Origin of the sequence: Vibrio sp. Sgm 5, assembly GCF_026241575.1 — a bacterium.
GTDB lineage: Bacteria > Pseudomonadota > Gammaproteobacteria > Enterobacterales > Vibrionaceae > Vibrio > Vibrio jasicida.
In genome coordinates this window covers 1-113,768 of the sequence record NZ_JAPHPY010000003.1, presented here as the reverse complement: position 1 = coordinate 113,768, position 113,768 = coordinate 1, and the positions used below count along the sequence as shown (strand labels likewise).

Genomic DNA, 113,768 nt, shown 5'->3' with positions numbered 1-113,768 from the left:
AGGTCACGCAATTCGTTAACGCGCTTTGCGCGTTCTTCCTTTTGGAAAGGAAGATCAAGCACAACGAACTCATCAAGAGCGTCGATCATTTTCAATGTAAGAGGCACAACCTCAGTCGCGGTTTGATCGATTTGAGCAATCTGGCTGTTTAATGAATCCAATTCGCCTTGCTGCGATTGAACCATACGATTGATTTGCTCGTTGTAGATTTTCATGCTGTCGATCTGACGCAGAAGGCCTTTGTATTCAGCCAACATGCCTTCAGTGCTTTCAGCATAGGTGTCGATTTTTTGTTGTGAAGCCTGAGAAGACTTCGTCGTTTTTGCTTGGCTAGCGACGACGGTACCAGAGTCTGCAGCGACGGCTGCTCCGCTTACCGATAAAATCGCGGCAGTAACTGCACTTACGCCAAATTCCTTTAACGTCATAGTTGCATCCTTGTCAGTGTATAAAAGTCAGTCGAGTGGGGCGCAGGAAAAGCTCCTGCGCCAAAGGTTTTAATTAAAAGTTTTGAGAGTATTTCACGAAGTAAACGCGGCCTTGAATGCTGTATAGGTCAGCATCGTAAGTCACACCATCAGACTCAAATGCTGGGTCTTCATCGGTAAGGTTACGTACACCTGCAGTGAACTTCGCATCCCATGGAGCTAGGTAGTTGTATGCTACGTTCCAGATGGTTTGTGATGGGATGTTGCCTGTCTTGTTGTAGTTCTCATCAACGTCTTGTGCTTGTGACGCGATGTAGTCTGCTGATAGGTAAACATCGTGCTCTTCTAGGAAGTTAAGGCCAACACCTGTGTTGAAACGGTACTCAGGTAGACCATTACGGCCAACTTGGTTGTTCACTGGACCATTCACGTATTCAGGTGCGCTGTAGTCAAGAACATAGCTACCCATGAAGTCGTAACGTAGAACAGCTGAGTCGAAGTCGTAACGGTAGCCAACTTTCAGGTCAAGACCAGAAGTATCTAGAGTACCTAAGTTTTCTAGGCCTGCTGTTGCGTGCGTAATACGGCCTGTTGCATCACGGTCGATGTTCGGGTTAGCAACACCACTGCTACGCTCTTGGTCGATCATGCTTTGTAGAGAGTTAAGCGTGATTACGTCATCGATACTGATGTTGTAGTAATCAAGTGTCAGGTCTAGATCTTCGATTGGTGAGTAGCTTACACCGAAGTTAAATGACACAGATGTTTCAGCATCTAGATCTTCGTTTGATGTACGAGTTACGTCGTACTGAGTTTCTGGACAGTCTGCGTCAGAGATGCCGTTTGCTTGACAGTAAACGTAATCTTTTGCGCTATCTGCAGAGAAGCTATCCGCACCGTAAAGGTTTGCTAATGTTGGCGCACGGAAGCCCATGCCCGCACCTGTACGGAACATTAGGTTATCAAGAGGTTGGTAACGGAATGATGCTTTTGGTGAAATCTCACTACCGAAGTCACTGTAGTGGTCGTAACGTGCCGCAATATTCATCTCTAGCTCATCGGTAAACGCGATCAGAGACTCTGCGTAAAGCGCGTAAGTTTCACGGTCACCACCTGCTGAGTTACCAGAACTACCGATGATGTTACCTGCTTCACTTTGTGGATCGTATTTGTCAAAGTAATCGTAAGTTGTGAACTCTGCACCAACATACACAGGAATGGTAACGTCACCGATTTCTGCTAGGTCAAACTGAAGACCACCGTAGAAGTTGTGCATTTCCATTTGCGTTTCGCGGCTTGTTCCGGCTGCTAGGTCACTCGTTGCATCAGCACTGAACTCGCCATCAACAAACTCGCCAGAGTTCGCTAGCTGTTCAGCCGGTGAGCGGAACACGTAACCTGTACCAATTTCGTTACTGTTCGAGAAGTTAAGCTGGTAACCCGTTTCCCAAACCACATCACCGAAGCTATCTGTGTAAAGTGTGCCGTCTAGGCCTGCTTTCAAATCAGCTTGGAAGTCAGTTACGTTATTGTCACGTGTACCTACGTTGTTGAAACGGTAGTAAACACGAGCAGGGCCCGCAGCTGGATCGAGACCATTCTCTGTGAAGAAGTCAGAACCACCAGATGTTGTTGGGTCAACTTCAAACCAACCTGCTGCAGGAGCATAACGACCGAAGCTTTCGTTGCGGTTCAAAAGCACTTGTGCATTGAACGTTGTGTCGTCATTCAGGAAAATATTACCGTTAACAAAAACAGTATTACGCTCTAGAGAAGCAGTTTGCGCAGCATCAGCTGTGTAGTCGTAACCACAGATATCACCCAGACCAGGGTAGTTGGTTAGACCAACAAAGCCTTTTGATGAATCACAAGTTGCGTCTGTGTCGTAACCTTTCAGCGCTTTAAGCTCACCATTATGGTAAACGTTTCGGCCGTAGATACTCACACCAGACATATCAAAGTAGTTGTCCGCACCAGTATTGGTTGAGCTTAGGTAGTCACGATCGCGTTGGTAGATTTCGTCTTTACTATCATGCTCAAACGAGAACATGATGTTGCCTTTCTCACCACTTGTACCCATCACGAAAGCAACATTCTGTTCATCGCCGCCTTCTTGACTAGGGATACCTGAACCAACTGTGACGTTGATGCCGTCGAACTCATCTTTCAAGATGATGTTCACTACACCCGCAACAGCATCTGAACCGTATACAGCGGAACCACCGTCGGCCATTACTTCAACACGTTCTACGATTGCAGAAGGGATTACGTTGATGTTGGCAGCACCGCCACCCATAGCTGCTGAGCCAGGAAGGCGTTTGCCGTTAATTAGAACTAGAGTACGTTCAGAACCTAGACCTCGTAGAGAGATGGTTGCTTGGCTTTGTGCCGAGCTGCCTGAACGTTCGCTGTGTGAACCAAAAGAGTTAAATGAAGATTTACGTAGTACATCAGCGATAGATACATCACCGGCACGTTCAATTTCTGCACGGCCGATTACTGCTACTGGAGTGCTTCCTTCCATAGACGCACGTGTTAAACGTGAACCAGTAACTTTCATCTTTTGAAGTTTTTCAACTTGCTGCTCTTCTGCCTGTGCTGCTAGTGGGGCCACTGCCGCCGCCGTTCCCAGTGCAAGGCTGATCGCAACAGATAAAGCGGTTGTGTTTTTATACATCCTTGTTGCTCCGATTATTATTATTTCCTATGTATGGTCACTTAAAGACCAATTGTGACGTTAAGATTTCGTTAACGCTTGCCACATGTATACCTGAGGTGAAAAAAGGAAGTCAAACCAGTGGTAAACAGAGATAAGGAAATGTAAAAAAGATGTAAAATTCCAAAAGTGATGTAAATCACAGAATAAATGGCTGTGTTAGGAAGGGTGGGTGAGATTAAATATTAATAAAACACCGTATTTTGTGTTTCTTGTAAAGACTAATGACTTATGTGGCCTTTGGTTTTTAACTAGGCGATTGGTACTGAAAATGGATGCTTATCTAGAGAATTATTCTGATTTGGTTTTTTTATGGAATGGTCTCTATGTTAACTCGATCGCAAGGAGTGGTATCAGAATATGATACCCACCATTATAAAAGGGCTCACTCGTATTTCAGGGTCAAATAGTAATGGGCGTTTTCGTCTAATTATTCTCTATATATGCATGTTTATATAGGGTTTTGGCTCTAAAGTGCCCAGATTGATATTCTGTATGAATTGGTTTTGTGGTTTTTTATAATTTTTTACAAAAACATTTCTATTTTTCGACCTCGAGGGAAGTTTGTCATGTTTTGGGTTCAAACACTTGAAGCTTCAGTGGATTCAAGATAAATATGACGCTGAAATTATTGCAGTAGTGGAAAAAACTGGCTTTTGAAATTCAGGGAGTGTGTTTCAACAGCTTTAGTTACTACGGGATAGAGATGCACCATTTTGGGCCGGATTCCTCCTCTCCAATTCCGCCTAATAATGGACAGTAGACAAGGAGCAAGTTGTATATGCTGTCGTACTTTTTACGCCGTTTGGCGTTGGTTATCCCAACGTTTCTGGGGATTACCATTCTTATCTTTGCTATCACGCGATTCGTACCTGGTGGTCCGGTTGAGCGCATGCTTTCTCAAATGCAAGCGCAAGGTGATGGCGCCGCGTCAATGACATCTGCTGGCGGTAATACCGCTCTCTCCGATGATCAAATCGCTGAGCTGAATGCGTTTTATGGCTTAGATAAACCAGTGATGGAAGCCTATGTTGAGTGGTTGAGTCGCTTGGTGACGCTTGATTTAGGTGAATCTACTCGTTATTACGAACCTGTGTCTGACATGATTGCAGAGCGCTTACCTGTTTCTTTGTTTTATGGCGGAATGACCTTTTTTATCAGTTATTTTATTTCGATTCCGCTCGGCTATTATAAAGCGCTTAAACACGGCTCCGTATTTGATTCCGCTTCTTCTATTCTCATCTTTGTCGGGTACGCACTACCCGGATACGTGGTTGGTGTCCTACTTATCACCTTGTTCAGTTATCACCTAGAGTGGTTCCCGATGGGAGGCTTTGTCGGAGACGACTTTGATGACTATGAAACCTTCTTTGAGCGCGCAAAAGACATCATGTGGCATGCGGTACTACCTCTTATCTGTTACCTGATTGGTGACTTTGCAACGCTAACGATGACAATGAAAAATAACCTGATGGAAAACTTGTCATCCGATTACATTCGTACTGCGATTGCAAAAGGTTTGCCATTTAAGAAAGCAGTACGCAAGCACGCGCTGCGCAATAGTTTGATTCCAATCGCCTCTCACTTTGGTAATTCATTGTTGTTCTTTATGACAGGTGCATTCCTTATTGAAGTAATTTTCAATATTGATGGCATCGGCCTGCTTGGTTATGAGTCCATCATGGAGCGCGATTATCCTGTAGTTATGGGCATCGTAGCTATCAACGCGGTATTGCTACTGATCGGTAATATCATTTCAGATATCTGTGTTGCTTTAGTCGACCCACGAGTGAAGTTTGGAGCGTAATATGATTAAAGTTAGCCCATTAACTCAAAAGAAGTTCCGTCACTTTAAAGAAATCAAACGCGGTTATTGGTCATTTTTGATCTTATCAACCATGCTGATCCTTTCATTGTTTTCGGAGCTGTTGATCAACAGTAAGGCACTGGTCGTTAAGTACGATGGTAGTTTTTACTTTCCTGTCGTCAGTGATGTCCGCTTGGGTTCTGAGTTTGGCCAAGCTTCTTCTAGTGAAGCAGACTACCGAGAGCTACAAAAGGTATTCGAATTAGAAGGTGGCGATAACTTCGTTGTATTACCTATTGTACCTTGGAACCCATACGAGCAAGACTTTAGCGGTGATTTCCCACCTACAGCGCCAAGCGCCGAAGATAAGCACTACCTAGGTACTGATGTGATTGGTCGAGATATTTTAGCTCGATTGGTTTATGGCTTTCGAACGGCAATGGGCTTTGCGTTGCTAACCATGGCCATCTCGTATGCGATTGGTACTGCCGTGGGTTGTGCGATGGGCTTCTGGGGCGGAAAATTTGACTTATTTGTTCAGCGTTTGATCGAGGTCTGGTCAATGGTTCCGTTTTTGTACGTCATCATGATCCTCGTCTCGATAGTGCAACCAACCTTTACTCTGTTCGTCGGTATTAACGTACTCTTTGGGTGGATGGGGATGACTTGGTACATGCGTACCATGACCTATAAAGAGTCGGCTCGTGAATACGTAATGGCAGCACGTGCATTAGGTGCGTCAACCGGCCGTATCCTGTTCAACCACATCCTGCCAAATACCATGGTAATGATTGTGACGCTGGCACCATTTACTATCGCAGCGAACATCACAGCACTGACAGCACTAGATTACCTAGGCCTTGGCCTGATGCCTCCGACACCAAGTTGGGGTGAGTTATTGCAACAAGGTAAGTCGAACCTAGACTCGCCATGGATCGTTGCTTCTGTTGTTAGCTCTATCGTACTGGTGCTAGTGATGGTGACCTTTATTGGTGAAGCTATCCGAGCTGCATTCGACCCGAAAAAATTCACGCGCTACGTTTAAGTAAGCATTGTGAGCAGAACATAAAAAGGGAAGTTTTATGAAAAAATTATTATTAGCGTCAACGCTGAGCGCCCTGAGTTTTGGTGCGATGTCAGCAACGCTTCCGACTGACTTAAACTGGCAAACAAACTGGGATGAGCCTCAATATGGCTCTCCTGAAGCAAAACGTGGTGGTACCTTCCGAGCGTATATGTCGAGCTTTCCTCAGACTTTGCGTAGTGTTGGCCCCGATGCCAACTCAGGTTTGCGTTCTTATATCCTGGATGAAACACCGGGATTGGTTGTACGTCACCCTGATACTCTCGAATTTATTCCGGAGTTAGCTAATGAGTGGGCGTTAGCGGGCGATAACAAAACCGTTTATTTTAAACTGAACCCAGAAGCAAAATGGTCAGATGGTAAACCTGTCACTGCCGACGATTTTGTATTTATGCTGAAGTTCTATCGCTCGAAAGACATTCTTGAGCCATGGTATAACGATTACTATAACAAGACTGTCGAAGATGTGATTAAGTTCGATGATTTAACGTTCGCGGTTAAAGCCGCGAAAGAACTCAATCCTGAAGAGTTGTTGTTAAGAATGGGCGCACTGCGTCCTCGTCCTGCTCATTTCTATGCGAATCCAAAGAAAGATGAGAATGGTGATGGTATTCACGACAACTTTGTTCGCTATTACAACTTTAAGAGTGAACCAACTACGAGTGCTTACTACCTAGCGGATATCAAAAAAGGTAAAAGCGTTACCTTTAAACACGTAGGCGAAGACTGGTGGGGTTACTCGAACAAGTACTACCAAAACCGTTATAACGTCGACAAGATTCGCATCACCGTCATCCGTGATAACGATATTGCCAAGAAGCACTTTGAGAAAGGTAGTTTAGATGCATTTGGTCTGGTTCTACCAAGCTTATGGCATGACAAATCCAATACCGCACCTTACCAAAAAGGCTACATTCAGAAGTTCTGGGGTTACAACCAATACCCTGTAGGGGCTGGCGGTGTTTGGATGAATACTGCAATGCCATTATTGGATGATTTAAACATCCGCAAAGGCATTACTCACTCGATCGACTTTGATGGCATGATCGAAAATATCATGCGTGGTGACTACAGCCGTAAGCCTAACCCAACAGGATACGGCCACGGCAAATACACGTTGCCAGATGCTAAAGCTCCGAAATTTGACCCAGAAAAAGCGGCACAAGCGTTTGCTGCAGCTGGTTTTGATAAGATTGGTTCGGACGGTATCCGTATCAATGACAAAGGCCAACGTTTGAGCTTCGAATTGACGTACGCGACACCAGTACACACGCCTCGTATCGCCTTTGTGCGCGAGCAGGCTAAATTGGCTGGTTTAGACATTGAGCTTAAGCTGATCGATGGCTCGTCGATGTTCAAATATGTGCGTGAGAAGAAACATGATTTAGCGTTCCTTGATATGGGTACTTCTGAGATACCAACCTATTGGGAATACTTCCACTCAGTGAACGCGAATAAGCCTCAAACCAACTCGTTCACAAACTACAGCACGCCTGAACTTGATGCGAAGATCATCGATTATCGCTTCAATATGGACATGGACAAAAAGATCCAACTTGGTCATGAAATCCAGCGTGACATTATTGATGCGCACGTGATTGTTCCTGGTTATATGGTGCCTTACGTTCGTTATGGCCACTGGCGTTGGTTAAAGCTGCCAGAGAAGCCAATGAACCGTATGACGGAAGCACTGTTTAGCGGTGGCATCATTGGTGATGGCACTTACTGGATTGATACTGATGTGAAGAAAGAAACCCAGAAGGCGATGAAATCGGGTAAGACTTTTGAACCGGTTGTTGTCGTTGATGACACTTATAAGCTGTAAGGATGTGTTATGGAAAACGATGTAATCCTGAGTGTTAAAGATCTTGAGGTTGAATTCATTACGGATGATGGACCTGTCAAAGTACTGCATGGCGTGAACTTTGATGTTCGTGCTGGGCGTACCCTTGGTCTAGTTGGTGAGTCGGGCAGTGGTAAGAGTGTCACGTCGATGTCGATAATGGGTCTGTTGCCAAAACCATACGGTAATATCGTCAATGGTGAGGTCAATTACCGTGGTACAGACCTTGCCACATTACCAGCAGAAGAAATGTACGCCATGCGCGGCGACCGCATTTCTATTATTTTCCAAGACCCGATGACGGCTTTGAATCCCGTACATAGTATCGGGCGCCAACTGTGCGAAGTCTTGGAGTTGCACCGTCCTGAATTGGATAAGAGGCAAAGAGAGTCTTACGCGCTAGAAATGCTGGCCAAAGTAAAAATCCCAATGCCAGAAAAGCGTCTGAATGAATACCCACACAACCTATCGGGTGGCATGCGTCAGCGTGTGATGATCGCGATGGCATTAGCGTGTAAACCAGACATTCTTATCTGTGATGAACCAACCACAGCACTGGATGTAACCGTGCAGGCGTCTATTCTTGAACTAATGAATGAGCTTCAAGAAGAAACGGGCATGGCGATGATTTTTATCACTCATGATCTTGGTGTGGTTGCGGAAGTGTGTGATGACGTAGCCGTGATGTACGGTGGTCGTATTGTGGAAAAAGCCGAGATTTTCGAGCTGTTTGATAACCCACAGCACCCTTATACAGAACGTTTAATGGGTTTGATGCCGAGTTTAGATAACGAACCTAAACAGATGATCGATATTAAACCGATCGATGCCAGTATGTTTGCTAGCTAACTGGTGCAAAGTGAACAAGTCATAAAAGAGGATGTTATGGCAAAAGAAGTATTAAGAATTGAAGATCTTAAGCAGCACTTTGTATCAGGTAAAGGACTGTTTAAGAAAGGCTACACCATTAAAGCCGTTGATGGCGTGTCGTTATCAGTAGGTGAGGGGGAAACTCTAGGCCTAGTTGGTGAATCTGGCTGTGGTAAAAGTACCCTAGGTCGTACTATTTTGAAATTGTACGAGCCAACAGAAGGTAAGATTTTCTTTGAAGGTAAAGACATCACCAAATTGTCTGTGAAACAAATGCGCTCATTGCGTAAAGACATGCAAATTGTCTTTCAAGACCCGATGGAATCGCTTAACCAACGCCATACGATTGGAATGATTCTCGAAGAGCCGTACGTGATTCACAACATTGGTACGTCTTCAGAGCGTAAGCAATGGGTGAAAGAGCTGTTGGTCAAAGTCGGTTTGCCAGAAACGGCAGTGAACCGTTATCCACATGAATTCTCTGGTGGTCAACGTCAGCGTATTGGTATTGCTCGTGCGATCGCTCTTAAACCGAAGTTGTTGATTTGTGATGAGTCAGTCTCTGCGTTAGACGTATCGGTTCAGGCTCAGATCTTGAATTTGTTACTGCAACTTCAGCAAGAGATGAATCTGGCCATCATCTTCATCTCTCATGATTTGTCTGTAGTGAAACATGTGTCCGATAAAGTGGCGGTGATGTACTTTGGCAAAGTGGTGGAAGCGGGCAACGCGAAAGAAATTTACGCGAACCCTCAAAATGACTACACCAAAAAACTACTATCCGCGATTCCTATCACGCACCCTAAATACCGCAAGAAAAAGCGCGTGGCAGAAAAAAAGCAGCAAGTGGCGTAAAGTCACCTTCTAGGTAAAATGAAACGCTCCTATTAATTGGGGCGTTTTTTCTTTCTGCCGGTGAGGTTTGTCAGTTCAGCTTACTCAACTCTGCGTGCTACACTGCAAACTTACTCCTTTGATTTGCTTGGATAGTTGGCCATGCCGTCGCATTTACCTAAATCATTCAGTCGTCCCTTTCTGAAAATCTTTCATCTGCTTGAAGCCGTGCTTTTGGTTGCTATTACTCTGGCGACTGTTTGGGCTATGGTCGAAGAGTTTGTCCATATTTACGTGCAAAAGCGTGTTGCACTCGATGATATCTTATTGATGTTCATCTATCTGGAAGTGCTTGCTATGGTTGGGCAGTTTGTGATGAACGGTAAGATACCAGTCCGTTACCCAATTTACATTGCCATGATGGCCATTGCTCGCTATATCACTCTCGGAATGAAAGAGCTCGACTCAGTGATGATAGTGTGGTTGTCTTTGGCCGCGTTTATTCTAGCTGCCGCTACTTTGGTTATTCGAGTCGGTCATCATTATTGGCCGTATATTGATAATCAAACCGCCGAAAAAGATGAATAATGTTAAGCCTCGCCAAGTGCGAGGCTTTGTTTTTGTGTGAAGGGGAATCACATCTACACGACTTTGGGGTAAAAAAGTGTAAAGTCACCTCAAGCACTATTGTTTCTTGTCTGTTTGACAGTTATCTTCACGCTATCCCGTATTCTCCTCTTTATGAGACATTGTGATGCTGATGAAAAGCACATCCACAATTTGCTTCCTGCTCTCTGCTTTGATGGCTTTTATGCTGTCGAGTGGCGTAGCTCGTGCAGAGGTCTCACCCGGTTACTCAGATAACACTCCCAATGCAGAAGTGATGCACTTTAGCTATTGTGATATCGAGTTTAATTCCGTCAACAAGGAAGAACCGGGTTGTTGTGAACCGGGCGGAACATGCTTCGAAAAACAATGTTGTTCCCATGGTCATGCTTCGGGCACGGCAGTTGTCGAAACCCAGCAACGTTCATATGAGGCACCATATCGTCATGAGCTTGCTACTAGCCAAACTTCTATCTATACCAGTGCAGATATGCACTCTCACTATCGTCCTCCGATAGCTTAATTCCTATCTCGCAGCATATCGCTGCCAACAATGTCACTGCACGCATTACCGTGCGAATTTGTTACGCGTGTAAATAGCTTTTTTATTTACACCGCCCTGTGATGGGAACTAAAAAATGAAAACCACTTTAATTGCTCGTAACGAGCGCCTTGCTGCGTATCTGCCAAACCTTGTTAATGCTCAACAAGCGGGAGGTCGTCATGACGTATAAGCATCTACCAATTATCTTGTTCGTGTCTGTGTGTTTGATTTGGGGCACCACGTGGTTTGCGATGGAAGTAGCGGTGCAAACTATTCCACCTATCTTTGCTACTGGACTGCGTTTTCTGATTGCCGCACCGCTATTAATCATGTTGGCTAAACACCTCAAACAACCTCTGTTTTTCCCTAAAGGTAAAGTGTTCTGGATGTTCGTCGTTGCGATTTTCTATTTCGCGATTCCGTTTACCTTGATGATTTTTGGGGAACAATACATTTCATCGGGCCTTGCTTCGATCATCTTCGCCAATATGCCGATAGCGGTGATGGTGACATCGAGTCTGTTTCTTGGGCTTAGGTTACGTAAATCCCAGATTGTCGGCCTTTTGGTCGCGGTTCTGAGCTTAATTCTGATTCTGGCGAAAGAAATGAGTCTAGGTGGAGAGGATTATCTGCTGGGCTTTCTCGCTCTAGGTGGGGCGGTCGCGATTCATGCAGTGATGTATGTGTTTGTTGAAAAGTTCTGTAAAGGCATTCCAGTACTGACTTACAACGCCTTTCCAAGCTTTGTTGCTTCTGTGCTGTTGTTTATCACCTCACTGATCGTCGAGCGACCAGATATTTCTCAGTTCTCGGTGGACTCGATTAGCGCTGTGATTTATCTCGGTATGTTTGCTAGCGTAGGTGGCATTGTGGCGTACTTTAAGCTTGGACAAGTGTCGACGCCGTTTACTGCCTCGATCTGTTTTTTGTTTTTCCCGTTGATTGCACTGAGTCTTTCTACATGGATTGCGGGTAACAGTTTGTCGTTGGTTTCTGTCGCTCTGCTGCTGCCATTATTGGGCGGTATTTTTGTCACTAAAGCTGAACCTACTTTCTGGCAGCGTTTTCGCCTCAAGTCTGCAGAGCAAAAGCCTGTGCTATGTGAACATTGTATGAAGAACATCAATGCCTAAAACAGACTAAAAGTCATGAAAAAGCCCCATTTGATTGGGGCTTTTGACGTAATGCTATTTACCTTGTTCGTTACGCAGATACATGATGGCAACCATGCTAAAGCCAATAAATTGCCATAGATATTGTCCATCACTTGCACCTGTAATGGTTTGGGTGAAAGCCATACAACCCGTTACGAACAGAGATGCAAAAGCCGCATAGAGTAGCCACGGACGCTCTTTTCCAGCCATAAACTCACCTGCCAGCACCGAGCGAATCACCAATAAAAACGGTAAGCACTGCAAAGCAATGAGGATCGGGAACATAAAGTCAAACGTTGGACTTAGCAGTGCATGACCGACTTGGCTCTTATCCCAAGTTCCAACGATATAACCTTTCCAGCCAGCCCAAGTATCGCCTGCATGGGCGGTGTCAGGCGTGATGAAGCCAAGTAGCACGCCCATCACTTTATCGATAAAGCCATTTTTAAACCAAAAGACGAACAGAAAGATCTGGATTGGAATGATCTGAAAAGCAAACTTCTTCAACATGTGTGTATCCCAAGAAATGAATGATTTGGTTTACAAGTATGTGGAAGGCACGTTTTTTACGCTTGATGCAAGGCAAGCGAGTTGAACTCCAAACAAAAATCAAACATCCAGAATGCCCATCAGCATTGGGGAGGCTGACTTAACAATAGGCGAGAGCTGCGATTTTTCACTCCGCTTTATTTGAGACTATTTTGCTGTTTGGAATAGGTTTGCTTTTTGTGAAGATTCAATAAGATCAAACAGTTGCCCGTTATGCTCTTTTTTCATCTCAGTATAGCGTTGGTAATTGTATTGCGAGCCTTTCGGGTTATCTGCGAGTTTGTCAGCCACGCTGAGTAAGTAAAAACTGATTGGGCTTGGCGTGCTTTCTGCTGCGTAAAACAAGTACGGGAAGGCTTGATTAGGGTGCTGGTTGATAAGCAAAGCGAGCCCCAAAGTGAGGTTGGCAATATCACAACGTGGGTTCAGTTCTAACGCCTGCTTAGCTGAGTGAAGTGCTTGTTCTCGGTCTTCTTGTTTGTGCTCGCGTAAGTAAGCTAAAGCTTCAGAGTAAGACAACAAAGCGCTGACCAAATAGCTGTCTCGCCCTTGCTGTTGAATCGCATTAAGCTGTTGAGCAATATCCGAAAAAGCGGGACCTCCCTTACCTTGGTAGAAAAGAGAAATCCCTTCAGAGATCACTTTCCAATCGTCATAGTTACTGATGGACGTCACGCGGTGGCTAGCCACTTCGTAATCGGAACTCATTGGTGCAATGATGGCTTTGATTTCTAAAATCACATCACCGATAGCATCGAAGAAGTTATCTTGGTTAAACGTCTTCTCTACCTTTTGGCTCTGGTTGGGTTGATGGTTGTTTTGCACCAAGACGCTAAGCACATAATTGCCATCTACTTTCTTAATCCAGCTTTTGAGCTCAACACCGTGGTTGGCAAGAGACTGCTTACTTTGTTGGGATAACTGAGAATAGTGATAACCGGATAGGTTTTTGGCTGAATTTAGACCATAGAAGAGATAGTTATATACGCTTTCTGCTATTTCAAAGTTGCTGCTGGAATCGAGCGTAATATCATGAATATAAACGGGCACTACGTCACTTTGTTGTGCTGTTATCACCGTTGTTTCATCTGTGGTGTCACCATTTTTTACTACCCAAGCCCCAATAAGCCCAACCGTCAGGATTGCAGCTACAGCTAAAACCATACGTTTGTTTTTAGGCTTTGCGGTACGAGTAAGAGGAACCGCTTCTTCAGTGATAGGAGGGCGCGTTATGCTTGGCTCAGTCACTTCGATATCAAGTAAGTAACCTTGCTTAGGAATGGTCTGAATGATGCGATACGGACGCGTTTTGTCCTGAAGCTGACTGCGCAGTAGACTAATGACTTGTGACTTGTCTCACCAAGTTGTCGGAAACTTGCGTCCTTTGCCAGACATCATCGGCGATTTGCTGGGTACTCAGTACTTTCCCACGACTCTCGATAAAGTAGCTCAGCAATCTTGCTTGCAATGGCTCTAAGTGAACCTCCTCACCATCAATTATCAACTGATTTTTATCAGGATAGAAAGAAATAGGGGAGTCATGTTGCAGGACGAAGCAATGCGGACGAGTCATGGCGATTCAATGGTTTAGAAGTAACCACACAAGACTATTGGTTTTATATATAGTAAGCAAGTGAAGCATCAGCAAATAAAAAGCCCCGCAGTGCGAGGCTCTTTAGATATCTCATCGAGGTCTTTATTACTCGATGTTCTGAATTTGTTCGCGCATTTGCTCAATCAGAACTTTCAGTTCAACACCTGATGCAGTGATGTCTGTGCTGATTGATTTTGACGCTAGCGTGTTCGATTCACGGTTGAACTCTTGCATCATGAAATCTAAACGACGACCGACTGCGCCACCTTTCTTCAGGATGTTTGTGGTTTCTTTTACGTGAGAATCAAGACGGTCTAGCTCTTCTGCTACGTCTGATTTCTGTGCCAGAAGGATAAGCTCTTGCTCAACGCGAGATGGGTCTAGCTCTACTTTCGCATCTTCAAACTTCGAGAACAGACGCTCACGTTGCCACTCTAGGATTTCTGGCATGCGTGCGCGAACTTTCACGACTTCTGATGTGATCGCTTCTAGGCGTTGTTCGATAAGCGCTTTCATGTTGTCGCCTTCACGGCCACGCGCTTCGATGAACTCACCAATTGCTTCATCAAATGCAGCAAGCAGTTCTTTGTTCACCTCATCCATATTTTGCTCAGGTGTTTCCATCACACCAGGCCATTGCATGACTTGGAATGGGTTGATGCGGCTTAGTTCGCCAGTCATGTGCATCACTTGCTCAGCAGCTTTGATCACTTGGTTTGCCAGTGCTTCGTTAATGCTAAGCTCTGCTTTTGCTGCTGGGTTTGCTTCAAAACGCAGATTACATTCTACTTTGCCGCGAGCTAGGCGCTTACGAAAACGCTCACGCAGTACTGGCTCAAGAGCACGGAACTGCTCTGGCATGCGGAAGTAAGTTTCTAGGTAGCGTTGGTTTACACTGCGGATCTCCCACACTGCACTGCCCCAATCGCCTTTTACTTCTTTGCGCGCATACGCTGTCATACTGTAAATCATCGAATTTTCCTGTCTTTTAAATTTGCTGAAAATTACCACGCAATAGTAGCACAGCAAGATGGCAGAGGCTTTGCTATTCTGTGACGAGATTGTCCAGATAGCTTTATTTAATCGATTCCGTTATAATCTGCGCCCAACCAAATCGTCTTCTCCTCATTACTTAAGGTAGATGCCCATGCGTCCAAACGATCGCAAGGCGGACCAAGTTCGCCCAATCAAAATTACTCGTAACTACACAGCTTATGCTGAAGGCTCAGTGTTAGTTGAATTTGGTAACACCAAAGTGTTGTGTAATGCGACCGTTGAAGAGTCTGTGCCTCGTTGGCTAAAAGGTCAAGGTAAAGGCTGGGTAACGGCTGAATACGGCATGCTACCTCGTGCAACTCACTCGCGTACTCGTCGTGAAGCGGCGAACGGTAAGCAAGGTGGTCGTACGATGGAAATCCAACGCTTGATCGCACGTAGCCTACGCGCTGTGGTTGATCTACAAGCGATGGGTGAGTTCATGATCACAGTTGACTGTGATGTTATCCAAGCAGACGGCGGCACTCGCACTGCATCTATCAGCGGCGCAAGCGTTGCAATGGCAGACGCGTTTCAACACCTAGTGGATAGCGGCAAGCTAAAAGCAAACCCAATGAAAGGCCACGTAGCGGCAGTTTCAGTTGGTTTGCTAGGTGATGATGTTCTGTGTGACCTTGAGTACGTTGAAGATTCAGCGGCAGACACAGACATGAACGTTGTGATGACAGAAGAAGGTAAGATGATTGAAATTCAGGGCACCGCAGAAGGTGAACCGTTCAGTCATGAGCAGCTGATGGCACTGTTAGAGTCGGCGAAAGTCGGCATTACGGAAATTGTCGCAGCGCAGAAGGCGGCGTTAGCCAATTGATTTTAATAGCTCCCATTATGGGGGCTATTTTTTTATCTCCGTCGTATATGAATCTACAGCGTTGTTCGCTGCGCTTTTCTACTGGAGCGCCAGTCCGACCTATTTACATAGGAAGACTATGCTCATAGGGATAGAAAAACTTGCTGCCTAGCTGTAAATCCATCTACTTAGGAGATAACGCATTAGTGTTTATTAACTGCTTGGGAATATGGATACCAAGCCTGTATTTAGAGAGAAAATAATGAAAGCATACCAGCGTGAATTTATTGAGTTTGCACTTGAGAAAGAAGTTCTTAAGTTTGGTGAGTTTACTTTGAAATCTGGCCGTAAAAGCCCGTACTTCTTTAACGCTGGTCTTTTCAATACTGGTCGTGACCTAGCGCGTCTTGGTCGTTTTTACGCTGCAGCGCTGGCGGACTCCGGCATTGAGTTTGATGTACTGTTTGGCCCTGCATACAAAGGTATCCCAATCGCGACTACAACAGCTGTAGCGCTAGCGGATCACCACGACATTGACACGCCTTACTGCTTCAACCGTAAAGAAGCAAAAGACCACGGCGAAGGTGGCAACCTTGTAGGTTCAGCGCTTGAAGGTCGTATCATGCTAGTAGATGACGTAATCACAGCAGGTACCGCGATTCGCGAATCAATGGAAATCATCCAAGCAAACGGTGCGGACCTAGCAGGTGTATTAGTTGCGATTGACCGCCAAGAAAAAGGCAAAGGTGAGCTGTCTGCGATTCAAGAAGTGGAGCGTGACTTTGGTTGTGCAATCATCTCAATCGTTAGTTTGACTGACCTTGTGACTTTCCTTGAAGAAAAAGGTACAGACAAAGAGCACCTAGAAGCAGTAAAAGCGTACCGCGCGGAATACGGCATTTAATTGCTCTTTCATCATTGAAGAAAAAGGGGCTGGTGGATATCCATCAGCCCCTTTCTTTTGTCTTTATCACTTACTTATAGCGAATACCTTTTGGCGCATTTTCATCAGCCATGGTCTTGTAGCGTTTGTGTAGCCACATCCACTGCTCTGGTGCGCGCAGAATCACTTCTTCTACAAAGGTGTTCATGTAAGCCGCTGCCGCTACTTCGTCTTTTTTCGGATAGTCGGCTTCAATGCACTTATCAGCGATGATTTCATACTTACCATCTCCATTGCGGAAGCCTGAGCCCGGAATTATCGAGCACTTGGACGTGTAAGCCAGAATGCTGGTGCCAGTTGTAGTACAAGCGTCTTCAATTGCGAAGAAAGGGACGAATACCGATTTGTTACGACCGTAATCGTGATCCGGTAAGTAAAACAAACGCTCACCGCTGCGTAGAACACGAATCATTTGTTTAACGTCTTTGCGGTCAATGAGTTTATTGCCGTTGTGTGTGCGTCCCCAGTACTGAATGAAGTTGTACGCTGGGTTGTTGTGCGGGCGGAAAGCGCCATAGCCTGCAACACCTAACACACCGAAAGCACGAGCGGTGATTTCAAGATTTAAAGCATGTACACAACACAGTAATACACCTTTACCTTCTGTGGCTTTCTCACGAAGTGCGACTAGGTCTTTCTCAATGATCAGAGTTTTGAAACGCCATGTCGGCCAAAACCAAGTGATACCGGTTTCGATCAGTGCCATACCGGTATTCTTGAAGTTCTCTTCAACAATGTGTTGGATCTCTTCAGGCGCTTTATCTGGAAAAGCCAGTTCAAGGTTACGTGTCGCGACATGGACACGACCTTTGCCGTAGCGCATACCGAGGTGGCCAAGTGTACGGCCTAACGACAGCAACATACGGTATGGAAGGATATTGACCACGATAGCCAAAAAGCCAAAGCCGAGCCAAACACCCCAGTTACGAGGGTGGAGAAGTGAAAGAGAAAACTCCGGCTTAGTGAATTTGTCTTTACTCATAATCTCTACTTAATTTGTGCGCTGAGAAGTGCCCAATACTCGTCAAAGTTCGCGGTTGGTTGGTATTTGAAATCACTACGAACAAAGCGGTTCAAGCTGCCTTCAACTTGTCCTAGGATTTGAGCCGCCAAAATGCGCTCTTCCACTGGGAACGATTTGCCTTCACGGATTTTACGTTCACGTAGGATCTGACGAAGTTGCGTTTCGATACGTTCAAACAGTTGGTTGATGCGATCGCGTAGGCGCTCATTTTCAAACATTAGAGCATGACCAGAAAGAATGCGTGTCAAACCTGGGTTACGTTCTGAGAATGCCAAGATAAGATGCATTACCATACGAATGCGCTCTAGCGTGTCTTTCTCATCATCCAAAATGCGGTTGATACGAGTCATGAGTGCTTCTTCGATGAACTCAATCAAGCCTTCAAACATGCGAGCTTTACTTGGGAAGTGGCGGTAAAGTGCCGCTTCTGAAACACCGACCTGTTTCGCCAATTTTGCCGTAGTAATGCGTGAAGCCCCTTCTGTAGATTCAAGCATCTGCGCGAGAGCTTGCAAGATTTCTTCACGACGATTGGATTTTTTACTGCCGGCCATTTAGTTACTTCCTTTCAAAATACAAAGTTGAGCGGAGGGGATTATAAGACGCTCTTTGGCATCAAACTAGACCAGTGAGGAGGTAATGGGAGCTTTAACACCCTCACTTGTCATGTTTGTACCAAATTTGTGCCAGTTTTCTATGAAAAGCGAATGGTAATTACATCAATTCGTGCATTTTTTCCAAAATTCTGAAACTTAGCGCTTCTTTGGATTCTAATGCCAACGCCTGTTCGCCTTCTGGCCAGAATAAAGTGATGGCGTTGTCGTTACTGTTAAAACCTTGGCCTTCAACAGAAACATCGTTCGCACAAATCATATCGAGGTTTTTCTTTACCAGTTTACCGCGAGCGTAGGTTTCTACGTCGTTGGTCTCTGCTGCAAAACCAACTGTGAATGGACGTTGCTCTGTCATGTTGGCGACGGTCGCTACGATATCAGGATTTCTGACCATGTTGATGGTCATCTGATCGTTGTTTTCGGTCTTTTTCAACTTTTGAGACGCCACATTTTCTGGACGGTAATCTGCTACGGCGGCGCAGCTAATGAAAGCATCGTGGTTAGGCGCGTGAGCCATTACAGCATCATGCATCTCTTGTGCACTCGCAACATTGATACGCTCAACACCTGCTGGCGTATTCAAGCTGACGGGTCCACTGACTAGCGTGACCTTCGCACCCAATTGCGCTGCGGCATTTGCTAGTGCAAAGCCCATCTTTCCTGAGCTGTGGTTAGAAATGTAACGCACTGGGTCAATCGCTTCACGAGTTGGACCTGCGGTGATCAGTACCGATTTTCCTGCCAATAGTTTCGGTTGGAAGAACTGCTCACATAAGCCGACAAGTTGCATTGGCTCTAGCATTCGACCAGGACCAACATCGCCACATGCTTGCTCACCGGCCGCAGGGCCCCAAATGTGCATACCACGGCGTGCCAGTGTGGCGATGTTTTCTTGAGTTGCGACGTTACGGTACATCTGCTGATTCATTGCTGGTGAAACAGCGATAGGAGAATCTGTCGCAAGTACTAGCGTAGTGAGCAAATCATTACCCATGCCTGCCGACATACGTGCAATCAAATCTGCAGTTGCAGGAGCAAGAAGAACCAAATCTGCCCATTTTGCCAGTTCAATGTGACCCATCGACGCTTCTGCTGCTGGGTCTAACAAGCTATCCGACACCGGGCGCCCAGAAACTGCCTGCATGGTTAAGGGAGTAATGAACTCCTTCGCCGCTTTGGTCATCACTACTTGAACTTGCGCGCCTCTTTCTATTAGGCGACGGGTTAGCTCCGCACATTTATACGCGGCAATACCGCCACTGATGCCGAGTAGAATTTTCTTTCCTGCTAGTGTTTGCATGTGAGATCTCCAATTTTTCTGGCGACGAGTTTAGCACAATTGAATCTTTCATCGCTCAAGCAAATCTGGCGTTAAGATAATCCATATCAAACTACAGAATATTAATTATTGGGATTTCTAGAGCCTCAATAATAGTTTTTTGTGTTCAAATTTTAGAGAAGAGGTCTATGCCTTTTTAAGGAATCCACAGGAGAGAAAAGACGATCTGGTTGAACGCGGTACATTCTGATGGATTGCTAAATTACATAAAAAAGCTGCGGCTAACGGAAAAAACAAAAGTTAGTTTCGAATTTCTGCTTTTGTTTTGTGCAATAGGAGTTCACTAGAGAAAGAGAGCTCATGATGACCCTTAAATCCTTACCTACTGATTCTATGCCACGAGAGAAGCTGCTACACAGAGGGCCGCAAGCTTTGAGCGATGCTGAACTATTGGCGATTTTTCTTCGCACTGGCACACAAGGTATGAATGTCATCGAATTGGCTGATTTTCTTATTCAAGATTTCGGTTCACTTCGCCAGCTTTTTTCTGCAACCGAAAAAGAGTTCTGCCAACACAAAGGGTTGGGACAAGCGAAATACGTGCAGTTACAAGCTGTCTTGGAAATGACGCAACGTTATTTAGCCGAAACCTTAAAGCGTGGTGATGCATTAACCAGCCCCGAACAAACTAAAATGTACCTTTCTTCTATATTAAGAGATCGACAAAGAGAGGCTTTCTACATTCTTTTCTTAGATAACCAGCATAGAGTAATAAAAGATGAGATTTTGTTTGAAGGCACACTAGATGCCGCGTCGGTTTATCCGAGAGAAGTGGTCAAGCGAGCCCTGCATCATAACGCAGCTGCTTTGATTCTGGCACACAATCACCCGTCTGGTGTTGCAGAGCCGAGCCAAGCAGACAGACGAATTACGCGACGATTAATCGATGCTTTAGCGCTGGTGGATATACGGATTTTGGACCATTTCGTTATCGGTGATGGCGAAAGCGTTTCTTTTGCAGAAAGAGGGTGGATATAACTGTGCATTTTTTAGGTTGTTAGTTGCTAAAAATCTGCTATCATCCTCGCCACTAAATTTTTAACTGAATTCAGCTTGGACTGCTAGAAAAAACCTGCTGTCTAAAAAAAGATCACGAAAACCTGTAAAAAGGATCTGTTCGGGTCTTGAGCAATGCATATCAAGTTAGTATAATGCGCGACCTTTGATAGCCTTGTATGGATTTTCCATAGCGGTTCTTAACCTCTAACTTCTTTCCGAGAAATAGAGAGGTTCGGCCACCAAGGTTGATATCGAGCTGAAACGATTTTGGAGAAGACATTCATGTCACGAGTATGCCAAGTAACTGGTAAGCGTCCAGTAACGGGTAACAACCGTTCACACGCACGAAATGCTACTAAGCGTCGTTTTCTGCCGAACCTACAAACTCATCGTTTCTGGGTAGAGAGCGAAAAACGTTTTGTTAAACTACGCCTTACTGCAAAAGGTATGCGCATCATCGACAAGAAGGGTATCGATACTGTTCTTGCTGATATCCGTGCACGTGGCGAAAACGTTTAAGAGGAAATAGGCAATGGCAAAGAAAGGCGTTCGTGAGAAAATCCGTCTAGTATCTTCAGCAGGTACTGGCCACTTCTACACAACAGATAAGAACAAGCGTAACATGCCAGGCAAATTTGAGATCAAGAAATTTGATCCAGTTGTACGCCAGCACGTTATGTACAAAGAAGCTAAAATCAAATAATTGGTTTTGTCTCTTTGACGATTTAAAAAGCCCAACTCTCGAGTTGGGCTTTTTATTACCTAAAATTCAGTAATCCTTCACTTCATCCCTTCTTTCACGTGTTTCCATACAGATGTTCTAGTCAAAATTCATACGCTTTGGTAGTTTGTTGATAACTACAGGAGATTAGGAACTGCTATGCGCGTTAGTCCGGCCCGTCGCCGTCGTTGGAACAATATTCTTATCCTAGGCATCATCGTTTTTATGGTGATCTTGAATGCGCCAACCTTGATCAAAACCTACCTTGTCGAAGAACCCATGGATCCTTACCCCAATTTATTGCGCTCTGATCATGAAGTGAGTGCTATTTACTTCTCAGGTTGGGAATTAGAGAAACAAAATGGGCAATGGCAATCGAACATTAAAGCTAATATTCCCGTACAAGAGATTGTGACTCGTTGGCAATCTTTGGAAGGGACTGAGCTGACCTCAGAACAATACGATAATTTAAAGTCTCAGTTGTCTTCTCCAGAAAGTATTGAGATCTGGTACCAAGACTTAGAAGAACCGCAACGAGTGACCTTTTATCGGCTTGGCGACTTTTGGTTGTTTAAAAACTGGCAAGATAAATGGATTGCGATTTCTGTTGATGGCAACTACATCATGCCCAAGTAAGCCTTACGAATAACCCTTTTCAAAGGCTGTGTTTGTCTTTGTTCTTTTCGATTATGCTAGCCACCCAATATCAATGCTCTTAGCGTTTTAAGGAGAATTAAATGCCTGAATTACCAGAAGTTGAAGTAAGCCGAATGGGCATCAGTCCACACATGGTTGGCGAGACGATTAAGGCATTTGTATTCCGAACCCCGAAACTGCGTTGGGATATCCCTCAAGAGTTGAAGAAGCTAGAAGGGCAGGTGATTCGTAATATCAGTCGCCGCGCTAAGTATCTGTTGATTGAAACGGACGAAGGTACTGCGATTGTTCATTTAGGAATGTCGGGTTCACTGCGTGTGCTTGATGCTGATTTTCCTCCAGCAAAGCACGATCATGTGGATCTCAAACTTACTAATGGAAAAATACTGCGCTACAACGATCCACGCCGTTTTGGCGCATGGCTGTGGAGCGCACCAAATGAATCACATGCTGTATTAGGTCATATGGGACCAGAACCTTTGACTGAAGAGTTCAATGCTGATTACGTAGCGGAGAAAGCCAAAGGTAAGCGCGTTGCGGTTAAACAGTTCATTATGGACAATAAAGTCGTCGTCGGAGTCGGAAACATTTACGCCAACGAATCTTTGTTTAAATCGCGCATTCATCCCACTCGCCCTGCAGGTAAGCTAACCAAGAAAGAATGGCAATTGCTGGTGGAGAACATCAAAGCCACGCTAGAGATCGCCATTCAGCAAGGCGGAACGACATTGAAAGACTTCGCCCAAGCAGATGGCAAGCCAGGTTACTTCGCACAAGAGTTATTAGTTTACGGAAAAGCCGGAGAGCTATGCCCAGAATGCGGCGAAGCTCTCCAAGAACAAAAGATAGGCCAACGCAATACCTTCTTCTGTGGGGAATGTCAGAAGTAAAACTTAAGAGCGGAAGGGCAAGATTACATTTGTCCTGATTTCTCGAAGTATTTTTTCGCGACCAATAATGAAATTAAACGCTCGCGTTTTTGATCTCGGAACTGATCGACCCATGTATGAGCATTTTTGATGATGTTTTCCGCTTCTTCTGGGTGCGCGATGTAGTACTCCATTTTCTCAATTAAATCAGAGTAGTCATCTGCAACTTCAGCATAGTGAACTCCCGCTTCGAGAAGTCCTTCCATAAACCAAGTTTCGCAAGTTGGCTTCGACATGAGCACTAGTGAATTTGAGGACATTGCCCATTTTAGGTTGGTGGCAACGTCATTTCCTTCAATGGCTAGAAGGAACTTGTAAGTAAGTTGCTCTTCTATTGACATAAACTCTTTCTCCCATGGGTTTCCATCTAGAGGTCGAGTCTGGCCAATATTGCACATTGGATGAGCATGAAATTTTTGTAACACAACCTGTCTACGTGGTTGGAATCCTACGCCACGCCAAGCCACCATATTTTTCTTTGCTTCAAATGACAATTTATCGCGAACAAAGTAAAAGTGTCGAATTGCATTTAATTTTAATATTACTGAATTGCCATTATCGTCGCTAATGGGGCGACTTTTCACAAATGTCGGCTCATCTGGGACGTGTCGAACATCACCGTTGAGGTAATGAAAAGCGAAGTTTGACGGAAAGCCTTTAATGACTTTGAGTAAATCGAAGTAATATGTTGTCCCACTAGTTTTCTTAAAACTACGGACTTTAGTCCCTTTATTGCCTACTTCAAATTGCTCTATGATCTTGTTGTAATATTTGACTCTAGCTTGAATGTCACTTTGCTCATTCTCGTCGTATGCCTTTAGCTTTCTTTTGGCATACAGTCGAAAAAGCGAGGTGGGAATGAGCGATATTAATGAGTTGCTGGAATAGTATTTGAATTTAGTGAAGCTCATTTGGCTACCTTTGTTTTGATAGCTGTATGAACACATTTTGGCACAAACTGCTCGACATCACCGCCATGGATTGCTACTTCACGGACGATGGTAGAAGAGAGAAAAGCGTATTCTTCTGCTGGTGTCAGGAACACGCTCTCAACACCTGGTAACAGTTTGCGGTACATGCTCGTTAGGCCAAATTCGTATTCAAAGTCGACAGTTGTTCTAAGGCCGCGCACCAGTACATTTGCTTCTTGCTCACGAGCAAAATCAACCAGTAAGCCACTAAAACCAGCGGTTGATACATTGCTTAAGTGCGCTGTTGATTCTTCAACGAGTTTTACTCGTTCTTCTAGGCTAAACAGTGTTTTTTTCGAAGGACTTGCAGCGACACCGATAATAATTTGATCAAACATGTCTGCGGCACGCGTAATGATATCTAAGTGACCGTTAGTGATTGGGTCAAACGTTCCTGGGTAAATGACTTTTTTCATCGTAAAACTTTCTCGTAAACATCTACGTACTGGTTAGCAGTGTAGTTGATATCAAATAACTTCAGTTTTTCTTGCCCATTGGCGATGAATTCTTGTTGAAGCTTTTCATCTTGAGCAATCTTCATTATTGCATTCGCCAACTCTTGTGCATTACCTGGTTCAACAAGTAAGCCGTTTGAATTGTGGTCGATAATGTCAGGGATACCACCTGCATTAGTACCTATAACAGGTAAACCAGAGCCCATACCTTCCAAAATGACAGAGCCTAGCCCCTCTGTGTAAGAAGGATGAACCTGCAAATCTGCCGCAGCAAACCAATCACCCATATTACTTTGTTTGCCCTCGAAGCTGATGTTAGTTAAGTCTTGTGCTTGTGACTCAAGAGCCTGCCTCTCTGAGCCATCACCTAGTAAACAAAAATGGACAAAGGGTGCGGACTTTTCTAATAGCTTTGCCGCGCCGACAGTGACATTGAAGCCTTTATGTTTCAGCATGTTTGCTCCATGTATCACTATAAATTTACCTGAGAAGCGGTCTTTAATCGCTTGTACCGTTTCAGCGTTAGCAGGGTATGTCACCGGTGAACTTGGGATCTTGTATGTTACTGAAGTTGGGTAAGCGTCTTTCACTCTCTGAACTATTTCAGTACTTAGACCTACCACAGCGGAGGCTTTCGAATAGGCTAAGTTTGCCAACCATTTCTTTTTCAATGCGTTGTCGATTCGGCGAGTGACAATATATGGTTTGCCGTAGAGCATATGTTGGATCAGAGCCCAATAAATGGCACGTCCTTCATGTACATGGATCAGAGCACAATCCTTAGTGATAGATTTTGAGTGTGCTTTGGTAAAGTGGTTCGCTAATACCACTTTAACGCCTAACGCTTTTACCGCATCAGCGAAAGGGCTTTTAGGGTTTGCAACAACTGTCAGTTGATAGCCGAGCTTTACTTGCTGCTTAATGAGTTGCAGCGTCTGATTCTCGCCACCATGGTATCCAGAAGCTAAGTTAACGTGGCAAATGTTCATGTTATTGCTCTTTATTATGTTTTTTGACGTAATCACGCAGCCACAGGTCTGCATAGCGAGTAAAGGTTGTGTTTGCACTTAGTACGGCGAGTAAAAAGCCATGTCGACCATCTAAGAAGCCACGTTTAATAATATACATTTTGAAGAAACGGAAGAAACCATGGGTAAATGCACTAAAAAGTGAGGCTGACTTTTTACCTTCACGCTGGTCTGCCCAAGATTGCATGTACAGTTGGGTTTTTCGCGTGTACTCGCCAAGCTTTTCATAAGTAAAATGCTTCAAACGGCCATTTAACGAAACTACTTTAAAGCCATCGGGAATAACAACGCTTTCATGAACGAGCGCGTCGTTATATTTCGTTTCTGATGTTTTGTATAAACGTACAACCCAATCAGGTGACCAGCCTGAGTAACGAATCTCTTTTGCAAAGGCTGTCGTTAGTCGGTTAACACGATAAATGTTTTTATCGCAGTGTTGGCTGATCGCGTTGAGTATGTCTTGGCGTAATTCATCGGTAACACGCTCATCGGCATCCAACCAAAGCACGAAATCCGATTCCACATAGTCTTGAGCAAGCTGGCGTTGCTTGCCAAACCCAGGCCATTCTAAATTGGTATAAAACTTATCAGTATACTGCCTAGCGATCTCTTCAGTGGTGTCAGTACTACCTGAATCTAGAAGAACAATCTCATCGACCCAATCTATTACTGTGTCTAGACAAGCTTTCAGGTGCTTCTCTTCATCTTTTACGATCAACGCGACGGCTAAGGTAGGTTTAGACAAGGTAGTTTCCTTCTTAAACAATCTGCTACTGGTACATTTTACTGATGTGGATACAAATCTTCTACGACTTGGTCGAACATTGCTACGACACGGTCGCTTGTGATGCGGTTCATTGCGGCTTCATCTTTTGCTCGGGTTCGCCAGCTTAATTCTTGGCTAGTCTTTCCTGTTTCTGCAAGAATCACTTCTTCATATACAGATACGGCATACTTTAAAAAGCGATAAGGGCCTACTCGAATAGGATTGTGATGGGCATATAAACCAATAATCGGTGTGTTCATTGCACTCGCCATGTGGGCTGGGCCAGTATCTGGTGCTATCACCATCTGCACCTTATCAATTAAAGCTAGCATTTGTAGGATGGAGCTTTCTCCTACTAAGTTTAAACAAGGTTCACGCAACAAAGCTTGAATCTCATTTGCTAGGTCAACTTCGACCTTTGCAGGACTGCCCGCTAGTATGACATTCCAGCCTTTCTCTCGCGCATGATTAATGACATCCACATAACCCTTCGAGTTCCAGTTCTTGTAGGCTTTACTTGCTCCGGGAACCAATAACAAGGTTGGTTGCGCCGTATCTAGTTTTGCCTTAGCCCAAGTACTATCCTCTTCTGAGTAAGATAAAGACCAAGATAGTTCCGATTGAGGTACTCCAATCTGACTGGCAAACGCCATTAAACCATCCGCAACATGCAAAGAGCTTGGTGAAGGAACTTTGATATTGGTGAACAAAGTTTGAAAATCTTGGCTACGGTCAGAAGAGAAACCAAGTTTGTACTTCGCTTTAATACCTAACGTCGCCACGCTCGCTCGAATGGCATATTGCATATGAAGCAAAGCATCGAACTCGCGTCCTTTGAGTTGTTTCCACAGTGATTTGTAGCCATCAAGTCCTGCTTTTTTATCAAAAACAATCACCTCAACGTCATCTATCGCTTTTAGCAATTGAGCTTCAAGTTTGCCAGTAATCCAAGTGATATGGGTCTCAGGCCATTGTTTTTGAATCGCTTGAACCGTCGCGATAGTATTGCAAACGTCACCAATTGCAGATAAACGCAATATACAGAGTGAAGAAGGGGCAGAAGTGAACATAGTTATTGTCTGATCAGATAAATAGATGCAGGTAAATTATGCAGACATCCCCAATAAATGTAAAATACACCGCTTCTATACTGAGCACTGACGAGTCTTCGCAATGTCAAATAGCCAACAACATCAATCTCCAAATTCAGGCAAACCTGGAAACACTGGTTTAAAGCGCATCATCAAAGCGACGGGATACTCTGCGAAAGGCTTAAGGGCGGCGTTTAAACATGAAGCGGCGATTAGACAAGAGCTTGTGATGCTAGCCATTGCCATCGTTTTGGTCTGTGTTTTTGACTTGAGTGTTATAGAACGTATTTTGATGCTTGGTGTCGTCGTCCTTGTTCTGATTGTTGAGTTGATCAATTCTGCGATAGAGGCGGTAGTGGATCGCGTAGGCGTCGAACATCATGAGTTGAGTGGGCGAGCAAAAGATATCGGCTCAGCGGCAGTTATGGTGGCATTAGCGTTCGCTGGATTCACATGGCTGTATATCTTGCTTAGTCTTTATCTCTAGATCACTTTAGCTGTGGGTATTAAATATATGATTCAAACTTCACAACAAGGTAATTGCACGATTTGGTTTGATGATGAAATCATTTCAGACCCAACATTGCCATTGTTTGATGCCGGCTATTGGCAAGAACAAGGTAAAATCTTGGGCAGCGCTTCTGGTCGGGGTACTACCTGGTTTGTTCAACTAGACTCTATGCAAGCTGCCCTTCGACATTATCGCCGAGGTGGTCTATTCGGCAAACTTGTGAAAGACCAATACTGGTTTTCTGGTTGGGAACAAACTCGTAGTGCTCAGGAGTTAAACCTTTTGCAGATTTTGATAGATGCCGGCGTTAATGTTCCTCGCCCGATTGCCGCGCGAGCAGTTAAAACAGGTTTGATTTACCAAGCGGATCTTCTCAGCGAAAGAATCCCAAATGCCAGAGACTTGGTCAGTATTTTGCAAGAAAAACCATTACCGAAAGTGATGTACCAAAAGATTGGGCAAGAAATTGCCAAGATGCATAAAGTTAATGTGAACCATACCGACTTGAACATTCATAACATCTTAATTGATGATCAAGACAAGGTCTGGATTATCGACTTTGATAAGTGCTTTTCATCTACAGATACTAAGGTTTCCAAAGAGAATTTAGAGCGACTATTGCGCTCATTTAAGAAAGAAAAAGGTAAATGCGCGATTGCGTGGAGCCTCCAAGACTTTGACTGTTTGCTAAGCGGTTACCACCAAAGTAATAAAGGATAGAGAATGCGTACGTTTGTGATTAGTTTGGAAAGCGCAGTTGAGCGCCGCGCGCATATCGAAGCTCAATTTGCTGGTGTAGAGCAAGACTTTGAGTTTTTTGATGCAATAGATGGACGTAAAGGCGAGCATCCTCTGTTTAGCAAGTACAACGTTGAGAAAAGACTTAGAGTGAAAGGCTATGGAATGACGCCAGGTGAATTGGGGTGCTTCGCCAGTCACTATTTGCTTTGGGAAAAGTGCCTAGAGTTAAATGAGCCGATAGTTGTCATTGAGGATGATGCTCAACTAGAAGAATGTTTTGATGATTCGATGAAAAACATCAACGAGCTCCAACCATATGGTTATGTTCGTTTATTTGTTAATGGACGCAAACGGCCATTCGTCAAAATTGGTTCATATAAATCTCATGATGTCGTCGAGTATTTACGAGGCCCTGGCGCAACTCGATCTTACTTCGTCACTCCAATGGCTGCAAAAAGGTTCATTGAATCTGCTCAAGAGTGGTTACTACCTGTTGATGATTACATGGACCAGTTTTGGTCAAATGAAGTTGCATGCCGAGGCATAATGCCAGGTATCGTTAAGAATGAAACAGATTTTGATTCTAGTGTCGGTAAGCTCGAGAAGAGTAATAAAATGAATCGATTTACGCGGGAGTTGTATTCTATTCAGTGTGCTCTTTGGCGTAAGTGGCATTTATTTCGTAACCCACCGAAGAAGGTCAAATAGGATGCTTAAACTATGGATAAAATGGCTTTCTACGTCTGAACCCTCAAAAAAGTTTCGTGCCGAATTAGATCTAATGTTTTGGGGGACGCAACACTCTCGTTTTATACGCAAGCGTTTTCAAAGACGTATTTTTTATGTTTACAACTGTGATGTTAGCCATTTAGCCGACATTCATCCAACAGTATTGTTTCCTCACCCTTGTGGAATTGTTATCGGTTCGCAAGCAAAAGTGGAAAAAGGATGTCGAATTTATCAACAAGTCACGATTGGCAGCAACTTTGACTCCGATAACTCGATGGCTCACGTGTCAGAAAATACTTACATTGGCTCTGGAGCAAAGATCATTGGCGGGATTTCAATTGGTAAGAATTGTTACGTTGGAGCAAATGCGGTCATCACAAAAAACGTGGCTGATAACAGCTCGATAGTGGGCAATAATAAAAATATTACTAATAGAAAAGAAAGTTAAGCATAGAAAATGAATCGTAACGTTTTACTTAAATTAAAGTATGTAGATTGAACTTAAGGACATATTAATGATTGATGGAAAAAAGGTATTAGCGTTTATCCCTGTTCGAGGAGGGAGTAAAATATTTTGCCAATTGCAGGGAAGCCATTAATTGGTTGGTCTATTGATGCAGCAAAAGGTAGTGAGTATATTGACGATATATTTATAAGCACAGATGATCAGGAGATTGCTGATGTAGCTGCTGGTTAGGGATTCCTGCACCTGAACTTCGTCCAGAGCACTTAGCTTCTAATACTGCATCGACAGCGAATGTCCTAACGTACACGTTGGATAAATTTGGTACTGATTTTGATATAGTCATTTTACTCCAACCCACGTCGCCTTTGCGTACTTCACAGCATATCGATCAGGCTCTAGAGCTATTTATTGAGAAACAAGCTTTTTCTGTTGTATCTGTGACACCGTGTGAGCATCCTCCACTTTGGTCAAATACATCGCCAGACAATGGTTCAATGGAAAACTTTATTCGACCAGAAGCTCTAAAGCGTTCTCAAGATTTAGGGAGCTTTTATCGCTTCAATGGTGCGATTTATATATTTGATGTTGAAACATTACTCGAATACCAAGAGATCTGTTATACAAGTGAGTCCTTTGCTTTTGTCATGGAAAACAAGGACTCATTCGATATTGAACAACAGCTTGATTTTGAATTAGCTGAATTCTTCCTTAATAAAAGAAGATTGTCATAGGTCTTGAAAGCTATTAATTTTCTTTACATTAATAGCTTTGAACTGTCTTCTTAGTTCTGCTCGAAACACTTTATCTGGGTAGTCGTCAGATATCGTATAGATGGGCATATCTGGATAGAGTAGTCTGCAAGTAAACATTACTGTTGAATAAGTCCCTACGAATCCAGAGAGCTCAATACCTTTATCGATTAACTCTATTTCTAGAGGGTATTCACTACGGTGGTATATAATGTAGCTTTTCCCCTGTAGTGCCTCTTTTACTTCATCTCGCTCTGTTCGGTGAGGGAAGTATATAATTTTTCGATTGCTAGACTTAGCGAGAGTATCAATCTCTTCAATGTATTGTGATACCGATTTTTGATATTTGTCACCAATAGCCCCTTGTCCTATATAGCCAATTGGAGCATCTCTATTATATAGAGATGGGTTACCATACTTCCCCTTTAATCTGCTCAAGGAATTCTTATGTACTTTATGTGCTATTGGATTTAAATTGAACATCGTAAAAACTTCTAGATTATCAGAAGGTTTTAAATGACCAATTGGTTTACATCCATTTAGGCGCACCACTAAATCTTGAAGGAACCTTGGGCGGTAAAAGTCTTTTTTAGGCAGTATATACTTCGGGTACTCCGACAATGTAAGCGTACCATCATCAAAATAGATTTGTTTCTCTATATTGAGGTTTTTTAGTATTAGTTTTGTTCGCCAAGCATTAAATTCAGCATAGAAAAAACGTTGTATCGAACACCCATTTAGGGCTTTCTTGATCTCTTTGATTGCTTTAGGGACAGCAACACTACGATTTCCCCTATCAATTGTGATGATACTTTGCCACTCTTTAGCATTTAAAAGTCGGTTTTGCTGCTCTAAACCAAGCGTACTTTTCTGGTTTACCAACAGTAAGATCGCCTCTTGGCTGTTAAAGAATGTTTTAGCCTCTAAGGCACAAACATACTGCATGGGTGATGTAACAACAAAAAGATCCATAGTTTATAAAGTTACCTTATCCAGAGTTTTTTGTAATGAGCCTTGGTTTGAGTTTAAGACAGAAAGTAGGCTTACCTTGGTTTGATGGTAAGCTCTTTCATTTTGAATTAGATCCTTGATTTCAATTGCAAGGGTGCTTGCGTTTGAAGTAATCGCTATCGCGGAAAAAGATACCATCTTGTCGACAATTTCTTGGAAATTAAAATAGCTCGGCCCAGTGATGACTGGCACACCCAAAGCCGCAGGTTCTAGGACATTATGCCCACCAACCTTATCGCCAATTAAACTACCGCCCATAAAGCATATATCGGATGCACCAATCAAGATCAGCATCTCCCCCATGGTATCTCCAAGATAAACTTGGGTCGATGTTGTTACTTCTTCTTGGTTTGTACGGCGAGCAGTTTCAAAGCCTTGACCTTGGCAAAGCTCAAATACATCTTCGAATCGCTCTGGATGTCGTGGGACAAGGATTAAAAGTGCATTTGGGTGCGAATCTAAGATTTTGTTGTGGGCTTCTAATACCTGCTCGTCTTCGCCGTTATGAGTACTAGCAGCTATCCAAATTGGCCGCTTTATCCCAAGCTCAGCCCGTAGCGCTTTTCCTTTCTCTTTGACTTCTTCTGATATCTGAATATCAAACTTTATTGAGCCAGTAACAAAAAGTCGGTGCTTATCTACACCTAAGCGCTCGAAGCGTTCTGCATCAGACTCCGTCTGACAAAGTACTTTATCCAAGCAAGGAACTAATAGGTTAAATAGAGGCTGCACTTTTGCGTAGTTCTTACATGACTTTTCAGAAAGGCGAGCGTTAACAACAGTAATCGGTATTTCTGAGTCATGGACAGTACGAAGAGTGTTCGGCCAAAGCTCAGTTTCTATGATCAACATTTGCTTTGGGCGTGTTGCTTTTAGAAAGCCTTTTACTGCAAAATCGAAATCGATAGGCATATAGCGGTGTTCAACTAACTCGCCCAACTTGGCAATTTGTTCTGCACCAGTGCTGGTAGTGGTGGTGACCAAAATAGGTAGAGCTGGGTTTTGCTTTTTCAACTCTTTAATTAGGGGGATAGCGGCGATGCTTTCGCCTACTGAAACCGCATGAATCCAAATGGGGCGTTCAGTTACCTCTAGCTTTGGTGTAATACCAAAATGCTCTTTCCATCTCTGACCAAACTTGGGCTTGTTTGGTTTGCTTTTATATAAACCAAACAATAGGAAAGGGGAGGCAAGGGCAAGCAGCAATGTGTAAAAAATGCGAATTAGCATGAACTTACCGTTATCGCTTCAAGTTTTTGGATGCTGTCTAGCACCTGTTTTGGTGATAAGTCAGTTAAACACTTAAGGTGCTTGAACTCACACTCACGCTTAAAGCATGGACGGCAGTCAATATCGGTGTGAACAATTTCTACCTTTTCCGCAAGCGGTGGTGTGTACTTTGGTGAGGTTGAGCCATAGACTGCAACAACATTACAGCCAACAGCGGCCGCTACGTGCATAAGACCAGAGTCATTAGCTACAACAGTCTGACATGCCGCCAGCAGATCAACGGCTTCAATCAAGCTGGTTTGACCAGCGAGAACGTGAATTCTCTGTTGAAGCTCAGCCGGCACGAGCTGCTTAATGTTATTACAGGTATCAAGGTCCTTTTGAGAACCAAACAGCCAGACCTGATGCCCAGACTTCGCCATTTGAATTGCAACTTCGGCATAGTGTGTTTCGGGCCATTTTTTAGCAGGGCCAAACTCTGCACCCGGGCACAGGCCAACAACAGGCGCATCTTTATTGAGATTAAACTTAGCAATAGCTTCAGCTTGCTCTTTTTCATCAATAAACAGGCTAGGGCGAGGTAGGGTCTCTAAACCACCCAATGAGGATGAGTCAATCATCTTTTTTTGTGAGTAAGCCAATGCAACATAGCGTTCAACCATGAACTGGAAAGACTTCATATTTGGGCGCAAGTCATTAAGCAGACCGTATCGCATTTCACCTTTCCAACCTGTACGAAGCGGAATGTTTGCGAACCAAGGAATAAGCGCTGATTTTGCTGACTTCGGCAGGATGTAGGCGTGATCGTACTGTTTTTCTCGTAATGATTTACCGATTTCGCGACGACCAAGCAAGTTGAATTCACCATGACCAATAGGCATTTCAATGGCTTGATGGATCTCTGGCATGCGCTCAAGAATTGGTTTACACCAACCTGGTGCAATTACATCAATTTGGCTTTCTGGATAGAGTTGCTTTAAGACAATATAAAGAGACTGCGACATCACCATATCGCCAACCCAAGAAGGGCCAATAATTAAGATTTTTTTCATTTGCTTATTTGCCAGTCAGTGTTGTATCTCGGTTTAAATAGGTTGTAATAGTTATTGCCGTCTTCTTGAGAGTGTAAAAGCTGCAACACCCACATGTATTGTTCTGGTTTATTTGCAACAAAGTACTCGATTGCTTGATTACAAGTGCGAGCGTCTTGTTCTTCGCCTTTATCTAGTTCAAACGCCGGTAAGATTTCGATATCAAACGTACCATCTTCTGTATTCATAGAAGCAAACATAGGTAACACTTTAGCGCGTGATAGTTTGGCAATTTTACCTAAGCCTGGAAGCGTTGCTTTTCTGGTCGCAAAGAAATCGACAAAAACGCTGTGCTCAGGGCCATGATCCTGATCGGGTAAGTAATAGCCAATGTAACCGTCGCGAACTGATTTCAAAAATGGCTTAACACCACCAGAGCGCTCATAAACACGACCGCCATATTGCACACGTTGTTCGTGCATTAGCCAATCTGCCACTTCATTTTTCTGCTTTTTTGCCATCGCAGAGACGGGCATCCCCATCGAAGCAAGCAACACCGCGGGAATATCAATCGCCCATGAGTGTGGAACCATCAAAATGACTTTCTCATCATTGTCGATGTATTTTTGTAGGATGTCTAAACCACTGATTTGGCAGCGTTGTTGCAACCACTTAGACGAACGTAAGCTGAGTAGGCTGAAACGGAAAAAGAACAACGCTGCGGTATAAAGTGTTTTTTCAATCAGAGCTTCTCGCTCTTCAAATGATTCTTCAGGAAAGCACAGCTCAAAGTTAACACGAGCTCTGTGAGCCGGACCTTTGTGCGATTTAGCCAGTTTCTTCGCGATAGTTTTTGCTAGCCATTTCTGAACCCCTAAAGGTAATAAAGCAAGTGGCAAAGAAAGGACAACGCCTATCCACGTACCCCAATACTTCGGCGCTAAAAAGTGGCGCTCAAATTTAGGGTTATAAGCTTTAGGATCGAAATCATCACGTTGATTAGTCATGAAGTGTTAAGTACCTATATATTTGAAGAGAGGCGAGTGGGGGTCTGTAGAAATGATACTAATAATCGTATCAGAGTAAAGGTGGTAGAGAGTTAACTACCACCTTTGAGGGGAATTAACGGTTTTGAATCGCTAGGTATTCAGCAACACCCTCAGCTACCGTTTTAAATTCTACATCACAACCAGCTGCACGAAGCTTAGTGAGATCCGCTTGAGTGAATTCTTGGTAAGCGCCTTTTAGGTGATCAGGGAACGGGATGGTTTGTATTTCACCTTTGTTGTGGTGTTGAATAACTGCTTTTGCCACTTCTTCAAAAGATTCTGCACGGCCTGTACCACAGTTGAAGATGCCAGAAACCCCATTCTCTAGGAACCAAAGGTTTACTTTGCATACATCGCCAACATAAATAAAGTCACGCTTAAAGCTTTCGCTTCGCTCAAATAATTTAGGGTTTTCGCCAGCATTGATTTGGTTATTTAGGTGGAAGGCAACTGATGCCATGCTGCCTTTGTGATCTTCACGTGGGCCATATACATTGAAGTAACGGAAACCAGTGATTTGAGAAAGCTGCTCGCCATGCTCCTCTGCGTCTTTCCATAGGCGACGAACGTAGTTGTCAAATTGCTGTTTCGAATAGCCGTATACATTGAGCGCGCCTTCGTGTTCACGTTCTTCAACAAACGTTTCTGTCTCGCCGTATGTTGCTGCTGATGACGCGTACAGGAACGGAATCTCACGATCTAGACAGTAATGAAGCAACTCTTTTGAGTACTCATAGTTGTTTAGCATCATGTATTTACCGTCCCACTCGGTTGTCGCAGAACAAGCACCCTCATGGAAGATAGCTTCGATAGGGCCGAAGTCATCACCCGCCATGATTTGGGTAAGGAAGTCATCACGATCCATGTAATCAGTGATATCAAGATCAACTAAGTTTTTAAACTTCTTGCCATTTTTTAGGTTGTCGACAACCAGAATATCGTTAATACCTGCTTCATTCAGAGCTTTAACAATGTTGCTGCCGATCATGCCAGCACCACCAGTTACGATGATCATAAGACTTCCACCATAGATTAAAATTTTCTCAGGAAGTTTAGCAGAGTTAAGCCTTTAGGTGCTAGTACTAGGGGAAGTCGTTGTCATTAGGCAAACAAAGGAAGCCGAAGCTTCCTTTGTTTTAGTTAAGGCGTCTAACCAGAACTAGATTATTTTTCGTCTGACGTATTTGGACGTTGGTACCAAGGGTTTCTGTGATCTGTTAGCTCGATCAAGTTGTATTTGCGACCGAGTTTCTGTCCGCCATCTCGAGTAAGAGGTTGCCAATTAAAGTTAGCACGATTTTTACTTGGTTTTACTGTCATGATGTCAAATGGGATTGACATGTAGAAGCCTTTTGTGAAACTACCTTCTCCGAACTCCTCAGCTGAGAGGTCTGTGAAGGAGGCATATGCACCTGCGATAACACCGCTCTTGAACTGTTTAGATATATTCAACTGAGTACCCACGTCCCCAGCTAAGAACTGACCAACATCGACTTGAATCATCAAGTTTTGTAAGAAGTCCCATTGTGGGTAGTAGTAGCCGGATACAAAACCAGTAAAGCCTTGATCTATAACTCGGAAAGGCCTTCCGTACTCTGGAACATGTTGCCATTCTTCATCATAGACACCGAAGTAGCTTTGGGGGTCTCGTTGTGAAATTAAGTTAAAATCAGCACCAATCGCCCAGTTTGCGCCTTGTGGTCGGTATAAAAACTCAGTACCAACACCTGCAAACATGCTTTCTAAGTAACCTGCATAGAACTGTTGATCCATACTTTCTGAGTAGTTTTGGAACCAAGTAAGTTGCAAGTTAGTCATCGTCACATCGTGTTCATTAGTATAAGCCCTGAACATGGTTCGAACACGTGGAACACTCGTTCCATCTGGAGGAGTTATGTAGTTATACTTGTCATAGTTGTTATACCAATCCCAGTATAATGATCCACCAATCTCGAGATTGTCATTGAACCAGTAAGATGCGCTTCCTTTTAAACCGACACTAAATAGATAAAATTCTTCAGGGTTACCTAAAGTTTGTACTAGTTGAGGTGCAAATCCCCAATCAAACCTTTCAAAGCCATCGTAAACTTTAGTCTGTTTTTCATTAGCCAAACCAGGTGTTTCATCGAGTGCGTCTTCGATATTCGGGGCTATGTAATTTACATTGGCTACATCAACATAATCATTTGCTGATATCGTGGCTCGATGTCCTGATAAACCGTTGTTTCTTTCTTCAACTGTATAAGAACCAATATCTTTTGGTAGTTGGTTATGAAGTATCGCACCTGCTTTTTCATAAGCCTTGTTTCTATCTCGATATTTGGTCTGCTCACCGACAATAGTCACTTCACCATCAGAGACATAAATTTGATTTGCTTCATATCCGGCGATCTGATCTAAATCTTCGCTCACTCGTTTCCAATCAACATCTGAGATCGTTTCTGGCTGCTCATCTTTTAATTCAGGTGTAGGCGTATCTCTCCAAAACGATGGCATATTATTGAAGTTTGTATTTAAACTCACTCCTGCAACTAAAGTATCTCCCCGCTCATAGCTCAAGCGCAAATCGGCGATGCTACCTAAACGATACAGCATACCAAAGTTCCATGGAGTATGGGGGGTCATGTCTACGCCACCTTGAACTACAGGAAAGTCTCCGCTGTAATCGTTGCTGTCGTACTCGACTTTAAAGCGTAGTGGTGCATGAAGCGTTTGGTATTCTATACCACCAAACAACGCAGCCGGGCCTTTGAAGAAACGATCGTAATTGGTTGTTCCACCTGTAAGCTGGTAATCATCAGGGCGTGTACAGAATCGGTCTGAAATTTCACAAGCCGGGTTAGAAATATTGTCTCTGGTTCCCATTGAGCCCCAGCCAATACCCAGAGTAAAATCAAAAGTACCTAAGTTCTTATTAGAATATTGTTTGGTTGCAGCGAAGTATTCTGAGTCAAACAGTCCTGTACCTGCAAAATCCCTAACACCAAAGGACACCTCAGGTAAGTATTGACTTTCCTCTAACAGTCGAAACTTAAAATCGATACCTTTATCAGTATACTCATTGTCACCACAGAACCTTGGGTCTGTACAATATGGTAACCCGTCAACAATCGTATATCTAATCGTAGCTTCGGCCCAAGGCATTACTTGTAGAGTGGCATTGTAGAAAAGGTATTCGTTGCTAGATGTAACGCTAAAGTTGAACTCTCCTTCAGGAGCCATTCGTCCAGTTGGCATCTGCATTAAACCAACGCCACCATAATCCATTTGAGATGGCTGTAATGGCGGTGCTTCGAAAGGAGTGCTTTGAGCCCACGTTAGTAGGGGACTCATTGTTGTTAAGACAAGAGTACTTTTAATGAGTTTCATGGTTGAGTCTTCAATAAGGTAAGTAGCTCCACTATGCTCTTATCCAGTTCTGATGAGCGGAAATCAGCAAATGGGAAATATACAATTGATAGCGGCGGCAAATAATAATATGTGCTTTTCCAATGACCTTTATGTGGCTCAACTACTTTGCCATCAGGATATATAATGACAGGATAAGGGCTACGGCTATCATAAATATCGTTTAAGTTTTTAAGAATATCCGATAGTGGCAGGCCTTGTTGATTCTTTAGTATATTAACGCTATCTAAGTTGCCTAAAAGTAGAATTTTATCGCTTCGTTCAGGTGTTATTAATGAATACTCACCTGAAATTAGAGGGTTTCTATCCCTTTTAAGGCGTAACTCATCAAGATCTAAGTCCGACAACACTCTTCTAGAGAACTCGTTGTCTTGAATGAATTTATAAAACGGATGCGAGATAAGGTTCTTTTGCATTAGTTGGTTTAATACAAAGGACTTAAGTGATGAGGAGTATTCCTTCGCCTCTTCTGATTCATCAAATAAAGTCGTGGCTAAAGGGTAATCCATTGATGCGCCATGTTGTTGGCTAGCTTTTATGATCTCTACAAGCCTGACTTTTCCATCAAAGTTAAGAGATTTTTGTAAGCCAGTGAGCTCAACTGTGGTTTGAGGCGATGCTGCGTATATTGAGCTAGAGAGAACGCATAAGCTTAATGCTGACAATAATGATCTCATTTCTTCGCGTACCCTTTTAATACGACAAACTTAACGGGAAGCATATCGGGTCCAAGATATTGTAAACTTTGTATTACTTTGCCTGAGTCTGATACCCAATATGTGTTGGTTAACTCGGAATCTAAAGTAGTAAATACAACTTTCTCTGTGTAAACCGTGGCATTGGTTGTACCCAAAGGGGTTACTACAGGTTCGCGTTGTAATCTTGTTCGAGTAATTTTTGCTGGGAAGGAGTAGCGATAATCGGGAGTCCAATCGTATAACGCTTTGTATGCTATCGGTATATTGCTTGTGGCATCATATTGTGGCACTTGACTCTGAATACCAGCAAGGTTGTTAGATTGTAGCCCGAGAGTTTTCACAATTCGTCCATTCTCGGTGATGATCATCGCATTGTCTGCGCTGACCCATTTTAATCGCGTTATGCCTGTTTTTTGGTTTTCTTCAGCAAAAGCAAGAACGACAAAAACTTGTTTTTGTGAGCCGATAGTTAAATATGCACTTGCATATGGGACACCTCTGATCTCATCTGCTGTTAACTCAATATCGACATAATTACTATATGCTTCTTTGACTGTTGCAGACACATCATTGAACTTTTGAGTACACCCAATAGAGCCGATCAAAAACAGCACAAGTGAGAGTGCTTTGCAGCACTTTAAAGTAAGAGTTTGTTTCATTATTCCCTCATGCAAACAAAATCGCCCTGAATATTCAGGGCGATATGCATACAAACTACTTTTAAAATTTACTTAGCTGTTGAAGTAGAAGTAGAAGTAGAAGTAGAAGTAGAGTCACTGTCAGATGCTGCTACTGCAACAACTGTTACAGCTGCCGCTGCACCAACAGCAACTGCTGTTGTACCAGTTGCAGATGCAGATGCTGCTGCAGTGTTGCCTGCTTCTGCGCCTGTATCGGCTGCGAAAGCTGTTGACGCGCTTAGAGCCATAAGAATAGCTAGAGCTGTGTTTTTCATTATTAATCCTTGTATTTCCGGTATTAAACATCGATGTTTGGTATTTGCATACCAATTCCTATTTTAGATAAAAATCATCCAACATGTAAATAGTTTCTTATTTTGGTTTAGCTATGAACATTAACTTTTACAATGCTCGGACAACTCTAAAGTCTTATATCAGAAACCAAGGTCCGTATCAGGGCTTACTTGCTGATCAATGTCAATCCGTGCATAATTTGCGAGCCCTTGGAAAGACACTAACGGAGTCAGGTTCAAGGTTAAGAAAATCAAAATTATGGCTATAGAATAATATCTAGCGTCAATTGAGTTAGTTAAACTGGCGAATAGTGGCTAGCGCAATGCCTCAGGGCGGTAGCGTGGGTTATATACGTTCAATTCCCAAAGCGCTAACTAAAAAGTATCGCGAGTTTAGTTTGTAGAGGGCACTTTCGTGACGAATAAAAAAAGAAGCTTAGGATTGACTTGTCTAGTAACTGCGAGTTGCATCTCTTTCTCTGCGTCTGCAGATTTTTATACTGGAGCAGCCGTTAGTTACGCTAATGCAGAGCATCAATTCAATAACCAAGGCGCAATAGTCGAAGGTTCTCCTTTCGTCTTACAAGCGCAAGTTGGTTATTTTTTTAATGATTATGTTGCTTTAGAGGCACGATATGGCACCTCTATACAAAGAGATAGTGGCTTAGCTATCGATCAACTGGCTAGTGGCTTTTTAAAGCTAAATATGCCCGTCAGTGGGCGTGTAGCGATGTACGGACTTGCTGGAGTATCAAGTGTGGAAGTCAACCAACAGGGGGTGGGGTCATCAAAAGAAAATGGATTCAGTTTCGGTTTAGGTCTTCATTACGCATTGGATAACAAGAACGCGGTGGTTTTTGAGTTTGTGGATAATGTTTCAGAAGAAAGTATACGCATGAATACAATGACGATAGGCTTCCAGCATAGATTTTAGTCTTGGCAGAAATGCGACATGAGACCAAATTTTATCGGATATTAACTTTTAATCACTCTAACACGGCGAATTTACACGACATGTTCAAAGGATACCTTTCAGTTGCCGCTATAGTTTTGCTAGCAAGTAGCTTTACAACAAGTGCGTTGGCCCAAAACCCAACACCAGAACAGATCAAAATGTTTCAAAACTTGCCTGCAGATCAGCAAAAATCGCTAGCAGACAAATATGGTTTCTCTGTCCCTTCTCAAAGCGCTAATCAAGGAAGTACTTTCCAAAACCCTCAGGTTATTCAGCCAAGAGATATGAATAACCTAACAGGTCAAAATGATGAGCCAGTAACTAAAACTAAAGGCGATGAAGAGCTTAAGCGATTTGGCTTAGACCTATTTTCTGGTTCTCCTAGCACATTCGCACCTATTAGTGATGTTCCTGTACCAGCAAATTACACCGTTGGAGCCGGAGATGAGATCGTTGTTCAGTTATTTGGTAAAGACAACACTACGCACCGCTTACGAGTAAACAGGGCTGGTACGATTAATTTCCCATCGTTAGGCCCGATCCAAGTCGCAGGTTTGTCTTTTTCAGAAGTTAGAGACTCTCTAACCACAAGAGTAAAAGAACAAATGATTGGTGTTCGTAGTGATATCTCAATGGGTGAACTGCGAACTATGCAAGTTTTTGTCATGGGTGATGCATATAAGCCTGGAGCTTACAGTGTAAGTGCTTTAACTACAGTGTCTCAAGCGATCTATTACAGTGGTGGTTTTGGTGAGAGTGGTGCGTTAAGAAATGTCCAATTAAAGCGTGATGGGAAGGTAATTCGTAAGCTTGATCTGTATGATTTACTTTTAAAGGGTGATGCAAGTAATGATGTACGCTTATTGCCTGGAGATGTTGTATTCATTGGTTCTATAGGGCAAACAATTACCATTGATGGTGAAGTAAATAGACCTGCAATTTACGAGATGAAATCAGGTGAGAGTTACGACACTGCCATTCGTTTAGCTGGTGGCTTTACTGCTAATGCATATACCGAGCAGGTTGAAGTAAAACGGTACGCCTCAAAAGGTCATCGTGATGCCATTACATTGAACTTTAACAGTTCGACTGTGAAGAGTGCAAAGGTGCATTCTGGTGATGTGGTAGATGTGCAAAGAAAGAGCGAGGAACTTACCCGTTATATCCAAGTGGAAGGTGACGTTAAACACCCAGGTTACCTTGAATGGAAAAATGGTTTGAGAGTCGCGGATCTATTCAGCTCAGTAGATACGGCATTCAACTCAACTGCTGATGTAAATTACGCAGTTGTAGTTCGAGAAGTGAATGCTCAACGAGATATTGAAGTCCACCAAATAAACTTAGCTCAGGCTATCTTGGCACCGAATAGCTCTGATAACTTGAAGTTAATGTCTCGTGATAGAATTCTGGTTTTCAACCGCTTTAACAATGAAGATTTGGACTCTATTTCTGACTCGGAGACGACTAATAAAGTCAAGACCTTAGAGCAAGCACAAGAGCAAGCCCTTAATGAAAAGCGTAAAGAAGAAGCCGTTTTAGATTCTTCTGTAAGTACTCAAGCAGTAAGTGTTGGTGTATCACAAATCAACACTACTAAAGCTAATGGCAGTGAAATTTCTGGCAATTTAGCTCAAGAACAAGAGACAAAAATAATCTTTCGAGGTAAAGAAATCACACAAGATGATTTAGATACTCTCAAACAAAATACTCGCCGCTCTTTGCTAGCTCCGGTTTTACTGCAATTGCAACAGCAATCTCGCCTTGGGGCCGCTCCTGAAATCGCGGAAGTCTTTGGTGAGGTAAAACACCCAGGACGCTACCCAATAGAGGCTCGAACGACTACTTCAAAGCTTTTAGAGGCTGCCGGTGGGCTAACTTACAATGCATATACCATTAATGCAGAGTTGGCACGCACAGTGATCAATAGTGTTGATGAACGTGCTCGTATCGATGTAGAAAGAATAGACTTAAGAAAAGTTATTCAGGGAGATGTTTCTAGCGACGTTATTATTACAGCAAGGGACCGCCTCAACATTTTAGAAAAGCCAAACATCAAACTGCAAAGTACGGTTGTTTTACAGGGCGAGGTTCGTTTCCCTGGTACTTATACAGTGCGTCAAGGGGAAACGTTAGGTGAGCTATTGAAGCGCGCAGGGGGCTTAACCGAGTTTGCTCACCCACAAGGGGCAATCTTTACAAGGGAAGCGTTGCGTCTTCAAGAGCAAAAATTGCTTAATCAATACGCCGCTGATATGCGTTCTGAAACGGCTAAGAAAACGTTCCGAGCTGACAGTAACTTGGGATCAGTGATCTCTGATCCAGATAAGACTCTTTTGTTTGTTGAAGAAGCAAGCAAAAGTAAGGCTCTTGGCCGTATGGTTGTTCAATTAGACAGAGTGATTAAAGGCGATAAATCAGCAGACTTTATGCTTGAAGATGGTGACTTCCTCTTTATCCCTACATTCCGTAACACCGTATCTATTATGGGTGAGGTGCAGGTATCAATCACTTACCTTCTAGATAATAAGCTTGATGTAGATGATTACCTAAATAAAGCGGGTGGTGTTAAGAAGCAAGCTGATGAAGACCGTATCTTCGTTGTTAGAGCTGATGGGTCGGTTTACAAACCGAGTTCGGGTTACTGGTTTGGAAATGACAAAGAAGAGCTAAAAGCAGGTGATACGATTGTGGTGCCAATTGATACTGATTACCGCGATGCTCTAAGTACTTGGACTGCTGCAACACAGATCCTATACCAGACTGGTGTAGCGATTAACGCACTTCAATAACAAAAACAGTCGTGAGTCTAGATGATATCTGGGCTCACGTTTTTTGTTTGTATATATCTGTATTTAATCAATGAGCAATAAGTTAATTGGCTAGGATAAAGTTAAATGAAATCTGAGCAATACCCAAACCTGCCCCCCTATCCTCATATCCACACTCCTGCCGAAGATGAGATAGACCTACGTGAATTACTCTCCGCATTTTGGCAGGGAAAGTGGATCATTATTGTTACCACTGTCATTTTTGCTGCCGCAGCTGTGGCATTTGCGCTTTCAAAACCGAATATTTACAGAGCAGACGCTCTTTTATCTCCTGCTCAAGACTCCAATGCTAGTGGTCTAGCGGCTATGTCTGGTCAGCTTGGCGGATTGGCGTCACTTGCTGGAGTTAGCTTACCAAGCCAAAGCAATCAAACTGACTTAGCTGTTCAGGTAATTAAGTCTCGTCAGTTTATTGAATCTTTTGTAGAGAAGCATGACATTTTAGTTCCTCTTATGGGGAGTAAAGGTTGGGACATGGGTGCCAACAAATTGATATTAGATGATGAACTTTACGATGCAGAGAAACAAGTTTGGTTGAGAGAGCCTCAAGGACTTAAGGGGTCTAAGCCAACAGCACAAGAAGCCTACCGTTTGTTCGTTACTGAGGTTTTGAGTATTGAGCCTGACAAAGAATCGGGTTTATTTAGACTATCGGTTAACCACTACTCACCATATGTAGCTCAACAATGGGTAAACTGGCTGATTGAAGATATTAACCAAGTAATGCGTGAGCGTACAATTCGAGATACCAATAAAAACCTAACTTACTTGAGTGAACAGCTTCAAAAAACGGCTGTGGCTGATATGCAATCTGCTTTTTACAAGTTAATTGAAGAGCAAACAAAAAATCTAATGCTTGCAGAAGCTCAAGAAGAATTCGTATTTAAAGTGATCGACCCTGCTGTAGTTCCAGAAGAAAAAGCATCACCTAAGAGAGCGCTTATCTGTATTGCAGGAACACTACTTGGCGGTATTCTTGGTGTTATGATTGTACTAATCCGCTTTGTTTTTGCAAAAAGAGACCAATTGGAGTCTAGTGAGGCATCGCTGAGTTAAGCGCAGAAACATACAACTAAAACGGAGCATGAACAAGGTTCATGCACCCATGAAAATTATTATTCAAGTTTTACATTAGGTCAGTAATGATGACAAAGAAAAGAGTACTTACGGTATTTGGTACCCGACCAGAAGCAATAAAGATGGCACCTTTGGTTCATGCTTTATCTGCTGACGAACGATTTGAAGCAAAGTGCTGTGTAACAGCTCAACATCGAGAGATGCTAGACCAAGTGCTTGAATTATTTGAAATCAAGCCAGATTATGACCTAGATTTAATGAGAGCAGGCCAGTCACTAAATGATGTAACCGCTCGCATCTTATTGGAATTAAAACCAGTATTGCAAGAGTTTAAACCTGATGTTGTTTTAGTTCATGGTGATACCGCAACTACATTTGCGGCGAGTCTTGCAGCATATTACGAGCAAATTGCAGTTGGTCATGTAGAGGCAGGTTTAAGGACTGGCAACATTTACTCTCCTTGGCCTGAGGAAGCAAATAGAAAGCTGACCGGGGCACTAACGCAATATCACTTTGCACCAACAGAGACATCTCAAAACAATTTGCTGAGAGAAAACTTTGATAAAGAGAACATTTCGGTGACAGGCAATACTGTTATTGATGCTCTTTTGATGATCAAAGAAAAAATCGATCATGATGAGGCTCTTCAACATAGCCTTTCTGAGCAATTTCCATTTCTCCATGAAGATAAAAAGCTAGTACTTGTTACAGGTCACAGAAGAGAAAGCTTTGGTGGTGGTTTTGAGCGTATATGTGAAGCGTTAGCCTTTACTGCACAGAAGCATCCAGAAGCTCAAATCGTTTATCCAATGCACTTAAATCCTAATGTACGTGAACCTGTAAACCGAATTCTTGCGGGAATAAGTAATGTACATCTGATTGAGCCTCAACAATACTTGCCATTCATCTACTTAATGAATCGGTCTCATATTATTCTTACCGACTCGGGCGGCATCCAAGAAGAAGCCCCTTCTTTAGGTAAGCCCGTGTTGGTCATGAGAGATACAACAGAGCGCCCAGAGGCCGTAGAGGCTGGTACGGTCAAGTTGGTTGGTACCAATGTAGATCGTATCGTTACAGGTTTAACGACTTTGCTTCAAGACGAGCAGGCGTATAAGGAAATGAGCTTTGCACATAACCCTTATGGTGATGGAAAAGCATGCCAACGAATTCTAGATGTTCTAGCAAAATAATTTAATTTAACGAGAAGTATATATGTCTTTTGAAACAGTATCAGTTGTAGGTTTGGGCTACATTGGTCTGCCAACAGCAGCAATGTTCGCATCACGCAAGAAAAAGGTTGTTGGTGTTGATGTTAACCAACATGCTGTTGACACTATCAATCAAGGTAAAATTCATATCGTTGAGCCTGAGCTCGATATGATCGTAAATGCCGCTGTCAAAGAAGGCTACCTAAAAGCTGTGACAACTCCAGAAGCTGCGGATGCGTTTCTCATCGCTGTTCCAACTCCCTTCTTACCTTGTAAAGAAGGTGAAGTTCCTGCACCTGATCTTTCCTATATTGAAGCTGCAAGTAAAGCAATTGCGCCTGTCTTGAAGAAAGGTGACTTAGTTATACTAGAGTCGACCTCACCAGTTGGTGCAACAGAGCAAATGGCTGAATGGTTGGCCCAAGCTCGCGCAGATCTCACATTCCCACAGACTCACGGTGAAGATGCCGACATTAACATCGCTCATTGTCCAGAGCGTGTCTTGCCAGGCCATGTAGTGAGAGAGTTAGTTGAAAATGATCGTGTTATTGGTGGCCTTACTCCGAAGTGTTCACAACGCTCAGTTGAGTTATACCAAACATTCGTTCAAGGCGAATGTGTTATCACTAATGCACGCACTGCGGAAATGGCGAAGTTAACTGAAAACAGCTCTCGTGACGTTCAAATTGCATTTGCAAATGAGCTCTCCGTTATCTGTGATAAGTTAGATATCAATGTGTGGGAGTTGATCGCACTAGCAAACCGTCACCCTCGTGTGAACATCCTTCAACCGGGTCCTGGCGTCGGTGGCCACTGTATTGCTGTTGATCCATGGTTTATCGTTTCAAAAACGCCAGCAGAAGCTCAGATTATTCATACGGCACGTAAAGTTAATGACAGTAAGCCTGGTTGGGTTGTCGGTAAGACTAAAATGGCTATTGCAGACTTCCTGCAAGAGAATACTGATAAAACAGCCAAAGAGATTACAATTGCATGTTACGGCTTAGCTTTTAAGCCTGACATCGATGACTTACGTGAAAGCCCTGCAATGCAGATTGTAAAAGAAATTGCTTCTTTCCATATGGGGAATGTAATTGCAGTTGAACCTAATATTCATCAGTTGCCAAGTTCATTGGAGCAAGTTGATCTTCAGAGCTTTGACGCTGCAAAGTCGACGGCTGATATTCATGTCATGCTTGTTGACCATAAAGAATTTAAAGCTGAGTCAATAAACTCACCATACTTAGTAGATACCAAGGGGATTTGGTAATGAATGCTATTTTGCCTTTAATCGGTCGTACCGAAGCCTTATTCACACAAGATATTGAAAATTATGAAGCAGAGCTATCACGTATTGTTTCTGCGTCAAGTTTCCTTGTTCTGGGGGGCGCTGGCTCAATCGGACAAGCCGTAACTAAAGAGATTTTCAAACGTAACCCTAAGAAGCTACATGTTGTCGATATTAGTGAAAACAATATGGTAGAGCTTGTTCGAGATATCCGTAGTTCATTTGGTTACATTGATGGTGACTTCCAAACATTTGCTTTGGACATTGGTTCTCTAGAGTACGATGCATTCATCAAAGCTGATGGTAAGTTCGATTATGTATTGAACCTCTCTGCGCTTAAGCATGTTAGAAGTGAAAAAGATCCTTATACGTTGATGCGCATGATCGATGTAAATGTTTTTAATACCGACAAAACAATTCAGCAGTCTATTGATGCTGGCGCGAAAAAGTACTTCTGTGTTTCAACAGATAAAGCTGCAAACCCTGTTAACATGATGGGTGCGTCAAAGCGCATTATGGAAATGTTCCTGATGCGTAAAAGCGAGCAAATGGCAATCTCAACTGCTCGATTTGCAAATGTGGCATTCTCTGATGGTTCGCTACTTCACGGATTTAACCAACGTATCCAAAAGCGCCAACCTATCGTGGCCCCAAACGACATCAAGCGTTACTTTGTTACTCCTCAAGAGTCGGGAGAGCTATGTTTAATGTCTTGTATCTTTGGCGAGAACCGTGACATTTTCTTCCCGAAACTGAGTGAAGCTCTACATCTTATTTCGTTTGCAGATATAGCGGTGAAATACCTAGAGCAACTTGGTTTTGAACCTCACCTATGTGAAACAGAAGAAGAAGCTCGCCGACTTGCACATACGCTTCCAGAGCAGGGCAAGTGGCCATGTTTGTTTACTGCAAGTGATACTACGGGTGAAAAAGACTTCGAAGAGTTTTTTACAGATAAAGAAGAGCTGGATATGTCTCGATTCGAAAACCTGGGCATCATCAAAAATGAACCTCTTTATGAGCAAGAGCTTCTTACTTTGTTTGAAAACAGCATCTCTGAGATGAAAGGTGAGCGAGCTTGGACTAAAGAGCAGATTGTGAAACTGTTCTTTACCATGATCCCTGATTTTGGGCACAAAGAAACGGGTAAATACCTCGATAGCAAGATGTAAGTGGAGCATTCAATGAAAGCGACATCTATTGTTGAATTTGTGAGAGATACTTACAAAACAGACGAATTTATTCCCTTACATGCACCGACATTCGATGGCAACGAAAAAGCGTACGTAATGGAAACCATTGAAAGTACATTTGTTTCTAGCGTCGGTAAATTTGTTGATGATTTTGAGAGAAAAATTGAAGCTTACACTGGTACCGCCAAAGCAGTAGCGACAGTGAATGGCACTGCAGCATTGCATGCTGCATTGTACATGGCTGATGTTCAAAGAGGTGACCTGGTTATTACGCAAGCTTTGACTTTTGTTGCAACCTGCAATGCTCTTTATCATATGGGGGCTGAGCCTATTTTTTTAGATGTATCTCCAGTGAGTTTAGGGTTGTGCCCTAAGGCTGTGGATGCATTTTTAGAAGAGAATGCTGAAGTCACAGGCGCGGGGTGTATTCATAAAAAAACAGGCAGAAGAATCAAAGCCGTTGTACCAATGCACACGTTTGGTCACCCTGTAGAGCTTGATGAACTGGTTGCCGTTTGCTTGAAATGGAACATCACGTTGGTTGAAGATGCCGCAGAAAGCCTAGGCTCGTTCTATAAGGGCAAACACACCGGTACTATTGGTGATTTTGGTGCTGTCAGCTTCAATGGCAATAAGATCATCACCACAGGCGGTGGTGGCATGGTGTTATGTAAGACTCAAGAATTAGGTGCGCGTACTAAGCATGTCACGACGACAGCAAAAGTTCCTCATCCGTATGAGTTCTTCCATGATGAACCTGGTTTCAACTATCGTATGCCAAACCTGAATGCAGCTCTAGGGTGTGCTCAGATGGAAGTTATCGAGCAGTACCTAAAACAAAAGAGATTGCTTGCAGAACGCTATAAAAACTTCTTCAAAGGTACAGATTTTAAATTTGTCACTGAGCCAGAGTATGCGCAGTCAAACTATTGGTTAAATGCAATCATTTGTCCGGATAAAGAAAGTCGCGAAGAGGTACTTAAAGGCACAAATGGTTCAGGCGTGATGACTCGACCTATTTGGCAGCTCATGCACAGATTACCTATGTTTGAGAATGCAATACGTGGTGACCTAACTTACTCAGAGTTTATTGAGGCGCACCTGATCAATCTTCCAAGTACCCCAGTGGAAATCAAAGGCTAAGTAGGTTTAATACATACATGACGCAGACACATAAAAAGGTTGCGGTCTTTACTGGTACAAGAGCAGAGTATGGTCTGCTCTTTTGGCTTTTAAAGGACATACAAAGCGATCCTGACCTAACACTTCAATTGCTTGTTTCTGGTATGCACCTATCACCGGAATTCGGTGATACTTACAAACAAATTGAAAAAGATGGCTTCAATATCGATGAGAAAATAGAGATTTTGTTGTCTTCTGATTCCGCTGTAGGTACAGCGAAAAGTATGGGGCTGGGGGTCTTAGGGTTTGCCGATGCCTTGTCGCGACTAGCGCCAGATGTTCTTGTCATTCTTGGGGATCGCTTTGAAGCGCTCGCTGCAGCGCAAACAGCTATGATACTTCGTATTCCGATCATTCATCTTCATGGTGGTGAAATAACAGAAGGTGCTTATGACGATGCAATTCGTCATGCGATTACCAAGTTGAGTTACCTACATGGTACATCGACAGACGAATACCGAAACCGAGTGATTCAACTTGGTGAATCACCAGCGCGTGTAAGAAATATTGGTGCAATTGGCTTAGACCACCTAAACCGAGCGTCTTTTATGACGGTTTCTGAGTTGAGTGAATCACTAAGTTTTGAGCTTACAAAACCTTATTTTGTTGTTACTTATCATCCTGTTACTCTGGGTAACGAATCTCCAGAGGAAAGCTTTCAATCGCTTTTAGACGCATTGGACGAATACCCTGATCATCAAGTTATATTAACTTACCCTAACGCAGATGACGGTGGTCGACGCATTATCCCAATGCTAGAAGATTATGCGGCAAGTCAACCAAAACGTGTCTTGGCAATCCCATCACTAGGGCAAGTGCGTTATCTGAGCTCGGTAAAGCATGCGGCTGCAGTTATTGGTAATTCGTCGAGTGGTATTATTGAAGTACCAGCTTTTGATGTTCCTACAGTGAATATAGGGGCTAGACAAAAGGGACGCTTGGCCGCAAAAAGTGTTTTAAACACCACTGCTACGAAAGAATCCATCAGTAACGCGATTGGCCTCGCTGTGAGCCGAAAGTATAAAGCTGAAGATGAAAATATTGCTAACCCCTACGGGCAAGGTGATAGTAGCAAGCAAGTCATAGAGATGATTAAAGGACTGGATTTTGATCCTTGTAAGTCTTTTTATGATGTAAACATTGAACCTGACTTAAACAAGAAAGTAGAGTGAGACAATAATGACTTTGATTATTGCCGAAGCGGGTGTAAACCATAACGGCCAAGAAGAACTAGCGTTTTCTTTGGTCGATGCTGCTCACAAAGCCGGAGCGGATATAGTAAAGTTCCAAACTTTTAAAGCAAAAAACCTAGTTACCGAAGAGGCTAAGCAAGCTGAATATCAAGTAACAAATACTCAAAAGCAAGAGTCTCAGTTAGCGATGTTAAGCCGTTTAGAACTGTCGTACGAGACCCACCATGATCTCGTCAAATACTGTGATTCCCTTGGTATTGAGTTTCTATCAACAGCTTTCGATTTAGAAAGTTTAGATTTCTTAGTCAATGATCTTGGTTTAACGCGCTTGAAGTTGCCTTCCGGTGAGTTAACGAACGCTCCTCTTGTATTGGCTCATGCTCGTACTGGTTGTGATCTTATTGTATCAACAGGTATGGCAACACTTTCCGAAATTGAGACAGCTCTTGGAGTGATTGCTTTCGGGTATACAGCAGATGAAAAAGCAGAACCTTCGATGCTAGGTTTCCAAGAAGCTTATGCATCAGAAGCTGGTCAAAAAGCGCTAAAAGAGAAAGTAACAATTCTTCATTGTACGACGGAATATCCTGCTCCAATGGAAGAAATCAACCTAAGAGCAATGGATACGCTAGGGCGAACATTTGACTTGGCGGCAGGCTATTCGGACCACAGTGAAGGAATAACGATTCCAATTGCGGCTGTTGCCCGTGGTGCTGTTCTCATAGAGAAGCATTTTACATTAGATAAAAACATGGAAGGTCCAGACCATAAAGCTTCTCTAGAGCCACAAGAGCTAGAGGCAATGGTAAAAGCCATCCGTCAGATTGAGATTGCATTAGGCTCTTGCGTAAAAACTCCTACAGTTTCTGAAGTGAAAAACAAATCCGTAGCGCGAAAAAGCTTAGTAGCAGCGATGGATATTGAAGAGGGTGAAGAGTTAACAGAATCTAACCTCACAATTAAGCGTCCAGGTATTGGTTTGTCCCCTTATCGCTATTGGGAACTTCTTGGTACTAAAGTAACCAAAGGATACAAAGCAGGAGAGCTGATCATTGAGTGATGAGGTGAATCTTCCTATTGTAATGATTGGTGGAGGCGGTCACGCCTCCGTTCTTGCTGAAATATTGCTTACGCAGGGAAGAGACATACTTGCCGTGATAAGCCCTGAAGATGTCAGTCAACGTTCTGTATTTAAAGGAATTGCCATCCTTGAAAAGGACGAAGATATTCTGAGGTTTGACAAAGATAAGATTCTTTTGGTCAACGGTATTGGAATGATGCCCAAATCCGGCTTTAAGAAAAAAATTAATGAATACTTTCTCTCATTAGGTTATCAATTTGAGACTGTCATCGCTGACAGTGCATTCGTTTCACCTTTTTCTAAAATTGAAATTGGTGCTCAGATTTTACCTATGGCGATGATTCAGACTGGGGCTACAGTAGGGAGCCATAGTATAATCAATACTGGCGCCTTGGTTGAGCACGATTGTAAAATAGGTGCTTATAACCATATCGCTCCTAAAGCAACGTTGTGTGGTCAAGTCGAGACAAAAGAAAGTGTCTATGTTGGAGCTGGTTCAACGGTTATCCAAGGGATATCTATTGGCAGTGGCGCTATCGTGGGGGCTGGTGCTAGTCTCACTCAGTCTTTAGAAGAAAATACCATTGCATATCCTGCTAGAGCAGTAATTAAAACAAATTCTTAGAAAACAAAAGGTAGAATATGAGTCATTGTTGGCAAAAAACGCTGATATCAGAATCAAGTACAATCAAGCAGGCGTTAGAAATCATCAACAGCGAAGCATTGCGTGTCGCTGTGGTTGTTGATCAAGATAAAAAGCTTCTAGGCATGATTACTGATGGTGATATTCGACGTGGCTTATTAAATGATCTGGTGTTAACCGACTCGGTTGCCAAGGTAATGAATTCTGAGCCAATTACCGCAGAGCAAGGCGCATCAAAAGAGCACCTTGTAGAGTTAATGGAAAAAAAGCAAATTCTATCGGTTCCATTGCTTGACCAAGACAACAAAGTCGTAGGTTTGGAAACTCTTCACAGTGCGCTGAGTAAAGATAAATATCAGAACCCAGTATTCATTATGGCTGGTGGTTTTGGTACTCGCTTACGACCGCTGACGGACAACTGCCCTAAACCAATGTTAAAAGTTGGTGATAAACCTATTCTAGAAACTGTAATCAAGAGTTTTATTAAAGCGGGCTTCAACAACTTCTACATTTCAACGCACTACATGCCTGAACAAATTCACCAACATTTTGGTGATGGTAGTGATTTGGGGGTTAGCATCTCATATGTACACGAAGAGAGTCCTTTAGGCACTGGTGGTGCTCTAGGCTTGCTACCTGAAGATATGCCAAGAGATCTACCTTTAATTATGATCAATGGCGATGTGTTGACCAAAGTAGACTTCCAGCGTTTGTTAAACTTCCATATGGAAAATGATGCAGATGCAACAATGTGTGTTCGAGAGTACGACTACCAAATTCCTTATGGTGTTATTAATGGGGACGGTAATCAAATCACGAGCATGGTTGAAAAACCAGTTCAACGCTTTTTTGTTAACGCTGGTATCTATGTTGTGTCTCCTCGAGTGATTCAATCAGTAGAAAAGAATCAGAAAATCGACATGCCTACGTTGCTCGAGCAACATATGGAAGAGAGACAAAAAGTATTGATGTTCCCAATTCACGAATATTGGCTTGATATTGGCCGTATGGATGACTTTAACCGTGCGCAGATGGATATACTGTCTCTGGGGCTAGAGTAATGTTAGATGGTAAGAAAGTGATTGCTGTCATCCCTGCCAGGGGGGGTAGCAAGCGTCTACCAAGGAAGAATATACTTCCATTGGGAGGAAAACCTCTGATCGGTTGGACAATTGAAGCTGCGCAAAATAGTACTTATGTAGATGATATTCTCATCAGTACTGATGACCAAGAAATTGCAGATGTAGCGAGTCAGTTTGGCATAACTGTGCCTGAGCTAAGGCCGGAAGAGTTATCAACAGATACCGCAACCACTCAAAGCGTTCTTTTCTATACAGTAGAGAAGTATGCCAAGGAAGCTGATATTGTCGTTTTGCTTCAGCCAACATCACCATTTCGTAGCTCTGACCATATCGATCAGGCTATAGAGTCTTTGGTTGAAAAGTCCGCTTTTTCTGTTGTGTCAGTGACACCATGCGAGCACCCACCTCAATGGGCAAACACTCTACCAGACAATGGTTCGATGAAAGATTTCCTTCGATTGGGTGATGGAAAACGTTCTCAAGATCTTGGGGAAGCATTCCGCTTAAATGGTGCGATATACGTATATGATCTTCATAGACTATTAGCTATAGGTGAAATGGCATATAGAGAAGATACGTATGCTTATAAGATGCCAAACGACGCATCGATTGATATTGATAATCAAATCGACTTCGACATGGCAGAGTTTTTCTTCCAAAAGTATTGGTGTTAAACGATTGCAGCCGTGCAATGTAAATACAGATAACTTTCCGCCTCACTACTCTTAGTGAGGCAAAGTCGTAAACAACGATACAAAACTTTTGCCGTATAAAATCATGAGCTTCGCAAAAAATACATATGTTTACTTGTTTTCTAACATTTTAAACGCAGCAATTCCATTTATTCTCCTTCCTATTTTGACTAGATACCTTTCTCCAGATGAGTACGGTCAAATAGCAATGTTTCAAACAATGTTAACAGGTATTGGTGCATTCATTGGCTTAAATACGGTAGGGGCCGCTAACCGAAAGTTTTATGATGACAACTTAAGCCTCAATGAAAGTAGGATGTTTAACGGCTCTTGCTTACAGATACTGATATTCACATTATTTATCGCTACAGTTGCTGTCATGGTTGCAGAAGGTTTTCTCGCCAATTTTTTATCAATCCCTTCAGAATGGCTTTATCTAGCACTATTGGTAAGTTCGTGTACATTTTTGATCAACTTTAGGCTAGGTCAATGGCAAGTAAGGAAATCTGCGACAAAATATGGCCTTCTTCAAGTAGGAAATAGTATTCTAAATATGTCGCTAACCCTTATTTTGATTGTTTTTTATGATGAAGGAGCGAAGGGGCGTATCGATGCATTGTTATATGCTGGAGTGATGTCTGCCACAGTTGCGATATTTCTACTTTATAAAGATCAGCTAGTGAGCTTAAGAAGTATTAATAAAGGTCATATTAAGGAAGCGTTGAACTTCGGGATGCCATTAGTCCCTCATGTATTTGGTGCATTCTTACTTACTGCCGCTGATCGTTTTGTTATTAATGATAGGTTGGGGTTAGCCGATGCTGGTATTTATATGGTGGCTGTACAGGTAAGTATGGCACTTACTATTGTATTTGATGCAATTAATAAAGCTTATGTGCCATGGTTGTTTGAAAGACTAAAGAGAAATGATGAAAAAGAAAAACTAGTAATTGTTAAAAATACATACATTTACTTTTTATGCGTTTTATCTTTAGCTGCAGTATCATTTTTTATTGGTCCAGTAATGATAACCTTGGTTGTCGGAGACGAATACCAAGCTGCAGGCAGAATTATTGGTTGGCTTTGTTTAGGGCAGGTTTTTGGGGGCATGTATTTAATGGTTACCAACTATATATTTTATGCTAAGAAAACGGGTAGATTGTCATTAGTGACTATTGGTTCTGGTCTTCTAAATCTATTAACTATGCTTGTGTTGGTCAACTATTTAGGTATTGAGGGAGCAGCTATCTCTTTTGCCTTATCGAAGATGATTCAGTTTCTGTTAACTTGGCTGCTAGCTAGTAAGTCTACTCCGATGCCTTGGGGAGTAATCTATGGTACTCGATAAGATTCATTCTAAACTGCTTAATTTAGAGTTATGGTGGGTAAATTAGTATGATCTTCTCTTCTAAAGGTTACCTGAATTTATTAATTATAACCTTAGTGTTATTCTTTATTTCTAGATTGAATATAGTTCCGTTAAGCTTTCTTTCTGCATTTAATCACATTTACATTCTTATTTGTGCGTCAGCGTTTTTCCTTTTCGTTTTTTTTAAGCCAGTAAAGAAAAGATTCATATCCTTATCTGCTTTATTGTTTGGTTACTCTATTTTTATGATATTTAGGAGTAACCTTCCCCCTATAAACTTATTACAAACATTCTTCACTTTGAAGTATGTATTTGTGTTCTTTGTAATGGCATATGCAATTACTTATGATAGACAACGATTACTAAAAGAATATACTCAGTTTTTAACGATCGTTTTACTCGTATCAGTTTTATTTGTTGTTACTGACTATGTATTACCTAATGTGCTATTTCCTCTAGCAAAAGATGGACGAGGTATCATGGGGATAACTCCTGGTTCATTCTTTTCCTCTCGAGTATTGTATTCAGGTTTTCTGCTTCTCTATAGTATCCTCCTCCTATCTTTTAAATTTAATGATACTAGTGGTCGGTATTTTATTTATAAACCTAAAGTTTATTGGTCACTCTTGTTTCTAGCCTTTGTTTTAATCTTTCTGACATTTTCAAGAAAAGAACTATTACTCTTGTTAGGTGCATATGGCCTGACTGCAATGTACAAAAATAAAGGTTTAATTAGATTACTTGGTACTATTGCTCTAGTAGCGATAACTCCTGTCATTTTAGCAGGTTTATGGCTTGTCCTTGGGGATTCTATACAAGCTAACTTCAACGAAAACTATGTCCGTTATAAGATTTTTTATTATGCGATGGAGATATTTGAGTATAACTTCCCGTTTGGTTCTGGCCCAGGCACATATGGAACCGTTATGTCCAAAATGTATACTGATGTGTACACCTTCTTTAAGGTAGACAAAGCCATTATTGGTTATGGAAGTCAGATAGAAGGGCCGATCTTTGATTTGTTCTTTGTCTCACTGATCGCTGAATATGGCCTTGGTATAATATTTGTCATGTGGTTTATCTTTCAGCCATTTTTTGCTGAAAAGGATGGATACGTTGACCAAGTTGTCCATGTTCGATTAATCCGCATCAATGCATTCTTGATGCTTGTTGGTATTGGGTCAATGGTGCCTATCATGGGTAATGTGATAGGATTATTGCTTTTCTTTTTATTAGGGATATTGACTTCGAACAACGCTATTTTTGTTCATAGTCGGAAGCGAGCAAATGCATAAAGTCGTAGAAACGCATATTCTTGAAAACAACCTGAGTAACGAAGCTGAGATTTGGCCATTACTCAAATACCAAATGACCCGCCATGTCACTCTTTCCAAAGGGGTTGAGGACATGGAGTTCAAATCAAAGTCATACGTATCTTTATGCATTTCTCTGATTTTGAGCTTCCTAAACTTATTTAGGGCAAGATTCAATAAAAAGGCCACGGCTTACTTTGGTGCATTCTCCCGAGTTTCAATAAATGAGGGCGTGATTTATGATGAATTTGTTTCACCTGAAAAGCAGAAAAAACTCTGTACTTTGTATCATTGCTCAAATTTTGAAGGTGTAAAGCTCCTGACGTGTTTCAAGCGTGGTGTCATCTTTGAAAACCTGATCATAAAACTGCTAGTTGTGTTCATTAAACGTTTTGGTTTGCATGCTCGAACTCCTGAGCTTTCAGAGGAGTTTTTCGCCTTATTGAATCAAGAATATGGTGTTTCCAAACAGACAGTCGAAGCCTTTTTATTAGATTACGAAAGTAAGAAAGCAGCGTATACGAAGCTCTTAAAATGGTTAGGTGTTCAAAACGTAGAAATCGTCTCTGCATATACAAAACCAGCCATTGTGAGTGCAGCAAACGGACTTGGTATTAAAACCCTAGAATACCAACACGGCTTACTAGCGCCTTACCATCCTTCGTATCACTATGTCGGAGAAGAGCTTTGGCGCAGTAGCATGTTGCCAACCCGTCTGAAGCTTTATTCAAGTTATTGGCAAATGAAAATGCGCCAAGCTAACTTCGTTCCGGAACATGGAATAGAAGTCGAGGGGGCGTTACCCCAAGCTTGTGATGAAGTGAAGAAAGAGGTGTTCAACCAAGTAGGGAATGACAAGTTCTTCATTTTTACAGGACAAGGCATTTGCTATACGGAAGTTGCTGAATTTGTTGCAAGCTTAATCGAACAATTCCCAAACTATACCGTCGTTTATCGACCTCATCCGCGGGAGCATCAAAACCACACTCAACTCTCTGCGCTAGTACAAAACGAAAAATTCAAAGTAATCGACCGAGATGCCTACCAAGATACGCTGATGTTAATTGGTGCATCTAAGGCTCATTTTTCAATATTCTCGTCTTGTCATTTTGAAGCGCTGGAACTTCTTGGCAAAACCTATGTACTTGATGTTGTTGAAAACAACTTAATGAAGGAAGGTGGTGAAGATGAGAACATAATCTTCATTACCAACGCATCTCAAATTATGGATATCTAGCGCGAAAGTATCTCTATGAAAAAGTTAAAACTCGTAATTTACTACCTATTTTTCTATAACTTACCTAACTCAAGGTACTTGCCACTGTTTAGTAAACTTCGTTGCTGGTACTTGAGTCGAGTATTAAAAGTTGTAACGGCACATCAAAAAAACCGATTAGAAAATCGGATTTACATTTCTGATGCCTCTGGGTTGAAGATTGGCCAGAATGTACGTATCAACGAGAACGTGTTTATTCAAAGTGCCACAATCGGCAACAACGTTATGATTGCACCGAATGTGGCAATTCTCTCTAGTACTCATAGCTACGAAAGACTCGATATTCCAATGGTCGATCAAGACGATATCTTCGGTCTACCGCCGGTCATTGAAGATGATGTTTGGATTGGCCGTAATGTAGTGATAAAGCATGGTGTTACTATTGGGAAAGGCGCAATTGTTGGCGCATGTTCTTTAGTTACAAAAGAAGTACCAAGTTATGCCATCGTTGGTGGTGTGCCCGCAAAAGTAATCAAATATAGAAACGCCCAAGAAACAGAAAAGAAGTACGAAAATGAATAAAACATGCACAATTGGTGGGCTAGAGATTTCAGCATACGACAGCATGGAGCACGCTGTTGATTCTATCTTACACAATGGAAATGTGGTTAGTGGCTTTGCCGTCGCAGTGAATGCGGAAAAGATTGTATCTAGTTACGAAAAAGCAGAAGTAAAAAACATCCTAGAGTCTGCAACTATTCGATATCCAGATGGTGCAGGGGTGTCTCTAGTCATGTCAAAACGTGGCTGTCCGAGCGCGAGAATCCCTGGATGTGACTTATGGTTGGAGCTAATGAAAGGCTCTGCACCACTCAGCGTGCCTGTATTTATTGTGGGTGCGAAACCAGAAGTGAACCAACAGACTGTCGATAAGCTCAAGCAAGAGCTGAACGTTAATGTTGTGGACTCTTGCGATGGTTACTTTAAAGATGAAGCTGAGTTGATAGAGCGTATCAAGCAAAGTCAGGCTAAAGTCGTAACCGTTGCTCTTGGCTCTCCTAGGCAAGAGAACTTTATTAACAAATGTCGTGAAGTTTATCCAGAGGCCTTTTACATGGGGGTTGGTGGTACGTACGATGTATTTACGGATCGTGTTAAACGTGCACCACAATGGGCGCAAAAGTATAACTTGGAGTGGTTCTACCGATTAGCGTGTCAGCCGACAAGAATTACTCGTCAACTTAAGCTCGTAAAATACCTGTCTTTGGTCGTGACAAAGAAAGTTTAATCTTGTTCTTTTATATTAGATAGAAAAATGCCCACGATGTCGTGGGCATTTTTGTTTGAGTTCGGGTCAGATTACGATAAGAGAGCTATTCAAGTTAACTATTCGAAATCGTAACCGTTTCAGGCTTTCCCAGCTTACTACGCACATAACTGGTGATGCGCCAAACGTAAGACAGAATAAAGCAATAAGCCACAAAACAGGCGATGAAGGTATAGAACATAATCGCTTCAGAAAGGCCTGTCATCTCTCCATAAATACCAAATGCCGCGTATGCCGATGCAATTAAACAAATAGCGACAAGCGTTTGTTTTGAGCTAAGACCTAAACGCTGGAAGATGTGATGCAAGTGTTCGCGATCTGGTTTAAATGGTGAGTCACCACGACGTACTCGGCGAATCATAATGGCCGCCATGTCCATAAGAGGCACCGCGATCAGCCATAAAGCGGTTACAGGACGCATCAAAGGTTTGCTTTCTGCTTGGCTGACACCGAGCAATAGCCAAATGACTGTAAAACCAATCATCATGCTACCGGCATCACCCATAAAAATTTTTCTTTCTCGCCCTAACATTCCTAGGTTCATAAATATATAGGGAAGCATCGCGACGATAATCACCACGCAAAGGTAAGCAAGGCCGTGTTGGCTATCGACTTGCAGTAAGAAAGCAAGTGCGCCAAAAGTCACAATAGAAAGGCCGCCTAGCAGGCCATCAATGCCATCCACCATATTGAACGCATTAATTGCGCCAATAACTGCAAAAGTAGTGATAACAGTGCCTACCCAGCCAAGGCTTATCTCACCAAAACCAAACATATTGCCTAAGCTATGCAGTTCAATGCCCGCAACCTTCATCATCACAAGAGATAATACTGCTTGGATACTAATTCGAACTTTTACACTCAGATCAAACTTATCGTCTAATGCTCCAATAAACGTAAGTAAACAGATAGAACCAACGTATAGCCAACTATGCTCAATGACATCGGGTTTGAACGTTAAAAATTGCGTCAAGACAAGGCATATAGAGATCCCCCCAACTAAAGGAACGACCCCTTCGTGAAGCTTGCGCTCATTGGGCTTATCTACTAATCCAATGCTCTTAGCGGCTTTGCGCATAATAAAGAGAGTTGCAACTGAAGAGAAAAATATGAATATGAGTTCTAGGAGCATATATATCTTGCCAACACGTGGTTTTAGTTATTCGCGACCTATTCTAACCGACAGATCGACTATCACAAGGGGAAATTGAGTAACATTGTGAGAGAGAGCGAGACTAAATATTGCTAATAATATTGAAGCAAGGTTTTATTCATAATGTAATTAAAGCACGGTTTTCAGATTTTTCTCGAGAAAGTGTTGATATAGCGCCTCTTTTGCTGCCCTCTCGCCATGAATCAAATGGATCTCTTTAGGAGGTGGGCTTATCCCTTCTACAAAGCGAACCAGATCAGCTTTATCTGCATGTGCAGAATAGCCAGACATCGTATGTACCTGAGCTTGCACATGAATTCTCTCATCATCAATCACCATTTCTTTAGCTCCGCTTTGTATATCCCTACCTAACGTTCCTTCTGCTTGGTAGCCTGCGAGCAACACATCATTACGCTTATCCGGCAACAAGGCTTTGAGGCAATTGACCACACGGCCGCCTTCACACATGCCAGAAGCCGCGACCACAATAGCCGGCTCAACCGTGCTAGCGAGGCGATTTACCAAGTGCAAATGTTCCGCATGATTCTCAATAGTAATACATTGTTCAAACGCCAGAGGATGACGATGACTCCCCAAGCGCTGCTTTGCTTCTTTTCCCCATAGCTTCTTAAATCGGCGGTAAGTCTTGGTGACCTTTTTCGCTAAAGGAGAGTCTAGAATGATAGGAAGAGAATGGTGTAAATCATGTTGATGAATAAGCTGTTCAATATCAAACAGCAACTCCTGCGTTCTGCCTACGCTAAATGCCGGAATAACTATTACACCACCATCTTCAAGCGCATGACGAATAATTGCGAGTAACCTTTGGCTTCGACTTTCGACACTCTCATGCTGTTTGTTACCGTAAGTAGATTCGATAAACAGATAATCCGCACGGGTAGGAGAGATAGGGTCTGGAAGAAGCGGTGTATTACTTGGCCCCAAATCACCAGAAAACACCACCACCTCATTGTTAGGAAGTTTAAACTCCACATAAGCAGAACCAAGAATATGCCCCGCCGGCTGAAAGCGAAGATAAGCCAGCTCTTTAAGCGGAAACCATGTTTGGTAATCACAAGGCACTAACCGCTTTTTAATGACATTCAGAATTTGCTCTCTTTGCGCTTTATTCAATCCTAGTTGAAGCTTCAATCCATCTTCTAGCATTAGCGGCACCAGTTCTGCCGTCGCACGAGTGCAGTAGATTTTACCTTTATAGCCTGCGGCTAATAACCACGGTAAGCGACCAATATGATCGATATGCGCATGAGTCAGCACCAAAGCTTTTATTCTGCGGACAGAAAACTCAATTTCTAATGAGCGGTGTTTGCCATTCTTCAATGCGTCCCGTCCCTGAAAAAGCCCACAATCGATCAAAATGCTGCCTTTAGGTAACTTAAGCTCGTGACAAGAGCCTGTTACTGAGTGCTTTCCTCCATGGTGCACAACCTGCATAAACCTTTTTCCTTTTCGTTATTTACCTAGAGCTTATTCTCTAAAAGATAAGCCATTTTTCGTCGGTTTTAACTTAATTGATAATCTCATCGAAAAGGAGAAGGAAAGTGGCAAAAATAGACAAAGTTGGACACACATAAACGAGAGTCATGAATATGGCGCTAAGTGATTACGATAGAGTGTGAGCGCACACAGTGTTATGCATTGTCATGCGTCGTTATAGCCTTATATTTTATGTAACTGCATAAATATTTATTATAATCTTGGCTTTATAAGGTGTTGATTTATAAGGAGCGGGGTGCATAAGGCTTGTTTTTATAAATATAACGCCAAAATAATGTCAGCAAAAAGTCATTTTTTCGTGAGCTTGCGTCTTTCAGTTGCAACCTGTTTGCTATACAATTCCATGCCTAGAGTACGTCAATATATTAGAGCGGATTGCATTGCCTTTAGGAGCCAGACCTAGGGGCGGTAGCGTACTCAAATTAGAAATCACGCGCACATGATGACGAACATCATCAAGGAATGCCGTAACATATAAATATAATTAAGCACACAGTTGCGCATCTGGCAAGTTGCTTCTTATCAAAAGGAGCGCTTAAACAAACATTTAAGTAAAGCCCCATTACGTCAGAGGGGCAAAATCAAAGCTGCTACACAGTTTTGAGTGATACATTGGCTAGGCATAAGGTTTTCCCTTTCTATAAATACCTTTCATTTCTCATAACTAGATCATTCGCGATTTAGTTATGCACAAGCCTACCTTTCCAGTATTGATTCTCGAGCGTAGCTAACACGCGTACGTGTCGCGGTGTTGCTCTGCGTTCGCAGCGTATTACGAATTCAAATTTTACTTTGTTATTTCGAAGTAGCTTCGTACATCCAAAATTTGGATATTCACTTTCAGCGTCTATTCATTGGCTAGGCTAATTAACATGTCAAAAAAGAAAATTCTTACTGTATTCGGTACTCGTCCAGAAGCCATCAAAATGGCACCTCTTGTCCATGCGCTTGCAAACGATGAACGATTCGAAGCAAAGTGCTGTGTGACTGCGCAACACCGTGAAATGCTTGATCAAGTCCTTGAACTGTTTGAGATCAAACCAGATTATGATTTGAACTTGATGAAGGCTGGGCAATCCCTCAATGATGTGACTGCACGTATCTTGCTAGAGCTCAAACCTGTACTGCAAGACTTTAAGCCTGATGTGGTGCTTGTTCATGGTGATACAGCCACTACTTTTGCCGCGAGCCTTGCAGCCTATTACGAGCAAATTGAAGTTGGCCATGTAGAGGCGGGATTACGCACAGGCAACATCTATTCACCTTGGCCGGAAGAGGCGAACCGCAAGCTAACTGGTGCGCTGACCAAATACCATTTTGCGCCAACCGAAACCTCTCAAAATAACTTACTAAAAGAAAACACCAACCCAGCGGATATTTCTATCACCGGCAACACAGTGATTGATGCGTTACTTATGGTGAAAGACAAGATCGACAATGACGCAGCATTGAACGAGCAACTCGCAGCGCAGTTCCCAATGCTAAAAGAAGATAAAAAGTTGATTTTGGTCACCGGACATCGCCGTGAAAGCTTTGGAGGTGGGTTCGAGCGTATTTGTGAAGCACTAGCACGTACAGCAAAAGACAACCCTGATGCGCAAATCCTATATCCAGTTCACTTGAATCCAAACGTAAGAGAGCCAGTAAATCGCATTCTATCCAACGTGGATAACGTGCACCTTATCGAGCCTCAACAATACCTTCCATTTATCTACTTGATGAGCCGTGCGCACATCATCCTTACCGATTCCGGTGGTATTCAGGAAGAGGCGCCTTCATTAGGTAAGCCTGTATTGGTAATGCGTGACACCACTGAAAGACCAGAAGCCGTTGCAGCAGGCACCGTGAAACTAGTGGGAACAGATGTCGATAAGATCGTCACAGGCTTAGAAGTGTTGTTAAAAGATGAAGAGGCTTATAAAGCAATGAGCTTCGCACACAACCCTTACGGTGATGGCCTAGCATGCCAAAGAATTTTAGACGAATTAGCAAAATAACAATCTCAGGAAATGAACATGTCTTTTGAAACAATCTCAGTTATTGGTTTAGGTTACATCGGTTTACCTACTGCCGCGATGTTTGCATCACGTAAGAAAAAAGTGATTGGTGTTGATGTTAATCAGCACGCAGTGGATACCATCAACCAAGGTAAAATCCACATTGTAGAGCCAGATCTGGATATGATCGTGAGTGCGGCGGTATCAGAGGGTTATTTAAAAGCTAGCACAACCCCAGAACCAGCGGATGCGTTTTTGATTGCCGTACCAACCCCGTTCTTACCTTGTGAAGAAGGCGAAGTCCCAGCACCAGATTTGTCTTACATAGAAGCAGCAAGCAAAGCGATTGCTCCTGTGCTAAAAAAAGGCGACTTGGTGATTTTAGAATCCACTTCTCCTGTCGGAGCGACAGAGCAAATGGCAGCTTGGCTTGCAGAAGCACGTTCGGAGCTTACTTTCCCACAAACACATGGTGATAACGCAGATGTTAATGTTGCGCACTGCCCAGAACGCGTACTGCCAGGCCATGTTGTTCGTGAACTAGTAGAAAACGACCGCGTTATTGGCGGTATGTCGGCTCGTTGTTCAGAACGATCTGTTGAATTGTACAAAACTTTCGTTCTAGGTGAGTGTGTGGTGACCAATGCTCGCACGGCAGAAATGGCGAAGCTAACCGAAAACAGCTCTCGCGATGTACAAATTGCCTTTGCTAACGAGCTATCCATCATCTGTGATAAGTTAGACATCAATGTATGGGAGTTGATTGCACTCGCAAACCGCCACCCGCGTGTAAACATCCTTCAACCGGGCCCGGGTGTAGGCGGTCACTGTATCGCAGTTGACCCTTGGTTTATCGTGTCGAAAACGCCAGAAGAGGCACAAATCATCCATACCGCACGTAAAGTGAATGATGGCAAGCCGGAGTGGGTAATCAACAAAGTGAAACTGGCGATTGCAGACTTCCTACAAGCGAACCCTGATAAAACAGCCAAAGAAGTAACTGTTGCTTGTTATGGTCTGGCATTTAAACCAGATATCGATGACTTGCGTGAGAGCCCAGCAATGGTTATTACACAAAAGATCGCAGAAATGCATGCTGGCCGAGTGATTGCAGTTGAGCCAAATATCGAGTCTATTCCTGCAAAACTCAAGCGTGTTGAACTTGTAGAATTTGATATCGCAGCAAAAGAAGCGGATGTGCAAGTTTTGCTGGTTGATCATAAAGAGTTTAAGGAACGTGCAGTTAAAGCAGGGTTGGTAATAGACACCAAAGGTATTTGGTAAATAAATATTAATTAGTAACTATGTCGTAGATATCGGCATAGTTACTTATGGTAACTACATTGAAAAACAAGTATTTTCTGGCGCATATAGTTACGTTTTTTATTGGAATGATAATAACACTATATTTGCCTAAAACATTGAGTATAGAACAATATAGTAAATATGCTATTCTAAGTGTTTGCATTACATTCTTCATACCAATTTGTTCGTTAGGGTTGGTGTCGTATATAGTTAGGTATTATAAACAAAGAGAAAAAGAATTTGATTTGGGGAGTAACAGTAAAGCTATTTACTCCATAGGATTAATGTTGACGTTGTTTTCTATAGGAAGTTATAGCTACATATTTGATTTAGGAGTGTACGAATTTTTTGTATTGTATGCTTCTGTTTCATTACTAGCATTAGTGTCTATATCTTCTGCATATTATAGGGCAAAAGGTGACGCATCTGCATATTTTTCCCTTGTTGCAACACAAAAAATAACTCATCTTATTATATTTCTTATAATTACTTACATATATGAATCTACAGCTATATTATATTTTTTATCTGGTTCGTTATCATGTATTATAGTCCTTACTTTAACTGGATATAATTGTTTTCCTCCGAAAGATAATGAAATGATATCTCTTGACACAATCAAGAGTAGTGTTAAGTTTTGTGTACCTATCGCCATTGCTAATATATCAGTTACAATAATACCAGTAATTGAAAGAAACTTAATTTCCTCTCTATATGATACAATGACTTTAGCACAATTTGTTTTTAACTATGAACTAATTAGCAAATTTACGGCTGTATCCCTTCTTATAATTAAGATTTCAGTTTGGCCCTATGTCGCATGTGGGGAAAGAAGATTAGAGCTAATTAGATACAAAGAGGTGTTGAAGAAATCAGCTTTAGCATTATCTATTTTATTGCCAATCGCAATGATCTTTGTATATTTTTCTTATAACTTTATAGTAATAAAAGCTCTTAACATGGAATCATATGCTAATATAAATATTTTTTATCTTTTCGTACTTTCTTCTGTGTTTCTTGTTTACAACTATATTATAAATATTGGTTCTATGATACTTGATAAAACACATATAATAACTATAAAGACTATCAATATTATCATATTACATGTTGTCGGGATTTATGCGTCATCTGAGTTTTTTGGTATATATGGTGTTGTCATTTCTATGATGTTTGCTCAGTTTGCTGGCGTAATTTACTCCTTTTATAAGAATAGAAGAATTATTAATATGGAGATGGTTCGTGAATAAGAAAATTAAAGTTTTACACATGGGTTGTGCTTACTATCCTTACCAGGGAGGAAGTACTCAAAGGCTTTCAGCTTTAATGAGAGAGTGTTCAAAAAACATCGATTTTGATTTTTATCTAATAACAAGAACAACATCAGAAGATAAAATTGAAGACGATAAATACTTTAATGAAGTAATTAGGGGAGTTAATACTGATAAAATTGGCTTTAATAAATTTATTTTTAATGAAGTTAAAAGATTGCGACCTGATATAGTTGTCACACACAACTCACGAGTATTGTTAAATTGGATTGCTTTATATGGAAAACTCTTCCCAAATATAAAAATTGTAAATGAAATACATTCATTTAGAGATGAAACAAATACGAAAAGATTGCTGAACAAATATTTGTATAGTCGGGTTGATGCTAACATTGTTTTATCAAGAACTGCTAATAATTATTTAAAAGAAAAATACAGCTGCAAAAACTCTGAAATAGTTTTTAATGGAGTTAGTATGAATGGTTTTACAAAAAAATCTAGTAAAATCTATGATAAAAATAGTGTTACTTTTTCTTACATTGGCACCTTCCATGAATGGCAAGGAGTTTTACTTCTTGCTGAAGCCATAAAAGGCATAGAAGATTCATTTTTATCTAAGCATACTATTAATATTGTTGGTGATGGACCACATTTAAATAATTTTAAAGAAATAGTAAAAGGAAAAAATATAAATATATTCGGATGGATGCCGAAATCAAAAGCAGATCAGGTTCTTTATGACTCTGACTATATTTTAGCTCCAAGATTAAGTACTACAGGCACTGAGACAGTTGTCCCGCTTAAAGTTTTTGAATCAATAGACACTTGTACTCCGATAATTTGTACTCCAGTTGGTGGCCTAAAAGAGATGTTTGAGGAAAATCATGCTGCCATTTTTACTAAAGATATTTCAGCCGACAGCTTACGTGAGATCATGCTACAACCTCTGGATATAGGTTTGTATAATGATTATATTAAAAAACTTGAAAGTATAAAGCATCAAGTACCAACATGGAGGAATTCAGCTAATGTTTATTTAAGCGTCTTTCGGAGTTTGATTAAGTTCGGAAAATAAAATGAAGCTAAATCAAAATCTTTATTCCCGTATCATAGGCGTTTTTTGCTTTTTACTCTTAAGTCCTTGGTTAATTTGGCAAACGCCTGGAAAACAACTTTTTCAAGTGTTTTTTTTGTTTTGTATTTTATGTTTGTCCGTTTTAATATTAAAAAATAAGAAGAAAAGCAAATCATCGATATCGATATTATCGATTTATATTGCTTTAGTCTTTTGGACTTTTATTCCATTTAGAGATTATGATGGTATAGCTCCAGCTGTGATTTTTATTTTTTCAGCTATAATGTTATTCTGTTTGAATAACAGTGATAAAGTGGCAGTTTATAAGTCTTTTTATAATATATATGTATGCGCCAACTGCTTTTTTATATTTGCTTGGTTGCTATACTTATTTAAAGTCCCCTTTCCTAAAATAATACTAGAAAATACATCCAAGGATATTTTTGGGGCATATTATTATGTATATTATGGTGTGGTTTACATAAATACTCAGGTGCATGATGTTCCTTTTTTTTCTACCATAATTAGAAATCATGGTTTTTTTAAAGAACCAGGACATCTAGGTTTATATAATTGCCTTTTTTTATTAGTTTACAATAAATATCTTTCCAGGAATAATAAGGTTATCATATTTTTATCAACATTTCTTACATTCTCTGCACCTAGCCTGATTTTTTCTTTGGTTATATTTGTTTCATATTATATGAAGAGTATATTTCATATAATTAAAGCAATTATAATATCATTGGTTTTATTCTTTGTTTTTAGTGATATTGTCAGTTTTATTGTCGAAAACTTTATTTTAAACAAGTTGAGCAAAGGAGATGGAAGTTTAAGTGGAATTTTAGATGCTAGAGCTAATGATCTTTACGTTCTTCCAGCATTAGATTTTTTTCATTTTATATTTGGCTATGGTAAAAACGTATTTGAAGTTTATGATGTAATTGTTTCTGATTATAGAAATACGATTTATAAATTTGGCATTATATATTTAATGTTGTTTATTTTTCCAGTGTTAATTATTTTTAAAAAAAGTGATGATAAATTTACAGTGCTAATGTTTATTTCTCTTACATTAGTAATATTTTTCCATCGTGCTTGGATGCTAGAGTCAGCTCAAATGTTTATGTTTGTATTCTTTATGTTTTGTTCACTATTGGTAAGGAGAGATGAATTTGAATAAAGAGTTAATATATATTGTTAAAACTCAATCTTTAAAGTCTGATCATCGGGTCAGGAAAGAATTAAATCTTTTGAAAAATAACTTCGAAAAAATTAGAGTTATTTACTCATCTAATGATGATTATGATTTGAAGTTTGAACAAAAAAAAATAAGACTGCCGGGTGGTGCTGCACATAGAAATCTAGTAATAAGATTGATGGGAGCTATATACTTTTCTCTTTGTTCCTTTTTTCTTTTAGTCTTTTCAAAAAATAATAAGTCTATATGGGTTTGTGACCCCATATTATTTCCACTAGTATATATGTTGGCATTTCGTGGATTTTACGTGGTTTGGGATCATCATGAGTTACCTCCGGGATGGGTGTTAAACTCTAAAATTTTTAGATTTTTTTTTAAATTGTCCTATCGATCTTGTAGAGTTAATTTTCATGCTAATGAGGCAAGAAAAAATTATTTAGAAAATATACTAAATATAGAAAATAATAACTCTTACGTATTGAGAAATTACCCTTCCTATAATGACTTTTCTAGTGAATACTCTGATATAGTTATTCCTAAAACTAAGCCTATTGCTTATCTTCAGAATTCTTTGATTAAGGAAAGGTGTGGCGGAGAACTTTGTAGGGCTTTAATTGATCTGGGTTATTATATCATCCATGCGGGCAGTAGTTTCGACCAGAAATACATGTTGAATTATGTTTCTGAGCGTGAAATGCAAGAAAATATCCAAATATGCGGTAATCTTCCATTATCTACTATAAATACTATTTTATCTCAATCGGACATAACACTTATTTTCTATCGTGATAATTCAATAAATCAAAAATTTTGCGAACCCAATAGAGTATATCAAGCGATGCTTTTAAATGTAAAGATAGTTGCTGGGAATAATCCAACATTGGTGGAGGCTATGGACGGTTATGCTAACCATGTTATTGCTAATACAGATGGACGTAATATTATTGAAATTAAAAACTCTATAACTAAGGCAAAATCAATAAAGCTCGAAATGCAAGAGTATTCAAAATATTGGGAAGATTACGCTAGCCTTTTCAATGATATTTTTTGTGATTAAAACCCAATTATAATTGAAGGTTTGGTAATGTATAAAATTCTTTATTTTCACCAGCACTTTTCAACACCTAAAGGTTCCACAGGAATACGTTCCTACGAGATGGCAAAGCGCCTAATTCAGCATGGGCATAATGTCACTATGGTATGTGGCACATATGGTGGAGGAGAGACGGGTTTAGATTCGGAGTTTGTTTCTGGCAAGCGCGTGGGTACCGTCGATGGCATTCGAATCATTGAGTTTGATTTGGCTTACTCAAACTCAGATGGTTTTATTAAACGCAGTATGACGTTTATTAAGTTTGCCTTAAAAAGTATTGGCCTTGCCTTTACTGAAAAATACGATGTGTTGTTTGCAACCACAACACCTCTGACAGCGGGCATTCCGGGTATCTTTGCTCGTTGGTTACGCGGCAAGCCATTTGTTTTTGAAGTGAGAGATTTATGGCCAGAACTGCCCAAAGAAATGGGGGTAATTAAAAACCCAGTCATTCTTAGTTTGATGTCGTTTTTAGAGTGGGCATCTTACCGAAGTGCGCATCGTTGTATTGGCTTATCTCCTGGCATTGTTGATGGCATTAAAAAGCGTGGCGTGGACGAAAGTAAAATAGCCATGGTGCCAAATGGTTGTGATTTGTCTATCTTCAGTCAACCAAGTGAGCCTTGGCGCCCGGAAGGTGTGAAAGAAACAGATCTGATGGCGATTTTCACTGGAACTCATGGAATGGCAAATGGCCTTGATGCCGTTTTAAATACGGCAGTGGAGCTACAGAAACGTGGTCGAAAGGACATTAAGCTAGCTTTAGTCGGGCAAGGTAAATTAAAACCCGAACTGGAGAGAAGGGCGAAAGAGTTCGAATTGAACAATGTTGTGTTTCACCCTCCGGTAAATAAGCAAAAGTTATCTGGTTTGATGGCAAGTGCAGACGTTGGCATGCAAGTACTGGCGAATATACCTGCCTTTTATTACGGCACATCGCCTAATAAGTTTTTCGATTATATCTCTGCGGGTCTACCAGTGATAAACAACTACCCAGGTTGGTTAGCAGGAATGATTGAGCAAACGCAATGCGGATTCGCGGTTCAGCCAGACGACCCAATTGCTTTCGCTGATGCCTTAGAAAAAGCAGCCAATCAAAGAGAAGCTCTTACCTTGATGGGAGCCAATGCACGCCAACTTGCAGAGAGTCAGTTTGACCGCGCGCTATTGGCTGATAAATGGGTTGATTGGGTGACTGGCGTTAATGCAGAAGAGGGTAATGCGGCAGATAGCCGTGCATCAGAGGTGAAAGATGAAAAGACTGTTTGATTTTCTCGCGTCTCTTATCGCGCTTATTCTGTTATCTCCTATCATTGCATTAGTCGCTTGGAAGATTCGTAAAAACCTGGGTTCTCCGGTTCTGTTCCGTCAAACGCGCCCGGGCTTGAATGGAAAACCTTTTGAAATGGTGAAGTTTCGCACCATGAAGGATGCGGTGGATCAACAAGGGAATCCACTACCGGATTCTGAGCGCATGACTCCTTTTGGCGATAAGCTAAGAAACAGCAGCTTAGATGAACTTCCGGAACTATGGAATGTGTTAAAAGGGGAAATGAGCTTAGTTGGGCCTCGTCCGTTGCTCATGCAGTACCTACCGCTTTACAGCACAGAACAATCAAGACGCCATGATGTTCGCCCCGGTGTGACTGGCTGGGCTCAAATCAATGGCCGCAATGCGATTAGCTGGGAAGAAAAGTTTACCTTAGATGTTTGGTACGTAGATAACAAAACACTGTGGCTAGATATTAAGATTCTTTTCATGACGGTAAAAAAGGTCTTCGTGAAGGAAGGCATATCTGCAGACGGGCACGTCACCATAGAGCCATTTACCGGCTCAGAAGAGCAAGGTAGTCGCCAATTATGAAAAGCTGCGCCATTTTAGGAGCCAGTGGACATGGCAAGGTGGTCGCAGAAATTGCAGAACTAAACGGTTATCAACATATCACATTTTTTGATGACCGCTGGCCCAGTTTAACCTCTGTTGAGCATTGGGATGTCTCTGGTGATACTGCTGCACTTTTGGCAACGGCAAGCGAATATGATGTGGTAGTAGTTGCTATCGGCCACAACGCGACGCGCTGTGCGAAACAACATGAGTTGAGTGCAGCAGGAGCAAACTTCGATGTGCTAGCTCATCCTAGTGCTGTAATCAGTAAATACGCCAACATCAAAGCAGGAACAGTGGTGATGGCAAACGCAGTCGTGAACCCATTTAGCCATATCGGGGCGAGCTGCATCATTAATACAAGCTCTATCGTAGAACATGATTGTAGGCTTGCTGAAGGCGTTCACATTAGTCCTAATGCAAGTTTAGCTGGCGGTGTAGAGGTTGGCGAAAACGCTTGGATAGGGATCGGTAGCCAAGTGAAACAACTTGTCGTCGTTGGTCGTAATGCCGTTGTCGGCGCTGGTTCGACGGTAATTAACCATATACCAGATTTTCAAACCGTAGTGGGTTCTCCTGCTCATACACTTATCAAATCAGAAAAATAACACTTACTAGGTGACATCGTGCTGAATACACCATTTTCTCCATGGCCTTCTTTTACTCAAGAAGAGGCGGATGCAGTGAGCCGTGCGCTACTGTCAAACAAAGTAAACTACTGGACAGGCAACGAGTGTCGTGAATTCGAAAGAGAGTTCGCGGCATGGGCTGGTTGCGAATACGCGATTGCTCTTGGTAACGGCACGCTTGCACTCGACGTGGCATTGAAAGCCTTGGGCGTTGGCAAGGGCGATGAAGTGATTACCACCCCAAGAACGTTCCTTGCTTCCGCTTCGTCAATTGTGACTTCCGGTGCTGAACCCGTTTTTGCGGATGTAGACCTAAACAGCCAAGCGATTACGGCTGAATCGATACAAGCGGTACTCACGCCAAAAACAAAAGCGGTGATTGTGGTGCACCTTGCTGGCATGCCAGCAGAGATGGATGCCATTATGGCGCTGTCACAGCAGCATGGTTTTTACGTGGTTGAAGATTGTGCGCAAGCACATGGTGCGAAATACAAAGGCCGTAGCGTAGGGACTATTGGCCACATTGGTGCTTGGTCTTTCTGCCAAGATAAGATCATGACGACAGGCGGCGAAGGCGGCATGGTGACAACCAATGATAAGACATTGTGGTCAACCATGTGGTCGTACAAAGATCACGGTAAAAGCTTTGATGCGATTTACAATCGTGAGCATCCACCGGGCTTCCGTTGGTTACACGAATCTTTCGGGACTAACTGGCGCATGACAGAGTTACAAGCTGTGATTGGCCGTATCCAACTCGCTCGCATGCCAGCATGGACAGCGCAGCGCCAAGCGAATGTAGCACAAATTGATGAGGCGGTTGCAGACCTAAGCGTGGTTCGCCGAGTTGAAGTGCCGGAATACAGTGAGCATGCAGCATACAAACACTATTTGTTTGTAGAGCCTGAGAACCTTGCTGAAGGATGGACACGAGATCGCATCGTAGAAACCATCGTTGAGCGCGGTGTGCCAGCTTACCAAGGAAGCTGCTCAGAAGTGTACCTAGAGAAGGCGTTTGACAATACACCTTGGCGACCAGAGCAGCGATTGAGCAATGCTGTGATTTTAGGGGAAACAAGCTTGATGTTCCTTGTGCATCCAACCTTAACGATTGAAGAAGTGTCTAAAACGGCTCAAGTGATCCGAGAAGTGCTTTTAGAAGCTCAGCGCTAAATATTGATTTGCAAATCTTATGAGAGTGTTTTTGCTCTCGTCCTAGAACCTAGAACCTAGAACCTAGAACCTAGAACCTAGAACCTAGAACCTAGAACCTAGAACCTAGAACCTAGAACCTAGAACCTAGAACCTAGAACTAACCCTGCGGCGCCTTCTGTGCGCCGTAATTTTGCGAAGGGACAAGGAGTACAGTTCCTTTGTTGCATTGCGTTGCAAACTCAACGCGGCGTTGCTAATTATTATGCATCCGAGTGTTCTATTAATAGTCACTGAGTTGTATAATGTTTGTTCAGCGGCTGTATAAATTCAACAAAAAACATTACCACCAACTCTTACTAATAAATCTGGGGTAATGAGGCTTATTCTTCGTCATGATTGAACACAATTCCAAATTAAACGTCATTTGGTCGTTACCACGCTATAAAAAACGTGTCATTAGTGCGGTAGTAGACTTTTTCATTATTTCCAGTGCGTTTTTAATGGCGTACTGGACCAGAATTGGAGAGTTTACTCACCTACCAGATACGGCAAGCCAGTATGTGCTTTATTCTACTATCGCGATTACGTTAGCGATTTTTGCGGCTTTAGGTTTATATCGAGCGGTACTACGCTATCTAGGCTTTCATGTGCTGGCGGTTGTTGGCTTAGGCACCATACTTTCTGCGATGTGCGCGGCTACGTTTGCTTTTGCCTTCCATGCAGAGTTACCTCGCTCTGTCCCTTTTATTTATGCGGCCTTTCTGGCTATTGGCGTCGGTAGCAGCCGCTTAATCGTCAGAAGTTTAGTTGCCCAATCAGTGCATAAAGTGGGAACACCAGTGCTTATTTATGGTGCTGGTAGTGCAGGCCGTGAATTGGCGTTCGCGCTGCGCCAATCGGAGACACATCGTGTGATTGGCTTTGTTGATGAAGACAAAACACTCTACAATACCACCTTAATGGGACACTTTGTTTACACGGTAGAAAGTGCACCGAAAGCGATCAAAAAATACGACGTGAAACAGATTCTACTGGCGATCCCAAGCGCTTCAAATAAACGTCGTAAAGAAGTGCTGGATAGCATTTCTAAACTGCCTGTTGAGATTCAGACTGTGCCAGATATGCGCGATATCTTAACCGGTAAAGCAAAAATCGATGAACTAAAAGAAGTCCCAATTGGTGATTTGTTAGGTCGAGACGCGGTTCAACCTCAGCAAGTATTGATGGAATCAAACATCAAAGACCAAACCGTTATGGTAACGGGGGCTGGTGGCTCAATTGGCTCAGAGCTTTGTCGACAAATTTTAAATTACTCCCCGAAAGCACTGGTCTTGTTTGAGTTATCTGAATTTGCTCTATATCAGATACATATTGAGCTGAGCCAAATCGTTAAAGATAGAAAACTAAACATTGTGGTTGTCCCTTTGGTTGGGTCGGTACAAAGACAAAACCGCCTCGAAACCACCATGAAGGCGTTTGAGGTCGACACGGTTTACCATGCTGCCGCGTACAAACACGTCCCGCTTGTTGAATACAATGTCGTAGAAGGTGTACGCAATAACGTATTTGGTACTTACTATACGGCTTTAGCTGCCATTGATGCAGGCGTGAAAAATTTCGTTTTAATCTCTACTGATAAAGCGGTTCGTCCTACTAATGTGATGGGCACAACCAAGCGAATGGCGGAGCTAGGCTTACAAGCACTGGCAGAGCAACAAAACCGCATTCGAGAGAACAACCCAAACCTAGGCACCCGCTTTTGTATGGTGAGGTTCGGTAATGTTTTGGGTTCATCAGGTTCGGTAGTGCCGGTTTTCAAAAAACAAATTGCTAACCGTGAACCAATCACGGTGACTCACAAAGACATCACTCGATACTTTATGACGATTCCAGAAGCTGCGCAGCTTGTGATTCAAGCCGGGGCGATGGGCAGAGGTGGCGACGTCTTTGTTCTTGATATGGGCTCGCCAGTAAAAATTGTCGACCTAGCGAAGAACTTAATTCATCTATCGGGTTTGGAAGTCAAAGATGAAGCCAATCCAGAAGGGGATATTGAGATTAAGTACACAGGCTTAAGACCCGGCGAGAAGTTGTATGAAGAGTTGTTGATTGGTGACGACAACGTTTCTGAAACCGCGCACAGCCGAATCATGACCGCGCAGGAAGACTTCTTACCAATGAAGGAATACGAAACGCTAATTGATAAATTGGATGTGGCTTGCCATAACTTCCAACATGAAGTTATTCGCCGTTTGTTGCTCGAAGCACCGACCGGCTTTAACCCTGTAGACGGCATCGAAGATTTGGTCTGGAAGCAAACATCACAAACAGCGGCTTTGTTTAACTTTGAGCCAAAGCAAAGTAATGCAGCTGAAACTTGATGCTTTAGTTGTGATGATAAATAATAGATAAATTAATTATTTGCTGGTGGAGGCTTGTGAAGGAACGGTTAGATTCCAATCATCATCAGCAATGAAATGACAAAAGTTAAAAGGCACCAAAGCGGTGCCTTTTTGTGTATTCATGACTTTAACAGTGGCAAAACTGATGGCACAGAAAATTATTAAAAAACGGATTGCAGCACTATCGCTACCGCTCTTTATGAGTGCGCCTATTGCAGCAGAAGGCTTAAAAACGCTCCCCTCCAATCAGAGTTTTACGGGACTGACGTTAACGCCTAATGCTCAGTCTTTGGAGTATGGGGACTTCTCTTTCACGTACGCTCAGGGGCTGCCTTTTCGAACCCAGATTCAAGATCTTGATTCACTCAAGTTTTCATTTGGGATTGTTGAGGGGTTGGAAGCGCATGGCAGAATTGTAACCGATGACTATAACTCGAATTGTTTCGTAGATTGTGGGGATACTCGTGATTTGTCCATGTCATTCAAATATCAGCTACCAAACTTTTGGGGTGTCGATAGCTTAGACTTTGCTGTAGGTGTTCAAGATCTCGGAGGATCGGCAAACCAATTTAGTACCCAGTATGCCGTCGCTGATTATTCTTTTGATTTTGCTCCAATTCGCGTATCAGCAGGTTATGGTGTCTCTGACATTATGTTAGGTGTGATGGACGGACCATTTGGTGGTATTGAATACCAACCATTTGATTTTGTTCAGCTCACTGGTGAATACGATGCTGTTGAGTTTAACTCATCAGTGAAAGTGTTCACGCCTGAGGAACTGCTACCTTACGACATGACGGCTTCTTTGAGCTACCAAATTTACTCTGGCCATGAAACGGATGAGCAGAATATGTGGAATGCCGCATTGTCTATCCCGCTTATCACCGATTACACCCGTTCTCGTGAATATGCTCGTAGCAATGTGTCATTGATGGAAAAGCTCTCTCTAGAGCAAAGCAAAGCTAATAATGCGTCAATCTCTGCCTTGGTAAGCGCACTGCGCAACGAAGGTTTTGTCAATATTCAAGTTGGCACCTTAAACCAGTCGGTTATCGTAGCTCTAGAGAACCGCCGCTATAACCACAACCAGATGGATGGTTTAGGTGTCGCGATGGGGATCATTTCAAGTCACTTCGGATCGAACTCAGCACAAGAAATGGGCTTAAGCTCTGATCGTGTAGAGTTAATGCTATTGGCGAACCAAAAACCAGTCGTGAGTGTGCAAACGGATGCGACTTGTTACCAGAGTTTTGTGAATGGTTCTGCGGCATGTGATGACATTCAATTCAGTACCAAAAATCTATCCGACAAGCTTGAGTTGGTGGAGTGGAAAACAGAGCGCGTAAACAGCGGAACGTTAGATTCACAATTGGTGTTATCGCCAATGGTACGTCATGGTGTTGCGACCGAGTTTGGTGTTTATGATTACTCGTTTGCGATGTCGAGCAACCTATATACCTTCTTGTGGTCTGGTGCTGCTGTTGATATTCGCCATATCCTCCCATTAGCGGAAAGCGATGATTTTGAAGATGGCGGTTACTTTGAAGATAGCGCCTATGAAAATGAAATTGACCGCGCGATGGTTCATCAATTCTTCCGCTTGCCATATGTCGATGTAGCTAACCAAGTGTCGTTAGGTCTGGTGAAAACCGATTATGTTGGTGCTCGCAGTGAATCTGCTTGGTTCTCTCCATCTGGTGCTCATGCTCTTGGGCTAGAAATGAGTTATTTCCAGCACATGGATGAGAAAGACAAAAATGGATATGCAAACCCGGATCGCCAAACGTTCCTAACTCGTTATACCTTTAGTATGCCTGAATGGGATTGGCAGTTTAATGCGACCGCGGGTGAGTTTTGGAAAGGAGATGTCGGCGCGAAGTTCACGACTTCACACTGGTTTGAGGACATTGAAGTTTCTGCGAGCTACCAAGTGACGAAGTTTAATGATACCGATGAAGAGCAGTTCGTTACTGTTGCGGTGAAACTACCTCTGACACCTTGGCGTGATATGTCTCCTGGCTTACTTCAGGTTCGTGGTAATGAAGCGTACGACTTTAATGTCTCGACGCGAGTTGGTAACGATGCAAACTATCTCAGCACAGGGCAAGGCGATGAACTGGTGATGGATAACAGTATGCTACGTCGTTACTTTAACCGCGGCCGTTATGGTAGTGATTACTTTGAAGAGAACAAAATCCGTATGCGTAATGCTTACTTACGTTACTTAACGACTCAAATTGATTAGTTGCCCTTCTCTTAACTATCACCCAGAAAGTTAATCTGGTAGTAAATGAGAGATTGAGTTCAGCGAGCGATGTATTCTGAAATAGTAAAAAGCGGCCGAAAAGCCGCTTTTTTGTTTTCTGTCATTCTATAAGATTAGATTGCAGAGTATTAAGCTATCTTGAATCTGAAACTATTGATATCCTACTATTAGAAATAAAACTCAGGGCATTAGAATGAAAATAGCGGTTGCCGGTACAGGTTATGTAGGGCTTTCTAACGCAATGTTATTAGCTCAAAACCACCAAGTTGTTGCACTAGATATTGTTGCTGAAAAGGTTGAATTGCTGAATAACAAGCAATCACCGATTGTGGATCGTGAAATCGAAGACTTTCTAGCGAATAAGACGCTGGATTTTGTTGCGACAACAGATAAGGCGTTGGCATACAAAAATGCAGAGTTTGTCGTTATTGCAACGCCGACAGATTATGATCCAGTAACGAACTACTTCAACACGTCTTCCGTTGAGGCAGTTATTAGAGATGTGATGAGCATTAACCAAAATGCGGTGATGATCATCAAATCGACGGTACCTGTCGGTTATACCGCTCGCATCAAAGAGGAAATGAACTGTGAAAACATCATCTTCTCTCCAGAGTTTCTTCGTGAAGGTAAAGCGCTGTATGACAACCTTTATCCTTCTCGCATCATCGTTGGTGAGCAAAGTGAGCGTGCGAAGGTGTTTGCTGATTTGCTAGTCGAGGGCGCTGAGAAGGAGAACATCGAAGTTCTTTTCACGGACTCGACGGAAGCTGAAGCAGTAAAACTGTTCTCTAATACTTATCTTGCTATGCGCGTTGCTTACTTTAACGAGCTTGATTCTTACGCGGAAGCACATGGCCTTAACTCTCGCCAGATCATTGAGGGTGTAGGTTTAGACCCTCGTATTGGTAATCACTATAACAACCCTTCGTTTGGTTACGGTGGTTACTGTTTGCCAAAAGATACTAAGCAGCTACGAGCGAACTACCAAGATGTACCGAACGACATCATTGGTGCAATTGTAGAAGCAAACCGTACGCGTAAAGACTTTGTCGCGGAATCAGTCTTGAAGCGTGAACCTAAAGTTGTTGGTATCTATCGCCTTATAATGAAAGCGGGGTCTGATAACTTCCGCGCTTCTTCTATCCAAGGCATCATGAAACGCATCAAAGCGAAAGGTGTTGAAGTTGTGGTTTACGAACCGGTGCTGCAAGAGGATGAGTTCTTCAACTCCCGTGTTCTTCGTGACTTAGAAGAGTTCAAAAAAGTCTCTGATGTCATTGTGTCGAACCGCATGGTTGAAGACTTAGAAGACGTGGTTGATAAGGTTTACACTCGCGACCTGTTTGGTAGCGATTAAGCAATAGAGATTCGTAAATGGGCTCCTTTTTAGGGGCCTTTTTTGATCGGGTGCTTGACGAATGGTGTTGATTTGCTGGTTAGAGTTAGGTGCTTGTCGTGAGTAGATCCCAGATGTTGCTTAGGCCTTCGGAATGACAGAACTCATTAGAGCGTAAGCAAACAAAAAGGGATGCGTGATGCATCCCTTTGTTATTTCTGCATAATAAAAAGCGAAATTAAGCTTTAGCTGCTGCCGCTGCTTTAGCGATAGCTACGAAGCTCTTAGCGTCTAGAGAAGCGCCGCCAACTAGAGCACCGTCGATGTCTGGTTGTGAGAAGTAAGCTTCAGCGTTTTCTGGCTTAACAGAACCGCCGTATTGGATGATTACTTGTGCTGCAACTGCTTCGTCTTTTGCTGCGATTAGTGCGCGGATAGAAGCGTGGATGCGTTGTGCATCTTCAGCTGTTGCTGCTTTACCAGTACCGATAGCCCAGATTGGTTCGTAAGCGATGATTGCGCCGTTTAGAGCTTCAACACCGTAAGTGTCGATAACTGCGTTGATTTGACGTGCACATACTGCTTCAGTTTCGCCAGCTTCGTTTTGAGCTTCAGATTCACCGATACAGAAAACAGGCGTTAGACCGTTTTCTTTTAGGAAGTTGAATTTCTTCGCGATGAACTCGTCAGATTCGTTGTGGTATTCACGACGCTCTGAGTGACCGATGATGATGTGAGAAGCACCGAAGTCTTTCAGCATTTCTGGAGACATGTCGCCAGTGAAAGCACCGCTGTTGTTTAGGTCAGTGTTTTGTGCGCCTAGGATAACTTTGTTATCACCTTCTGCGATTACACACTCAGCTAGACCGATGTAAAGAGCTGGTGGAGCTACTGCTACGTCAACACCTTCAACGCCTTCAAGTTCAGCGTTAATACCAGCTAGCAGCTCAGTTACCATTGCTTTGCTACCGTTTAGTTTCCAGTTACCCATCACTACAGGACGACGCATAGGAATATCTCCCTTATCTTTAATGTAAATAGTCTATTAATGTAAAAAATCTACGTAGGAATATAACAGAATAATGTGAACAGATCATGATTGGCGTCATGTCTTATTCGGCTTTCTTCATCTGGTCGGTGCTGCATTTGTTCTATACCCAAGTAACCTCGAGATGCTAGGTTCAGCGAGAATGGCTTGGTTTGCAGGCGAGGCAACAATTTGAAGATCTAGTAGCTCTAAATTAAAAATTGTTAACAAAGTATGCAGACCAAGGCAGCTCGCCCTTCGGGAGCGTGTCATTGAACCGATGCTGCGTTGTTTTCCTAGCTTGCTTTTTCGGTAAACAGGGAATCAATGACAACGCTCTGGACCCTGTATTTTGAGGTCACTTGGGCCTATCCATTTTATCAAAAGCAATCGATTGGTGATCGCGTAGACAGAATGATAGTCCATTCCTCGGAAATTGCCGCTTAGATTGGTATTACTACGGGTTAAAAGTTAGCCGTAATAAGAAAGGAATCAAAATGCCAAACTTAGTTTTAGAATATTCCAACTCAGTTGATGAACGTGTGAATGTTCAAGGATTGTTGGAAGACTTACACAAAGTGGCCTTAGACTGTGGTTTGTTTGAGCTTGCGTCTGTCAAATCTCGTGCACTTCGTTGCCACAATTGGCTGGTCGGGGAAGAGGGCGATAGTGTGGACTTCATCCATATCAACTTTGATTTGCTCGCAGGAAGGAGCTCAGAACAGAAGCGGGAACTATCAAGAGCACTGATGGTGGTGTTACAAGAACAAGCAAGCCATGTTCGCAGTTTGACTGTGAATGTTCGAGATATGGATATTGATTGCTTCCAGAAGGTGGTAAATTAGACACACTAGGATTTACGTAGTGCGGCCAAGGAGTTGTCGCACTTTCAATATGTTGAGTGTTTCGATGTCGATTAAAGAACTACTGTTTTCTTTCCAAGGTCGTATAGGCCGTAAAACTTACTGGGTGTGGAATATCATTTACTACATCATGATCTTGGGCTTCGGTGCAGGCATCAGTAAGTTATTCCCTGCTTTCTCATATATTCTTCTGCCTATCTTCTTGTTGATTCTTCTGATCCCTGATTTGGCGATCACTACTAAGCGCTGGCATGACCGTAACAAGTCGATTTACTGGCTAGCGTTGAATATCCCGTTGATCATCGGCCGAGTCGCAACGCCAATGACGAACCCAGCAGCGCAAGACCCATCAACACCGCAAATGATGATTGCTTCGATTTCTCTGATTTGTGGCCTGTGGATTCTGGTGGAGTGTGGTTTCTTGAAAGGTACGGCAGGTCAAAACAACTACGGTCCTGAGCCGAAGTAAGCTCCTGGGTATCGAACTTGTTGGACGTAGATTCTTAGTCTCGCTAAGGCTCGCTAGAATGACGGACTTCTTTTATTTAATAGTGACTTAAAGTAACTGTGAGAGTGCGTTCTTTCTAAGGTATCGTACTGGCTGAAAGTAGATTCTTAGTCTCGCTGGAGCTCGCTAGAATGACGAATTTCTTTTATTTAATAGTCGCTTAAAGTAACCGTCATTCTGAACAGCGAGGGACGAGCATGATTCAGAATCTACTCACCGAGTGCTCCGAGTTTGAAGTAAGCTTATTGCTGGTGGATCACAATAAGAAACTAACAATAAGTCATTAAGGAGAGTGAACCATCGACAAAACACCTTGCGTTTACATCCTAACTTCAAAAAATAACTCTGTTCTCTACATTGGTGTTACCAGTCAACTGCCCCAAAGAATATGGCAACATAAAAACGGAGTCGTTGAGGGTTTTACCAAGAAGTATAACGTTCATAAGCTCGTTTACTTTGAACTGTTCGAAGACATGGTTGCAGCCATAAACCGAGAAAAGCAGCTGAAGCAATGGAAGCGTGAATGGAAGCTAGATTTAGTGAGAGAATCTAACCCTGACTTTCTCGATTTATCCAATGAGTTTTAGTAAAAATCATCTCTACCTTTCAACGCCTTCAACTCAACTACATCGGCTTTTTGAGTTGGTGCTGACTTTCCTTGTAATGCCTCTCTGAATTTTACGACCTGTTTCTGCAGTTCATTCATCAATACGACATTAGTGTGATTGGGGTTTTTACAGTTATGGATGACTCTGTCTATGTGGCTTTGTTGCGCCCATAACCTTGGCTGCATCTGCTCTGAAGCACCTTCGATCATCTCTTTTGCCATATCATGACGGAACTGCTCAAAGGCATCGGGATCGCGTTCTGCCATTTTTACCATTTCATCGAATGAGGGTAAAACTTGCGGTTTGTGGGTGTTTGGCATGGCTATCTCCAAATCCATTGGATGTTGCTCCTAGTTACTAAAAGCTTAATCCATGTAGAAACGGAGATAGAAGGAATTACAACGTCGTCTCATTAATAAGAGCGTATGTTCATAATAAAGTGGAAGAGAGTCGAGATATTAGGCTTGAATGCGGTACACGCAGCGGCGTTGACCACTGATGATGTGCTCAGCTCGCTCTATTTTGGTGTCACTGCCGAGAAGTGACTGGAAGACGTTAAGCTCAGATTGGCACAAGCTTGGGCAGCGAGTCGCGGCTTTGCAAATAGGGCAGTGGTTTTCGATAAGGATAAAACCATGTTCATCTTGTTCTAGTTCTGCCATGTAGCCTTCTTGTTCACGCAGAGTAACCAATGTCTTTAGTTTGCTCTCTAGAGAGTCACACTGCTCAAGATGCTGTTGATAGTTTTGTAGAGTGAGCTTTTCACGCTCTGACGTGACTTTCTCCAATCCGTCTTTACCGAAGATGTGCTCTACGGCTTCGATAAATTGAATGGTCAGTTCACCATGGCGATCGGCAAATTGCTCATGACCTTTTTGGGTCAGAGACCAATGGCGGGCAGGGCGACCCACTTTGACTTTTACATCATGAATCGACAGGATGCCGTCATCTTCCAAACCTTGCAGATGCTGACGCGCACCCATGGTTGTCATACCCAGTTCAGAAGAGAGTTGTTTCGCTGTGACAGAGCCATCACGCTTAACGATTTGCAAAATCCTATCTACGGTCTTCATATACCCACCATTTATACGTCAGTACATATTATGCGCGATAGGGTTAGTAAAGAAAAGTGTTGACTTAATTTGTGTGTGGATTTGTTGAATCACAAACAAAAAGGGTTGGCACTTAGCCAACCCTTGCGAATCAATCTACGTCGAGATTAAAGAATAATATCGCGTACTTCAGGGTCTTTACGCTCTAGGTAGTGCGTAGACTTGATGCGACGAATAGTACGACAACGGCCACGAATCAGTAGGGTTTCTGTTGTTGCGATATTGCCTTGGCGAGAGATGCCTTCTAGCAGGTCACCTTTGGTAATACCCGTTGCTGAGAAGACTACGTTGTCGCTGCGCGCCATGTCTTCCATCTTCAATACTACGTTTGCTTTTACACCCATCTCTTCACAGCGTTGTAGTTCAGCTGAGCCATAGATGCGGTTTTCTTCCGTATCGCCTTTTACTTCATGACGAGGAAGAAGACGACCATGCATGTCACCGTCTAGTGCACGAATCACCGCTGCCGATACCACGCCCTCTGGTGCACCACCGATGCAGTACATCATGTCGACTTCACTGTCTGGCATACAAGTTAGTATTGAAGCGGCTACGTCGCCGTCTGGCACTGCGAATACGCGAACGCCCATGGCTTGCATCTCTGCGATCACTTCATCGTGACGAGGCTTCGCAAGCGTAATAACGACTAGTGTATCAAGAGGTTTATTAAGTGCTTTTGCTACGTTTTCTAGGTTTTCTTTAAGTGGCTTACCTAGGTCGATAACACCTTTAGCGCCAGGACCGACAACCAGTTTTTCCATGTACATGTCTGGTGCTTTAAGGAAGCTGCCTTTCTCACCCGCGGCCAATACTGCCAGTGCGTTAGATTGACCCATTGCGGTCATGCGAGTACCTTCGATTGGGTCTACAGCGATATCGACTTCGTCGCCACCAATACCCACTTGTTCACCGATGTACAGCATTGGTGCATCATCGATCTCACCTTCACCAATAACGATTTCACCACTGATGTCTGTTTTGTTCAGCAGGGTGCGCATCACTTCAACAGCAGCACCATCCGCTGCGTTTTTGTCGCCACGGCCAAGCCATTTGTAACCAGCCAAAGCGGCACCTTCAGTAACACGGGAAAATGCCATTGCTAAATCGCGTTTCATGATGTCTCCAAGTAACAAGGGGGAAGAATAATTTGCGCGGCGATTTTATCACATCGTCAGTTAAACGTTTGCCTTTTTGCTGAGCTTTTACTTTAACTAAGTTGAATTTGATCAATACTTGGGTGAGTTTATGGGGTAGTGATGGGAAAATACATTGCTCAAAAATGCTTCTAGGATAAGAAAAGTCAGCGTTTAGTGAGATTGCGCCGATTTTTTAACCGAATGATGCAAAATATCGAATATAGTAAGTGTTTCTCATCGCTACGCTGAGTAGAATGAACCTCATAGGTAAGGTGCAAGCGAACGCTCGCCATCGTCCCACGGAATAACAATAGGTAGGCCAAGATGTCTTTTGAAGTACTAGAAAAACTAGAAGCGAAAATTCAAACTGCAGTTGACACAATCACTCTTCTTCAGATGGAAGTCGAAGAGCTGAAAGAAGACAAAGTGAAATTAGAAGCTGAAGCTAACGAAATGCGTTCTCAACGTGAAGAGCTTGAGCAAAAATCTCAGCAAGCTCAACAAGAGCACGCTCAGTGGCAAGAGCGCATTCGTGCACTACTTGGCAAGATGGACGAAGTGGAATAATCCACTTAAGTATCCAGAATCAAAAACACCCGCTTCGGCGGGTGTTTGCGTATTTGGCTAGTAGTCGTAAATGGCGTTAGGTTAGTTTAACCTTTCCTCATCTTCATCCTCATCCAACTCGAGGTCGATATTGAGCGGTTCTGGAGAAAGAATGATGCCGGTGCTATCTGCATAGATGTAATCTTCCGGTAGGAAGCTAACACCACCAAAGTTTACTGGAACATCGATTTCACCAACGCCTTGGTTAGCAGCGCCAACAGGAATAGAAGCGAGCGCTTGAATGCCAAGGTTCATGTCTTCTAGTTCATCCACTTCACGGACACAACCGTAAACGACAATGCCTTCCCATTCATTTTCTTCTGCAAGGGTTGCGATTTCTGCATCGATTAAGGCTCTGCGTAGAGACCCACCGCCGTCGATCAACAATACTCGCCCGATTCCGTCTTGTTCTAGCGTTTCGCGGATCAGTGCGTTGTCTTCAAAGCACTTAACCGTCGTCACTTGCCCGGCAAACGACGCGCGGCCGCCAAAGTTACTGAACATCGGTTCAACTACATCTACCTGATCAAGATAGATATCACAGAGTGCTGAGGTATTGTATTCCATAGCGTACCTTTCTAAACAGAAACTGTTGTCTTTGAGTATATCTAGGCATTAAGTCAATGCAATGACAATCCCTTTTTAACTCATCAGAGTTTGAGCTACCACAACTGTTGCAAATAAAACGTTAGTAACGAGCGAGCACTTCACAACAACGGGCATCATTGGGGCAATTTGTGCGGGTTTTTCGGTATCCCAAACCGCTTTGCCATGATTCGCTACCACGTAGATGCTTAGCAGGAAGGGTAAACTGATCCAAACCGGCTTGTCTTGAATAAGTAAATAAGCCGCAAAGGCGAGTAGGGCGCCACCGAGTAAGATGAAGTGGTATTGCTTTGCTTTACGTTGACCAAGTCGAACTGCCATCGTGCGTTTACCACATTCGCTGTCGTTCTCAATGTCACGCATGTTGTTGATGTTCAGCACTGCTACGGCTAACAAACCGCAGCCTAATGCTGGTAAGAACAATGTCGCATCCACATGACCGGTATGCAGGAAGTAGGTACCGGATACGCCAAGTAAACCAAAGAAGATGAAGACAGACAGGTCGCCTAGGCCGACGTAGCCGTACGGCTTACTACCCATTGTGTAAGCAATCGCCGCGATAATGGCAAGAATGCCTAGGCCGATAAAAGTAATGATGCTTTCAAAAGAACTCAGTGCGTAAAACACCAAAGTAAGGCCTGCAATCGCGGTCAGAACGATATTAAAGATGATCGCCATTTTCATCTGAGCGGCAGTGACGGCGCCAGACTGCATCGCGCGCCGAGGGCCCAAGCGGTTGTCATTATCTGTACCTTGGACTGCATCGCCATAATCATTGGCAAGGTTAGATAGTATTTGCAGTAACGTAGCTGTGACGAAAGCCATGATGGCAATGGTCAGAGAAAAATGTCCCGCTGAATAGGCGAGTACGCTACCGGTTAAAATTGATACCAGTGCAAGCGGTAATGTTTTAGGACGCGCGGCTTCAAGCCAGATCTTTAGAGATTGTTTCATGGATATTTCGTGCTAGTAACCAATGTGCCCAGTATAAGCACAAAGCGACAGATACGCTATTGACCTAAAGCAAGTCAATTAAGAGTCAAAGGGTTACAAGTAAGGAACACAGTTTTCATATTTGAGGGAATAAAGCGGGGCTATTTTAAAAACAGAATGGTGTAGTGCGCGCTGCTATTAGATCCTTAGTCTCGCTTGAGCTCGCTAGGATGACGAACTTTCTTGCTCTAGAGTTTGCTAAAGTAAGCGTCATTCGGAACGAAAAAGCCCAGAAGCATAGTTCTGGGCTTTGGTCTCTATACTGGGCTTATTACAGAATGAAGCGGCTTAGATCTTCATCTTCAATCGTGTCGCCTAGGCGGTTTTTCACGTAAGCCGCATCAATGACGAACTTCTCACCCGCTTTTTCAGTCGCGTCGTAAGAAATCTCATCCATCAAACGCTCCATCACGGTATGCAGACGACGAGCACCAATGTTCTCAGTAGTTTCGTTCACGGTCCATGCCGCTTCTGCGATTTGAGTGATGCCGTCTTCAGTGAATTCTACATCCACGCTTTCTGTTTTCATTAGCGCAACGTATTGTTCAGTCAGAGATGCTTTTGGCTCAGTAAGGATACGTTTGAAATCGTTACTGGTTAGTGCTTCTAGCTCTACACGAATAGGCAGGCGACCTTGCAGTTCTGGAATCAAGTCAGAAGGCTTCGCTACTTGGAATGCACCAGATGCCACAAATAGGATGTGGTCTGTTTTCACCATGCCGTGCTTAGTTGATACGGTGCTACCTTCGATTAACGGTAGTAGGTCACGCTGAACACCTTCACGAGATACGTCAGGGCCAGAGCTTTCGCCGCGCTTACAAATCTTGTCGATTTCGTCGATGAACACGATACCGTTGTTCTCGACGTTGAAAATCGCAGACTCTTTCAGCTCTTCTTGGTTTACCAGCTTCGCTGCTTCTTCTTCTGCCAACGCTTTCATTGCGTCTTTGATTTTCAGTTTGCGTTTCTTCTTCGTGTCGCCAGCAAGGTTTTGGAACATACCTTGTAGCTGGTTGGTCATTTCTTCCATACCAGGAGGCGCCATGATCTCCACACCCATTTGCGGTGCTGCTACGTCGATGTCGATTTCTTTGTCATCTAACTGGCCTTCACGCAGTTTTTTACGGAAGACTTGGCGGGTGTTCGATGTGTCTTCTTTTTGCTCAGATTGACCCCAAGCATCACGAGCTGGTGGTAGTAGGGCATCTAGAACACGCTCTTCTGCTTGCTCTTCAGCGCGGAATTTTACTTTTTCCATCGCTTGCTGGTGTGTCATCTTCACTGCAACATCGGTAAGGTCGCGGATGATGGTTTCGACTTCTTTACCAACATAACCCACTTCGGTGAATTTGGTTGCTTCGACTTTGATGAATGGTGCATTAGCCAGTTTGGCAAGACGGCGAGCAATCTCCGTTTTACCTACACCAGTAGGACCAATCATTAGGATATTTTTGGGTGTCACTTCTACACGCAAGCTTTCTTCAAGCTGCATGCGACGCCAGCGGTTACGTAGGGCAATCGCAACCGAACGTTTTGCTTTCTCTTGACCAATGATGTGGCGGTTCAGTTCATGAACGATTTCGCGAGGAGTCATTTCAGACATATTCTTTCCTTACTTCGTTACGATTACGCTTAAGCCGTTGGCTTAGGAAGCTCTACTGTAGATTCTAGTTCTTCTACAGTGTGATTATGGTTGGTGAATACACAGATGTCGCCAGCGATGTTCAGTGCTTTCTCTGCAATTTCGCGTGCGTCTAGGTCTGTGTTTTCTAATAGTGCGGTTGCTGCTGCTTGTGCGTATGCGCCACCGGAGCCAATGGCAATCAGGTCGTTCTCTGGCTGAACTACGTCACCGTTACCTGTGATGATAAGTGAAGCCGTTTCATCCGCTACGGCTAACAGCGCTTCTAGTTTGCGAAGTGCACGGTCGCTACGCCAGTCTTTTGCAAGTTCCACTGCTGCCTTAGTTAGGTGGCCTTGGTGCATTTGCAGTTTGCTTTCGAAGCGTTCGAATAGGGTGAAGGCATCCGCGGTACCGCCAGCAAAACCGGCAAGTACTTGGTTGTTATATAGGCGGCGAACTTTACGCGCATTGCCTTTCATTACGGTATTGCCTAGCGACACTTGGCCATCACCCGCGATGACGACTTTATTGTTTCGACGTACAGATACAATGGTAGTCACAGTCGACCTCTTAATTATTTCTCTTTGGATTTAATTAAGTATATGGGGTAAGTGAGTGGGGGATTCAAGGGGGCGAAAAGAAAGGCCCTAGGATCTTAGCTCCTAGGGCCAGTGTTTAAAGATTCTCTTTCCAAATCGCACAAGGCTCGATCTTCGCACGTTGCAATTTGTGGCGATCTTTCTCTGCTTCACGTTTGAACTTGTATGGGCCAAGTACAACACGGTACCAAGAGCTGCCGTCTTTTTTGATTACTCGGCTTGTCATGCCTTGGAAGGCGATCGCTAACTTACGCTCTTCTGCTTGGCTTTGGTTCTTGTAAGCGCCGCATTGCATAACGTAAGGGACTTTGGATACCTGAATTTCTTTGGCGACGACTTCGACTTCACGTTTTGGAAGCGTATCGACGTATTCCCACTTCTCTTCCGGTGGAGGTGGAATGTCTTTCTTCGGCTTTGGCTTGCTGGTGGTATTTGTTGTTGGTGTTTCAACAACCACTGTTTTTTCCGGCTCAGGATCTGAACTTAATAAATACAGCCCATAGCCAAAACCGCCCACGAGCAAAATTGCCAGTAGACCACTACGCCAAGGTTTTTTTCTTGAAGGTTGTTTTTTTGCAGACTTTTTCGGAGCGCCGCGTCCGCGTCTTACATAATCTCTACTTGCCACGGTTACTTCAGGTCATCAAGGATTCTGGCAAATATGTTAATCCAGATTGAAAAGATAAAACACCCTATTCGTGTAATCTTGTTAGTTACGTGCAGGAAAGTTGAGAATAAAAAGCGACGTTAAATGCGTCGCTTGGGGAGTCTTGCGTTGCTTATCGTAATGGTGGAGGCGCAGCACTACCTCGCACGACAAGCTTAGTATCGAGCAGTCGAGAGCCAGCATGTACATCATGGCCTTTCAGTAGTTCTAGCATCATCAGCATCGCTTGGCGACCAATCTCGTAACGAGGTTGAGAAATGGTGGTCAGTGGTGGATCGCAGTATTGCGCGAACTGAATGTCATCAAAGCCGACAATAGACAAATCTTGAGGGATACGCAGACCAAGACGCTTTGCTTCTTGAATGGCTCCAATCGCCATGGTGTCACAGTGACAGAAGAGTGCCGTTGGGGGCTCTGGTAATTCAAGCAGTTTGCGAACAGCTTGTACGCCACCTTCAAAGGAGAAGTCTGCAATCACACTGTATTGTGGTTCTTTATTGATGCCTGCGCGACGCAACGCTTGTTGATAACCTTGCTGACGGAATTGGCAAAGTACTGCAGTGTCCGGGCCAGAGATTTGCGCGATGCGTTTATGACCAAGTTGCGTTAGGTAGTTCACCGCTTCAAACGCTGAAGTCAGGTTATCGATATGAACAGTTGGTAACTCCAACTCAGGGGCAAACTCACAGGCCATCACCATAGGTGGTAGGTTCTTTTGCTCAGGCTTGCTGACGTCAAAGGGTAAGTCTGTACCCAACAGCAACATACCGTCGGCTTGTTTGGTGAAGACCAAGTTTACAAATGAGCTCTCACGTTTCTTTTGTTGACCGCTATCGCCAAGCAGAACCAGATAGCCATGTTCCATCGCTGCATCTTCGATACCGCGAATGATCTCTGAGAAGTACGGATCACAAATATCCGGAACGATAGTGACAATGGTTTTTGATTCATTTCTTCGTAAGTTACGAGCTAATGAATTTGGTGAATAACCAGCTTCTAGTACGGCATCTTCCACTCTCTTTCTTGTTGAAGAAGAGACTTTTTCTGGATTCATTAATGCTCGTGATACTGTCGCAGTAGATACCCCTGCAAGCTGGGCAACATCCTTCATTGTCGCCATAGTTTTTACCCTCTTAAAATATTCGCCAAGGTGACGTTTGTCATTGTTCTAATTGAAGCCTATGTGACTGATCCACTTTAGACTTTACTAATTTGAATAGTCTATTCATTTCTAAAGGTAAAGTTACGGTCTGTTTAACAAAAATTGCAATCCTATTGTGATTTTACTCACATTAAAAGGCAATTCATTACATGGTTAAACGTTTGCTAGCTGAGATCTTGTGGCTCTATGTCTAAATTCCAGCGAACTTTCTTGGCATTTGGCAACAACTCAATAGCAGGTTTGGCACTGGTTAATAACTTTTGCATCAATGAGCGATGCTGAGTTTGCAAAAGTAACTGCCAGCGATACTTACCTGCACGTTTAGCAAGTGGTGAAGGCGTTGGCCCCAGCACCATGCAGGAATCATCGAATAGCGGATGTGATTCAAGAGTAAAACGCACCTGACGAAGGAAATCCTCGACAATTTCACTTTGGTTCGCTTCGGCTTTAAACAGCGTTAAAAAGCTATATGGTGGCAGTTGAGCTAATTTGCGTTCTTCCAATGCCGTCATAGCAAAGTGTCGGTAGTCTTTATGTAAAAGGGCTTGCAACAAGCTGTGCTCGGGGTGGTGAGTTTGAAGTATCACTTCACCAGGCTTGCTAGCTCGGCCAGCTCGGCCTGCAACCTGAATAAATAGCTGAGCCAGTCTTTCAGAAGCACGGAAATCACTACTATAAAGAGAGCCATCGACATCTAATAGTGCAACAAGGGTGACGTTAGGGAAGTGGTGACCTTTCGCCAACATCTGCGTTCCAATCAGAATTTGGTATTCGCCTTTGCGAATTGACTCAAGCGCATCTTCTAAACTGCCTTTGCGGCGCGTGCTGTCTCTATCTATACGAATAGCTTTGTATTCAGGGAAAAGATCGGCCAGTTGCAACTCAAGTTGTTCGGTTCCCACGCCAACCGTCACAAGCTGGGTCGAACCGCAGCCCTGACATTGATGAATTACAGGTTGTTGTGAGCCGCAATGATGGCAGCGAATCTCGTTACTGTATTGATGGAAGGTATAGTACGCATCGCAACGTTTACATTCCGCAATCCAACCACACTCATGACACATGAGTGCAGGCGAGAAGCCACGACGGTTCAAGAACAACATCACTTGGTTGCCTGCTTTTAGGTGCTTGCGCATTTCAGCAATTAGAGGAGCCGATAAGCCGCTGTCCAAATACAGCCCTTTGACATCGAGGACTTTATTCGTGGTCGGAACCGCTGAACCAGCACGTTGTGTCAGGGTCAGATGATGATATTTCCCCGTAAGTGCGTTGTGCAGCGTTTCCAAAGCAGGGGTTGCAGAACCAAGCACAATAGGCACTTGCTCTTTATGGGCGCGCATCACGGCGACATCACGAGCGTGGTAACGCAGACTGTCTTGTTGCTTGTAAGATGCATCGTGCTCTTCATCGACGATAATAATACCGAGATCGGCAAAAGGTGTGAGCAGGGCCGAGCGGGTTCCAATAATGATGCCGGCGGCTTTGTCTCTTGCAGAAAGCCACGCATTGAGCCGCTCGGTATCATTCAATCCAGAATGAATCACATCAACAGGAACGTTAAAACGGTGTTTAAAGCGGTTAATGGTTTGTGGTGTTAGACCAATCTCAGGTACGAGAACGAGTGCCTGCTTGCCTTTCTCGAGTACAGGTTTTATCAGGTTCAGGTAAACTTCAGTCTTACCAGATCCCGTTACCCCTTCTAATAAATAGCAAGCAAACCCGGTTTGGCTATTCACACTGGCAATCGCAAGCGCCTGCTCATGATTAACCTTGGGCTTTTCAACATCGCGCTCAACGTGATTACCCCATTTGGTGATAGTCGGCTTTTTCTCTATGCGCTCAACCCAGCCCTTTTCTTCCAAGGTCTTTAGCACTGTTGAGGGAATTTCTTGGTCGATGAACTCTTGATGCGGAACTGCGCCATCAACTAACATCTGCAATGCGCGCTGCTGTTTAACCGCTCTTCCCAAGCCTTGCATTAATTTATTTTTACCTGATTCGGTGAGCTGCCATTCTTGCAGCGTTGCGAAGTCCGCTGGCTTCCCTTTACGTAGCGCCGCAGGCATTGCATTGTGTAAGGTATCGCCGAGAGGGTATTGATAAAAGTAACTGCACCACGTGAGCAAGGAATATAAATTCTCTGGCCATAGCGGTTGAGCATCTAATACGGCTTTGATTGGCTTAAGTTGCTCTTTAGGAAAGTCAGAATGGTTCACCATCGCTGTGACTACACCAACAAGGGTCTGGCGGCCAAAAGGAACAGATACTCTTCCCCCAATGAGCGGAAAGAGATGCCCAGGAATGACGTAATCGAACTGTTTGTCGAGTGGTACCGGCAGTGCCACTCTAGCGATGGATGGGCGCATAGAATCTTAACTATATAAAAGAGGGAAGAAGAGGGTATAGTCTATTAAAACCCTCGGCGAAATTCGAGTAAACCTCAAATAAGGCGGCAGAAAGCCTTCAGTACATACGTACTGGTGAAAAAAGTGGCGAAAAAGTTGCCAAATGTGTTGATCCCAGCAAAGTGATTCATTACTATACTGCGCCTTGAGATATGGCTTCGGCAATTGGCCGATGCGGTACTCATTTCTATTATTAATTACGTGTGGTGTGCGGCTTAGACTCGTATAGCGACACGGCCTACTATTGAGGTTATCCCATGAAAGCTGGTATCCACCCAGAATACAAAGCAGTAACTGCTACTTGTTCTTGCGGCAACTCTTTTGAGTTCAAATCTACTCTAGCGAAGGAATCTATCCACCTAGACGTATGTGACAAGTGTCACCCATTCTACACTGGTAAGCAACGTATCGTTGATACAGGCGGCCGTGTTGATCGCTTCAACAAGCGTTTCGGTGCACTATCAAGCAAGAAGTAATAGCCAGCGCTATTATCATTCCTGTTTAAAAAAGGACGCTACGGCGTCCTTTTTGTTTATGGCGAAAGCAAAAACTGAAGGATAAATCGAGTGGTTAAAATTTGTTCGATTATTTTTCACTCAGGTCTTGCATCCTAAAGTGTGATCTGTATAATGCGTCGCACTGGTTAAGCCAGTTGTGAACCAATGAGCAATGAGGAGCGAGTAAATCTTCAGATTTACGAGGTAATGTAGACTCAGCTTATGTTCGCGGTTAATACAATTAGCTATCTTTTCTTCGGAAAAACTATCCCCAGACGTGACTCTGGTATGTAGGGGTAGTTAATCGAAAATTAACTGACAATGTGTCCTAATCTTGGACGCTACGGTTTCACATAAATCAATCGGCATTCTCTCGTCTTAACGAGTTTGAGTGGCGATATTGTTTGTGTAATTTTTAATATTGGAGCTCTGTCTCATGCAGAACCAACGTATCCGTATCCGCCTAAAAGCATTCGATTACAAACTAATCGACGCTTCTACAGCGGAAATCGTTGAAACAGCTAAGCGCACTGGCGCACAGGTTCGTGGTCCAATCCCACTGCCAACTCGTAAAGAGCGTTTCACAGTTCTTATCTCTCCACACGTTAACAAGAAAGCACGTGACCAGTACGAAATTCGTACTCACAAGCGTCTAATCGACATCGTTGAGCCAACAGACAAAACTGTTGATGCTCTAATGCGTCTAGACCTTGCTGCGGGCGTTGACGTTCAAATTAGCCTAGGTTAAGGGAGATTAGAAGAATGATTGGTCTAATCGGTCGTAAAGTGGGCATGACCCGCGTATTTACTGAAGACGGCGTTTCTATCCCAGTAACAGTTGTTGAAGTTGAAGCAAACCGTGTTTCTCAAGTTAAAACTCTTGAGACAGACGGCTACGCAGCAATTCAGGTAACTGCTGGTTCTAAGAAAGCTAACCGTGTAAACAAAGCTGAAGCAGGTCACTTTGCTAAAGCTGGCGTTGAAGCTGGTCGCGGTCTTTGGGAATTCCGTTTGGAAAACGGTGAAGAGTTCGCAGTTGGCGCTGAGCTAACAGTTGAACTATTCAACGAAACTAAGAAAGTAGACGTTACTGGTACATCTAAAGGTAAGGGCTTCCAAGGCGCTGTTAAGCGTTGGAACTTCCGTACTCAAGATATGACTCACGGTAACTCATTGTCTCACCGTGCACCGGGTTCAATTGGCCAATGTCAAACTCCAGGTCGCGTATTTAAAGGCAAGAAAATGGCAGGTCACATGGGTGCTGAGCGTGTAACGACTCAAAACCTAGAGATCGTACGTGTTGACGCTGAGCGCAATCTGCTTCTTATTAAAGGTGCAGTACCAGGCTCAACAGGTGGCAACGTGATCGTTAAACCAGCTGTTAAAGCATAACGTCTCAGGAGTAAGTAATGGAACTAATGGTTAAAGGTGCTGATGCACTAACTGTTTCCGAAACTACTTTCGGACGTGAGTTTAACGAAGCTCTTGTACACCAAGTAGTTGTTGCGTTTGCAGCAGGTGCTCGTCAAGGTACTCGTGCTCAAAAAACACGTTCAGAAGTTTCTGGCGGTGGCGCTAAGCCATGGCGTCAAAAAGGTACTGGCCGTGCGCGTGCTGGTACAATCCGTAGCCCAATCTGGCGTACAGGTGGTGTTACTTTTGCTGCGAAACCACAAGATCACAGCCAAAAAGTAAACAAAAAAATGTACCGCGGTGCTATGAAGAGCATTCTTTCTGAGCTAGTTCGTCAAGAGCGTCTAATCGTTGTTGATAACTTCTCAGTTGAAGCGCCAAAGACTAAAGAGCTAGTTGCTAAGCTTAAAGAGCTTGAGCTAACTGACGCTCTAATCGTGACTAGCGAAGTAGATGAGAATCTATTCCTAGCGGCTCGTAACCTATACAAAGTTGACGCACGTGATGTTGCTGGTATCGATCCAGTTTCACTAATCGCGTTCGACAAAGTTGTAATGACTGCTGACGCAGTTAAACAAGTTGAGGAGATGCTAGCATGATCACTGAAGAGCGTATCCTAAAAGTTCTACGTGCTCCGCACATCTCTGAAAAAGCAACTATGGCAGCTGAGAAAGCGAACACTATCGTTTTCAAAGTAGCTAAAGATGCAACTAAAAAAGAGATCAAAGCAGCTGTAGAAAAGCTTTTTGAAGTTGAAGTTAAGTCTGTAAATACTCTTATCACTAAGGGTAAGACCAAACGTCAAGGTCTACGCCAAGGTCGCCGCAGCGACGTTAAGAAAGCGTACGTTACTTTGAAAGAAGGTCAAGATCTTGACTTTGTTGGCGGCGCGGAATAACAGGAGTAGTTAAGAATGGCTATTGTTAAATGTAAGCCGACTTCCCCTGGTCGTCGTCACGTTGTTAAAGTTGTTAACGCTGACCTACACAAGGGCAAGCCATACGCACCTCTTCTAGAGAAAAACTCTAAGAACGGTGGTCGTAACAACAACGGTCGTATCACAGTACGTCACATCGGCGGTGGTCACAAGCACCACTACCGTGTAGTTGACTTCAAACGTACTAAAGATGGCATCCCAGCGAAAGTTGAGCGTCTAGAATACGATCCAAACCGTAGCGCAAACATTGCTCTAGTTCTTTACAAAGACGGTGAGCGTCGCTACATCCTAGCACCTAAAGGTGTTAACGCGGGTGATGTTATCCAATCTGGTGTTGATGCACCGATTAAAGCTGGTAACACTCTTCCAATGCGTAACATCCCAGTAGGTTCAACTGTACACAACGTTGAACTAAAACCTGGTAAAGGTGGTCAGCTAGCTCGTTCGGCTGGTGCTTACGCTCAAATCGTTGCTCGCGACGGTGCGTACGTAACTATCCGTCTACGTTCTGGCGAAATGCGCAAAGTTCTTTCTGAAGGCCGTGCAACAATCGGTGAAGTTGGTAACTCTGAGCACATGCTACGTGAACTTGGTAAAGCTGGTGCTTCACGCTGGCGCGGCGTACGTCCAACCGTACGTGGTGTAGTAATGAACCCGGTTGATCACCCACACGGTGGTGGTGAAGGTCGTACTTCTGGTGGCCGTCATCCAGTATCTCCTTGGGGTATGCCAACTAAAGGCTTCAAGACTCGTAAGAACAAACGCACTGACAAGTACATCGTACGTCGTCGTAACAAGTAATCTATATAAAGAGGAATCGCCATGCCACGTTCTCTCAAGAAAGGTCCTTTTATTGACCTACACTTGCTGAAGAAGGTAGAGAAAGCGGTGGAAAGCGGAGACAAAAAGCCTATTAAGACTTGGTCCCGTCGTTCAATGATCATCCCTACGATGATCGGTTTGACCATCGCTGTCCATAATGGTCGTCAGCACGTACCAGTATTTGTAACTGAAGAAATGATCGGTCACAAACTGGGTGAATTCGCACCAACACGTACTTACCGCGGTCACGCTGCGGATAAGAAAGCTAAGAAGCGTTAAGGAGTAAATGATGGAAGCTATTGCTAAACATAACTTTGCTCGCATTTCGCCTCAGAAAGCTCGCTTAGTTGCGGATCTAATTCGTGGTAAATCTGTTGACCAAGCTCTAGAAATCCTAACTTTCAGCAACAAAAAAGCTGCTGTTCTAGTTAAGAAAGTTCTAGAGTCTGCTATCGCTAACGCGGAGCACAACGAAGGTGCAGATATTGACGATCTGAATGTCGCAAAAATCTTTGTAGATGAAGGCCCAACCATGAAGCGTATTATGCCTCGTGCTAAAGGTCGTGCGGATCGTATCTTGAAGCGTTCAAGCCACATCACTGTTGTTGTAGCAGATCGCTAGAGACTAGGAGAGTAAGCAATGGGTCAAAAAGTACATCCTAATGGTATTCGTCTTGGCATCGTTAAGCCTTGGAATGCTACATGGTTTGCTAACACCAAAGATTTCGCTGACAACCTAGACGGCGACTTCAAGGTACGTCAGTTCCTTACTAAGGAACTACAAAAAGCATCTCTTTCACGCATCGTTATCGAGCGTCCTGCTAAGAGCATCCGTGTGACTATTCACACTGCTCGTCCAGGCGTTGTAATCGGTAAGAAAGGTGAAGACGTTGAGAAACTACGCACAGCTGTAGCAAAAATTGCAGGTGTACCAGCGCAAATTAACATCGCTGAAGTCCGTAAACCTGAACTTGATGCACAACTTGTTGGCGATAGCATCGCGTCTCAACTAGAGCGTCGTGTTATGTTCCGTCGTGCTATGAAGCGCGCGGTACAAAACGCAATGCGTCTAGGTGCTAAAGGCATCAAAGTGGAAGTAAGCGGTCGTCTAGGCGGCGCTGAAATCGCACGTTCTGAGTGGTACCGTGAAGGTCGTGTGCCTCTACACACTCTACGTGCAGACATTGATTACGCAACTTCTTCGGCTCACACTCAATACGGTGTGATCGGCATTAAAACTTGGATCTTCAAAGGTGAGATTCTAGGTGGTATGCCAGCAGCTAACGCTGTAGAGCCTAAAGGCGATAAGCCTAAGAAGCAGCGTAAAGGCCGTAAGTAAGGAGTCGACAGATGCTACAACCTAAACGTACTAAGTTCCGTAAGGTTCAGACAGGTCGTAACCGTGGTCTAGCTAAAGGTACTGATGTAAGCTTCGGCGAATTCGGTCTTAAAGCTGTTGGCCGTGGTCGTCTAACTGCTCGTCAAATCGAAGCGGCACGTCGTGCAATGACACGTCACGTTAAGCGTCAAGGTAAAATCTGGATCCGTGTGTTCCCAGACAAACCAATCACAGAAAAACCACTTGAAGTTCGTCAAGGTAAGGGTAAAGGTAACGTTGAGTACTGGGTAGCCCAAATCCAACCTGGTAAGGTTATGTACGAAATGGGTGGTGTACCTGAAGAATTGGCGCGTGAAGCGTTCCGCCTAGCGGCTCGTAAACTGCCATTCAAAACTACATTTGTAACTAAGCAGGTGATGTGATGAAAGCACAAGATCTACGCGAGAAAAGCGTTGAAGAGCTTAACGCTGAGCTATTGAATTTGCTACGCGAACAGTTCAACTTGCGCATGCAAGCTGCAACTGGTCAGCTACAGCAAACTCATACTCTGAAAGCTGTACGCCGTGATATCGCACGTGTGAAAACTGTTTTGACTGAGAAGGCAGGCGCATAATGAGCGAAGTAAAACGTACTCAACAAGGTCGTGTAGTTAGCGACAAGATGGACAAGTCTATCGTTGTTGCTATCGAACGCATGGTGAAACACCCAATTTACGGTAAATACGTAAAGCGTACGACTAAAGTACACGCACATGACGAAAACAACACTTGTGGCCTAGGCGACAAAGTTGAAATCGCAGAGTGTCGTCCACTGTCTAAGACTAAGTCTTGGACATTGGTAAAAGTCCTAGAAAAGGCGAAGATGTAATCTTCACTATTCTATAGGTAGGAAAGCGGCTCCAAAAAATTTTTGGGGCCGTTTATTTTTTGACTACCCAATCACAAAAAAGGGTGGTACAATCCGCGTCTCTTTTAAGAGGCAGCCCGACCCGTGATGGGTCTAGTTATTAATATTTAGCGGAGCACTAACATGATCCAAATGCAAAGTATGCTGGACGCAGCTGATAACTCAGGCGCACGCAGCGTAATGTGTATTAAGGTTCTGGGTGGCTCACACCGCCGTTATGCACATATCGGTGACGTCATCAAAGTTACTGTTAAGGAAGCAATTCCTCGCGGTAAAGTAAAGAAAGGTGACGTTATGAAGGCGGTTGTAGTGCGCACCCGTAAAGGCGTACGTCGTCCTGACGGTTCTGTCATTCGCTTCGACCGAAATGCTTGCGTACTGTTGAATAACACTACTGAGCAACCAATCGGTACACGTATCTTTGGTCCTGTGACACGCGAACTTCGTGGCGATAAGTTCATGAAGATCGTTTCACTGGCTCCAGAAGTTCTGTAAGGAGCACGTAGAAATGGCAGCTAAAATCCGTCGTAATGACGAAGTAATCGTTCTTGCTGGTAAAGACAAAGGCAAGAAAGGTAAAGTAACTAAGGTCCTAGCAACTGGTAAAGTTATCGTTGAAGGTATCAACCTTGTTAAGAAACACCAGAAACCTGTTCCTGCACTAGGTATCCAAGGCGGTATCGTAGAGCAAGAAGCAGCTATCGATGTTTCTAACGTGGCGATCTTTAACGCAGCTACTGGTAAAGCTGACCGTATCGGTTTCCGTTTTGAAGATGGTAAGAAAGTTCGTTTCTTTAAATCTAACAACGAAATCGTTTCTAACTAATAGAAGTAATTTGGAGTTCTACTATGGCGAAACTGCATGATTACTACAAGTCGTCTGTAGTCGCTGAACTGACCAAACAGTTTAGCTACACAAGCGTCATGCAAGTCCCTAGAATCGAGAAAATCACCCTAAACATGGGTGTTGGTGAAGCAATCAACGATAAGAAACTGCTAGAAAACGCAGCTGCTGATATGGCAACGATCTCTGGTCAAAAGCCACTTATCACTAAAGCTCGTAAATCTGTTGCAGGTTTCAAAATCCGTGAAGGCTACCCTATCGGTTGTAAAGTAACCTTGCGTGGCGAACGTATGTGGGAATTTTTAGAGCGTTTAATCTCTATCGCACTTCCACGTGTACGTGACTTCCGTGGTGTTAGCGCTAAGTCTTTTGACGGTCGCGGTAACTACAGCATGGGCGTTCGCGAGCAAATCATCTTCCCGGAAATCGACTTTGATAAAGTTGATCGAGTACGCGGTCTAGACATCACTATTACGACGTCTGCTGGTACTGATGAGGAAGGCCGTGCTCTGCTGGCTGCCTTTAACTTCCCATTCCGTAAGTAAGGTGAAGGGTTACTGTTATGGCTAAAAATTCAATGAAAGCACGTGAAGCAAAACGTGCGAAGCTAGTAGCTAAGTTCGCTGAAAAGCGTGCAGCGCTAAAAGCTATCATCAGCGATGTAAACGCATCTGAAGAAGATCGTTGGAATGCGGTTCTTACACTGCAATCTCTTCCACGTGATTCAAGTGCATCACGTCAGCGCAACCGTTGTAACCAAACTGGTCGTCCACACGGTTACCTACGTAAGTTCGGTCTAAGCCGTATTAAGGTTCGTGAAGCTTGCATGAAAGGCGAGATTCCGGGTCTTCGTAAGGCTAGCTGGTAATTGCCACTTAATCATTTGGAGTAAATCATATGAGCATGCAAGATCCGATTTCGGATATGCTGACCCGCGTTCGTAACGGTCAGGCAGCAAACAAAGTTGCTGTTAAAATGCCTTCTTCAAAGCTTAAAGTTGCAATTGCTGCACTACTAAAAGCTGAAGGTTACATCGTTGACTTCGCTGTTGAAGGCGAAGCAAAACCTGAGCTAGAAGTTACACTTAAGTACTTCCAAGCAAAACCAGTAATCGAGCAACTTAAACGTGTTTCTCGTCCAGGTCTACGTGTTTACAAGAAGAAAGATCAACTTCCTTCTGTAATGGGTGGTCTTGGTATTGCTATCGTTTCAACTTCCAAGGGTCTTATGTCAGACCGCGCTGCACGTAAAGCAGGTCTTGGTGGTGAAATCATCTGCTACGTAGCTTAATAGGAGTAGAATATGTCTCGTGTTGCTAAGGCACCTGTCGCTATTCCAGCTGGCGTAGAGGTGAAACTAAACGGCCAAGAAATCACTGTAAAAGGTGCGAAGGGCGAACTAACACGCGTTGTTAACAATGCAGTTGTTGTTGCTCAGGAAGAAAACAACCTAACTTTCGGTCCTAAAGAAGGTTTTGCTAACGCATGGGCACAAGCTGGTACAGCTCGCGCTCTAGTTAACAACATGGTTGTTGGTGTTACTGAAGGCTTTACTAAGAAGCTAACTCTTAAAGGTGTTGGTTACCGTGCTGCTATTAAAGGCAACGCTGTAGGTCTAACACTAGGCTTCTCTCACCCAGTTGAGCACGAGTTGCCAGCGGGTATTAAAGCTGAATGTCCAAGCCAAACTGAAATCATCATTACTGGTTGTGATAAGCAACTAGTTGGTCAAGTTGCGGCTGACATTCGTTCTTACCGTCAACCTGAGCCTTACAAAGGTAAAGGTGTTCGTTACGCAGATGAAAATGTGCGTACTAAAGAAGCTAAGAAGAAGTAAGGTAACACTATGGATAAGAAAGCATCTCGCATCCGTCGTGCTACACGCGCACGTCGTAAGATTGCAGAACTGGGTGCGACTCGCCTAGTTGTACACCGTACTCCTCGTCACGTGTACGCACAGGTTATCGCGGCTAATGGCTCTGAGGTTATCGCAGCAGCTTCTACTGTAGAAAAAGCGATCCGTGAGCAAGTGAAATACACTGGTAACGTTGATGCAGCTAAAGCAGTAGGTAAAGCTGTTGCTGAGCGCGCTCTTGAAAAAGGCGTAACTGCAGTTGCATTTGATCGTTCTGGTTTCCAATACCACGGTCGAGTAGCGGCGCTAGCAGAATCTGCTCGCGAAGCTGGTCTGAAATTCTAAGGTAGGGTTGGAAGATGGCTAAAGAACAACAAGTTCAAGCGAATGATTTGCAAGAAAAATTAATCGCAGTTAACCGTGTTTCTAAAACGGTTAAAGGCGGTCGAATCATGAGCTTCACTGCACTAACAGTAGTTGGTGACGGTAACGGTCGTGTAGGTTTCGGTTACGGCAAAGCTCGTGAAGTACCTGCAGCGATTCAAAAAGCAATGGAAAAAGCGCGTCGTAACATGACTACTATCGCGCTAAACGAAGGCACTCTTCACCACCCAGTGAAAGGTCGCCATTCGGGCTCTAAAGTTTACATGCAGCCTGCTGCTGAAGGTACTGGTGTTATCGCAGGTGGTGCGATGCGTGCAGTACTAGAAGTTGCTGGTGTACACAACGTACTATCTAAAGCATACGGTTCTACGAACCCTATCAACATCGTTCGTGCAACGATCGATGCACTAGGTAGCATGAAGTCGCCAGAAATGGTTGCTGCTAAACGTGGTCTAACTGTTGAAGCTATTTCGGAGTAAGAACACCATGGCAACTATTAAAGTAACTCAAACTAAAAGCTCAATTGGTCGCCTGCCAAAGCACAAAGCTACTTTGCGCGGTCTAGGCCTTCGTAAAATCAACCACACAGTAGAACTTGAAGATACTCCGTGCGTGCGCGGTATGATCAACAAGGTTTACTACATGGTTAAAGTTGAGGAGTAATCAGAAATGCGTTTGAATACTCTATCACCGGCTGCTGGCTCGAAAACTTCTCCGAAGCGTGTAGGTCGTGGTATCGGTTCTGGCCTAGGTAAAACTGGTGGCCGTGGTCACAAAGGTCAAAAGTCACGTTCTGGCGGCTCTGTTCGTCCAGGTTTTGAAGGCGGTCAAATGCCTCTAAAACAACGTCTACCTAAATTCGGTTTCACTTCTCGTAAGAGCCTAGTGTCTGCTGAAGTTCGTCTAGCTGAGCTAACGAAAGTAACAGGTGACGTAGTTGATCTTAACAGCCTAAAAGCTGCTAACGTTATCACTAAGAACATCGAATTCGTTAAGATCGTTCTTTCTGGTGACCTAAGCAAAGCTGTGACTGTTAAAGGTCTACGCGTGACTAAAGGCGCTAAAGCTGCAATCGAAGCTGCAGGCGGTAAAATCGAGGAATAATCTCGAGGAACGAGGTACAGATGGCTAAGAAACCAGGACAAGATTTTCGTAGTGCTCAGAGCGGCTTAAGTGAACTAAAGTCGCGCTTGTTATTCGTAATTGGTGCACTTTTAGTATTCCGAGCCGGCTCATTTGTGCCGATTCCTGGTATTGACGCTGCTGTACTTGCCGATTTGTTCGAACAGCAAAAAGGTACCATCGTAGAAATGTTTAACATGTTCTCCGGTGGTGCACTTGAGCGTGCATCTATATTAGCATTGGGCATCATGCCGTATATTTCGGCATCTATTGTTGTCCAATTGCTAACTGTAGTTCATCCAGCGTTAGCGGAACTCAAGAAAGAGGGTGAAGCAGGCCGTCGTAAGATCAGCCAATATACACGCTACGGCACGCTTGTACTTGCAACATTCCAAGCTATTGGTATTGCAACTGGCTTACCAAACATGGTCGACAATCTGGTTGTAATGAACCAAACCATGTTTACGCTAATTGCTACCGTAAGTTTAGTAACCGGTACCATGTTCCTAATGTGGTTAGGTGAACAAATTACAGAGCGAGGAATCGGTAATGGTATTTCCATTCTGATTTTTGCAGGTATTGTTGCTGGATTGCCTTCTGCAATCGGTCAAACAATCGAGCAAGCGCGTCAAGGTGAATTGCATGTACTTCTTCTACTGTTAATCGCGGTATTAGCTTTCGCAGTAATTTACTTCGTTGTTTTCATGGAACGTGGTCAACGCCGAATCGTCGTTAACTACGCTAAGCGTCAACAAGGTCGTAAAGTATTTGCTGCACAGAGCTCGCATCTGCCACTTAAAATTAATATGGCAGGTGTTATTCCAGCGATTTTCGCATCAAGCATTATCCTGTTCCCAGGAACACTGGCTCAGTGGTTTGGTCAGAACGGTGAGAGCAGCGCGTTCGGTTGGTTAACTGACGTGTCTTTGGCTCTTAGCCCAGGTCAACCTCTGTATGTAATGCTTTATGCAGCAGCGATTATCTTCTTCTGTTTCTTTTACACGGCGTTGGTTTTCAACCCGCGTGAAACAGCGGATAACTTGAAGAAGTCCGGTGCATTCGTACCCGGTATCCGCCCAGGTGAGCAGACAGCGAAGTACATCGATAAAGTAATGACACGTTTAACCCTAGCGGGCGCACTGTACATTACCTTTATCTGTCTGATTCCCGAGTTCATGATGGTCGCGTGGAACGTACGTTTCTACTTCGGCGGTACATCACTACTTATCGTAGTCGTTGTTATCATGGACTTTATGGCACAGGTACAGACTCATCTGATGTCTCAACAGTATGATTCTGTGTTGAAGAAAGCGAATCTGAAAGGCTACGGTCGTTAATAGCGACGGTAGACTCAGTTTCAATTACGGAGTTTAGCAATGAAAGTTCGTGCTTCCGTTAAAAAAATCTGCCGTAACTGTAAAGTAATCAAGCGTAACGGTGTCGTTCGCGTGATTTGCAGTGAGCCAAAGCACAAACAGCGCCAAGGCTAATTAGCAGAAATTTTTACTTGAAAACGAAGGTTAGGTCGAGTATATTCCTCGGCCTACCTTTTGCGTGCAAAAGAAGTAGTATCCCGCAGCGTATCCATAACGGGCTTTGCTGCGGCTAATTCTTTTATAGAACCACTTAGGAGTGAATAATGGCCCGTATAGCAGGCATTAACATTCCTGATCAGAAACACGCTGTAATCGCTCTAACAGCGATCTACGGCATCGGTAAAACTCGCTCTCAAGCTATCCTAGCTGAAGTGGGTATTGCTGAAGATGTTAAGATCAGTGAACTAACTGAAGATCAGATCGATCAACTGCGTGATGGTGTAGCTAAGTACACTGTAGAAGGTGATCTACGTCGTGAAGTATCTATGAACATCAAGCGTCTTATGGACCTTGGCTGTTACCGTGGTCTTCGTCATCGTCGCAGTCTACCACTACGTGGACAGCGTACTAAAACCAACGCTCGCACCCGTAAGGGTCCGCGTAAGCCGATCAAGAAATAATCGGGAAGGTAGAGTACAATGGCTAAACAACCAACTCGCGCTCGTAAGCGCGTACGCAAGCAAGTTGCAGATGGCGTTGCGCACATCCATGCTTCTTTCAATAACACAATCGTAACCATTACTGACCGTCAAGGTAACGCTCTAGCTTGGGCTACTGCAGGTGGTTCTGGTTTCCGCGGTTCTCGTAAGTCTACTCCGTTCGCTGCACAGGTTGCTGCTGAGCGTTGTGCTGAAATGGCTAAAGAATACGGTCTAAAGAACTTGGAAGTTATGGTTAAGGGTCCTGGTCCAGGTCGTGAATCTACTGTTCGCGCTCTGAACGCTGCTGGTTTCCGCATCACAAACATCGTTGATGCTACACCAATCCCTCATAACGGTTGTCGTCCACCTAAGAAACGTCGTGTATAACGTTTTTTAGATTACTGGAGAAAGATCATGGCAAGATATTTGGGTCCTAAGCTGAAGCTTAGCCGTCGTGAAGGCACTGACTTATTCCTTAAGTCTGGTGTTCGCGCGATCGATACCAAGTGTAAAATTGATAACGCACCAGGTGTACACGGCGCTCGTCGCGGTCGTCTATCTGAGTATGGCGTTCAGCTTCGTGAGAAGCAAAAAGTTCGTCGTATGTACGGCGTTCTAGAAAAACAATTCCGTAACTACTACAAAGAAGCTGCACGCCTTAAAGGCAACACAGGTGAGAACCTGCTTCAGCTTCTTGAAGGTCGTCTTGATAACGTAGTTTACCGCATGGGCTTTGGCGCAACTCGCGCAGAAGCACGTCAGCTAGTTAGCCACAAAGCTATCCTAGTTAACGGTAAAGTTGTAAACGTTCCTTCTTTCAAAGTAGCGGCTAATGACGTTGTTTCTATTCGCGAGAAAGCTAAACAGCAAGCTCGTATTAAAGCGGCTCTAGAAGTTGCTGAACAACGTGAAAAACCAACTTGGATTGAAGTAGATGGTGGCAAGATGGAAGGTACATTCAAGCGTATGCCTGAGCGTTCTGATCTATCAGCTGACATCAACGAACAATTGATCGTCGAGCTTTACTCTAAGTAAGGTTTAAACTAAAGAGAGGACACAATGCAGGGTTCTGTAACAGAATTTCTTAAGCCACGTCTAGTTGACATCGAACAAATCAGCTCGACTCACGCAAAAGTAACTCTTGAGCCATTAGAGCGTGGCTTTGGTCATACTCTGGGTAATGCACTTCGCCGTATCCTTCTATCTTCTATGCCAGGTTGTGCTGTGACAGAAGTAGAAATCGAAGGCGTACTTCATGAGTACAGCACTAAAGAAGGCGTACAAGAAGATATTCTTGAAATCCTTCTAAACCTTAAAGGTTTGGCTGTACGCGTTGCCGAAGGCAAAGATGAAGTGTTCATTACTTTGAACAAATCAGGCTCGGGCCCTGTGGTTGCAGGTGACATCACCCATGATGGTGATGTAGAGATCGCTAACCCTGAACACGTTATTTGTCACCTAACGGATGACAATGCTGAAATCGCAATGCGTATTAAAGTAGAACGTGGTCGTGGTTATGTTCCAGCTTCTGCGCGTATCCATAACGAAGAAGACGAGCGTCCAATCGGTCGCCTACTAGTAGATGCTACTTACAGCCCTGTAGACAAAATTGCCTACGCTGTAGAAGCAGCTCGTGTAGAACAGCGCACTGATTTAGACAAGCTAGTTATCGATATGGAAACAAACGGTACTCTAGAACCTGAGGAAGCAATCCGTCGTGCAGCTACTATCCTAGCTGAACAATTGGATGCGTTCGTAGATCTTCGTGATGTACGTGTACCTGAGGAGAAGGAAGAGAAGCCAGAATTCGATCCGATCCTACTGCGTCCTGTAGACGATCTTGAACTAACAGTTCGCTCTGCTAACTGTCTGAAAGCAGAAGCGATTCACTACATCGGTGATCTAGTACAACGTACTGAGGTTGAGCTACTTAAAACGCCTAACCTTGGTAAAAAATCTCTTACTGAGATTAAAGACGTACTTGCGTCACGTGGTCTGTCTCTGGGCATGCGCCTAGAAAACTGGCCACCTGCATCAATCGCTGAAGATTAATCGATACTAGTTAGAAGGATTAGGTCATGCGCCATCGTAAGAGTGGTCGTCAACTCAACCGCAACAGCTCACATCGTAAAGCGATGTTTAGCAACATGGCTAGCTCTCTAGTACGTCATGAAGTTATCAAGACTACTTTGCCAAAAGCAAAAGAGCTACGTCGCGTAGTTGAGCCTTTGATTACACTAGCTAAGACTGACAGTGTTGCTAACCGTCGTCTAGCATTTGCACGTACTCGTGATAACGAAGTAGTTGCAAAACTGTTTAACGAACTAGGTCCACGTTTTGCTGCTCGTCAGGGCGGTTACACTCGTATCCTAAAAGCTGGCTTCCGTGCTGGTGATAAAGCTCCAATGGCTTACATTGAGCTTGTAGATCGCCCAGCTGCTGAAGAAGCTGCTGAGTAATCTCAGTTCGTAAGAACAAAAAAAGCCGAGCAATAGCTCGGCTTTTTTGTGTCTGAAATTTGTTTCCTAGAGATAATCGAGTATCGAAATTTTCTCTTTACCTTTAGCGGACTCACTCCCTTATCTCACATTTAAAATCACTACTGCTGGTTTTAAGTTTCTGATTTACGTTTTTAGCTTTCCGCTCCCCAAAGTCCACTAAGGGAATTTAGCAACCCTTCACTTGCACCTTGGTCGCCTAAGTATCCTAAAATGACTGGAGCAAACTGGCTGATCATCGATGGGTCTAAGCCTAGTTTGTCGAAAGTGCTTTGGACAGCGCCTAAGTTTTCAATGCTCCCAAGTAGACTTTGAGCCCCTCGTAAATTTTCCATTCCCGGGATGAGCGATTGAAGCTCACTGCTATTCTGATCCGATAATTGGCCTTGCGCTAGAGCTAACAGTGCACCTGTGCCGCCGGCAGCTTGCTCAGTCGAGACGGGAAGTTGGCTCGTCAATAAATCCGTCAGCGGTGAAGATTCCACACCCATTCCCTCACTGACCATATCCATCAAACCACTTTGGGTATCTTTATCGGTAACGGCATCGAGAAAAGCGTGGGCAGTACCAATGCTCATTGAGAGCAAGGTTAAGGTGAGAAGAGTTTTACGCATAATACCTCCGTGTGGCTTGCGATTATTATTGTTGTTTCTTAGCCCAAGCATTTAGAGGTTACTTGGGAGACTACTCAAGATCGTTGAGCTCAAGTCTGTTTATTCTAGACAAAAAAAGCGGCGCTAGTGAGCGCCGCTTCGAATTTGTTATTGAGAGAGGTCTCAATTATAGGATGTCTAGTAGTTCTACTTCGAATACTAGAGCTGCAAATGGAGGGATTGCAGCACCTGCGCCACGCTCACCATATGCAAGGTCTTGTGGGATGTATAGTTTCCACTTAGAACCAACAGGCATTAGTTGAAGTGCTTCAACCCAGCCTTTGATTACGCCAGTTACTGGGAACTCAGCTGGTTGGCCACGAGAAACAGAGCTGTCGAATACAGTACCGTCAGTTAACTCACCGTGGTAGTGAACGCGAACTTGAGCTGCAGCTGTTGGGATTTCACCAGTACCTTCAGTGATGATTTCGTACTGAAGACCAGATTCAAGAACGTTTACTTCCGGACGTAGAGCGTTGTCTTTTAGGAAAGCTTCGCCGTCAGCTGCTGCTGCTTTTGCTGCTTCTTGACGAACGGCTTCTGCGCGAGTGTGAAGCTCTTGCAGTGCGTTGTTGATTTCGTCAATTTCGATTGATGGCATGTCGCCAGTTAGTGCTGTAGCGATACCTGCTGCGATAGCGTCAACGCTTAGACCTTCTAGACCAGAACCAGCAAGTTGCTGACCCATTTGCAGACCAATACCGTAACTTGCTTTCTGCTCTGCAGTTTCAAATTTAATTTCAGACATGAATGTCGCTCTTATTAGGAGTGATAAAGGTAACAGGATAGCAGTTTCGCGCTTAGGTTTAAATGATTGCGCATCAATGTGTCGATGTGAGGTTTAGGGTGTGACTTATCTCTTACTCCAAGTGAAATTTCTGCTAATTTACGCCAAATTACATTTTACTTTGGCGAAAAACATATACTCTCCGCGCTGGTATTTTTATACTGACACTAGAAGTATTAAGGGACTCATCAGAATGAATCGTCGCAGAAAGAAAAAGCAGCAAGTCGACCAAGTCGAGTTGATGAAGCAGAAATTCGCTGCTATCGACTGGAAGCAGCCTTTCAATAAAGAAAAGTGGCAAGAGCGAATGCAACCTGTCACCGAATTTTGGCATCGTCTTCCAAAGCTACATCAGCGAGCTTTAATGGTATTGGTACCTGTGGTGCTGGTACTTCTGATTATTCCAGTACCTAAAGATACTGAGCAGCTGATCGAGCCCCAAGCTGAGAAAGAGACTCAACGTGTGGCGATTCAACTTAACGCGCAAAGCTTGAGTGAGCAACGCTCTGCACAAAACGCAGAGCAAAAATCGGAACAGTGGAAAGAATACACGGTGAAAAATGGTGATACTCTTGCTCAAGTGTTCCGTAGTAATCAGCTTTCGATGGGCGATTTGAATGCCTTGGTGAAAATTGAAGGCAGCGACAAGCCGCTAAGTCGAATCAAGCAAGGGCAATTAGTCCGCTTTAAGTTCGCTGATGATGGTAAGCTAGACATGCTGCAACTAGAAAAAAGTGGTGAGTCGGTGATGTTTTTCCGTTTATCTGATGGCACATTCGGTCGCAATAAGTAACGTTAAAGAAGAACTCCTAGAAGGCGCGATGATTCGCGCCTTTTTTGTTTCTAACTACTCGTTGCTTGTTCTCTGCCATTTACTATCCTTTTGTCTTGTTCCTGTTAAGAGGTTAGTTCCTTTTCTTATTCCAAGGAAGAAGAGGCAACACGATCATCAAAATTCCCACTGCAGTGAGCCAGTCTGGAATCTCATCAAACCACCATATTCCAAAGAGTGTCACGAATACGAGCCCTGAGTATTCCGCCAAGGCAATCTCTCCGGCGGGGGCTTTTTGATATGCCAATACTGCCAGACCGTTATAGCTCAAAATACAGATCGCACTCGCGATTACCAGCGTTAGTTCCTGCCAAGTCATAGGTTGCCAATAAACCCCAGCTAATAGCGTCGACACAGGCAGGGAGAATAAGGTTGTCCACCAAAGCGTTGTGACGACAGATTGTTCGCTAGGCAGTTTTCTTACCAATATATTGAACATCGCCAGCGTGGTTGCTGTACCGAGTGCAAACAACGCAGCCCAATGGAAGTGATTTGGCCGGAGTACCACTAAGACACCAAAGAAACCAAAACCAGTCAGTAATACTTTTCTTAATGCTGGATGCTCTTTGAGAAACAGTACTGACAGTGGCAACATTAGAATTGGTGCGGCGTAAAAGACGGCGTTGGCGGTTGCGAGGGGTAGGTAAGTGACTGCGACCATCATGCACCCGCTACCAATCAATATTAGGTGTGCTCGCAACAAAGTAATAGGAACTTGCTTGAGGATGCGTTTACTTGGGTTTTGTTTGAGGTAAAAAGGTAAGAGGATCAACAGTGAAGCCAATTGGCGCACAAACATGTATTGGAAGGGGGAAATTCCACCTTCGATCAGTTTAACGGCAACATCGGAAAGTGATGCTGCCAAGTTACCGATAACCAGTAAGAATAGCGCCAAATGATGAGGTGACATTTAGTTTACTCGGCGCATATCCACATGAGGGATACCATCCTCAAGGTAGCTTTCAGAAATAACTTCAAAGCCATGAGTCGCATAGAAAGCCACCAGGTGTTCTTGTGCGCCGATATCTATCGTTTGACCTGCCCAAAGCAGTTGGCACCGTTGTAAGGCTTGCTCAAGTAGTGTATGTCCCAGACCTCCGCCTCGTGCACTTTGTTTCGTCACCACACGACCAATACTCACATTGTCGTAAGTGGTGCCTGCAGGTAATAAACGAGCACAAGCGACGAGTTCATCTCCGTTGTAACCCAACAAGTGATAGACACCATCAAGCGTATCTTTGCCATCGAGCTCTGGGTAGGGACAAGTTTGTTCTACGACAAAGACATCCACACGCAAACGCAGCATTTCATACAGTTGAGTCGTGGTCAGTTGAGTAAAAGGGAGGGCTGTCCAGTTGATCATTTCCAGTATCCATTAATAAGCGAATGCAGCTGACTTTACGTCGTTTTCTGCTATTACTCATTAACAATGGTTAATTTTAACTGGTCTTCGTGACAAATCTGGCGATAATGTGCCCTCTTTTCCATCCCACCTGAGGATATTTCCCTGTGAGCAAACAAACTTTTGACCAAGTAGGGCTTAATCCAGCGCTACTAGAGACGCTTGAATCATTGAACTACACCCATATGACGCCAATTCAAGCGTTGAGCTTACCTGCGATTTTGAATCAGCGCGATGTGATTGGTCAGGGTAAAACAGGCTCAGGTAAAACAGCGGCATTTGGTCTCGGCGTATTATCAAACCTCAACGTAAAGCGTTTTCGCGTGCAGTCGTTGGTGCTATGCCCAACCCGTGAGTTGGCTGATCAGGTGGCGAAAGAGATCCGTACACTAGGTCGCGGTATTCACAACATTAAAGTTTTGACCTTGTGTGGCGGTATGCCAATGGGGCCTCAAATTGGTTCTCTAGAGCATGGTGCACACATCTTAGTAGGTACACCTGGACGTATCCTTGATCATCTAGATAAAGGCCGCATCAACCTTGAAGAGTTAAATACGCTCGTGTTGGATGAAGCGGATCGCATGCTCGATATGGGGTTCCAAGATGCGTTGGATGCGATCATTGATGCAGCGCCTAAACAGCGCCAAACTTTATTGTTTAGTGCGACATTCCCAGAAAAAATTGAGCAGATTGCTCAACGTATCATGCAATCGCCAGAAATGATTAAAGTGGAAGCGACACACGATACATCAAGTATCGCGCAATACTTTTACAAGGTAGAAGGCTCGGAAGCTCGCGATGAAGCGCTGGCTAACCTGTTACTGACTCACCAACCGGAATCAGCTGTTGTGTTCTGTAACACCAAAAAAGAAGTGCAGAACGTGACCGATGAGTTGCATCATAAAGGGTTCAGTGTAATTGACCTTCATGGTGACCTTGAACAGCGTGAGCGTGACCAAACATTGGTTCAGTTTGCGAACAAGAGTGTTTCTATCCTGGTCGCAACCGATGTTGCCGCTCGTGGTCTTGATGTAGATAACCTTGATGCGGTATTTAACTTTGAATTGTCTCGTGATCCTGAGGTTCACGTGCACCGTATCGGGCGTACAGGTCGAGCGGGTAGTAAAGGCTTAGCATTTAGCTTCTTTGGTGAGAAAGATGGCTTACGCGTTGCTCGTATCGAAGAATACTTGGATATGGATGTGATGCCAGCGACATTGCCAGCAAAGTCAAACCAGCAACCATATCAGGCGAAAATGGTGACCATTAATATCGATGGTGGTAAGAAACAGAAAGTACGTGCTGGCGATATTCTCGGTTGCTTAACGGGCAAAGGCGGCATTACTGGTGCGCAAGTAGGTAAAATTCAATTGATGGCGATGCGTTCTTATGTGGCTGTTGAGAAGTCTGCCGCGAAGAAAGCATTGCAAACCATCAGCAACGGCAAGATGAAAGGTCGTCAATTTAGAGCTCGAATTCTGAAGTAGAGCGTTATTTTTAAAATAAAAGCGGCTACTTAGGTAGTAATGCCAGTCAGTTAAGCTGACTGGCATTTTTCTTTTTCCAGATTGGATACTTTGCTGATTTGTAACGGAGAACTC

General features: G+C 43.3%; 121 protein-coding genes and 3 pseudogenes (1 of these 124 running past the window's edge). 85 read left to right on the top strand and 39 right to left on the bottom strand.

What is annotated here, in order from left to right; genetic code table 11:
• A protein-coding gene (locus OQJ86_RS02955; RefSeq protein ID WP_265986202.1) for a DUF3450 domain-containing protein crosses the window boundary here: on the bottom strand, positions 1–428 show its 5' portion. It extends 337 nt beyond the left edge of the window; the window shows 428 of its 765 coding nt (coding positions 1–428); it begins with the start codon at positions 426–428; its stop codon lies off the left edge, out of view.
• Positions 429–501: 73 nt separating this feature from the next.
• Positions 502–3,105, bottom strand: a complete 2,604-nt coding sequence (locus OQJ86_RS02950) for a TonB-dependent receptor plug domain-containing protein (protein WP_038876964.1) — start codon at positions 3,103–3,105, stop codon at positions 502–504.
• An 820-nt stretch (positions 3,106–3,925) separates the two neighbouring features.
• Here OQJ86_RS02950 and OQJ86_RS02945 point away from each other — a divergent pair.
• The 8 genes from OQJ86_RS02945 (at position 3,926) to OQJ86_RS02910 (ending at position 11,865) form a co-directional block, all read left to right on the top strand.
• The gene (locus tag OQJ86_RS02945; protein WP_005434432.1) at positions 3,926–4,951 is read left to right on the top strand and encodes an ABC transporter permease subunit; all 1,026 of its coding nucleotides are present in this window, start codon (positions 3,926–3,928) and stop codon (positions 4,949–4,951) included.
• A 1-nt stretch (position 4,952) separates the two neighbouring features.
• Entirely contained in the window at positions 4,953–5,996 is a 1,044-nt protein-coding gene (locus tag OQJ86_RS02940; protein WP_038870110.1) for an ABC transporter permease, read from the top strand.
• Positions 5,997–6,033: 37 nt separating this feature from the next.
• Positions 6,034–7,860 carry an extracellular solute-binding protein gene (locus OQJ86_RS02935; RefSeq protein WP_265986200.1) on the top strand — a complete coding sequence of 609 codons (1,827 nt, stop codon included), beginning with the start codon at positions 6,034–6,036 and terminating at the stop codon, positions 7,858–7,860.
• Between the two features lie 9 nt (positions 7,861–7,869).
• On the top strand, positions 7,870–8,727 hold the full coding sequence (locus tag OQJ86_RS02930; RefSeq protein WP_050568419.1) for an ABC transporter ATP-binding protein: 858 nt from the start codon (positions 7,870–7,872) through the stop codon (positions 8,725–8,727).
• 36 nt (positions 8,728–8,763) lie between these two features.
• Entirely contained in the window at positions 8,764–9,603 is an 840-nt protein-coding gene (locus OQJ86_RS02925) for an ABC transporter ATP-binding protein (RefSeq protein WP_080774273.1), read from the top strand.
• 141 nt (positions 9,604–9,744) lie between these two features.
• Complete coding sequence (locus OQJ86_RS02920) at positions 9,745–10,170, top strand: phosphate-starvation-inducible protein PsiE (protein WP_038870113.1); 426 nt, start codon at positions 9,745–9,747, stop codon at positions 10,168–10,170.
• Positions 10,171–10,336: 166 nt separating this feature from the next.
• The gene (locus tag OQJ86_RS02915; RefSeq protein ID WP_042599841.1) at positions 10,337–10,711 is read left to right on the top strand and encodes a hypothetical protein; all 375 of its coding nucleotides are present in this window, start codon (positions 10,337–10,339) and stop codon (positions 10,709–10,711) included.
• A 200-nt stretch (positions 10,712–10,911) separates the two neighbouring features.
• Positions 10,912–11,865, top strand: a complete 954-nt coding sequence (locus OQJ86_RS02910) for a DMT family transporter (RefSeq protein ID WP_038870115.1) — start codon at positions 10,912–10,914, stop codon at positions 11,863–11,865.
• A gap of 54 nt (positions 11,866–11,919) precedes the next feature.
• Here OQJ86_RS02910 and OQJ86_RS02905 read toward each other — a convergent pair whose 3' ends face one another.
• The 3 genes and pseudogenes from OQJ86_RS02905 to OQJ86_RS02895 form a co-directional block, all read right to left on the bottom strand.
• Positions 11,920–12,396: a hypothetical protein gene (locus OQJ86_RS02905; RefSeq protein WP_265986197.1), complete on the bottom strand. Its 477-nt coding sequence runs from the start codon at positions 12,394–12,396 to the stop codon at positions 11,920–11,922.
• A 186-nt stretch (positions 12,397–12,582) separates the two neighbouring features.
• Positions 12,583–14,008 (bottom strand): annotated as a pseudogene (locus tag OQJ86_RS02900) (winged helix-turn-helix domain-containing protein).
• Between the two features lie 126 nt (positions 14,009–14,134).
• A complete protein-coding gene (locus tag OQJ86_RS02895) occupies positions 14,135–15,001 on the bottom strand; it encodes a YicC/YloC family endoribonuclease (RefSeq protein WP_038864819.1) in 867 nt (288 codons plus the stop codon).
• A 175-nt stretch (positions 15,002–15,176) separates the two neighbouring features.
• Between OQJ86_RS02895 and rph the strand changes: the two genes are divergently transcribed.
• Together rph and pyrE are read left to right on the top strand one after the other, a co-directional pair.
• On the top strand, positions 15,177–15,893 hold the full coding sequence (rph, locus tag OQJ86_RS02890; protein ID WP_005430192.1) for a ribonuclease PH: 717 nt from the start codon (positions 15,177–15,179) through the stop codon (positions 15,891–15,893).
• Positions 15,894–16,134: 241 nt separating this feature from the next.
• Entirely contained in the window at positions 16,135–16,776 is a 642-nt protein-coding gene (gene pyrE, locus OQJ86_RS02885; RefSeq protein WP_005379384.1) for an orotate phosphoribosyltransferase, read from the top strand.
• 70 nt (positions 16,777–16,846) lie between these two features.
• Here pyrE and OQJ86_RS02880 read toward each other — a convergent pair whose 3' ends face one another.
• The 3 genes from OQJ86_RS02880 to coaBC all read right to left on the bottom strand — a co-directional run bounded on the left by OQJ86_RS02880 (position 16,847) and on the right by coaBC (position 19,753).
• On the bottom strand, positions 16,847–17,797 hold the full coding sequence (locus OQJ86_RS02880) for a Kdo(2)-lipid IV(A) acyltransferase (protein ID WP_265986193.1): 951 nt from the start codon (positions 17,795–17,797) through the stop codon (positions 16,847–16,849).
• A gap of 5 nt (positions 17,798–17,802) precedes the next feature.
• Positions 17,803–18,393: a nucleoid occlusion factor SlmA gene (gene slmA, locus OQJ86_RS02875; protein WP_005434407.1), complete on the bottom strand. Its 591-nt coding sequence runs from the start codon at positions 18,391–18,393 to the stop codon at positions 17,803–17,805.
• A 160-nt stretch (positions 18,394–18,553) separates the two neighbouring features.
• Positions 18,554–19,753, bottom strand: coding sequence for a bifunctional phosphopantothenoylcysteine decarboxylase/phosphopantothenate--cysteine ligase CoaBC (gene coaBC, locus OQJ86_RS02870; protein WP_265986190.1), 1,200 nt, complete (start codon positions 19,751–19,753; stop codon positions 18,554–18,556).
• A 342-nt stretch (positions 19,754–20,095) separates the two neighbouring features.
• Between coaBC and radC the strand changes: the two genes are divergently transcribed.
• The 5 genes from radC (at position 20,096) to mutM (ending at position 23,059) form a co-directional block, all read left to right on the top strand.
• A complete protein-coding gene (radC, locus tag OQJ86_RS02865) occupies positions 20,096–20,770 on the top strand; it encodes a RadC family protein (protein WP_038877097.1) in 675 nt (224 codons plus the stop codon).
• A gap of 303 nt (positions 20,771–21,073) precedes the next feature.
• Positions 21,074–21,310, top strand: coding sequence for a 50S ribosomal protein L28 (gene rpmB / locus OQJ86_RS02860; RefSeq protein ID WP_005467944.1), 237 nt, complete (start codon positions 21,074–21,076; stop codon positions 21,308–21,310).
• Positions 21,311–21,323: 13 nt separating this feature from the next.
• The gene (rpmG, locus tag OQJ86_RS02855) at positions 21,324–21,494 is read left to right on the top strand and encodes a 50S ribosomal protein L33 (protein WP_004410866.1); all 171 of its coding nucleotides are present in this window, start codon (positions 21,324–21,326) and stop codon (positions 21,492–21,494) included.
• 177 nt (positions 21,495–21,671) lie between these two features.
• The gene (locus OQJ86_RS02850; protein ID WP_039974583.1) at positions 21,672–22,148 is read left to right on the top strand and encodes a hypothetical protein; all 477 of its coding nucleotides are present in this window, start codon (positions 21,672–21,674) and stop codon (positions 22,146–22,148) included.
• Between the two features lie 101 nt (positions 22,149–22,249).
• Positions 22,250–23,059, top strand: coding sequence for a bifunctional DNA-formamidopyrimidine glycosylase/DNA-(apurinic or apyrimidinic site) lyase (gene mutM, locus OQJ86_RS02845; RefSeq protein ID WP_265986065.1), 810 nt, complete (start codon positions 22,250–22,252; stop codon positions 23,057–23,059).
• 23 nt (positions 23,060–23,082) lie between these two features.
• Here mutM and OQJ86_RS02840 read toward each other — a convergent pair whose 3' ends face one another.
• The 5 genes from OQJ86_RS02840 to OQJ86_RS02820 are packed head-to-tail and all read right to left on the bottom strand — an operon-like array spanning position 23,083 to position 27,388.
• Positions 23,083–24,009: a glycosyl transferase family 90 gene (locus OQJ86_RS02840; protein ID WP_265986063.1), complete on the bottom strand. Its 927-nt coding sequence runs from the start codon at positions 24,007–24,009 to the stop codon at positions 23,083–23,085.
• Positions 24,006–24,485 (bottom strand): pantetheine-phosphate adenylyltransferase, encoded by a 480-nt coding sequence (gene coaD / locus OQJ86_RS02835; protein ID WP_038890939.1) that lies wholly within the window; start codon positions 24,483–24,485, stop codon positions 24,006–24,008. The genes OQJ86_RS02840 and coaD overlap by 4 nt, the downstream gene beginning before the upstream one ends.
• Positions 24,482–25,513, bottom strand: a complete 1,032-nt coding sequence (locus tag OQJ86_RS02830; RefSeq protein ID WP_265986057.1) for a glycosyltransferase family 4 protein — start codon at positions 25,511–25,513, stop codon at positions 24,482–24,484. The genes coaD and OQJ86_RS02830 overlap by 4 nt, the downstream gene beginning before the upstream one ends.
• 1 nt (position 25,514) lies before the next feature.
• The gene (locus OQJ86_RS02825) at positions 25,515–26,297 is read right to left on the bottom strand and encodes a glycosyltransferase family 2 protein (RefSeq protein ID WP_265986055.1); all 783 of its coding nucleotides are present in this window, start codon (positions 26,295–26,297) and stop codon (positions 25,515–25,517) included.
• Positions 26,298–26,335: 38 nt separating this feature from the next.
• Positions 26,336–27,388, bottom strand: coding sequence for a glycosyltransferase family 9 protein (locus tag OQJ86_RS02820; RefSeq protein WP_265986053.1), 1,053 nt, complete (start codon positions 27,386–27,388; stop codon positions 26,336–26,338).
• Positions 27,389–27,491: 103 nt separating this feature from the next.
• On the opposite strand from OQJ86_RS02820, the gene OQJ86_RS02815 reads away from it, so the two are divergent.
• The 5 genes and pseudogenes from OQJ86_RS02815 (at position 27,492) to OQJ86_RS02795 (ending at position 30,587) form a co-directional block, all read left to right on the top strand.
• The gene (locus OQJ86_RS02815; RefSeq protein ID WP_020195869.1) at positions 27,492–27,896 is read left to right on the top strand and encodes a diacylglycerol kinase; all 405 of its coding nucleotides are present in this window, start codon (positions 27,492–27,494) and stop codon (positions 27,894–27,896) included.
• 27 nt (positions 27,897–27,923) lie between these two features.
• On the top strand, positions 27,924–28,640 hold the full coding sequence (locus OQJ86_RS02810) for a 3-deoxy-D-manno-octulosonic acid kinase (protein WP_038876927.1): 717 nt from the start codon (positions 27,924–27,926) through the stop codon (positions 28,638–28,640).
• Between the two features lie 3 nt (positions 28,641–28,643).
• Positions 28,644–29,369 carry a glycosyltransferase family 25 protein gene (locus OQJ86_RS02805; RefSeq protein WP_265986047.1) on the top strand — a complete coding sequence of 242 codons (726 nt, stop codon included), beginning with the start codon at positions 28,644–28,646 and terminating at the stop codon, positions 29,367–29,369.
• 1 nt (position 29,370) lies between these two features.
• A complete protein-coding gene (locus tag OQJ86_RS02800; RefSeq protein WP_265986045.1) occupies positions 29,371–29,838 on the top strand; it encodes a serine acetyltransferase in 468 nt (155 codons plus the stop codon).
• A 67-nt stretch (positions 29,839–29,905) separates the two neighbouring features.
• Positions 29,906–30,587, top strand: a pseudogene (locus tag OQJ86_RS02795) (cytidylyltransferase domain-containing protein).
• Here the strand turns inward: OQJ86_RS02795 and OQJ86_RS02790 are convergent.
• From OQJ86_RS02790 to OQJ86_RS02750, 9 genes are all read right to left on the bottom strand, one after another.
• Entirely contained in the window at positions 30,582–31,577 is a 996-nt protein-coding gene (locus OQJ86_RS02790) for a glycosyltransferase 52 family protein (RefSeq protein WP_186175655.1), read from the bottom strand. The pseudogene OQJ86_RS02795 and the gene OQJ86_RS02790 sit on opposite strands and share 6 nt — an antisense overlap.
• Before the next feature lie 3 nt (positions 31,578–31,580).
• Entirely contained in the window at positions 31,581–32,846 is a 1,266-nt protein-coding gene (gene waaA / locus OQJ86_RS02785; protein ID WP_265986042.1) for a lipid IV(A) 3-deoxy-D-manno-octulosonic acid transferase, read from the bottom strand.
• Complete coding sequence (gene waaF, locus OQJ86_RS02780; protein WP_265986040.1) at positions 32,840–33,898, bottom strand: lipopolysaccharide heptosyltransferase II; 1,059 nt, start codon at positions 33,896–33,898, stop codon at positions 32,840–32,842. The genes waaA and waaF overlap by 7 nt, the downstream gene beginning before the upstream one ends.
• Positions 33,895–34,884, bottom strand: a complete 990-nt coding sequence (gene lpxM, locus OQJ86_RS02775; protein WP_186175658.1) for a lauroyl-Kdo(2)-lipid IV(A) myristoyltransferase — start codon at positions 34,882–34,884, stop codon at positions 33,895–33,897. The genes waaF and lpxM overlap by 4 nt, the downstream gene beginning before the upstream one ends.
• A gap of 115 nt (positions 34,885–34,999) precedes the next feature.
• Positions 35,000–35,941 (bottom strand): ADP-glyceromanno-heptose 6-epimerase, encoded by a 942-nt coding sequence (gene rfaD, locus OQJ86_RS02770; protein WP_265986037.1) that lies wholly within the window; start codon positions 35,939–35,941, stop codon positions 35,000–35,002.
• A 149-nt stretch (positions 35,942–36,090) separates the two neighbouring features.
• The gene (locus tag OQJ86_RS02765) at positions 36,091–38,295 is read right to left on the bottom strand and encodes a YjbH domain-containing protein (RefSeq protein WP_265986035.1); all 2,205 of its coding nucleotides are present in this window, start codon (positions 38,293–38,295) and stop codon (positions 36,091–36,093) included.
• Entirely contained in the window at positions 38,292–38,999 is a 708-nt protein-coding gene (locus tag OQJ86_RS02760) for a capsule biosynthesis GfcC family protein (protein ID WP_265986033.1), read from the bottom strand. Before OQJ86_RS02760 ends, OQJ86_RS02765 begins: the two co-directional genes overlap by 4 nt.
• An 8-nt stretch (positions 39,000–39,007) precedes the next feature.
• A complete protein-coding gene (locus OQJ86_RS02755) occupies positions 39,008–39,691 on the bottom strand; it encodes a YjbF family lipoprotein (RefSeq protein WP_265986031.1) in 684 nt (227 codons plus the stop codon).
• A gap of 68 nt (positions 39,692–39,759) precedes the next feature.
• A complete protein-coding gene (locus tag OQJ86_RS02750) occupies positions 39,760–39,987 on the bottom strand; it encodes a hypothetical protein (RefSeq protein WP_265986029.1) in 228 nt (75 codons plus the stop codon).
• Positions 39,988–40,420: 433 nt separating this feature from the next.
• Here OQJ86_RS02750 and OQJ86_RS02745 point away from each other — a divergent pair, with 433 nt between their 5' ends.
• The 17 genes from OQJ86_RS02745 (at position 40,421) to OQJ86_RS02665 (ending at position 59,616) form a co-directional block, all read left to right on the top strand.
• Positions 40,421–40,939: an outer membrane beta-barrel protein gene (locus OQJ86_RS02745; RefSeq protein ID WP_265986027.1), complete on the top strand. Its 519-nt coding sequence runs from the start codon at positions 40,421–40,423 to the stop codon at positions 40,937–40,939.
• 80 nt (positions 40,940–41,019) lie between these two features.
• Positions 41,020–43,749 (top strand): SLBB domain-containing protein, encoded by a 2,730-nt coding sequence (locus OQJ86_RS02740; protein WP_265986025.1) that lies wholly within the window; start codon positions 41,020–41,022, stop codon positions 43,747–43,749.
• Between the two features lie 105 nt (positions 43,750–43,854).
• Positions 43,855–44,844 carry a Wzz/FepE/Etk N-terminal domain-containing protein gene (locus OQJ86_RS02735; protein ID WP_265986023.1) on the top strand — a complete coding sequence of 330 codons (990 nt, stop codon included), beginning with the start codon at positions 43,855–43,857 and terminating at the stop codon, positions 44,842–44,844.
• 89 nt (positions 44,845–44,933) lie between these two features.
• Positions 44,934–46,058, top strand: coding sequence for a non-hydrolyzing UDP-N-acetylglucosamine 2-epimerase (wecB, locus tag OQJ86_RS02730; RefSeq protein WP_265986289.1), 1,125 nt, complete (start codon positions 44,934–44,936; stop codon positions 46,056–46,058).
• 22 nt (positions 46,059–46,080) lie between these two features.
• Positions 46,081–47,346, top strand: a complete 1,266-nt coding sequence (gene wecC / locus OQJ86_RS02725; protein ID WP_265986021.1) for a UDP-N-acetyl-D-mannosamine dehydrogenase — start codon at positions 46,081–46,083, stop codon at positions 47,344–47,346.
• Positions 47,346–48,536, top strand: coding sequence for a UDP-N-acetylglucosamine 4,6-dehydratase (locus OQJ86_RS02720; RefSeq protein ID WP_265986019.1), 1,191 nt, complete (start codon positions 47,346–47,348; stop codon positions 48,534–48,536). The genes wecC (OQJ86_RS02725) and OQJ86_RS02720 overlap by 1 nt, the downstream gene beginning before the upstream one ends.
• A 12-nt stretch (positions 48,537–48,548) precedes the next feature.
• On the top strand, positions 48,549–49,700 hold the full coding sequence (locus tag OQJ86_RS02715; RefSeq protein ID WP_265986017.1) for a LegC family aminotransferase: 1,152 nt from the start codon (positions 48,549–48,551) through the stop codon (positions 49,698–49,700).
• Positions 49,701–49,717: 17 nt separating this feature from the next.
• Positions 49,718–50,911 (top strand): UDP-N-acetylglucosamine 2-epimerase, encoded by a 1,194-nt coding sequence (gene neuC / locus OQJ86_RS02710; protein WP_103413663.1) that lies wholly within the window; start codon positions 49,718–49,720, stop codon positions 50,909–50,911.
• Positions 50,912–50,918: 7 nt separating this feature from the next.
• On the top strand, positions 50,919–51,992 hold the full coding sequence (neuB, locus tag OQJ86_RS02705; RefSeq protein ID WP_265986014.1) for an N-acetylneuraminate synthase: 1,074 nt from the start codon (positions 50,919–50,921) through the stop codon (positions 51,990–51,992).
• On the top strand, positions 51,985–52,638 hold the full coding sequence (locus OQJ86_RS02700) for an acetyltransferase (RefSeq protein WP_186175669.1): 654 nt from the start codon (positions 51,985–51,987) through the stop codon (positions 52,636–52,638). The genes neuB and OQJ86_RS02700 overlap by 8 nt, the downstream gene beginning before the upstream one ends.
• Before the next feature lie 17 nt (positions 52,639–52,655).
• Positions 52,656–53,717, top strand: coding sequence for a nucleotidyltransferase family protein (locus OQJ86_RS02695; RefSeq protein ID WP_186175670.1), 1,062 nt, complete (start codon positions 52,656–52,658; stop codon positions 53,715–53,717).
• Positions 53,717–54,412, top strand: a complete 696-nt coding sequence (locus tag OQJ86_RS02690) for a cytidylyltransferase domain-containing protein (protein ID WP_265986010.1) — start codon at positions 53,717–53,719, stop codon at positions 54,410–54,412. Before OQJ86_RS02695 ends, OQJ86_RS02690 begins: the two co-directional genes overlap by 1 nt.
• A gap of 103 nt (positions 54,413–54,515) precedes the next feature.
• Positions 54,516–55,778 (top strand): lipopolysaccharide biosynthesis protein, encoded by a 1,263-nt coding sequence (locus OQJ86_RS02685; RefSeq protein ID WP_265986008.1) that lies wholly within the window; start codon positions 54,516–54,518, stop codon positions 55,776–55,778.
• 347 nt (positions 55,779–56,125) lie between these two features.
• Positions 56,126–57,094 carry a hypothetical protein gene (locus OQJ86_RS02680; RefSeq protein WP_265986005.1) on the top strand — a complete coding sequence of 323 codons (969 nt, stop codon included), beginning with the start codon at positions 56,126–56,128 and terminating at the stop codon, positions 57,092–57,094.
• Positions 57,087–58,349, top strand: a complete 1,263-nt coding sequence (locus tag OQJ86_RS02675) for a hypothetical protein (RefSeq protein ID WP_265986003.1) — start codon at positions 57,087–57,089, stop codon at positions 58,347–58,349. The genes OQJ86_RS02680 and OQJ86_RS02675 overlap by 8 nt, the downstream gene beginning before the upstream one ends.
• Positions 58,350–58,364: 15 nt before the next feature.
• Entirely contained in the window at positions 58,365–58,910 is a 546-nt protein-coding gene (locus OQJ86_RS02670) for an acyltransferase (RefSeq protein WP_265986001.1), read from the top strand.
• Positions 58,903–59,616 (top strand): WecB/TagA/CpsF family glycosyltransferase, encoded by a 714-nt coding sequence (locus OQJ86_RS02665; protein ID WP_009707901.1) that lies wholly within the window; start codon positions 58,903–58,905, stop codon positions 59,614–59,616. Before OQJ86_RS02670 ends, OQJ86_RS02665 begins: the two co-directional genes overlap by 8 nt.
• A gap of 94 nt (positions 59,617–59,710) precedes the next feature.
• Here OQJ86_RS02665 and wecA read toward each other — a convergent pair whose 3' ends face one another.
• Complete coding sequence (wecA, locus tag OQJ86_RS02660) at positions 59,711–60,787, bottom strand: UDP-N-acetylglucosamine--undecaprenyl-phosphate N-acetylglucosaminephosphotransferase (RefSeq protein WP_265985998.1); 1,077 nt, start codon at positions 60,785–60,787, stop codon at positions 59,711–59,713.
• Positions 60,788–60,937: 150 nt separating this feature from the next.
• Positions 60,938–62,263, bottom strand: coding sequence for an MBL fold metallo-hydrolase RNA specificity domain-containing protein (locus OQJ86_RS02655; protein WP_265985996.1), 1,326 nt, complete (start codon positions 62,261–62,263; stop codon positions 60,938–60,940).
• Positions 62,264–63,198: 935 nt separating this feature from the next.
• Here OQJ86_RS02655 and wecB (OQJ86_RS02650) point away from each other — a divergent pair.
• The 13 genes from wecB (OQJ86_RS02650) to OQJ86_RS02590 all read left to right on the top strand — a co-directional run bounded on the left by wecB (OQJ86_RS02650) (position 63,199) and on the right by OQJ86_RS02590 (position 79,965).
• Complete coding sequence (gene wecB, locus OQJ86_RS02650) at positions 63,199–64,323, top strand: non-hydrolyzing UDP-N-acetylglucosamine 2-epimerase (RefSeq protein ID WP_265985994.1); 1,125 nt, start codon at positions 63,199–63,201, stop codon at positions 64,321–64,323.
• Positions 64,324–64,341: 18 nt separating this feature from the next.
• The gene (gene wecC / locus OQJ86_RS02645) at positions 64,342–65,607 is read left to right on the top strand and encodes a UDP-N-acetyl-D-mannosamine dehydrogenase (RefSeq protein WP_265985992.1); all 1,266 of its coding nucleotides are present in this window, start codon (positions 64,342–64,344) and stop codon (positions 65,605–65,607) included.
• Positions 65,608–65,666: 59 nt separating this feature from the next.
• A complete protein-coding gene (locus OQJ86_RS02640) occupies positions 65,667–66,878 on the top strand; it encodes a lipopolysaccharide biosynthesis protein (RefSeq protein ID WP_265985990.1) in 1,212 nt (403 codons plus the stop codon).
• Positions 66,871–67,974, top strand: coding sequence for a glycosyltransferase (locus OQJ86_RS02635; protein WP_265985988.1), 1,104 nt, complete (start codon positions 66,871–66,873; stop codon positions 67,972–67,974). The genes OQJ86_RS02640 and OQJ86_RS02635 overlap by 8 nt, the downstream gene beginning before the upstream one ends.
• 1 nt (position 67,975) lies before the next feature.
• A complete protein-coding gene (locus OQJ86_RS02630; RefSeq protein WP_265985986.1) occupies positions 67,976–69,157 on the top strand; it encodes a hypothetical protein in 1,182 nt (393 codons plus the stop codon).
• Positions 69,150–70,232 carry a hypothetical protein gene (locus tag OQJ86_RS02625; RefSeq protein ID WP_265985984.1) on the top strand — a complete coding sequence of 361 codons (1,083 nt, stop codon included), beginning with the start codon at positions 69,150–69,152 and terminating at the stop codon, positions 70,230–70,232. The genes OQJ86_RS02630 and OQJ86_RS02625 overlap by 8 nt, the downstream gene beginning before the upstream one ends.
• A 27-nt stretch (positions 70,233–70,259) precedes the next feature.
• Entirely contained in the window at positions 70,260–71,537 is a 1,278-nt protein-coding gene (locus tag OQJ86_RS02620) for a glycosyltransferase family 4 protein (RefSeq protein ID WP_265985982.1), read from the top strand.
• The gene (locus OQJ86_RS02615; RefSeq protein WP_265985980.1) at positions 71,521–72,132 is read left to right on the top strand and encodes a sugar transferase; all 612 of its coding nucleotides are present in this window, start codon (positions 71,521–71,523) and stop codon (positions 72,130–72,132) included. The genes OQJ86_RS02620 and OQJ86_RS02615 overlap by 17 nt, the downstream gene beginning before the upstream one ends.
• Positions 72,129–72,761, top strand: coding sequence for an acetyltransferase (locus tag OQJ86_RS02610; protein WP_265985978.1), 633 nt, complete (start codon positions 72,129–72,131; stop codon positions 72,759–72,761). Before OQJ86_RS02615 ends, OQJ86_RS02610 begins: the two co-directional genes overlap by 4 nt.
• An 18-nt stretch (positions 72,762–72,779) precedes the next feature.
• Positions 72,780–73,955, top strand: coding sequence for a DegT/DnrJ/EryC1/StrS family aminotransferase (locus OQJ86_RS02605; protein WP_265985976.1), 1,176 nt, complete (start codon positions 72,780–72,782; stop codon positions 73,953–73,955).
• 374 nt (positions 73,956–74,329) lie between these two features.
• Positions 74,330–76,318 (top strand): polysaccharide biosynthesis protein, encoded by a 1,989-nt coding sequence (locus tag OQJ86_RS02600; RefSeq protein WP_265985974.1) that lies wholly within the window; start codon positions 74,330–74,332, stop codon positions 76,316–76,318.
• Between the two features lie 166 nt (positions 76,319–76,484).
• Positions 76,485–78,584 (top strand): YjbH domain-containing protein, encoded by a 2,100-nt coding sequence (locus OQJ86_RS02595; protein ID WP_265985972.1) that lies wholly within the window; start codon positions 76,485–76,487, stop codon positions 78,582–78,584.
• A gap of 214 nt (positions 78,585–78,798) precedes the next feature.
• Entirely contained in the window at positions 78,799–79,965 is a 1,167-nt protein-coding gene (locus tag OQJ86_RS02590; RefSeq protein ID WP_265985970.1) for a nucleotide sugar dehydrogenase, read from the top strand.
• 217 nt (positions 79,966–80,182) lie between these two features.
• Here the strand turns inward: OQJ86_RS02590 and tpiA are convergent, their stop codons facing one another.
• The gene (gene tpiA, locus OQJ86_RS02585) at positions 80,183–80,953 is read right to left on the bottom strand and encodes a triose-phosphate isomerase (RefSeq protein ID WP_038864880.1); all 771 of its coding nucleotides are present in this window, start codon (positions 80,951–80,953) and stop codon (positions 80,183–80,185) included.
• 515 nt (positions 80,954–81,468) lie between these two features.
• Between tpiA and OQJ86_RS02580 the strand changes: the two genes are divergently transcribed.
• The 3 genes from OQJ86_RS02580 to OQJ86_RS02570 all read left to right on the top strand — a co-directional run bounded on the left by OQJ86_RS02580 (position 81,469) and on the right by OQJ86_RS02570 (position 82,929).
• Complete coding sequence (locus tag OQJ86_RS02580) at positions 81,469–81,816, top strand: 5-carboxymethyl-2-hydroxymuconate Delta-isomerase (RefSeq protein ID WP_039974649.1); 348 nt, start codon at positions 81,469–81,471, stop codon at positions 81,814–81,816.
• Between the two features lie 64 nt (positions 81,817–81,880).
• Complete coding sequence (locus OQJ86_RS02575) at positions 81,881–82,303, top strand: DUF805 domain-containing protein (RefSeq protein WP_045456242.1); 423 nt, start codon at positions 81,881–81,883, stop codon at positions 82,301–82,303.
• Between the two features lie 338 nt (positions 82,304–82,641).
• Positions 82,642–82,929 carry a GIY-YIG nuclease family protein gene (locus tag OQJ86_RS02570; protein ID WP_265986287.1) on the top strand — a complete coding sequence of 96 codons (288 nt, stop codon included), beginning with the start codon at positions 82,642–82,644 and terminating at the stop codon, positions 82,927–82,929.
• Here OQJ86_RS02570 and OQJ86_RS02565 read toward each other — a convergent pair.
• From OQJ86_RS02565 to glpX, 3 genes are all read right to left on the bottom strand, one after another.
• The gene (locus OQJ86_RS02565) at positions 82,926–83,288 is read right to left on the bottom strand and encodes a DUF3135 domain-containing protein (RefSeq protein WP_265985964.1); all 363 of its coding nucleotides are present in this window, start codon (positions 83,286–83,288) and stop codon (positions 82,926–82,928) included. The two genes, OQJ86_RS02570 and OQJ86_RS02565, sit on opposite strands and share 4 nt — an antisense overlap.
• A gap of 120 nt (positions 83,289–83,408) precedes the next feature.
• Entirely contained in the window at positions 83,409–84,023 is a 615-nt protein-coding gene (locus OQJ86_RS02560; protein WP_063344071.1) for a helix-turn-helix transcriptional regulator, read from the bottom strand.
• Between the two features lie 146 nt (positions 84,024–84,169).
• Entirely contained in the window at positions 84,170–85,177 is a 1,008-nt protein-coding gene (gene glpX, locus OQJ86_RS02555; protein WP_012126871.1) for a class II fructose-bisphosphatase, read from the bottom strand.
• Positions 85,178–85,522: 345 nt separating this feature from the next.
• Here glpX and zapB point away from each other — a divergent pair, with 345 nt between their 5' ends.
• Entirely contained in the window at positions 85,523–85,765 is a 243-nt protein-coding gene (gene zapB / locus OQJ86_RS02550) for a cell division protein ZapB (RefSeq protein ID WP_038864886.1), read from the top strand.
• Positions 85,766–85,846: 81 nt separating this feature from the next.
• Here the strand turns inward: zapB and rraA are convergent, their stop codons facing one another.
• The 7 genes and pseudogenes from rraA to priA form a co-directional block, all read right to left on the bottom strand.
• Positions 85,847–86,371, bottom strand: a complete 525-nt coding sequence (gene rraA, locus OQJ86_RS02545; RefSeq protein WP_265985958.1) for a ribonuclease E activity regulator RraA — start codon at positions 86,369–86,371, stop codon at positions 85,847–85,849.
• A 75-nt stretch (positions 86,372–86,446) separates the two neighbouring features.
• The gene (locus tag OQJ86_RS02540) at positions 86,447–87,364 is read right to left on the bottom strand and encodes a 1,4-dihydroxy-2-naphthoate polyprenyltransferase (protein WP_039974655.1); all 918 of its coding nucleotides are present in this window, start codon (positions 87,362–87,364) and stop codon (positions 86,447–86,449) included.
• Positions 87,365–87,674: 310 nt separating this feature from the next.
• A complete protein-coding gene (gene hslU / locus OQJ86_RS02535) occupies positions 87,675–89,006 on the bottom strand; it encodes an HslU--HslV peptidase ATPase subunit (RefSeq protein WP_038876823.1) in 1,332 nt (443 codons plus the stop codon).
• 29 nt (positions 89,007–89,035) lie between these two features.
• A complete protein-coding gene (gene hslV, locus OQJ86_RS02530; RefSeq protein ID WP_038864894.1) occupies positions 89,036–89,587 on the bottom strand; it encodes an ATP-dependent protease subunit HslV in 552 nt (183 codons plus the stop codon).
• A gap of 115 nt (positions 89,588–89,702) precedes the next feature.
• Positions 89,703–90,254, bottom strand: coding sequence for an SPOR domain-containing protein (locus OQJ86_RS02525; protein ID WP_265985953.1), 552 nt, complete (start codon positions 90,252–90,254; stop codon positions 89,703–89,705).
• Positions 90,255–90,405: 151 nt separating this feature from the next.
• Positions 90,406–91,416: pseudogene (gene cytR, locus OQJ86_RS02520) on the bottom strand (DNA-binding transcriptional regulator CytR); the annotation flags it as partial.
• A gap of 203 nt (positions 91,417–91,619) precedes the next feature.
• Complete coding sequence (gene priA, locus OQJ86_RS02515) at positions 91,620–93,821, bottom strand: primosomal protein N' (RefSeq protein ID WP_265985950.1); 2,202 nt, start codon at positions 93,819–93,821, stop codon at positions 91,620–91,622.
• Positions 93,822–94,117: 296 nt separating this feature from the next.
• Between priA and rpmE the strand changes: the two genes are divergently transcribed.
• The 29 genes from rpmE to rplQ all read left to right on the top strand — a co-directional run bounded on the left by rpmE (position 94,118) and on the right by rplQ (position 108,454).
• Positions 94,118–94,336 carry a 50S ribosomal protein L31 gene (gene rpmE / locus OQJ86_RS02510; RefSeq protein WP_010445294.1) on the top strand — a complete coding sequence of 73 codons (219 nt, stop codon included), beginning with the start codon at positions 94,118–94,120 and terminating at the stop codon, positions 94,334–94,336.
• A gap of 457 nt (positions 94,337–94,793) precedes the next feature.
• On the top strand, positions 94,794–95,105 hold the full coding sequence (gene rpsJ, locus OQJ86_RS02505) for a 30S ribosomal protein S10 (RefSeq protein ID WP_004410492.1): 312 nt from the start codon (positions 94,794–94,796) through the stop codon (positions 95,103–95,105).
• 14 nt (positions 95,106–95,119) lie between these two features.
• Complete coding sequence (gene rplC, locus OQJ86_RS02500; protein WP_005435072.1) at positions 95,120–95,749, top strand: 50S ribosomal protein L3; 630 nt, start codon at positions 95,120–95,122, stop codon at positions 95,747–95,749.
• 17 nt (positions 95,750–95,766) lie between these two features.
• Complete coding sequence (gene rplD / locus OQJ86_RS02495; RefSeq protein ID WP_006878388.1) at positions 95,767–96,369, top strand: 50S ribosomal protein L4; 603 nt, start codon at positions 95,767–95,769, stop codon at positions 96,367–96,369.
• Positions 96,366–96,668 carry a 50S ribosomal protein L23 gene (gene rplW, locus OQJ86_RS02490; RefSeq protein WP_004398471.1) on the top strand — a complete coding sequence of 101 codons (303 nt, stop codon included), beginning with the start codon at positions 96,366–96,368 and terminating at the stop codon, positions 96,666–96,668. The genes rplD and rplW overlap by 4 nt, the downstream gene beginning before the upstream one ends.
• 15 nt (positions 96,669–96,683) lie before the next feature.
• Positions 96,684–97,508, top strand: coding sequence for a 50S ribosomal protein L2 (gene rplB / locus OQJ86_RS02485; protein WP_005435076.1), 825 nt, complete (start codon positions 96,684–96,686; stop codon positions 97,506–97,508).
• Between the two features lie 21 nt (positions 97,509–97,529).
• Positions 97,530–97,808, top strand: coding sequence for a 30S ribosomal protein S19 (gene rpsS, locus OQJ86_RS02480; RefSeq protein WP_005435078.1), 279 nt, complete (start codon positions 97,530–97,532; stop codon positions 97,806–97,808).
• 10 nt (positions 97,809–97,818) lie between these two features.
• Positions 97,819–98,151, top strand: a complete 333-nt coding sequence (rplV, locus tag OQJ86_RS02475) for a 50S ribosomal protein L22 (RefSeq protein ID WP_005528535.1) — start codon at positions 97,819–97,821, stop codon at positions 98,149–98,151.
• Positions 98,152–98,169: 18 nt separating this feature from the next.
• A complete protein-coding gene (gene rpsC / locus OQJ86_RS02470; RefSeq protein WP_038864899.1) occupies positions 98,170–98,868 on the top strand; it encodes a 30S ribosomal protein S3 in 699 nt (232 codons plus the stop codon).
• A gap of 11 nt (positions 98,869–98,879) precedes the next feature.
• Positions 98,880–99,290 (top strand): 50S ribosomal protein L16, encoded by a 411-nt coding sequence (gene rplP, locus OQJ86_RS02465; RefSeq protein WP_005379577.1) that lies wholly within the window; start codon positions 98,880–98,882, stop codon positions 99,288–99,290.
• Positions 99,290–99,481, top strand: a complete 192-nt coding sequence (gene rpmC / locus OQJ86_RS02460) for a 50S ribosomal protein L29 (RefSeq protein ID WP_004410456.1) — start codon at positions 99,290–99,292, stop codon at positions 99,479–99,481. Before rplP ends, rpmC begins: the two co-directional genes overlap by 1 nt.
• Positions 99,481–99,735, top strand: coding sequence for a 30S ribosomal protein S17 (rpsQ, locus tag OQJ86_RS02455; RefSeq protein ID WP_038864900.1), 255 nt, complete (start codon positions 99,481–99,483; stop codon positions 99,733–99,735). Before rpmC ends, rpsQ begins: the two co-directional genes overlap by 1 nt.
• A 162-nt stretch (positions 99,736–99,897) precedes the next feature.
• Positions 99,898–100,269, top strand: coding sequence for a 50S ribosomal protein L14 (rplN, locus tag OQJ86_RS02450; RefSeq protein ID WP_005489425.1), 372 nt, complete (start codon positions 99,898–99,900; stop codon positions 100,267–100,269).
• A gap of 13 nt (positions 100,270–100,282) precedes the next feature.
• Positions 100,283–100,600 (top strand): 50S ribosomal protein L24, encoded by a 318-nt coding sequence (gene rplX, locus OQJ86_RS02445; protein ID WP_005435084.1) that lies wholly within the window; start codon positions 100,283–100,285, stop codon positions 100,598–100,600.
• Positions 100,601–100,623: 23 nt separating this feature from the next.
• Positions 100,624–101,163, top strand: a complete 540-nt coding sequence (rplE, locus tag OQJ86_RS02440; RefSeq protein WP_005528536.1) for a 50S ribosomal protein L5 — start codon at positions 100,624–100,626, stop codon at positions 101,161–101,163.
• 17 nt (positions 101,164–101,180) lie between these two features.
• Positions 101,181–101,486, top strand: a complete 306-nt coding sequence (gene rpsN, locus OQJ86_RS02435; protein ID WP_004410442.1) for a 30S ribosomal protein S14 — start codon at positions 101,181–101,183, stop codon at positions 101,484–101,486.
• Between the two features lie 29 nt (positions 101,487–101,515).
• Positions 101,516–101,908, top strand: coding sequence for a 30S ribosomal protein S8 (gene rpsH / locus OQJ86_RS02430; RefSeq protein ID WP_005450567.1), 393 nt, complete (start codon positions 101,516–101,518; stop codon positions 101,906–101,908).
• 12 nt (positions 101,909–101,920) lie between these two features.
• Entirely contained in the window at positions 101,921–102,454 is a 534-nt protein-coding gene (gene rplF / locus OQJ86_RS02425; protein ID WP_038864901.1) for a 50S ribosomal protein L6, read from the top strand.
• A gap of 9 nt (positions 102,455–102,463) precedes the next feature.
• Positions 102,464–102,817, top strand: a complete 354-nt coding sequence (gene rplR / locus OQJ86_RS02420; RefSeq protein WP_005435088.1) for a 50S ribosomal protein L18 — start codon at positions 102,464–102,466, stop codon at positions 102,815–102,817.
• Between the two features lie 14 nt (positions 102,818–102,831).
• Positions 102,832–103,335, top strand: a complete 504-nt coding sequence (gene rpsE, locus OQJ86_RS02415; RefSeq protein ID WP_005435090.1) for a 30S ribosomal protein S5 — start codon at positions 102,832–102,834, stop codon at positions 103,333–103,335.
• Between the two features lie 7 nt (positions 103,336–103,342).
• Positions 103,343–103,519: a 50S ribosomal protein L30 gene (gene rpmD / locus OQJ86_RS02410; protein WP_000201159.1), complete on the top strand. Its 177-nt coding sequence runs from the start codon at positions 103,343–103,345 to the stop codon at positions 103,517–103,519.
• A 6-nt stretch (positions 103,520–103,525) separates the two neighbouring features.
• The gene (rplO, locus tag OQJ86_RS02405) at positions 103,526–103,960 is read left to right on the top strand and encodes a 50S ribosomal protein L15 (RefSeq protein ID WP_265985854.1); all 435 of its coding nucleotides are present in this window, start codon (positions 103,526–103,528) and stop codon (positions 103,958–103,960) included.
• A gap of 20 nt (positions 103,961–103,980) precedes the next feature.
• Positions 103,981–105,315: a preprotein translocase subunit SecY gene (gene secY / locus OQJ86_RS02400; RefSeq protein ID WP_005435093.1), complete on the top strand. Its 1,335-nt coding sequence runs from the start codon at positions 103,981–103,983 to the stop codon at positions 105,313–105,315.
• 39 nt (positions 105,316–105,354) lie between these two features.
• On the top strand, positions 105,355–105,468 hold the full coding sequence (gene rpmJ, locus OQJ86_RS02395; protein ID WP_000868186.1) for a 50S ribosomal protein L36: 114 nt from the start codon (positions 105,355–105,357) through the stop codon (positions 105,466–105,468).
• 149 nt (positions 105,469–105,617) lie between these two features.
• Positions 105,618–105,974, top strand: coding sequence for a 30S ribosomal protein S13 (gene rpsM, locus OQJ86_RS02390; RefSeq protein WP_038864904.1), 357 nt, complete (start codon positions 105,618–105,620; stop codon positions 105,972–105,974).
• Positions 105,975–105,992: 18 nt separating this feature from the next.
• The gene (gene rpsK / locus OQJ86_RS02385; RefSeq protein WP_001118870.1) at positions 105,993–106,382 is read left to right on the top strand and encodes a 30S ribosomal protein S11; all 390 of its coding nucleotides are present in this window, start codon (positions 105,993–105,995) and stop codon (positions 106,380–106,382) included.
• Positions 106,383–106,409: 27 nt separating this feature from the next.
• Positions 106,410–107,030 carry a 30S ribosomal protein S4 gene (gene rpsD, locus OQJ86_RS02380; protein ID WP_005383146.1) on the top strand — a complete coding sequence of 207 codons (621 nt, stop codon included), beginning with the start codon at positions 106,410–106,412 and terminating at the stop codon, positions 107,028–107,030.
• A 24-nt stretch (positions 107,031–107,054) separates the two neighbouring features.
• Positions 107,055–108,047 (top strand): DNA-directed RNA polymerase subunit alpha, encoded by a 993-nt coding sequence (locus tag OQJ86_RS02375; protein WP_005383143.1) that lies wholly within the window; start codon positions 107,055–107,057, stop codon positions 108,045–108,047.
• Between the two features lie 26 nt (positions 108,048–108,073).
• Positions 108,074–108,454, top strand: a complete 381-nt coding sequence (rplQ, locus tag OQJ86_RS02370; RefSeq protein ID WP_005383141.1) for a 50S ribosomal protein L17 — start codon at positions 108,074–108,076, stop codon at positions 108,452–108,454.
• A 173-nt stretch (positions 108,455–108,627) separates the two neighbouring features.
• Here rplQ and OQJ86_RS02365 read toward each other — a convergent pair whose 3' ends face one another.
• Together OQJ86_RS02365 and OQJ86_RS02360 are read right to left on the bottom strand one after the other, a co-directional pair.
• On the bottom strand, positions 108,628–109,107 hold the full coding sequence (locus tag OQJ86_RS02365) for a DUF2780 domain-containing protein (RefSeq protein ID WP_265985813.1): 480 nt from the start codon (positions 109,105–109,107) through the stop codon (positions 108,628–108,630).
• A gap of 166 nt (positions 109,108–109,273) precedes the next feature.
• Complete coding sequence (locus tag OQJ86_RS02360; RefSeq protein ID WP_039974661.1) at positions 109,274–109,894, bottom strand: FKBP-type peptidyl-prolyl cis-trans isomerase; 621 nt, start codon at positions 109,892–109,894, stop codon at positions 109,274–109,276.
• A gap of 232 nt (positions 109,895–110,126) precedes the next feature.
• Here OQJ86_RS02360 and OQJ86_RS02355 point away from each other — a divergent pair, with 232 nt between their 5' ends.
• On the top strand, positions 110,127–110,726 hold the full coding sequence (locus OQJ86_RS02355) for a LysM-like peptidoglycan-binding domain-containing protein (protein ID WP_265985810.1): 600 nt from the start codon (positions 110,127–110,129) through the stop codon (positions 110,724–110,726).
• A 112-nt stretch (positions 110,727–110,838) separates the two neighbouring features.
• On the opposite strand, the gene OQJ86_RS02350 is transcribed toward OQJ86_RS02355, so the two are convergent.
• Positions 110,839–111,675, bottom strand: coding sequence for a DMT family transporter (locus OQJ86_RS02350; RefSeq protein ID WP_104027637.1), 837 nt, complete (start codon positions 111,673–111,675; stop codon positions 110,839–110,841).
• Positions 111,676–112,128 (bottom strand): GNAT family N-acetyltransferase, encoded by a 453-nt coding sequence (locus tag OQJ86_RS02345; RefSeq protein WP_265985807.1) that lies wholly within the window; start codon positions 112,126–112,128, stop codon positions 111,676–111,678. It abuts the gene before it with no gap.
• Positions 112,129–112,274: 146 nt separating this feature from the next.
• Between OQJ86_RS02345 and dbpA the strand changes: the two genes are divergently transcribed.
• Positions 112,275–113,654 (top strand): ATP-dependent RNA helicase DbpA, encoded by a 1,380-nt coding sequence (gene dbpA / locus OQJ86_RS02340; protein ID WP_265985805.1) that lies wholly within the window; start codon positions 112,275–112,277, stop codon positions 113,652–113,654.
• The last annotated feature ends 114 nt before the right edge of the window (positions 113,655–113,768 follow it).

Bases quoted from the DNA above. Each gene is read 5' to 3' on its own strand.
- OQJ86_RS02950 (WP_038876964.1), bottom strand. From the start codon at position 3,105: ATGTATAAAAACACAACCGCTTTATCTGTTGCGATCAGCCTTGCACTG.
- OQJ86_RS02945 (WP_005434432.1), top strand. From the start codon at position 3,926: ATGCTGTCGTACTTTTTACGCCGTTTGGCGTTGGTTATCCCAACGTTT.
- OQJ86_RS02940 (WP_038870110.1), top strand. From the start codon at position 4,953: ATGATTAAAGTTAGCCCATTAACTCAAAAGAAGTTCCGTCACTTTAAA.
- OQJ86_RS02935 (WP_265986200.1), top strand. From the start codon at position 6,034: ATGAAAAAATTATTATTAGCGTCAACGCTGAGCGCCCTGAGTTTTGGT.
- OQJ86_RS02930 (WP_050568419.1), top strand. From the start codon at position 7,870: ATGGAAAACGATGTAATCCTGAGTGTTAAAGATCTTGAGGTTGAATTC.
- OQJ86_RS02925 (WP_080774273.1), top strand. From the start codon at position 8,764: ATGGCAAAAGAAGTATTAAGAATTGAAGATCTTAAGCAGCACTTTGTA.
- OQJ86_RS02920 (WP_038870113.1), top strand. From the start codon at position 9,745: ATGCCGTCGCATTTACCTAAATCATTCAGTCGTCCCTTTCTGAAAATC.
- OQJ86_RS02915 (WP_042599841.1), top strand. From the start codon at position 10,337: ATGCTGATGAAAAGCACATCCACAATTTGCTTCCTGCTCTCTGCTTTG.
- OQJ86_RS02910 (WP_038870115.1), top strand. From the start codon at position 10,912: ATGACGTATAAGCATCTACCAATTATCTTGTTCGTGTCTGTGTGTTTG.
- OQJ86_RS02905 (WP_265986197.1), bottom strand. From the start codon at position 12,396: ATGTTGAAGAAGTTTGCTTTTCAGATCATTCCAATCCAGATCTTTCTG.
- OQJ86_RS02895 (WP_038864819.1), bottom strand. From the start codon at position 15,001: ATGATTTACAGTATGACAGCGTATGCGCGCAAAGAAGTAAAAGGCGAT.
- rph (WP_005430192.1), top strand. From the start codon at position 15,177: ATGCGTCCAAACGATCGCAAGGCGGACCAAGTTCGCCCAATCAAAATT.
- pyrE (WP_005379384.1), top strand. From the start codon at position 16,135: ATGAAAGCATACCAGCGTGAATTTATTGAGTTTGCACTTGAGAAAGAA.
- OQJ86_RS02880 (WP_265986193.1), bottom strand. From the start codon at position 17,797: ATGAGTAAAGACAAATTCACTAAGCCGGAGTTTTCTCTTTCACTTCTC.
- slmA (WP_005434407.1), bottom strand. From the start codon at position 18,393: ATGGCCGGCAGTAAAAAATCCAATCGTCGTGAAGAAATCTTGCAAGCT.
- coaBC (WP_265986190.1), bottom strand. From the start codon at position 19,753: ATGCAAACACTAGCAGGAAAGAAAATTCTACTCGGCATCAGTGGCGGT.
- radC (WP_038877097.1), top strand. From the start codon at position 20,096: ATGACCCTTAAATCCTTACCTACTGATTCTATGCCACGAGAGAAGCTG.
- rpmB (WP_005467944.1), top strand. From the start codon at position 21,074: ATGTCACGAGTATGCCAAGTAACTGGTAAGCGTCCAGTAACGGGTAAC.
- rpmG (WP_004410866.1), top strand. From the start codon at position 21,324: ATGGCAAAGAAAGGCGTTCGTGAGAAAATCCGTCTAGTATCTTCAGCA.
- OQJ86_RS02850 (WP_039974583.1), top strand. From the start codon at position 21,672: ATGCGCGTTAGTCCGGCCCGTCGCCGTCGTTGGAACAATATTCTTATC.
- mutM (WP_265986065.1), top strand. From the start codon at position 22,250: ATGCCTGAATTACCAGAAGTTGAAGTAAGCCGAATGGGCATCAGTCCA.
- OQJ86_RS02840 (WP_265986063.1), bottom strand. From the start codon at position 24,009: ATGAGCTTCACTAAATTCAAATACTATTCCAGCAACTCATTAATATCG.
- coaD (WP_038890939.1), bottom strand. From the start codon at position 24,485: ATGAAAAAAGTCATTTACCCAGGAACGTTTGACCCAATCACTAACGGT.
- OQJ86_RS02830 (WP_265986057.1), bottom strand. From the start codon at position 25,513: ATGAACATTTGCCACGTTAACTTAGCTTCTGGATACCATGGTGGCGAG.
- OQJ86_RS02820 (WP_265986053.1), bottom strand. From the start codon at position 27,388: ATGTTCACTTCTGCCCCTTCTTCACTCTGTATATTGCGTTTATCTGCA.
- OQJ86_RS02815 (WP_020195869.1), top strand. From the start codon at position 27,492: ATGTCAAATAGCCAACAACATCAATCTCCAAATTCAGGCAAACCTGGA.
- OQJ86_RS02810 (WP_038876927.1), top strand. From the start codon at position 27,924: ATGATTCAAACTTCACAACAAGGTAATTGCACGATTTGGTTTGATGAT.
- OQJ86_RS02805 (WP_265986047.1), top strand. From the start codon at position 28,644: ATGCGTACGTTTGTGATTAGTTTGGAAAGCGCAGTTGAGCGCCGCGCG.
- OQJ86_RS02800 (WP_265986045.1), top strand. From the start codon at position 29,371: ATGCTTAAACTATGGATAAAATGGCTTTCTACGTCTGAACCCTCAAAA.
- OQJ86_RS02790 (WP_186175655.1), bottom strand. From the start codon at position 31,577: ATGGATCTTTTTGTTGTTACATCACCCATGCAGTATGTTTGTGCCTTA.
- waaA (WP_265986042.1), bottom strand. From the start codon at position 32,846: ATGCTAATTCGCATTTTTTACACATTGCTGCTTGCCCTTGCCTCCCCT.
- waaF (WP_265986040.1), bottom strand. From the start codon at position 33,898: ATGAAAAAAATCTTAATTATTGGCCCTTCTTGGGTTGGCGATATGGTG.
- lpxM (WP_186175658.1), bottom strand. From the start codon at position 34,884: ATGACTAATCAACGTGATGATTTCGATCCTAAAGCTTATAACCCTAAA.
- rfaD (WP_265986037.1), bottom strand. From the start codon at position 35,941: ATGATCATCGTAACTGGTGGTGCTGGCATGATCGGCAGCAACATTGTT.
- OQJ86_RS02765 (WP_265986035.1), bottom strand. From the start codon at position 38,295: ATGAAACTCATTAAAAGTACTCTTGTCTTAACAACAATGAGTCCCCTA.
- OQJ86_RS02755 (WP_265986031.1), bottom strand. From the start codon at position 39,691: ATGAAACAAACTCTTACTTTAAAGTGCTGCAAAGCACTCTCACTTGTG.
- OQJ86_RS02750 (WP_265986029.1), bottom strand. From the start codon at position 39,987: ATGAAAAACACAGCTCTAGCTATTCTTATGGCTCTAAGCGCGTCAACA.
- OQJ86_RS02740 (WP_265986025.1), top strand. From the start codon at position 41,020: ATGTTCAAAGGATACCTTTCAGTTGCCGCTATAGTTTTGCTAGCAAGT.
- OQJ86_RS02735 (WP_265986023.1), top strand. From the start codon at position 43,855: ATGAAATCTGAGCAATACCCAAACCTGCCCCCCTATCCTCATATCCAC.
- wecB (WP_265986289.1), top strand. From the start codon at position 44,934: ATGACAAAGAAAAGAGTACTTACGGTATTTGGTACCCGACCAGAAGCA.
- wecC (WP_265986021.1), top strand. From the start codon at position 46,081: ATGTCTTTTGAAACAGTATCAGTTGTAGGTTTGGGCTACATTGGTCTG.
- OQJ86_RS02720 (WP_265986019.1), top strand. From the start codon at position 47,346: ATGAATGCTATTTTGCCTTTAATCGGTCGTACCGAAGCCTTATTCACA.
- OQJ86_RS02715 (WP_265986017.1), top strand. From the start codon at position 48,549: ATGAAAGCGACATCTATTGTTGAATTTGTGAGAGATACTTACAAAACA.
- neuC (WP_103413663.1), top strand. From the start codon at position 49,718: ATGACGCAGACACATAAAAAGGTTGCGGTCTTTACTGGTACAAGAGCA.
- neuB (WP_265986014.1), top strand. From the start codon at position 50,919: ATGACTTTGATTATTGCCGAAGCGGGTGTAAACCATAACGGCCAAGAA.
- OQJ86_RS02695 (WP_186175670.1), top strand. From the start codon at position 52,656: ATGAGTCATTGTTGGCAAAAAACGCTGATATCAGAATCAAGTACAATC.
- OQJ86_RS02690 (WP_265986010.1), top strand. From the start codon at position 53,717: ATGTTAGATGGTAAGAAAGTGATTGCTGTCATCCCTGCCAGGGGGGGT.
- OQJ86_RS02685 (WP_265986008.1), top strand. From the start codon at position 54,516: ATGAGCTTCGCAAAAAATACATATGTTTACTTGTTTTCTAACATTTTA.
- OQJ86_RS02680 (WP_265986005.1), top strand. From the start codon at position 56,126: ATGGCATATGCAATTACTTATGATAGACAACGATTACTAAAAGAATAT.
- OQJ86_RS02675 (WP_265986003.1), top strand. From the start codon at position 57,087: ATGCATAAAGTCGTAGAAACGCATATTCTTGAAAACAACCTGAGTAAC.
- OQJ86_RS02670 (WP_265986001.1), top strand. From the start codon at position 58,365: ATGAAAAAGTTAAAACTCGTAATTTACTACCTATTTTTCTATAACTTA.
- OQJ86_RS02665 (WP_009707901.1), top strand. From the start codon at position 58,903: ATGAATAAAACATGCACAATTGGTGGGCTAGAGATTTCAGCATACGAC.
- wecA (WP_265985998.1), bottom strand. From the start codon at position 60,787: ATGCTCCTAGAACTCATATTCATATTTTTCTCTTCAGTTGCAACTCTC.
- OQJ86_RS02655 (WP_265985996.1), bottom strand. From the start codon at position 62,263: ATGCAGGTTGTGCACCATGGAGGAAAGCACTCAGTAACAGGCTCTTGT.
- wecB (WP_265985994.1), top strand. From the start codon at position 63,199: ATGTCAAAAAAGAAAATTCTTACTGTATTCGGTACTCGTCCAGAAGCC.
- wecC (WP_265985992.1), top strand. From the start codon at position 64,342: ATGTCTTTTGAAACAATCTCAGTTATTGGTTTAGGTTACATCGGTTTA.
- OQJ86_RS02630 (WP_265985986.1), top strand. From the start codon at position 67,976: ATGAAGCTAAATCAAAATCTTTATTCCCGTATCATAGGCGTTTTTTGC.
- OQJ86_RS02620 (WP_265985982.1), top strand. From the start codon at position 70,260: ATGTATAAAATTCTTTATTTTCACCAGCACTTTTCAACACCTAAAGGT.
- OQJ86_RS02615 (WP_265985980.1), top strand. From the start codon at position 71,521: ATGAAAAGACTGTTTGATTTTCTCGCGTCTCTTATCGCGCTTATTCTG.
- OQJ86_RS02610 (WP_265985978.1), top strand. From the start codon at position 72,129: ATGAAAAGCTGCGCCATTTTAGGAGCCAGTGGACATGGCAAGGTGGTC.
- OQJ86_RS02600 (WP_265985974.1), top strand. From the start codon at position 74,330: ATGATTGAACACAATTCCAAATTAAACGTCATTTGGTCGTTACCACGC.
- OQJ86_RS02595 (WP_265985972.1), top strand. From the start codon at position 76,485: ATGGCACAGAAAATTATTAAAAAACGGATTGCAGCACTATCGCTACCG.
- OQJ86_RS02590 (WP_265985970.1), top strand. From the start codon at position 78,799: ATGAAAATAGCGGTTGCCGGTACAGGTTATGTAGGGCTTTCTAACGCA.
- tpiA (WP_038864880.1), bottom strand. From the start codon at position 80,953: ATGCGTCGTCCTGTAGTGATGGGTAACTGGAAACTAAACGGTAGCAAA.
- OQJ86_RS02580 (WP_039974649.1), top strand. From the start codon at position 81,469: ATGCCAAACTTAGTTTTAGAATATTCCAACTCAGTTGATGAACGTGTG.
- OQJ86_RS02575 (WP_045456242.1), top strand. From the start codon at position 81,881: ATGTCGATTAAAGAACTACTGTTTTCTTTCCAAGGTCGTATAGGCCGT.
- OQJ86_RS02565 (WP_265985964.1), bottom strand. From the start codon at position 83,288: ATGGATTTGGAGATAGCCATGCCAAACACCCACAAACCGCAAGTTTTA.
- OQJ86_RS02560 (WP_063344071.1), bottom strand. From the start codon at position 84,023: ATGAAGACCGTAGATAGGATTTTGCAAATCGTTAAGCGTGATGGCTCT.
- glpX (WP_012126871.1), bottom strand. From the start codon at position 85,177: ATGAAACGCGATTTAGCAATGGCATTTTCCCGTGTTACTGAAGGTGCC.
- zapB (WP_038864886.1), top strand. From the start codon at position 85,523: ATGTCTTTTGAAGTACTAGAAAAACTAGAAGCGAAAATTCAAACTGCA.
- rraA (WP_265985958.1), bottom strand. From the start codon at position 86,371: ATGGAATACAATACCTCAGCACTCTGTGATATCTATCTTGATCAGGTA.
- OQJ86_RS02540 (WP_039974655.1), bottom strand. From the start codon at position 87,364: ATGAAACAATCTCTAAAGATCTGGCTTGAAGCCGCGCGTCCTAAAACA.
- hslU (WP_038876823.1), bottom strand. From the start codon at position 89,006: ATGTCTGAAATGACTCCTCGCGAAATCGTTCATGAACTGAACCGCCAC.
- priA (WP_265985950.1), bottom strand. From the start codon at position 93,821: ATGCGCCCATCCATCGCTAGAGTGGCACTGCCGGTACCACTCGACAAA.
- rpmE (WP_010445294.1), top strand. From the start codon at position 94,118: ATGAAAGCTGGTATCCACCCAGAATACAAAGCAGTAACTGCTACTTGT.
- rpsJ (WP_004410492.1), top strand. From the start codon at position 94,794: ATGCAGAACCAACGTATCCGTATCCGCCTAAAAGCATTCGATTACAAA.
- rplC (WP_005435072.1), top strand. From the start codon at position 95,120: ATGATTGGTCTAATCGGTCGTAAAGTGGGCATGACCCGCGTATTTACT.
- rplD (WP_006878388.1), top strand. From the start codon at position 95,767: ATGGAACTAATGGTTAAAGGTGCTGATGCACTAACTGTTTCCGAAACT.
- rplW (WP_004398471.1), top strand. From the start codon at position 96,366: ATGATCACTGAAGAGCGTATCCTAAAAGTTCTACGTGCTCCGCACATC.
- rplB (WP_005435076.1), top strand. From the start codon at position 96,684: ATGGCTATTGTTAAATGTAAGCCGACTTCCCCTGGTCGTCGTCACGTT.
- rpsS (WP_005435078.1), top strand. From the start codon at position 97,530: ATGCCACGTTCTCTCAAGAAAGGTCCTTTTATTGACCTACACTTGCTG.
- rplV (WP_005528535.1), top strand. From the start codon at position 97,819: ATGGAAGCTATTGCTAAACATAACTTTGCTCGCATTTCGCCTCAGAAA.
- rpsC (WP_038864899.1), top strand. From the start codon at position 98,170: ATGGGTCAAAAAGTACATCCTAATGGTATTCGTCTTGGCATCGTTAAG.
- rplP (WP_005379577.1), top strand. From the start codon at position 98,880: ATGCTACAACCTAAACGTACTAAGTTCCGTAAGGTTCAGACAGGTCGT.
- rpmC (WP_004410456.1), top strand. From the start codon at position 99,290: ATGAAAGCACAAGATCTACGCGAGAAAAGCGTTGAAGAGCTTAACGCT.
- rpsQ (WP_038864900.1), top strand. From the start codon at position 99,481: ATGAGCGAAGTAAAACGTACTCAACAAGGTCGTGTAGTTAGCGACAAG.
- rplN (WP_005489425.1), top strand. From the start codon at position 99,898: ATGATCCAAATGCAAAGTATGCTGGACGCAGCTGATAACTCAGGCGCA.
- rplX (WP_005435084.1), top strand. From the start codon at position 100,283: ATGGCAGCTAAAATCCGTCGTAATGACGAAGTAATCGTTCTTGCTGGT.
- rplE (WP_005528536.1), top strand. From the start codon at position 100,624: ATGGCGAAACTGCATGATTACTACAAGTCGTCTGTAGTCGCTGAACTG.
- rpsN (WP_004410442.1), top strand. From the start codon at position 101,181: ATGGCTAAAAATTCAATGAAAGCACGTGAAGCAAAACGTGCGAAGCTA.
- rpsH (WP_005450567.1), top strand. From the start codon at position 101,516: ATGAGCATGCAAGATCCGATTTCGGATATGCTGACCCGCGTTCGTAAC.
- rplF (WP_038864901.1), top strand. From the start codon at position 101,921: ATGTCTCGTGTTGCTAAGGCACCTGTCGCTATTCCAGCTGGCGTAGAG.
- rplR (WP_005435088.1), top strand. From the start codon at position 102,464: ATGGATAAGAAAGCATCTCGCATCCGTCGTGCTACACGCGCACGTCGT.
- rpsE (WP_005435090.1), top strand. From the start codon at position 102,832: ATGGCTAAAGAACAACAAGTTCAAGCGAATGATTTGCAAGAAAAATTA.
- rpmD (WP_000201159.1), top strand. From the start codon at position 103,343: ATGGCAACTATTAAAGTAACTCAAACTAAAAGCTCAATTGGTCGCCTG.
- rplO (WP_265985854.1), top strand. From the start codon at position 103,526: ATGCGTTTGAATACTCTATCACCGGCTGCTGGCTCGAAAACTTCTCCG.
- secY (WP_005435093.1), top strand. From the start codon at position 103,981: ATGGCTAAGAAACCAGGACAAGATTTTCGTAGTGCTCAGAGCGGCTTA.
- rpmJ (WP_000868186.1), top strand. From the start codon at position 105,355: ATGAAAGTTCGTGCTTCCGTTAAAAAAATCTGCCGTAACTGTAAAGTA.
- rpsM (WP_038864904.1), top strand. From the start codon at position 105,618: ATGGCCCGTATAGCAGGCATTAACATTCCTGATCAGAAACACGCTGTA.
- rpsK (WP_001118870.1), top strand. From the start codon at position 105,993: ATGGCTAAACAACCAACTCGCGCTCGTAAGCGCGTACGCAAGCAAGTT.
- rpsD (WP_005383146.1), top strand. From the start codon at position 106,410: ATGGCAAGATATTTGGGTCCTAAGCTGAAGCTTAGCCGTCGTGAAGGC.
- OQJ86_RS02375 (WP_005383143.1), top strand. From the start codon at position 107,055: ATGCAGGGTTCTGTAACAGAATTTCTTAAGCCACGTCTAGTTGACATC.
- rplQ (WP_005383141.1), top strand. From the start codon at position 108,074: ATGCGCCATCGTAAGAGTGGTCGTCAACTCAACCGCAACAGCTCACAT.
- OQJ86_RS02365 (WP_265985813.1), bottom strand. From the start codon at position 109,107: ATGCGTAAAACTCTTCTCACCTTAACCTTGCTCTCAATGAGCATTGGT.
- OQJ86_RS02360 (WP_039974661.1), bottom strand. From the start codon at position 109,894: ATGTCTGAAATTAAATTTGAAACTGCAGAGCAGAAAGCAAGTTACGGT.
- OQJ86_RS02355 (WP_265985810.1), top strand. From the start codon at position 110,127: ATGAATCGTCGCAGAAAGAAAAAGCAGCAAGTCGACCAAGTCGAGTTG.
- OQJ86_RS02350 (WP_104027637.1), bottom strand. From the start codon at position 111,675: ATGTCACCTCATCATTTGGCGCTATTCTTACTGGTTATCGGTAACTTG.
- OQJ86_RS02345 (WP_265985807.1), bottom strand. From the start codon at position 112,128: ATGATCAACTGGACAGCCCTCCCTTTTACTCAACTGACCACGACTCAA.